A 114,365-nucleotide genomic window follows, 5' to 3' on the forward strand; every position below is an offset into this window, starting at 1 on the left:
ACGTCGCCGAGCTTGTGCCGGGTGACCTCGGCGGCCTTGGACGCCTGCGCGCCCGCGAGCCCCGCCGCCTGCTGGATCCTGGGACTGTCCACGACCCGTTGGCCGATCCGCCTGATCTGCTCGTAGCGCTCACGGCCGGCCCGGCTGCCGAGGACGTACCCGACGGCCAGGCCCACGACGAACGTCAATCGATATCGCATCTTTCACACCTCCGCGTGCGGCTGGCTTCCCGCTTGCCGGGTCCCCTACCCCGGCGGCGTGCGGTTATGGTCCCGAGTCGCGGTCACTTCCCCGGAGACGCCCGCCGGGGAGGCCCGGGCGGGTGATCGAGTGCGACACGCACCCCCGGGAATGCGCTAATCTAGTTCCGCGCCGCGAGGAAGGGCCGGAAAGATCCTCCGAGTGACGCGCGATCCCGTGTAGCTCAATCGGCAGAGCAGCCGGCTGTTAACCGGCAGGTTATAGGTTCGAGTCCTATCGCGGGAGCAACGCTCCGACAGCCCCAGGGTGATCACCCTGGGGCTGTCGGCGTTTCCGGGGCCCTCTTTGCCATATGGCGGGACAAATCACAGCCGATGGCCCAAGATGTGGGTTTGCCGGGCTTCGTGGCACCCCGCCACCGCCCGGGCGCGCATCGTGACCGCGCCCGGGTCCGCGGGGGCCGGGAGCCCGGTGGCCGCGGATCATGCCAAGGACAGCGGGGAAGGGCCGCTGCGCGCAGGGCGCTCGCGTCACCCCGGACGACGCCGGACGCCCGTGGAACCTCGTGGCGGTTGTCGCATGCTCGCGTGGTGGAGATCCCTGCCCCGTGCCCCTTTTCGTGCCCCCTTTCGTGCCCGCGGCGTGCCCGCGCGGCGGCCCTGGCCCGTGCCCCCGCACCGCCAGGGCGCCGGCACGGGCCCCGTCGACCCGGCCCAGGCCGAGGAGTTCCTGAGGCTCTTCCACGCCGACAACCCCTCCGCGGGTCCGGCGCGGCCGAGGATCCGGGAGGTCACCGCGCAGATCGCCAGGTCCGGCACCTATGTCCACACCGCCGCGGAGCTGGAGTACGGCGCGCGGATCGCCTGGCGCAACAGCGGCCGGTGCATCGGACGCCTGTACTGGCGGTCGCTGCGGATCCGGGACCGCCGCGCCGTCGAGACCGCGGACGGCGTCGCGCGGGAGTGCGTCCGCCACCTGCGCGAGGCGACCGGCGGCGGCCGGATCCGCCCCACGATCACGGTCTTCGCCCAGGACCGCCCGGGGCGCCCCGGGCCGCGGATCTGGAACGAGCAGCTCATCCGCTACGCCGGCTACCGGGGCCGGGACGGCGTGGTCGTGGCCGGGGACGCGCGCAACGCCGCGCTCACGGCCACGGCGCTGCGCCTCGGCTGGCCGGGCGGGCCGGGGACGGACTTCGACGTGCTGCCGTTGCTGGTCGAGGCGGGCGGCGCGCCGCCGCTGCTCGCCCCGGTCCCGCGGGACGCGGTCCTCGAGGTGCCGCTCGAACACCCGGCGCACCCCTGGTTCGCCGAACTCGGGCTGCGCTGGCACGCGGTGCCCGCGATCTCCGGCATGTGCCTGGAGATCGGCGGCGTCTGCTACCCCTGCGCGCCGTTCAACGGGTGGTACATGGGGACCGAGATCGGCGCGCGCAACCTCGCCGACGAGGACCGCTACAACCGGCTCGGCGCCGTGGCCGAGGGGCTCGGCCTGGACACCTCCAGCGACCGGACGCTGTGGAAGGACCAGGCGCTGGTCGAGCTGAACGTCGCCGTGCTGCACTCCTTCGCCCGCGCGGGCGTGACGATCACCGACCACCACACCGAGGCGCGGCGGTTCATCACCCACCTGGAGCGCGAGGAGCGCTCCGGCCGCGTCTGCCCGGCCGACTGGTCGTGGATCGTTCCGCCGCTGTCCGGCGCGCTGACTCCGGTCTTCCACCGGTACTACGACGACGTGCTGCTGTCCCCGGCGTTCGTCCATCATCCGCGCAAGAGCGAGCACGAAGGCTGAGCCGGCCGCCGGGAAGTGGTGTACAACGGGGAGGGGCTGTGTAGAACGATATTCGGTAGTGGTTTCCGTGAGGAGGGTCCGTGTCCGATCTCGTGCTGTCGTCCCTGGACGACGGCGTGCTGACGCTGACGTTCAACCGTCCCGACCGGCTCAACGCCTGGACGGGGGCGCTCGGGCGCCGCTACTTCGACCTGCTGGACGAGGCCGACCGCGACCCCGGCGTCCGCGTCATCGTGGTCACCGGCGCGGGTAGAGGCTTCTGCGCGGGCGCCGACTTCGAGACGCTGGCCGCCATCCGGGACGGCTCCTACGACGAGGAGCAGGACAGGCGTCCCGGCACCCACCCGACGACGATCCGCAAACCGATCATCGCGGCGGTCAACGGGGCCTGCGCCGGCTTCGGCATGCTCCAGGCGCTGGTGTGCGACCTCGTGTTCACGGCGGCCGAGGCCAAGTGGACCACCGCCTTCGCCCGCCTCGGCCTGATCGCCGAGTACGGCCTGGCGTGGGTGCTGCCCAAGCTCGCCGGGCAGGCCAGGGCCATGGAACTGCTGCTGTCCGGCCGCACGTTCACCGGCGCGGAGGCGGGCCGGCTCGGCCTGGCCTGGCGCGTGACGCCGGGGGAGCGGCTGGCGGAGGAGGTCGCCGGCTACGCGCGGGAGCTGGCCGCCCGCAGTTCCCCGGCGTCGATGGCCGTGATCAAGCGGCAGGTCTGGGGCGACTGGGAGACGACGCTGGACGCCTCCAGCGCCGAGGCGTTCCGGCTCATGATCGAGTCGTTCGCCCGGCGCGATTTCGCCGAGGGCGTCGCGAGCCATCTGGAACGCCGTCCGCCCGCGTTCCCGCCGCTCGGGCGGCCGGACTGACGCGCCGCGCCGCCCGGCGGGCCGCCTCCGGCCCCCTTCGCGCGGCCCCTGCGTTCGCCAGGCCGCCGAGCGATGGTGTTGAATGGGAGCGGTTGTAGTAGAGGTTCGTTACGTGTAGCAGCGCCTGCGAAGTTCTCACAGCGGGCGTTCCACCATGCGAAGCCAACGTGCTTTCGAGGGGCGGTCGGTCGCCGGACAACCCGAGGAGCCGCATCCGCGGGCCTCGCAGATCGTCTCAATGAGGAGAATCAGTCCATGGCTCAGGGAACCGTCAAGTGGTTCAACGCCGAGAAGGGCTTCGGCTTCATCGCGCCCGACGACGGCGGCGCCGACGTCTTCGTCCACTACTCCGCCATCGACTCCAGCGGCTACCGCAGCCTGGAGGAGAACCAGCGGGTCGACTTCCAGACGACGCGCGGTCCGAAGGGGCCCCAGGCCGAGCAGGTCCGCCCGATCTGACGCGCGGGGCGCCGACGCGTGAGGGGGGCCGCCAGGCCCCCTGACGACGAGTCGCGTGCTCGCACGGAGGGGCCGTCAGGCCCCGCCCGGACGGGCCGCGTCTCTCACCTGGTCATCATGACCACCGACACAGCGGGCCGTAAGGCTCCGTGAGGGCGGCGGGTGCCGTTCTCATCCTCGGGACGCGGGCGGCAGGTTTGCCGAGAGGCGACCGCCCCGCGTCCATCGATTGGAGGTCCCATCGATGGACCTGCACCTTCTCATCCAGGCCGACTCGACCCTCTGCCGCGTGACCGGCGACGTCGACATCTCCTGTTCACCCGAACTGCGCGAGCGCCTCCTGGCCGCGCTACAGCCCCCGCGTCCCCGCCTCGAGGTGGACCTGTCGGGGGTCACCTTCATGGACGCGAGCGGCGTCGCCGCCCTGATGGCCGCCCGGCGGCGCTCGCTGCGCCTCGGCGGAGGGGTGTGCCTGATCTCGCCCTCCTCGTCCGTGCTCCGCGTGCTGGAGGCCAGCGGCCTCAGCGCCCGTTTCCCCGTCCGCCGGAAGCGCGTTCCCGCCGAGACCCTGGACGCGGTCCGCACCGCGCAGGCGGCCTTCCGCCACTGATCCCCGCCGCGATGGCGCGGCATCTGACATGGAACGGCGCCCTCCCTTCGGGGAGGGCGCCGTTCGTCATACCATTGACGCGCCGAGGATTTCCTGTAATCCCTACCGTCAAGATAGCTGAATACCGGGAGGCGAGCGTGACCGCGTCAATCTGCGTCGTCGGCGCCGGGGCCACGGGGATCCGCCTGGTGGAGCGGATACGCGCCCACGCCTCCGCCGGGCCGCTGGACGTCCACGTCGTGGACCCTCAGGCGGCCGGCACGGCGGCGCCGCCGTCCCCGGACGCGCTGCGGGTCCACGCCCACCGGGCCAGCGCCGTCGATCTGTCCGGCCGGTTCGTCCTCCTCGACGACGGCACCCGCCTGGACACCTGCGCCGTCGTCCTCGCCCACGCCTGGCCCGACGTGCTGCCCTCGCCCCGCGAGCGCGAACTGCGCGACTTCGCCCGCGACCACGGCCTGTACTACCGGCCCGCCGGGCACGCGGGCGGCCGTCCCTCCCTGGACCGGGTGCCGGGCGGGCGGCCGGTGCTGGTGCTCGGGCTCGGGGCGGTGATGTCCGGCGTCGTCGCCCGGCTCACCACCGGGCGGGGCGGCCGGTTCCGGCCGGGGCGCGACGGCGGGCCCGTCTACCTGCCGAGCGGCGCGGAGCCTCTGATTCACGCCGGGTCCCCGCGCGGAGTGCCCCACCACGCCCGGCACGCCTACCGGACCGGCGACCCGCCCCCGGCCCCGCGCTTCGTCACCGCGCTCGGCCCCGGGCCGCACGACTTCCGGCGCGAGGTGTGGCCGCTGGTCGCCAAGGACCTGGCCTACGCCTACTACCACCACCTGCTCACCCTCCACCGGGACCGGGCCCGTGTGGGCTGGCCCGGCTTCGCCGCCGCCTTCGCCGCCGAGGAGTGGGACGGCCCCGCCATGCGCGCGCTGATCCGCACGGCCGTGCCGCGCTTCGAGGACCGGCTCAACTTCGCCCGGCTCGACCGCCCGCTCGCCGGCATGCGCTTCGGCGACCTGGCGGGGCTGCAGCGGTGGACGTACGGCTACCTCGCCGCCGACCTGGCCCGTCGCGCCGACCCCGCCCACAGCGCCGACCTCGCCATGATCGAAGGGCTGCGCGGCGTGCTGGACGCCCTGGCCCGGCGGGTGCCGCAGGACGCCTGGCTCCACCGCCTGGCCCGGCACGCCGCGGGCGGCCTGTCCGCCACGCGGATCGCCGAGCTCAGGGCGCTGGGCCGGGCCGGCGTGCTGACCTTCCTCGGCGCCGCGGCCCGGGTCGAGCCCTCCGGGGACGGCGTCTGGCGCGCCACCTCGGCCAGCGTGCCCGGCGCCGTGACCGCCACCGCCTTCGTCGACGCCAGGCGCCCCGCCCCCAGCCTGGACCGCACCCGCGACCCGCTGCTCAGGCGCCTGCACGACCGGGGGGAGTGCGCCGAGGAATGCGGCCGGCTGAAGGTGAGCCTGCCCGGCAACCGCATCGTGGACAGCAGCGGCGCCGCGCACCCGCACCGCTTCGCGCTCGGCGGCTGGACCACCGGGGCCGACCCGCTGTCCGCCGACGACCCGCCGCTGGACGCCCTCGCCCGCGCCGTCCTCGCCGCGACCGCGGGCCCGACGGTGCCGCGGGTGGCCTGATCAGGCCAGGCGGCGCGCGCCCGGGGACGGGACGGCGGGCAGGAAGCGCGGGGCGCGCCAGCCGCGGGCCTCGTAGGCGCGGGCGACCTCGTGACGCACCGAGTCGAGACGGTCCACGGGGACCAGGGCGATCGCCGAGCCGCCGAACCCGCCGCCGGTCATGCGGGCGCCGCGCGCCCCGCCCCGGACGGCGGCCTCGACGGCGACGTCCAGCTCGGCGCAGGACACCTCGTACTGGTCGCGCAGCGAGAGGTGGGAGGCGTTCAGCAGGGCGCCGATCTCGCGCAGCGCCCCGGCGCGCAGCAGGCCGATCACGGCCTCGACCCGGTGGTTCTCGGTCACGACGTGCTGGGTGCGCCTGCGCTCGTCGCCCTCCAGCACCGCCAGCGCCCCGGCCAGGTCGGTGACGTCGCGCAGCGCCTCGACGCCCAGGCGCTTGGCGGCGTTCTCACAGTCGCGGCGGCGGCGGGCGTACTGGCCGTCGGCCAGCTCGTGGTGGACGCCGGTGTCGATGATCAGGACCTGGAAGCCCTCGGCGGCCAGGTCGAGCGGGACCGCGCGGGAGGCGAGGCTGCGGCAGTCCATGAACAGGGCGTGCCCCTCGCGGGAGAGCGCGGAGGCGGCCTGGTCCATGATGCCGCAGGGCATGCCCACGAAGTCGTTCTCGGCCCGCTGCGCCAGCAGGGCCAGCTCCATGCGGCCGAGGCCCAGGCCGTACAGCTCGTCCAGCGCGAGGGCGACCGAGACCTCCAGGGCCGCGCTGGAGGACAGGCCCGCGCCCCGCGGCACGTCGCCGTCGATCACCAGGTCGGCGCCGCCCGCCGCGTGCCCCGCCCGGCGCAGCGCCCAGAACACGCCCGCCACGTAGCGCGTCCAGCCCTCGGCCTCGTCCAGGACGGCGATCTCGTGGACGCGGGCGGACCCGTCCTGCAGGGAGAGCAGCCGGACCACCTCGTCGTCGCGGCGGGCGGCGGCGCAGGCCACGCCCCACGGCACCGCGAAGGGCAGCACGAACCCGCCGTTGTAGTCGGTGTGCTCGCCGATGAGGTTCACCCGGCCCGGGGCGTGCCACACCCCTTCCGGCTCGCGGCCGAAGGCCGCTCGGAATTCTTCGGCGACACGCATGACGACGCTCTCTCCTCGCTCGGGGTCCCCGCAAGCCTAGTGCGGCCCGCACCCGTGCCAAGCTGGGCCTGTGGACGAACGCCTCTCCCTCCCCGGGGCGCGGCTGCCGAGCCCGCTGGAGGAGATCGAGGATCGGCGGCTCGGCGGCGCGCGCCTGTTCCTCAAGCGCGACGACCTCATCCACCCCGACGTGCCGGGCAACAAGTGGCGCAAGCTCAGGGACAACCTGGCCGAGGCGGCCCGGCGCGGCGAGGACACGCTGCTGACCTTCGGCGGCGCATACTCGGGCCACATCCGCGCGACCGCCGCGGCCGGGCGGCTGTTCGGGTTCGCGACGATCGGGGTGATCCGCGGCGAGGAGCACCTGCCCCTCAACCCGTCCCTGGCGTACGCGGCGGCGCAGGGCATGCGGCTGACCTACATGGACCGCACGACCTACCGGGCCAAGAACACCCCCGAGGTGATCGCCCGGCTGCGCGCCGAGCACGGCCGGTTCCACCTGATCCCCGAAGGGGGGAGTAACGCCCGGGCGGTGCGCGGCTGCGCCGAGCTGCCCGCCGAGATCGAGGCGCAGGGCGTCGCCTACGACGTGATCTGCTGTGCCACCGGCACCGGCGGCACGCTCGCGGGCATCGCCGCCGGGCTGCCCCCGGGCCGCAGGGCCCTCGGCTTCTCCGCGCTGAAGGGCGGGGAGTTCCTGGCGGGCGAGGTCGACCGGCTGCGGCGCGAGGCGTTCGGCGCCTCCTCCGGCAACTACGGCCTGGAGTGCGGCTTCCACTTCGGCGGCTACGCCCGGCGCACCCCGGAGCTGGACGATTTCGCCGCCGGCTTCGCCGCCCGGCACGGCCGCGTCCTGGAGCCGGTGTACGTCGCCAAGATGATGTACGGCGTCTTCGCGCTCGCCGCGCGGGGCGCGTTCGCGCCCGGCACCCGGATCGTCGCGGTCGTCACCGGCTGAGGCGCGGCGCGGGCCGTTCCCGCTGTGCCGGCCGTTCCCGCGACGGAGTCGTACCGGGAACGTGACTCGACGCGCGTATGGTTCTCGGCGGGCCCGTCCCACGGGATTCAGCCATCCGAAGGAGAGGCAGGACGCATGCCGCCCGAACGACGCATCCTGTTCGTCCACGCGCACCCAGACGACGAGACGATCGGCACCGGCGCGACCATGGCCAGGTACGCGGCGGAAGGCGCCCACGTCTGCCTGGTGACGTGCACGCTCGGCGAGGAGGGCGAGGTCATCCCGCCCGAGCTGCGCCACCTCGCCGCCGACCGCGAGGACCGCCTGGGGGAGTACCGCGCCGGCGAGCTGGCCCGCGCGTGCGCGGCACTCGGCGTCGCCGACCACCGCTTCCTCGGCGGGGCCGGGCGCTGGCGCGACTCGGGCATGATGGGCGCCCCCACCAACGAGGACCCGGACTGCTTCTGGCAGGCCGACGTCGACCTTGCCGCCGCCGAGCTGGCCGGCATCGTGCGCGAGGTGTGCCCGCAGGTCATCGTGACCTACGACGACAACGGCTACTACGGCCACCCCGACCACATCCAGGCCCACCGGGTGGCCTGGCGGGCCTTCGAGAAGGCCGGCGACCCTTCCTTCGGCGAGGGCGAGCCCTGGACCCCCTCGCGCTTCTACGCCACCGCCATGCCGCTGTCGCTGCTGGAGGGCGCGGTGGACTCCGGTCCTTTCGCGCGGGTGAAGTCCGTCGAGGACTTCGGTTTCGGCGTTCCCGACGAGCAGATCACGACCCGCGTCGAGGCGGGGGGCCACCTCGACGCCAAGCTCGCCGCCCTGCGCGCCCACCGCACCCAGATCATGGTGAACGGCGGCCACTTCGCCCTGTCGAACAACGTCGGCCACCCCGTCTACCCCGCCGAGTACTACACGCGCCTGGCGGGCGACCCCGGCCCCCTCGACGCCGAGGGCCGCGAGACCGGCCTGTTCGGCTGACCGCGGCCGCCGGGGCGGCCAGGTCGAGACGAGGTCGTGACCTGGTGGTGTCCTGCCGGATCATTGCCGCCGCGTGGCCGCCGTCCTAGGGTGGCGGACGGGTCCATCGGGCACGCGTGCGCCGCAGGCGGGCGCGCCGGAACCTTGAGCCCTCGGGGACGGGAGGACGCACCCGTCCCCGAGGCCCGTCCCGTTCGCCGCCGCCCGGCCCTTCCGGCGAGGTCCGCCGGTCCAGGCCATGGTCCACGCCGTCGAGAGGCCCCCATGACGATCGAGCACGACACGCGTCCCGCGTCCCCCACGCGCTCCCTTGAGATCAGGCTGAGCGGGGAGGGGCTCGTGCTGCGCGAGTGGACCGACGACGACCTGCCGGCCATGGCCGACCTGTTCGACGACCCCGACGTGGCGCGCTGGACGCCGCTGGCCAGCCCGTTCGACCTGGCGGCCGCCCGGCGGTACCTGGAGGCCGCGCGGCGCTCACGCGCCGCGGGGGAGCGGCTGAACCTGGCGATCACGACCGACGGGGGCGCGCCCCAGGGCGAGATCCTGCTGAGCCGGGTGGGCTGGCCGGCGGGCACGGGCAGCATCGGCTACGTCGTCGGCGCGGCGCACCGCGGCAGGCGGCTGGCGGTGCGCGCGGTCCGGGTCATGGCCGAGTTCGCGCACACCGTGGCCGGGCTGTCGCGGGTCTGCCTGGAGATCGAGCGGGACAACGAGGCCAGCACGCGGGTGGCCCGCGCGGCGGGTTTCACCCTCACCGGCGAGCCTCCCAAGGTCGTCCAGGAGAAGGGGCGCAGGCTGAGCCTGCTGACCTGGGCTCATCCCGCGCCCTGAGGCGCGGGATCAGGACGTCTGGTCCTCCACGTGGAAGGAGATGCCGCCCTGGTCGTCGATGTCGGCGTCGAGAGCCTTGTCGTCGAGCACGGACGCGGCGACCGGGTCGAGGTAGACCTTCGCCCCCTCGCTCTCGACGACCTTGTCGGTCGTCTCGGGCCCTTCGGCGACGGAGAGCATCAGCGAGCCCGCGTCATCGCCCTGGGACGAGATGCGGATGCCCTTGTCGGTCGATTCCGACTGGGCGTTGAGGTCTCGGATCACCTTGGCGGCGGTGTCTGTCAGCGTGAGCATTGGGTCTCCTCGCCAGGGTCGATTTGTCCTAACAGTTCGGCCTTTGCCGTCTTTGAGGTCGATAAACCGGATCTCGGGATTGGAAGGGTCGAATCTCGCTGAGGCTTCGTTGACGGGGCGTTGGGACGGATCGTCCGCGACACGTCTCACGATTCGCCGGGAAACCGTGGCGCGCCGTCGTGCGGAGGCCCATAGTTGAGCCGCGGGACGCGGCCGGCACCTGTCCCGCGCCTTCAAAGGGTGGGACAGCGCGGGTGGGAGCGATCATGGTCGTCGTCGGCACGTGGAACCTGGAGAACCTCTACCGCCCGGGAGGTGAGTTCGGCCCCGGCGACACCACCGCCTACCAGGCCAAGATCAAGGCACTGGCCACCACGATCACCGGCTTCGCGCCCGACGTGCTCGGCGTCCAGGAGGTCGGCGACCCCGAGGCGCTGGACGATCTCACCGCCGAGCTCGGCGGCGAGTGGCACACCGCCCTCTCCGGACACCCCGACGCCCGCGGCATCCGCGTCGGCGTGATCAGCAGGTTCCCGCTCACCGTCCAGCGGGACGTGAGCGTCTTCACCGCGCCGCTGGCCGCCGTCCAGAACGACGACACCGGCCCCGGCACCTCCCAGACCAGCCGCGGCATGCTCGCCGTCCAGGTGGAGCCCACCCCGGGCACGACGCTGTCGATCGCCGTCTGCCACCTGAAGTCCAAGCTGCTCAGCTTCCCCGGCGGCAGGTTCGCCGCCCGCGACGAGGGCGAACGCGCCCGGTTCGGCGCCTACGCGCTGTACCGGCGGGCCGCCGAGGCCACCACGCTGCGGGGTCTCGCCGATGGCCTGCTCGACGGCCAGGGACGGCAGCGCCCGCTCGTCGTGCTCGGCGACTTCAACGACGAGCCGCAGGCCGCCACCACCCAGATCGTGCTCGGCCCCCCGGGATCGGAGCTCGGCACGCCGGGGGCCCTGCGGCCCGACAAGGGCGACGCCTGGCGCCTGTGGAACCTCGCCACGCGCATCGAACCCGCGGCCGACCGCTACTCGCGGATCCACAACGGCAAGGGGGAGCTCATCGACCACATCCTGGTCAGCCGGGCCCTCATCGAACGCGTCGCGGAGATGCGCTCCGTCGTCTCCCACGGCCTGCCGTCGATCTCCGAGGACCCGACGGCCCGCCGCGACGCCGCCGACTCCGACCACGCCCCCCTCTACGCCCGCCTCGACCTGTAGGAGCGTCCGCCCGCCTCGACCGGGAGGAGCGCCCGCTCGGGTCACGGCTGGACGAACACCGCCACGGTCCGCGCGGGAACGGTCAGCGCGCCGGTCGCCGGGTCGAAGGCCGACCGTCTCACCACCGGGTCGTCCGAGGCCGCCTGCACCGGGTGCAGCGCGGCCCGCGTCCCCTTCAGGGCGGGCACGACCTGCCGCCGCTCGTCCGGCGTCGCGTTGAAGACCACCGTGACCGACGACCAGCGCGGGTCCAGCCCCGCCGTGTCCAGGTGCATGGTGACGACGCCCGGCGTCTCGCCCGTGCCGCTCGTCGGGAAGGACAGCCGCCGCTGCACCTCCTCGCGCGAGCCGAGCGAGAAGGCCGGCGAGGAGGACCGGATCCGCAGCAGCTCCCCGGCACGGGCCCGCGCCGCGCCGATGTCCGCGCAGCCCGGCCTGAGCGCGGGGTCGGCGAGCAGCGGCCCGGCGTACGGCCACCTGGCCGCGTTGTCGGCCGCGGGCGGCAGCCCCGCCCCGAAGCCGTTGCCCGCCGCGCAGTCCCACAGCAGCCGGTTGAACCAGTCGCCGGAGTCGTAGGAGTTGCGGTCCAGTGACTTGGACCGCAGCCGCTCGCTGCCCGCGTGCAGGAACGCCACGCCCTGCGACAGCAGGACCGCGGCCAGCGCCACCGACTGCATGCGCACCCGGTCCGCCATGGGCGTGCCCTGCGGGAGCTTGTAGGCCAGCGCGTCGAACAGGGTCTCGTTGTCGTGCGCGTCGGCGTAGGTCACGGCCTCGCCCGGCGCCGCGGTGTACCCGGCGGGCGAGCCGTTGTAGTCCACCTGCGCGCCGGTGACCTCCGCGCCCGAGGACGCGGTGAACCGGTAGTCGCGCAGGTTCCCCGCCAGCCCCACCTTGATCAGGTCCTGGTAGTGGAGCAGGCGGGCCCGCCGCTGCTCGTCGCCGCCGTTCGCCGGGGAGCCGTTGGGCGCGCCCGCCAGCCCCGAGGCGAACCCCTGTACGCGCGGGTCGGCGTCGAACGGGCCGCCGCCCCGCACGGCGTCGCGCAGCCGGTCGTTGAAGGTGCCCACGCCGGTGCCCGCCATGTTCGCCTGCGTGGCTTGGACGAACCGCGCGCCGTCCGCGACCTCGCCGAAGTTCCACCCCTCGCCGTACAGGACGACCGACCTGCCGTCCACGCCGTCGCGGGCGGGCGTGAGCCGGTCGAGCGCGGCCCGCACCGCCAGGATGTTCGCCTTCGGGTGGTGGCCCATGAGGTCGAACCGGAAGCCGTCCACCTTGTACTCCCTGGCCCAGGTGACCACCGAGTCGACGACGAGCCTGCCCATCATGGCGTGCTCGGGCGCGGTGTTCGCGCAGCACGTGGAGGTCGCGACCGAGCCGTCCGCCAGCAGGCGGTGGTAGTACCCGGGCACGATCCTGTCCAGCACCGACCTCGGGTCCTGCCCGGCGGCGTAGGTGTGGTTGTAGACCACGTCCATGACCACGCGCAGCCCCGCCCCGTTCAGCGCGGCGACCATGGCGCGGAACTCCACCACGCGCCGCGACCCGTCCGGATCGGTCGAGTAGGACCCCTCGGGGACCGTGTAGTGGACCGGGTCGTACCCCCAGTTGAAGGAGTCCGTGGCCGCGGTGGCCGCCACGCACTCCTGCTGCCGGCCGGAGTCGGGCGGCAGCGCGGCCAGGTCGCAGGACGGCTCGGTGCGGTCCGCCCTGCGCTCCGGCACGCTGCCGAAGTCGAAGGCCGGCAGCAGGTGCACGTGCGTCAGCCCGTCGGCGGCCAGCGCCCGCAGCGCCCGCGTGCCGGCCGAGTCGCGGGTGAACGCCGCGTAGGTGCCGCGCTCGGCCGCGGGCACGGTCGCGTCGGAGGCGGAGAAGTCCCGCACGTGCAGCTCGTAGATCGACGGCCGGTGGGCGGGCGGGGGTTTGCGCAGGTCCGCCCAGCCGTCCGGGCGCAGCGCGCGGTCCGACAGGTCCACGAGCCGGCTGCGCGCCGAATCGGCCGCGAGCGCCAGGCTGTAGGGGTCGGTGACCTCGTTGGTGACGACCTCGCCCGCCGCGGGCGCGTACACCGTGACCAGGAAGGTGTAGTAGCGGTCCTTCCAGGCGGGCGTGCCGCGCGCCGACCACACGCCGGTGGCGTCGTCGCGGCGCATCGCGTGCACGGTGCGCGCGCCCCCCGCCGGGCCGGTGTACAGCGCCAGCTCGACCTTCCGCGCGGTCGGCGCCCACACCGACACCGCCGGCGACCCCGAGGACCAGGCCGGGCCCAGCGGGGCGGACACCGCCCCGGCGTACAGGTCGTCGAGCACGCCCGGGATCTGCACGCCCGTCGCGGCGCGCAGCGCGCCCGAGGCGTCCCGCTCCACCGCGACCACCTGGCCGCGCAGCGCCCCGGCGACCAGGTCCGCGTCACGCGGGTCCACCGTGAACGCCGCGTACGCGGCCAGGTGCGGCCAGGCGGCCTTCTGCGCGGCGGTCAGCGCGCCGGGCAGCAGCCGGACGAGACGCACGTCCCCCCGCAGATCGCCCTTGTCGTACCTCAGGTCGCCCTTCCCGGAGAAGGCCACCGCGTAGCGCGAGGACGCCGATGGCGTGACGTCCCAGGCGAGGGTGCCCCGGTCGATCCAGTGGGCCCGCGCCTTGGACAGGTCGGCGTCGGCGCCCGGCGCCGCGGGCTGCGGCAGCAGGTGGCCCTCGGCGCCCGCGAGCCGCCACACCTCGTGGCCCGCCGCGGCCAGGTCCAGCGACTGGTCGGACGGCAGGTCCTTCTCGTCGCCCTTGTGGAAGATGTAGCTCAGGCTCGTCGCCCCCTCCGCCAGCGGCACCCTGAAGTACACGCCGAAGCCGTCGGCCCCCGCCGGCGCGAGCGGCGCCGCCCAGTCGGTGGGGGCCGCGGCTCCGGTCCACACGTGCAGCCCCCAGCCGTCGTGGTTCCCGTCCGGGCGGCGATAATGCAGGATCGCGACGTTCTCGGCCGCGGCCCGCGTCGCGTGCGCCCGGGCGTCCCCCGAGTTCACGTACGCCTCCGGGCGCGCCGCGGGTGTGAACGCCTGGTCCGGGCCGGGGTCCTTGGCGTCCCCCTTGTGCACGATGAAGTTCAGCGGCGCCGCGGCGTCCTTGAGCGGCACCTTCCAGAACGCGCCGTAGGAGTCCGCGCCGTCCGGCGGGCGCGGCTTCGCCCAGTCGGTGGCCGTGCCGCCGGCCAGGCCGTCACCCCACAGGTGCAGGCCCCAGCCGTCGTAGTCCCCGTCCGGGCGCCGGTAGTGGACCGTGGCGTATCCCTGGGCGGCGGCCCGCGACCCGTACGTCTCCGTCCGGCCCTCCGCCAGCCACACCTCGCCGGTCCGCCGCGGGTCCACCAGCCGGTCGCCGCCGTCCTTCTCGTCCCCCCTGTGGGCGAGGATCCCGACGCCGGTCGCGCCCGGCCTGAGCCTGACCCAGGCGAAACGGCCGTAGGCGTCCTCACCCGCGAACGGCACGGGGGAGCCCCAGTCGGTGGGCCGCTCGACGTCGCCCCAGACGTGCAGGCCCCAGCCGTCGTAGTCCGCCCGCTTGTAGTGGACGACCAGCCAGTCCCGCCGCACGGCCCCCGGCTCGCCCGGATCGGGCGGCGCCGCGACGGTGACCGTCGCGGCGGCCGAGGCGTACCGGCCCGCCGAGTCCTTGACGACGGCCTTGTAGGTGAGCTGCGTCCCCGGCGCGATGCCGGTCAGGTCGTGGAACACGCGGAAGGTCCGGGTCGCCCCGTTCGTCGTGGTGGGGGCGTCGTCGGTGCCGAGCACCGTCCACGCGCCGTCCCCCGCCCGCACGGCGAACGTCACCTGGTCGAAGCCGGCGCCCGGGACGGTGGCCGTCACCGGGATCCTCGGCTCGCCCGCCGCGCCCCGCACCTCGGCGCCCGGCAGCGCGATCGACACCGCGGGCCCGGCCGCCGGGACGGACAGCGCCGCGGCGGCCCGGTAGACCACCGCCGACAGCGGCGGCACGGTCAGGCGGAGCGTGCGGTCGGCCGCCGAGGTCAGGCGCGCGGCGGCCGTGCCGTACACGCGGGCGAACTCCATGCCCGGCGAGTACGTCGGGACGTCCGCGGTGGCCGGGGTGCGGGCGTTGTTCACCGCGACCACGTACTCGACCCGCTCCTTGGCGCCGATGCGGCTGAACGCGTACAGGCCGCCCGAGGCCAGGCGCTCGACCTGCGCGCCGTCCGCCAGCGCGGGATGGGCGTCGCGCAGCCGCGCCAGCGCCGCGATGCCCTGGTAGAGCGGGTGGGAGGGGACGAAGTTGTCCTGGGCGTGCGTGGCCGCCGTGCCGATCAGGTCGTCGGCCAGGTAGTCCGGCGTGCGCGAGGCGAACATGGTCTGGCGGGCGTCCTTGTCGCCGCCCTTGCCGGTGAAGCCCTGCTCGTCGCCGTAGTAGACGACCGGCTGGCCCCGCGTGAGGTACATCAGCTCGTGGGCGAACAGGTCGCGCCGCAACAGCTCGGCGTCCGAGGCGCCAGGAGCGTCCTGAGCGACGAACCTGCCGATCCGGCCCATGTCGTGGTTCCCGAGGAACGTCGGCAGCGACGCCGCGTTGTCGCGGGCGCTCGTGTGATAGTCGTCGCCCGCGTACAGGCGGGCCAGCCTGTCCGCCCCGGCCGTGCCGCCCGCGAACGACCGGGCGGCCTCCTGGAACGGGAAGTCCAGCGTGGCGTCCATGCCGCCGCGCGTGGAGTACCTGCTGGTCACCGCCGGGTCGCCGGAGTACACCTCGCCGAACATGAAGAAGCGCTCGTCGCCGAGCCGGGCGGCGTAGCCGTGCAGGGCCGGGGTGAACCGCTCCCAGAACTCCATGTTCACGTGCTTGGCCGTGTCGATCCTGAAGCCGTCCACGCCGGCCTCGCGCACCCACGTGCGGTAGATGTCGATCATGCCTTGCACGACCTCGGGCCGTTCGGTCCACAGGTCGTCCAGTCCGGCGAAGTCGCCGTACTCGTCGGTCTCGCCACCGCTGAACGTCGAGTCGCCCCGGTTGTGGTACATGGTCGGGTCGTTCAGCCAGGCCGGCTTCCTGACACCCGTCGGGGCGACCGGGGTGTAGGGGAACGAGTCGGCCGTCACCTTGGGGAACGTGCCGCCGGCCGCGTAGGCGCGGTCGTCGAACACCTTGCCGTCGACATCGACGTACGGGTACGCGCCCTTGGAGCGGTAGGCGTAGGTCTTCTGCGCGTAGTCCACGACATCGGCGGTGTGGTTGGTGATGATGTCGAGGAAGACCTTCATCCCGCGCTTGTGCGCCTCGCGGACCAGCCGCCTCATCTGCGCGTTCGTGCCGAGGTGCGGGTCGACGGAGGTGAAGTCGGTGATCCAGTACCCGTGGTACCCGGCCGACGCGCCCGCGCCCACCCCCTGCACGGGCCTGTTCACGAACGCGGGCGTCAGCCACAGGGCCGTGCTGCCGAGCCCCTTGATGTAGTCCAGCTTCCCGATCAGCCCCGCCAGGTCACCGCCCTGGTAGAACCCCTTGTCCGTCGGATCGAACCCGGTGACGAGCCGATCGCCGCCCCGCCCGCCCCTGTCGTTCCCGGCCTCGCCATTGGCGAAGCGATCGGTCATCGCGAAGTAGAACCGCTCCCGCGTCAGATCCGCCCGAACCGCGTCCCGCGCGAGCTCCCCGTCCCCGCTCCCGGAACCCCGGCTCAGCGCCGACACCACCGGCCCCCCTCCCACCGGCGCCGACGAGACGACCACGCCGCCGGAACCCGCGGCCGCGGCCGAACCGGCGGGGGCCGTGCCGGGACCCGTGGCAGTGAGCGGGCGAGCGGGGGCCACGGCCGAGGCTGCGGCGGGAGAGAGGCCTGACACGCCGGCGAGCGGCACACACAGCGCCATGGCGAGGAGCACGGCCACACGGCGACTCCGTGACCTGGACGGCGTTCTCGCGGACCGCGGGGGGAAGGACCGGACCACCAGGACCTCCACGGGTCGGAGTGATTCACGGACGTTGCCCGGAAGCTACTCACAACTCCGAATCTGTGCAATGCCTTACAGAAATATCCAGAAAGACTCCATGCCGTCTAATCCGCGTCCCCGACATCCGCGTAGCCGCCGAAATGACCGTTTCCCCAAAGGCGGCTCGCAGGTGTCGCCGCGCGCCGATGTCGCTGCCGGGTAACCACGACCGTGCAGGCGGTTGCACGAGGTCGCTGCGCACGTCCAATCCGGTGTCGCTGCCGGGTAACCGTCTCCTCGAAGGGGGCTCGCCCGGTGGTGCTTCGCGCGTCCGATCCGGTGTCGCTTCCGGGTGACCGCCTCTCGTGATTTCACTGACGACGGTTACCTCGGTTTTCGGCCTGTTCAGAACAGGGCCGCCCCGGTCCGGCCCAGAGGCGCGTACTGAAATTCTCCGTGTCTTTCTTTTGCGGCCGCCCCGGTGACCCGCGGGCCCGCGGGTCACGCCCGCTCGCGCTCCTTCCCGGCGGACGGACGGGCGTCCGGGGGGATCCGCACCGGAATCTCCCCGCCCAGCCGTGCCCCGGATGAAAGGACCAGCTCGTCCCCGCTCCAGAACCGCCCGGGGTCATACCAGTTGAGCCTGCGCCCACCCGGCAACAGCCCCATCGCCTCATACGTCGCGGCCACCACCTCCGCGCAATAGGCCGTCTCCAGCGCCGCGCTCGCGGCGTTCCCCGCAGTGCCGGCCTCGCCCGCGGTCCCTGAGTCGGCCCCGGTCCTCGCGCCCCGCCCCGCCAAGGCGTTCCAGGCGGTCCGCCATTCACGGGCGGCCCTTCTGCCGGCTGCGTTCCCCGCCCTCCCGCGGACGAACGGAACACGGCCGCGCAGCCAGCGGCCGGCCAGGCCCGCCGTCGAGGGGAACGGCGTCCCGTCAAGGCGCGCGATGGTGCGCAGCAGCGCGTCCTCCATCTCCCGGGTGACCGCCGCGTCGAGCTGCCGCAGCCACGCCCGCTGCCCGTACCGCCTCGCCCACACGACCACCGCGTCCCGCAGGTCGTGCAGCTGCACCCCGCGCTGGTGGGTGCCCGCCCACATGTCCGGCAACGACCTCCCCAGCTCGGCGTGCCACATCAGCGGCGGCAGATCCTCGATGACCACGGACATGCCGACATGGTTCACGGGACTGTTCGTCGTCATCTGGATGGCGCGATCCGGCGCCGACCGCCCCCGGAACAGCCACACGTCCCCGGTACGCGTCAGCTCCATCGCCTCGTCGAGATCGATGCCGCCACTGTGGATCATCCCAGTAGCCTAGAGACATGCGCTGGTGGAAAGTACTGGGGTTGGCCGCTTTCGCGGGCGTCGCCGCGACCGGCGTGGTGATAGCCCGCGCCGAACGCCGCCGCCGCTCCTACACCCCCGACCAGATCCGCACCCGCCTCCGCCAACGCCACGCCGAGGCCACCCGTCCCGAGCCCGACTAGGGCTCGCCCGCGCGTCGGGGGACGACGACGCGGACGCCAACGACCTTCACCGGTACAGGGGTTCGAGGGGACGGGGCGGCAGAACGGGCCTGGTGAGCGGCTCGGTCCTCGGCTCGGCGAGCCCGAGGAGCCGGTACATCACCCGCCGGAACTCCCGCGCCGCGCCTCCCGGCACCGAGGTCAGCTGCGCCCGCAGCGTGGCGGCGTTCGCCGGTGACCAGGCCCGCAGCGCCTCGTCGAGCTGGTCGGCGACCGCGCTCTTGGGGTCCAGCGCGGGCGCCATCTCCGTGAGCCGTGCGAACACCGAGCCGGGCAGGACGTCCTCGGCGGCGAACGGCGCCAGAAGGGTGGGCAGGCCCAGGGCCGCGCCGTAGCACACCACCGAGCTGTGGTCGGCGAACAGCAGGTCGGCCGCGACCAGCGCCGCCCGCCACCCCTCCTCCGGGGGCAGCAGCACCGCGCCCGCTTCGATCGACGCGGAGAACCACGCCCTGATCTGGGACTTTCCATGCGCCGACCAGATGTTCGGGTGCATGGCGAGCACGACGCGGTACCGGTCCGAGGGCAGCTCACGGGTGATCGTCGTCAGCAGCTCCGGGTGACGGGACATCAGTGACTCCGAGCCGTGGTGGCTGGAGACGACGACCACCTGCTGGTCGGGGGAGGCCCCGAGGGCGTTCCGGTAGGCCGTCCTGCGGCCTCGGCTGGCCAGGATGCGGTCGAAGCACGGATCCCCGGCGACGACCGAGGCGGGAAGCGCCTCCGGGCACGCCGCGGCCAGCATGGGGAGGTGGTCCTCGTGCCCCAGCATGATGGCCGACGAGATCACCCGCCCGTACATGGTCAGCGCCTGCTGCCCGAAGCCGGGGATCGCGCGGGGCGCGGCCGGCCCGGGGCTGTCACGCCGATCGACGTAGCCGTTCGGGCCGATGCCGTGGGTCAGGGTCATGATGGGGCCGTGCAGGCGCTCCAGCATTCCGTCGCCCGCGGACACGACGAGGTCCCAGGGGAGCTCCACGGCCTGTGACCACGGCATCTCCCACAGCCCCGCGTCCCTCAGGTAGTCGTGCGCGCCGTTGGCGTAACGCGACGACGGGGGAACCGTGTACGCGACCTGCACCCGGTGATCCTCTTCCACCAGGTGAACGATGTCCGCCAGTCGCGTCGCACTCGCCAGATGGTGGGTCACCATCAGGACGACGCGTTCGACCCCGTGCGTGTCCGCCTTGCCCGCGCCGAAGGAGAACGGCCCGGGGAGCCTTCTCACGTCGCTTGCCAACGCACCTCCTGTACGTGTCGGCCGGTTGGCGGGGAACCGGTCGAGGCGAGGCTGTGGTGCGAGGCTTGACGTGGACCTTGCATGGGGCTTGATGCCGCTTCCCGGCCATTACTCACTAATTAGGGCATGTCATTAAATGGACTGAACTGCATGTAGAATTGAGTGCTCAAGGCGCACTGTGAAAGCCTCCGCGCGGAAGCTCCGTGTGGGTCGAGTCGGTCACGGCGGCGCCAGGAGTGTGCCGACGAGAACGCCGGCGACGATGTCACCCAGTTTCGGATGTCCCTCTAGCTCCGTCAGTAGAACTGGGATCGCCCGTCGAGCCTGGGGGAACGCCGAGACGATCTTCAGCCACGCCATTATGGACGCACATCTATGGACGTGACAACTTGGCTGCGGTAGCAACCCAATTGGCGCACCTGCTGAAGCGGCTCGGCCTTCCCCGGGCCGGGACATCGGAGGGGCTCGACGAGGACGGCACGGGCCGCCGGCCGTTCGTGGCGTGACGAGGGGCCTCGCCCTCGGGCGCTAGCGGGGAGAGGTGGAGGGCGGTCTGTCCTCGCGGTGCGTGGTCGGAGGGTCCGTGGCGGGGTGGGGGCCGAGGACCATCGGTCCGGTGAAGTCGCGGCCCTGGATGGCGGGACCGTGGACCGAGCCGCTGATGATGTTGCGGACGCCGTCTGCTTCGGGTGTCGCGGGTGGGGGGTCGGAGGATGAGGGGGCGTCGGGCGCGGGTGACGCGGACGGTGCTCGCGGGCGGGGCCGGCGCATGGTGGCTTGCCAGGAGAGGGCCAGGCCGGCGAGGCCGGTGAGCGCGCTGAGAACGCTGGCTAGTTTGTCGGCCTTATCTAGACCTATGGCGATGAAATACACGGCCAATGCGATCAGTGCCAGCCCGACGGAAAGAACGGCGAGGCGTGTGGCCGTCGACGCGCGGGAACGGTTCACGGGGCGATTGTGGCGTGCCTCGAGAAGACCGTACAGAGACGGTGGATCGCGGACGGCCGATATGGGGACTACGGCCGGGTGGTAATCCGATTTGACGATACCCGGCCGGTTTTCCGGTGATCTTTCCAGATCGGCGGGGCTGAATTACGATTGCGGGGCCAGCTGGAGGCGAGGCGACGTTGGGCGGCGAGTGGGGTGCCTGCTTGGACGAAGGCGGGCGATGTTCCCGCGGAGACCACCAGTTTCGTCGGGCGGCGGGCCGAGATCGGCCAGGTGATCCGTTTGCTGGAACGGGGGCGGACGGTCACGCTGACCGGCGTCGGCGGGGTCGGCAAGACGCGGATGGCCCTGCGGATCGCGCGGGCCGTTCAGGCGCGGTTCCCTGACGGGGTGTGGTTCGTCGAGCTGTCCTCGCTGCGCGAGCCGGAGTTGCTCGGGCACACCGTCTGCTCGGTCCTGCGCGTGGCGCAGCAGGCCGGGCGTCCGCGGATGGAGGTCCTCGCCGAGTTCCTGGAACGGCGGCGCGCCCTGCTCGTCCTCGACACCTGCGAGCACCTGGCAGAGGAGTGCGCGGCCATGCTGGGCGCCCTGCTGGAGGCCGCGCCCGGCCTGCGCGCCCTGGTGACGAGCAGACGCGTCCTCGGCATGCCCGGCGAAACCCGCTACGAGGTCGCGCCGCTCCCCGTCGAGCCAGGCCCACCCGGAGCCGTCCCCACGAGCTGGGACCCCACCCCCGCCGGCATGGCACCCCCGAACGGTGCCCCTGCCGGCGTCGCATCTGCCAACGGCGTGGCCGGTGGGGCGGTGGCGTTGTTCGTCGAGAGGGCGGGGACGGTGGTGCCGGGGTTCGTGGCCACGCCCGAGGTGGCGGTGATCTGTGAGCGGCTGGACGGGATACCGCTCGCCATCGAGCTCGCGGCCGTACGGCTGCGCACGCTGTCCGTCGACCAGATCATGCGGCGCGTCGACGATCGCTTCGGTCTGCTGCTGGACGGCGACCGTGAGGGCCAGCCCCGGCACCGCACACTGCGCACGGCCATCGGCTGGAGTCACGAGTTGTGCGAGCCGCTGGAGCGGCTGCTCTGGGCCAGGCTGTCGGTCTTCGCCGGGGACTTCGGCGTGGAGGCCGCGCAGGCCGTGTGCGCCGATCCTGGCGGCGCCACGGGCCTTTACCCGGGCCAGGTGCCGAAGCTGCTGGGCGCGCTGGCCGACAAGTCGATCCTGCGCCGCGACGGCGACGGCGCGGACACCCGTTTCCGCATGCTCGGCACCGTGCGCGACTACGGCGCCGACTGGCTGCGCGAGCTCGGCGAGCGGGACGACACGCGCCGCCGCCACCGTGACCACTACCTGGACCTCGCGCGGCGCTTCGACGCCGCGTGGTTCGGCCCGGACCAGGCCGCCTGGTACGCCCGCATGCGGCGCGAGCTGCCGAACCTGCGCCCGGCGCTCGACTTCTGCCTCTCCGAGCGGGCCGAGCACCCCGTCGGCCTGGAGCTGGCCGGACGGCTCGCGTACTTCTGGATGGCCTGCGGCTTCATCGCCGAGGGCCGCCACCACCTGGGCCGCGCGCTCGGCCTCAGCCACGCGCCGTCCGCGAGCAGGTCGCGGGCGCTGTGGGTGTGCGCCTGGCTCGCCGACTTCCAGGGCGACCTGGACGAGGCCAACGACCTCGCCACCGAGTGCCTCTCGCAGGCGTTCTCGCGGGCGGACCGCGAGGCGGCGGGGTGGGGCACGATCTGCTGCGCCAACACCGGCCTGCACTGGGGGTACGTCACCGAGGCGCTGCCGATGTACGAGCGCGCCCGGCGCGCGCACGAGGACGGCGGCGACCAGGGCGCCGGGGTGGCGGTGGCGCTGGTCGGCGAGGCGTACGTGCTGCGCCGCCTCGGCAGGCACGAGCAGGCGCTGTCGTGCCTGCGCAGGCAGCGGGCGCTGTGCGACGCGTACGGCGACATCTGGCTGCGGTCCACCGGCGACTGGGTGCGCAGCCTCATCGAGCTGGACCGGGGAGACCCGCACGCGGCCGAGCGGTTCGGCCGGGCGTCGCTGCGCGACAAGCGGGCGTTGCACGACAGCCTCGGCATCGCGGCCGTCGTCAGGAGCCTCGCCGGCGCGGCGGCCGGGCTCGGCGACATGGAGCGCGCGGCGCGGCTCCTCGGCGTCGGCGACCTGGTCGAGGACGCCTTCGGCCTGCGGATCGGCCGGGCGCACCCGAACGGCGTCACCGAGCGCACCGAGGCGCGGGCGATGGACGCCCTGGGGGAGCGGACGTACCGGGACGCCGTCACCCGCGGGCGCGCACTCGACCTGGATCACGCCCTCGTCTACGCCCTCACGGGCGCCGAGCCCTCCGGGATCTAGCCGAGCCTTCCGGGACGCCTGTCACCAAGACCAGCGGGACGGAGGCCGGTATGCCGGTGGGGTCTTCGCTGTTGACAGAAATGCCAAAAATGACATTATTCAGCCATGCGAGAGGAAACGCAGCGGCTGCTGCAGATCCAGGATGACTTCGAGCGGTTCCGCGCGGCCACGCGCATGCTCGTCGACCTGGACGATCTGATCCTGGAGATCTCCCGGATCAGGAACGAGAGCGCCTCGCGGATGCAGATCAGCCCCGTCACCCCGCAGCCCCGGCCGGACGAGTCCCTGCCGGACGACGCACGGGCCGTGCTGGAGTGCGTGCGCAGGATGGGCGAGGAGCGGTTCCGCCGCCGCGACGTCTTCCGCCGCCTCGCCCGGCGGTTCAAGACCGTCGCGGCGATGGTCCCCGCCCTGGACCTGCTGGAGGCGGCCGGGTACATCCGCAAGGTCGAGCCCGCCACGGAGCCCGGCCACCCGGGCCGCCGCCGTTCCCCGGAGTACGAGGTCCGTCTGTAGCGCGCCGGGGAACCCGCACGCTGGGCGGCGACCGCGCCCTGAATACCCTTGAGTGTTCTTTCGGCGGCTTCAGAAGGCAGGTGGCACGTGGGCGAGGGCGGGCTGGTGACCGGGCGGGTGGCGCTGGTCACGGGAGCCGGGCAGGGCATCGGGCTGGCCATCGCGCGGCTGTTGCGCGAGCACGGGGCGCGCGTCGTGGTGAGCGACCGGGACCCGGCGCTCGCGGAGGCGGCGGCGCGGGAGGCCGGGCAGGGCGCCGGGCCCGAGGTCGTGCCGCTGGCCTGCGACGTCACCGACGAGGCGGCCGTCGAGGGGGCCGTCGCGCACGCGGTGGAGCGGTTCGGCGGGCTCGACGTCATGGTCAACAACGCCGGGATCACGCGGGACGCCACGATGGGGAAGATGACCGTCGACGATTTCGAAGCCGTCGTCGACGTCCATCTGAAGGGGACGTGGCTGGGAGTGCGGGCGGCGGCGAAGGTGATGCGGGAGGCCCGATCGGGGTCGATCATCAACATCTCCTCGCTGTCCGGGAAGTCCGGAAACTTCGGACAGACGAACTACAGCGCCGCCAAGGCGGGCATCATCGGGCTCACCAAGGCCGCGGCCAAGGAACTGGGCCCGCGCGGGGTGCGTGTCAACGCCGTGCAGCCCGGGCTCATCAGGACCGCGATGACCGCCGCGATGCCTCCCGACGTCTTCGCCGCACGCGAGGCCGACATCCCGATGCGGCGCGCGGGCGAGCCCCACGAGGTGGCGGGCGCCGTGCTGTTCCTCGCCTCCGACCTGGCCGGTTACATGACGGGCGCCGTGCTGGAGGTCGGTGGCGGCCGCCTGATGTAGCGCCGCTGCTCCTCAGGAGCCGCTCACGAGACGGGGGCCGCCGGGTCGACGGGCGGCGCGTCGTGGCGCACCTCCAGAACGGGCGCGACCGTCGGGGAGGACGCGCTCAGGGGTGCGTCGGCCGGGATGTCCTGGGGAACGACCGCGCTCACGGGGGACGCGAGCGGTTCTTCCGGGGCCACGAGGGGGCGGGCCCGGAGCAGCGCGTCCTCGACGGTGTCGTTCAGGTCGAAGACGTTGTTGAGGCCGGTGATCGTGAGCACCCGCAGGACCCCGCCGTGGACGCCGCTGACCAGGAAGGTGCGGCCCGTGCTCTGGCTGCGCCGCAGCGTGGCGATCAGCTCGCTCAGCCCCACGGAGTCGCAGAAGGTCACCTCGCCGAGGTCCAGCACGAACGGCGTCCCGGCCGGGGACTCCCACACGGGCGCGAGCCCGGCGCGCAGCAACGGCGCGGCGGTGAAGTCCAGCTCGCCGCGCACGTGCACGACCAGCGCGCCGTCCCGTAGCTCGGAGGCGAGCGTGAGGCCCGGTGGCGGGTCATTCTCGAAGTGCATATCAGCTCCTTCAGCCTGCGGGTTTCAGGGCAGGCACGACACCTTCCTACCAGTTCTGCCGCGTGCGTAACGCCTTCGGTGGCTCATGCGGGCGAAAGGCCGCGCGGCCGGGCGCCCGCCGCGGCGAACGAGCGACCGCTCAAGCGCAGGTGCGACGCGGGGAGCCTCCTTGGCGGGGCGCGGGCACGGCGTTCAGAATCGGCTTATGCCTGACCGCCCTGCGTACGTCGGTGCCCCTACTCCGCGCCGCGAGGACACCCGATTACTGACCGGGGGAGGGCGGTTCATCGCGAACGTCCGCCTCCACGGCATGGCGCACGCGGTGGTGGTGCGCAGCCCGGTCGCCCACGGCCGGCTGACGCGCTGCGACGTCGCCGCCGCCAGGGCCGCCCCCGGCGTCCTCGACGTCATCACCCCGAAGGACGCCGCCCACGTCCGCCTGCCCTGCGTCTCGCTCGCGCCCGGCCAGCGGCTGTCGTCCTACCCGGTGATCGACGAGGTGGTCCGGTACGCCGGGCAGCCGGTCGCGGTCGTGGTCGCCGCCACCGAGGCCGAGGCCCGCGACGCCGCGGAACTGCTGGACCTGCGCTTCGACGAGCTGCCCGCCGTCGTCGGCGCCGAGCGGGCGCTGGATCCCGCCGCCCCGCTGCTGTACCCCGAGTGGGGCGCCAACCTGGTCACCGACTTCCCGCTCGGCGACCCCGACTGCGAGGAGGCCATCGCCGGCGCCGCGCACGTCGTCGAGATGACCTTCCGGATCGGCCGCGCCGCGCCGAGCCCCGTGGAGCCGCGCGGCCTGGTCGCCTCCTTCGAGGACGGCACGCTCACCGTGCGGGCCGCCACGCAGGCCCCGCACCACGTGCGCGACCACGCCGCCGAGGCGCTCGGCCTGTCCTTCGACAAGGTGCGGGTGATCGGCGGGGACGTCGGCGGCGGCTTCGGCGGCAAGGAGCACCTCTACCCCGACGAGACGCTGATCTGCCTGGCCGCGATCCGCCTCGGCCGTCCCGTGCGGTGGATCGAGTCGCGGACCGACCATCTGGCGGCCACCCTGCCGGCCCGCGACGCCGTGCACCGCGCCCGGCTGGCCCTGGACGAGGAGGGCCGCTTCGTCGCGCTGCACTGCGACATCCTCGGCGACCTCGGCGCGCACCCGTCCAACGTCGGCATCTCGCCGATCGCGGTCTCGGCCGTGGCGCTGCCCGGGCCGTACCGGATCGGGCGGGTGGGGGCGCGGGTGCGCGGGGTCGTGACGACCACCACGCCCACCGGCTCCTACCGCGGGTTCGGCCAGCCGGAGGCCACGTTCACCCGCGAGCGCCTGGTGGACGAGGCCGCGCGGCGGCTCGGCCTGGACCCGGTCGAGCTGCGGCTGCGCAACCTGGTCCGGCCCTCCGACATGCCGTTCGCCACCAGGATGGGCCAGGTGTACGACTCGGGGGACTATCCCCGCGCGCTGCGGGAACTGCGCGACCTGGTGGACGGCGCGCCGCCCCGGCCCCGCGACGGGCGCAGGCGCGCGGTCGGCTACTCCCTCCACGTCGAGGCGACCGGCATGGGGCCGTCGATGGAGATGAAGGCGGCGGGCATCCAGGCGGGCGGCTTCGAGACGGCGGTGCTGCGCATGGAGCCGGACGCCTCGCTCGTGGTGTCCAGCGGGGTCGCGGGCATGGGGCAGGGCATCGAGACGACCCTCGCCCAGCTCGCCGCCGACGAGGTCGGCGTGCCGCTGGACACCGTGCGCGTGCTGCTCGGCGACACCGCGGTCACGCCGTACTCCTCGGTCGGGTCCATCGCCAGCCGCTCCCTGACCGTCGGCGGCGGCGCGCTGATCCGCGCGGCGGAGCGCCTGCGCGACAAGATCGTGACCATCGCCGCCGACCGGCTGGAGGTCGCGGCCGAGGACGTCGAGATCGCCGGGGGCGCGGTGCGGGTCAAGGGCGATCCGGTGGCGCACGTCACGCTGCGCGAGGTCGCCGCCTCGGCCTGGCGCGGCTGGGACCTGCCGGAGGGCGTCGCGCCCGGCTTGGAGGAGCGGGCCACCTACCACCCGGCCGGGTACGTCTACGCCTACGGCGCGCACGCCGCCGCCGTCGCGGTGGACCCCGAGACCGGCGCCGTGGAGGTGGAGGGGTACTGGGTGGTCAACGACTGCGGCGTCGTGGTCAACCCGGCGATCGTGGAAGGGCAGATCCGCGGCGGCGTCGTCCAGGGGATCGGCATGGCGCTGACCGAGGAGGTCGCCTACTCCGGCGAGGGCGGCCCGCTCGCCGACTACCTGCCGCCCACCACGCGCGAGGCGCCGGACGTCGAGGTCCGCCTCCTGGCCATCCCCTCGCCGCACACGCCGGGCGGCATGAAGGGGGTGGGGGAGGCCGGGACGGTGAGCCCGCCCGCCGCGGTGGGCAACGCCGTCGCGGCGGCGCTCCCCGAGATCGCGGACGCGATCACCGCCACGCCCGTCACGCCGATGGCGGTCTGGACGGCACTCTCCGGGCGCCGTCCACCCCCTTCCCGGTCCGAATAATCGCGCCGCTTACCCGGCGCTCCCGCCGGGCACGGTCCGAGTGGCGGTGGCGCGGTCAACGGGGATCGCGCCCCCCTACGGGCCCTGCAGGGAGGGACCATGGTGACGGACACCGCGGGACGACGGGAGCTCACGCTACCCGGGATCGTCCTCGGCGTGGGGATGGGCGGCTTCGTCGACGGCATCGCGTTGCACCAGGTGCTCCAGTGGCACCACATGCTGAGCAGCACGAACACCGACAACATCGGAGTGAGGTACTACTCGCCGCACACGGTGCCCGGCCTGGAGATGAACACGCTGTGGGACGGGCTGTTCCACGTGGTCACCTGGATCGCCGTGCTGGCCGGGCTCGGCCTGCTGTACTCGCGGGTCACGCACTCGCGCGGCCGGGTGTGGCGGTCGCGGGCGCTGTGGGGCTGGGGCCTGGTCGGCTGGGGCCTGTTCAACCTGGTCGAGGGCATCGTGGACCACCACGTGCTCGGCATCCATCACGTCCGCGGCGGCCCGTACCAGACGTGGTGGGACATCGGGTTCCTGGTCCTCGGCGCGCTGCTGGTCGCCGGAGGGCTGGCGCTCCAGCGGGGCGCGTCCCCGGTGGACCTGTGCGCGGACGCGTCCGCGCGGGACCACGCCTCCGCGCGGGGCGTGTGAGCCCCGTGCACGGGACGCAGCACGGCGGCGACGGCTGGACGACGGCCGCCGCCGCCCTGGTCATCGCGATGGCCGCCCTCTACCTCGCGGCGGCCGCGGCGCGCCGCGCGGAGCCGCGGGGCTGGAGCGGCCTCAGGACGGCGTGCTTCGCCGCGGGGGCCGCGCTGCTGGCGGCGGGGCTGCTGCCCCCGGTGGCCGCGTTCGCCGCGCACGACTTCCGCGGGCACATGCTCCAGCACCTGCTGATCGGCATGCTGGCCCCGCTCGGGCTGGTGCTCGGCGCGCCGGTCACGCTGCTGCTGCGGTCGCTGCCGCCCCGGGACGCGCGAGTGGTGGGCCGCGTGCTGCGCGGCCGGGCCGCGCACGTCCTGGCGGGCCCCTGGGCGGCGCTCGCGCTCAGCGTGGGCGGCATGGCCGCCCTGTACGCCACGCCGCTGTACGGGGCCGTCGCGGCGGACCCGCTCCTGCACCACCTGCTGCACGCGCACTTCGTGCTCTCCGGATGCCTGTTCGCCTGGGCGATCGCCGGCCCCGACCCCGCGCCGCGCAGGCCGCCGGTCCCGCACCGGCTCGTCGTGCTCGGCGTGGCCGTGGCCGCGCACGCCACGGTGGCGCAGCTCATGTACGCGGGCCTGCTGCCCCTGGACGTCCCGGCGGCGCAGCTGCGCGGCGCCGCCGAGATCATGTACTACGGCGGGGACGCGGCCGAGCTGCTGCTGGCCCTGGCCATGGTCGCCACCTGGCGCCCGGCCCGCCGCCGCGTCCCGGTGGCCCGCCCCGCCTGAGGCGTCCGGCCCGGCGCGGCGGGCATGGGAGGAGCATGGGAACCACCGCGCTCATCGTGATCGACATGCTCAGCCCATATGCGCACGAGGACGTCGAACTGCTGGAGAAGTCGGCGGAACGGGTCGTGCCGCCGCTGGCCCGCCTGGTCCGGCGGGCCCACGAGCGGGACGACGTCGAGCTGATCTACGTCAACGACAACTACGGGGACTTCACCGCGACCCGGGAGGACATCGAGGACCGCGCCCGCAAGGGCCGCAGGCCCGACCTGGTGGAGCCGCTGCTGCCGCCGCCGGACTGCGCGTTCCTGCCCAAGGTGCGGCACAGCGCCTTCTTCGGCACCCCGCTGGAGTACCTGCTGGCCCAGCGCCGGGTGGAGAACGTGCTGCTCACCGGGCAGGTCACCGAGCAGTGCGTCCTCTACACCGCGCTGGACGCCTACGTCCGCCACTACACGGTCCGCGTCCCGCGGGACTGCGTCGCCCACATCCACCCCGACCTCGCCGAGGCCGCGCTGACGATGATGGAGCGCAACATGCGCGCCGAGATCACCACGTCATCGGAGTGCCTCGACCTGACGTGACATCCGTCACGTCGGTGACATTTGACGTGCCCTTGAGCTTTGACGTGCGTCATCCCGGATAGGGACCGCAGACCGTGACCGTCACAGGAGGGAGCCGTCGTCATGACGGACGTGTCGAGCATCGGACCGCGGTCGGGGGACGATCGCCCGGTGCTGACCAACCGGCAGGGACACCCGATCCACGACAACCAGAACCAGCGGACGGTCGGCGCGCGTGGCCCGGCCACGCTGGAGAACTACCAGTTCCTGGAGAAGATCAGCCACTTCGACCGCGAACGCGTCCCCGAGCGCGTCGTGCACGCGCGGGGGGTCACGGCGTACGGGTTCTTCGAGGCGACCGGCCGGCTCGGGGACGAGCCGATCTCCCGCTACACCCGCGCCGCGCCGTTCCGCGGCCCCGGGAAGCGCACCGACGTCGCCGTGCGGTTCTCGACGGTGATCGGCGGGCGTGACTCCTCCGAGGCCGCCCGCGACCCGCGTGGCTTCGCCGTCAAGTTCTACACCGAGGACGGCAACTGGGACCTGGTCGGCAACAACCTCGCGGTGTTCTTCATCAGGGACGCGATCAAGTTCCCCGACGTCATCCACGCGCTGAAGCCCGACCCCGTGACGTTCCGGCAGGAGCCGAACCGGATCTTCGACTTCATGTCGCAGACGCCGGAGTGCATGCACATGCTGGTCAACCTGTTCAGCCCGCGTGGCATCCCCGCCGACTACCGCCACATGCAGGGGTTCGGCGTGAACACCTACAAGTGGGTGAACGAGCGCGGGGAGACACATCTGGTGAAGTACCACTGGATCCCCAAGCAGGGCGTCAGGAGCATGACCGAGGAGGACGCCGCGGCCGTCCAGGCGGGCGACCTCGGGCACGCCACCAAGGACCTGCAGGACGCGATCGACCGCGGCGACCACCCGGAGTGGGAGCTGCGCGTGCAGATCATGACCGACGAGGAGCACCCGGAGCTGGACTTCGACCCGCTCGACGACACCAAGGTGTGGCCGGAGAACGAGTTCCCCGCGCTGCCGGTCGGCCGGCTGGTCCTGAACAGCAACGTGCGGAACTTCTTCGCCGAGAACGAGCAGATCGCGTTCGGCACGGGCGTGCTGATCGACGGGCTGGACTTCTCCGACGACAAGATGCTCGTCGGGCGGACGTTCTCCTACAGCGACACCCAGCGCTACCGGGTCGGGCCGAACTACCTGCAGCTCCCGGTGAACCAGGCCAAGAACGCCGAGGTGCGCACCAACCAGCGCGACGGCCAGATGACCTACCACGTGGACGGGGAGGGCGAGAACCCGCACGTCAACTACGAGCCCTCCATCACCGGCGGGCTGCGGGAGGGCGAGTACCCGACCGAGGACGAGCAGGGGCCGGTCATCACCGGGCGGGTCACGCGCAAGCGCATCCCGCGCACCAACGACTATCTGCAGGCCGGGCAGCGCTACCTGCTGATGGAGCAGTGGGAGCGCGACGACCTGGTCCGCAACTTCGTCACGCTGCTCTCGCAGTGCGTGCGGCCGGTGCAGGAGCGCATGGTGTGGCACCTGCTGCTGGTCGAGGACGACCTCGGCCTGCGCGTGGGGGAGGGCCTCGGCATCGCGCCGGACGACGTCGCCCACCTGGAGCCGCTCGCGAGCCAGGACCTGACCGAGGAGGACCGCGAGCGCCTGTCCCACCTCGGCAAGAACGGCCCGCGCGACGTGACGGGGCTGACGATGACGCACTGCGTGCCCAACGAGCGCCATATCCCGTAGGGATCTTCTCGGACGCGGGCACGTCCGCCGTGCCGTCGGCGGGCACGCCGGACGCCGCCGCCCTGTCCAGGGCGGCGGCGTCGTCGTGACGGGCGGCGTTTGGCAGGGAGAGGGCCGGGAAGCGGCCGGGAACGGCGTTTCTTCCTGAAAGTGGTGCATTGCATGGCTACACACGACGTGGCGCGGGCGAAGGTGTCGGCCCGCGCGCCGCGAGGGCCCTTCGACCTGTCGGGACGCTCCTGGCGGTCGGTGCTGAAGCGCACCGTGAAGGAGTTCCAGGAGGACAAGGTCACCGACTGGGCGGCCGCGCTCACCTACTACGCGGTCCTGTCGATGTTCCCGGCGCTGCTCGCCGCGGTCTCCCTGCTCGGCCTGTTCGGCGAGTCCGCGACCCGGCCGCTGGTCGACAACCTCGCGGCGCTCGCCCCCGGCCCGGCCCGGGAGATCATCGACGGCGTGCTGCGCGCCATGCAGGACAGCCCGCGCGCCGCGGGCATCACCACGATCATCGGCATCGCGGTCGCGCTGTGGTCCGCCTCGGGGTACGTCGGGGCGTTCATGCGCGCGGCCAACGTCATGTACGAGATGCCGGAAGGGCGCCCGATCTGGAAGACCCTGCCGCTGCGCCTGGCCATCACCGCCGTCCTGGTCGTCCTGATGGCGGTGGGCGCGGTGGCGGTGGTCTTCACCGGCGGGCTCGCCGAGCAGGCGGGGCGGCTGCTCGGCCTCGGGGACACCGCGGTCACGGTGTGGGGGATCGCCAAGTGGCCGGTGCTGGTGCTCGTCGTCATGGCCGTCCTGGCCCTGCTCTACTGGGCGGCGCCGAACGTCAGCCAGCCGGGGCTGCGCTGGATCACGCCCGGCAGCACGCTCGCCGTCGTGCTGTGGATCGCCGCCTCGGCCGCGTTCGGCTTCTACGTCGCGAACTTCGCCTCCTACAGCAAGACCTACGCCGCCCTGGCCGGGGTCATCGTCTTCCTGGTGTGGCTGTGGATCACCAACATCGCCGTGCTGCTCGGCGTGGAGTTCGACGCGGAGCTGGCCAGGGGGCGCGCCATCGCCGCCGGGCACCCCGCCGGCGAGGAGCCGTACATCGAGCCGCGCGACACCCGCAAGATCCCGGACGAGGACAAGGAGGCGATCAGGAACGGGCTGGAATCCGGCATGGGGGAGAAGCCGTCCGCGCCGGAGTCCGGGCGGTAGCGTACGGGGTATGACCGGCATATCCCGGCAGGCCCGGCAGTGGAGGGTCCGGCGTGATTTCACCCTCCTGAAGTGGACGGCCGCGGCGGCGTTCTGCGTGCTCGGCGTCGTCGTGGGGGACCTGCGCGGCCTGATCCTCTGCGCGGGCGGCGCGCTGTTGCTCGGCGGGTTCGCCCTGCACGACGTGGTGGCGCCGGTGCGGCTCGCCGCCGACGACCAGGGGCTGACGGTGGTGACCGGGCTCGCCCGGCGCCGGCGGCTGCCGTGGCCGGAGGTCACCGGCATCCGCGTGGCGCGCACCGCGCGGTACGGGCTGAGCTGGGAGCTGCTGGAGATCGAGACCACCGAGAGCCTGCACCTCTTCTCGTCCTTCGAACTCGGCACCTCCTGCATGGCCGCCGCCGACGAGCTCTACCGCCTCCGGCCCGCCTGACCCGCTCCCTGGATCCCGTGGGAGACGCTCCTCGCCGAGGCGAAGCGCTGTTGGTGACCGCCCCCGCAGGGGCCACCGGCCTCGCCGGCAAGGGCCGTGGTCGCGGTGACGGCGGACCGGAGTCTCATACCGTCCGTCCTTTCCATGTGCACGGAGCCGTGGAGCCGATGGACGGCGGGCCGGCCATGAGGTGATGCACGACTCGGACTCACGATTCTTGTGGCTCTTGTGGAATGGCGGGCCGCCGTCGTCGTATATGGCCTCTCATTCCGTATGCGTGCACCATCGCCGGTTCCCGGACGGATCGGTCCCCGCGGCGGTGTCGCCGCCGATCATGGACTGTTCTCCTTTCGACGGGCACCTCATCGTGCACGGGGTCGCCGTCCATCCGTGGCCGGGAGCGGCGTGCGTCGATACCTGCTGTACAAAGCGGACCGTCGCACATAGGATGCCGAAGGTTTCAAGCGGCGTTCAGGCGCCGTTCTCGCGCTGCCAGTCGAAATCCGTTCCTGGGTCGGCGGAAGAATTGCTGAATATGGACTTCCGGATTCTCGGACCTCTCGAGATATTCGTTCATGGCCGGCCGGTCGAGGTGAAAGCGGCGAAGCAGAGGACGCTGCTCGCGCTCTTCCTGATGAGGCCGAACCAGGTCCTGTCCGCGGACGTCCTCGCCGACGAACTCTGGGGGGCACGGCCGCCCCGCACCGCCCGCGACACCCTCTACTCGCTGGTGTCGCGGTTGCGCGGTCAGATCGACGGCGCCGGGGCCAGGGCCGCCGAATGGGCCCTGACCTCCCACCCGCCCGGCTACCTGCTGCGCGTCGATCCCGCGGCGGTCGACGCGCACCGTTTCCTGGCCCTGACCACGGCGGCGCACCGCCTCACCGCCACACCCCCCGCCGGAGTGGCGGGTCGCCTGGACGAGGCCCTGCGACTGTGGCGCGGTGTCCCACTGGCCGACATCGCCCTCGGCCCCATGCTGGAGTCCTGGCGGAAAAGGCTGATCGACGACCGGTTGGCCGCCTTCGAGAAGTACGTCGAGGCACTGCTGCCGACCGGTGTGCCCCCGGAGACGCTCGACGAACTGCGGATGACGGCATCGGAGCACCCCTACCGCGAGGGGCTGTGGGAACTGCTGATGCGTGCGTTGCGGGCGGCGGGCCGGCGGGACGAGGCGCTGGCGGCGTACCGGGAGGCCAGGGCCGCTCTGTCCGGCGAACTGGGTATCGAACCCGGCCCCGGGTTGCGGCGCCTGCACCAGGAGGTCCTGAGCGGAGAGCCGGAGCACGGCGACGACGGCCCCCGGACGGGCGAGCCGCCGGCCGGAGACGGGACCGCGCCCGTACGGGAACAGGTGCCACGCCAGCTCCCCCGTGACCTGACCGCGTTCACGGGCAGGCGGGACGAGGTCGCCACGCTTCGCGGGCACCTGACCATGGCCGCCGCGGAGGCGGCTCCCGTGCTCATCGTCACCGGCCCCGCCGGGTCGGGCAAGTCCGCGCTGGCCGTCCATGTCGCCCACCAGGTCGCCGACGCCTACCCCGATGGGCAGCTCTACATCGACCTGTGCGGGGCCACTCCGGGACTGTCGCCGCTGTCACCGTCCACGGCCCTCGGCCGGATCCTGCGCGCGCTCGGCGTTCCCGGCGAGCACGTGCCCCTCGACGCCGGAGAGGCCGCGGGCCTCTACCGCACGAGAACCGCCACGGCCAGGCTGCTGCTGATCCTCGACAACGCCCGCGACGCGGCGCAGGTGCGGCCACTGCTGCCCGGTGGCGCGCGCAGCGCCGTGATGGTCACCAGCCGGATGAACCTGGCCCATCTTCCCGACGCCGTCTGCGTTCCCGTGGGCCCGATGCGACCCCAGGACGCCTGCCAGATGCTGAGCCGGGCCGGCGCCGCCCCGAGCGAGACGGCCGATGTCACGCGGCTGGCCGAACTGTGCGGGTTCCTGCCCCTGGCCCTGGCCGTGGCGGTCGCGCGGCTGACCGGGCAGCGGCACCTCGGCGTGGGCGAGCTGGTGCGGCGCATGGAGGACGGGCGCCGGCGCCTGAGCGAGCTGGCTGTCGGCGACCTGGAGGTACGCCGCAGCCTGGAGGTCAGCTACGTGACCATGACCCGGGACGGCCACGCCATGGACCGCGAGGCGGCCCGAGCCCTGCTGCTGCTCGCGTTGCTGCCCATCCCGGACATCGGCGTGGACGCCGCCGCCGCGCTGTTCGGTCAGACCCCCGCCGAGGCCGCCCGCACCCTGCAACGGCTGGTCGACGCCAACCTGCTCAACGACACCGCCCGGGACCGGTGGAGCATGCACGACCTGGTCAGGCTGTTCGCCAGGGAGAAGTCGGCCGGCGACCTGGCGAGCGGCCACTGGCCCGACCGGTTCGGCGCGATCCTGGACCACTACCTGGCCACCGCCCGGCTGGCCTTCCGGCTCATCGATCCGCACCGGGAGCAGTTCCCGGTCTCCGAGCCCACGGCTCCGGCGGCGCCGCTCGCGGACGCCGCGGACGCCAGGACGTGGTTCAGGACCGAACTCCCGGGCGCGGTCCGCCTGGCGGTCCAGGCGCTGAGCGAACCGGACCGGCCAGGGCACGCCGGAATGGCTCTGGCGGGAGCCCTGAGATGGATCCTCGATCGGGAGGATCACGTCGAGGAGTCGCTGACCATGTACGAACTGGCGCTGCAGGCGGCCCGGCGTCTCGGCGACCCCCAGGCCGAGATCTACGCCCTCGACCAGCTCGGCGGGATGCTCTACCGTCTCGGCCGGTACGACGAAGCCTGCCGGAACTATCTCCAGGAGCAGGAACTGTGCCGCCGTCACGGGGATCTGCGCGGGCAGACGCGGGCCCTGGGCAACCTGGGCCTCCTCTACGTCCGCATGCGCCGACCGGCCGAAGCGCTGGCCGTCGCGCGACGACAGCTGCGCTTCGCGGACGAGGGCGGCTGGGACGCCGCCCGGACCCACGCCCACATCATGCTCGGCATGTCCTACCTGAACCTCGGCGGGCACGATGACGCGGCAACGCACCTGTGCACGGCCGTGGACCAGGCGCGCGCCCGCGACGACCACTACCAGCTCGCGGCGGCGCTCAACTACCTGTCGCAGGTCCGGATAGCGATGGGCCAGGGGGAACGAGCGCGGGACCTGGCACGTCAGGGGCTCGGATACGCGCGGCTGATCGCCGACCGCAAGCAGGAGGCGTCGCTGCTCATCACCCTGGCCCGAGCGCACTCGATGACGGGAGACAGGCAGGCCGCCGAATCGGCCCTGACAACGGCCGGGCGGCTGGAAGACGCCCTGGACTCCCCGCTGGTGGACTACCTCGCCGGCGCACGCGCCGAGGTCGCCGCCGCACGGTGAACCCGGCGATCGCCGTGGCTGTGACACCCGGCGGCCACGGTTTCGGTCAGGGCGAGGTACGGTTCTCGACCACACCCGGATCGGACGGCGCGGCGGGCTTCTCGGACGTGTCCCGGGCGGAGGACGGGGCGGGCTCCTCGGCCGCGGCTCCGTAGGAGGCGTTCTCCTGGGCGAACCTGCGCAGCGCGCTGAAGACGACGTCGCCGAGCGCCGTCCAGATGACCGCGGTCTCCAGCAACGTGTCGGGATCGCGTTCCTGCCGGAGCTGTGCCAGGTCGGCCTCGGCCGCCTGGCGTGCCGCCCGCGCGTAGCCGTCCAGCAGCTTGAGCTGGTCGGTCTGGCCCAGCCTGAACAGCGTGGCGAGGGCGGAGGCGAGGGTCTGGCGGGCGGGGTTGGTGGCGCGGACCCGCCAGCCGAGCCGCTCGATCAGCTCGTCGGTGTGCCGGGTGGCGGCCTCCCACGCCTCGTCCTCGATCACCGGGCGCGGGGTGACCATGGCGAACTGCGCCTTGCCCGCCGAGTCGAGCACGCTCATGCCGGGCCCGTACATCTTGGCCAGGACCTCGCGGGTGGCGGCGACGCTGAGCCCGCCGACCTCGATGAGGGCCCTGACCAGCCGGAGGCGGCGGACGTGGGCCTCGGTGTACTGGGCCTGGTTGTGGCTGGTGCGCTCGCCGGGGAACAGGAGGCCCTCGCGCAGGTAGTACTTGATCGTGGGCACGGGCACGTCCGCGCGGCGGCTCAGCTCGGCGATGCGCATGGTCCTCCCTCGGGCCCGATCCGTGAGAGCCCTTGCGCAGTCTATCGAAAAGATAGTAGACAGTTCTCATATCCATATTGCGGCGGCGCGGGAGATGATCGTCTTGGAGTATCGGCCCTTCGGGCGGACCGGTCTCAAGGTCAGTCCTCTCTGCCTCGGCGCCATGATGTTCGGCCGGTGGGGCGGCAACGATCACGAGAGCTCATCCGCGATCATGCGCCGGGCCCTCGACGCCGGGATCAACTTCATCGACACCGCCGACGTCTACTCGGGCGGTGAATCGGAGGAGATCGTCGGCCGCTTCCTCGCCGAGAACGGCCTGCGCGACCGCGTCGTCCTCGCCACCAAGGTGCACGGCGCCATGGGCGACGACCCGAACAGCGCGGGCAACGGCCGCCGGTGGATCATCCGCGAGGTGGACGCCAGCCTGCGCCGCCTGCGCACCGACTGGATCGACCTGTACCAGATCCACCGGCCCGACCCCGCCGTGGACCTGGACGAGACGCTCGGCGCCCTCACCGACCTGGTGCGGGCCGGCAAGGTGCGCCACATCGGGACCTCGACGTTCCCCGCCCACCACCTGGTGGAGGCCCAGTGGGTCGCCGAGCGGCGCGGCCGGGAACGGTTCGCCGGCGAGCAGCCGCCGTACTCGCTCCTGGCGCGCGGCGTGGAGGCGGACGTGCTGCCGGTCTGCGAGCGGTACGGCATCGGGGTGCTGACCTGGAGCCCGCTGGCCGGCGGCTGGCTGACCGGCCGCTACCGCGAGGGGATCGAACTCCCCGGGAGCAGGCGGGCCGAGCTGCTCCCGGAGCGGTACGACCTGACGCTGGAGGCCAACCGCCGCAAGCTCGCCGCCACCGAGCGCCTCGCTCATCTGGCCGAGGAGTCCGGGATGACGCTGATCGAGCTGGCCCTGCGGTTCGTGCTCCACCATCCGGCCGTCAGCTCGGCCATCATCGGGCCCCGGACCATGCGACACCTGGAGGACCAGCTCACCGCCACCGACGCGGGCCTCACCGGCGACGTGCTCGACCGCGTCGACGCGATCGTCCCGCCCGGCGTGACGCTCAACCCGGCCGACGGCGGGTGGCGCCCGCCGTCCCTGGCCGACCCGTCCCTCCGCCGCAGGGGGTGACGCTCTAGACCGGCGCCGGCGGCGGTGCGGGCCCGTGGCAACCCACTCCGTCGCCGGCGCCTTTTCGTCCGATACATAGATAGTGACCAGTCCTACTATTCATATTGACCCGATTGCGGGGCGCACCGCCCGATCGGCGCCGCGTGCCCGCGTTCCAGGAGAGGAAATGTTCGCGAAACTAGGGCGGTTCTCCGCCAGACATCGTTTATGGGTCCTCGCGACAGCCGTCCTGTTCGTCGTCCTCGGCGGCGTGTGGGGCTCCGGCGCCGGCGGCATCCTCGGGGGAGGCGCCGGCCTGGACGCGCCCGGCAGCGAGTCCGCCGAGGCCAACCGCATCCTCGCCGGCAGCCTCGGCCGGCACGTCCCCGACGTCGTCGTCATCTACGAGAGCCCGGCCATGACCGTGGACGACCCGCGCTTCCGCCAGGCCGTCGAACAGGTCGCCGCCCGCATCCCCAAGGACGCCTACGTGCGGCTGGAGACCTACTGGTCCACCGGCTCGGCCGACTTCGTGTCCCGCGACAAGCACAAGACCTACCTCGCCCTCCAGCTCCCCGGAGCCACCGAGGAGGAGCAGGTCGTGGTGTACCGGGACATCGCCGGCCTGTTCGACGCCCCCGGCCTGACCGAGCGCCGCGGCGGGCTCACCGCCATCGGCGAGCAGTTCAACACCATCAACTCCCGCGACCTGTCCCGGGCCGAGCTGATCTCCTTCCCCTTCCTGATCCTCCTGCTCCTGCTCGTGTTCCGCGGCCTCGTCGCGGCGGCGCTGCCCCTGGCCGTCGCGGTCGTCGTCGCCGTCGGCTCCCTCAGCGTGCTGCGCGTGGTCGGCGGGATCGTCGACCTGTCCACGGCGGCCATCAACGTCGTCGTCATCCTCGGCCTCGGCCTCGCCACCGACTACGCGCTGCTCATCCTCACCCGGTTCCGCGAGGAGCTCGCCGCCGGGCGCACGGTCGACGACGCGGTGTCCCGCGCCATGGGCTCCGCGGGACGCACCGTGGCGGTCTCCGGCCTGACCGTCGCCGTCACGCTCGGCGGCCTGCTCGTCTTCCCCTCCCGCTTCCTCACCTCGCTCGCCTACTCCGGCGTGAGCGTCGTCCTGTTCGCCGTGCTCGCCGCGCTCACCGTGCTCCCCGCGCTGCTGCGCCTCATCGGCCGCCGGGTCGACGCGCTGCGCCTGCCGCTGCCCTGGCTCCGGCGCGACCGCCCGCAGGGCCGGCGCTGGTACCGCGTCGCGCACGGCGTCATGCGCAGGCCGTTCACCGTCGTCCTGGCCGTCGGCCTCGCGCTCGTCACGCTCGGGCTGCCGCTGCTCGGCGTCGTCTGGTCGCGGCCGGGGGAGTGGGCGATGCGGGGCGACGTCGACGGCGCCGCCGTCACCCGGCAGCTCGCCGAGGAGTTCCCCTACGACCCGACCAAGGTCATCACGACCGTGGTCCGCATGCCCGGCCCGGCCACCACGCCCGGCGCGCAGGCGGCGCTGGCCGACTTCACCCGGCGGCTCGGCCGGATCGGCGGAGTGGACCGTGCCGCGGTGACCGGCGCCTCGGGCGATCTGGCCCGCATCACGCTCGGCTACTCCAAGAGCTCCTACGGCGCGGAGATCCGGGAGGTCGTCGCCCGCCTACGCGCCGAACCCCCGCCCGCCGGCGCCACCGCGCTGTTCACCAACCGGCCCGCGTCCATCGCCGACATGCTCGACATGATCGGCCGCGGGCTGCCCTGGATGCTGCTCATCGTGGTCGTGGTCACGTTCGTGGTGATGTTCCTGGCCTTCGGGTCGGTCACGCTGCCGCTCAAGTCGATCGTCATGAACCTGCTGTCCCTGTCGGCCGCCTTCGGCGCGATGGTGCTGATCTTCCAGAACGGATTCCTGTCCGGCCTTCTCGGCTTCACCGCGCCCGGGTTCCTCGACGCCAACATGCCCGTCCTCATCGGGGCGGTCTCGTTCGGGCTGGCCATGGACTACGAGGTGTTCATGCTGGCGAGGATCCGCGAGGAGTACCTGCGCACCGGTGATCCCGTCGAGTCGGTGGCGCTCGGCGTCCGGCACACGGCGGGCGTCATCACCGCCGCCGCGCTCCTGCTCGGCGTCGTGCTGGCGGCCTTCGTCACCACCAGCGTCACGGTGATCAAGATGATCGGGGTCGGCTCGGTCATCGCCCTGCTCGTCGACGCCACCGTCGTCCGCGGCCTGCTGGTCCCGGCCACCATGCGCCTCCTCGGCCGCCACGCCTGGTGGGCCCCCGCCCCCCTGGCCCGCTGGTGGCTCCACCACGGCCTCCCAGAAGAATCCATCTCCACCCCACCCCCGCCCGCCCGGCACCCCACAAGCACGTCGGCGCCGGCATGAAACCGCTAAGCCGGGATATCCACTGGAAGTCCGAATGAATGAAGAAATTCCGGATTAGCGCAGTTAGTCCGAACCTGCGCAGGCCCCGCCGATCGCGGGCCCCCCGGAAGAGCGGGGGAGGGCCGGACCTGTCGGGGGCCCGACCCTTCCCACCCGCTCCGCCGTTCAGGGTGATCGCCGACGCCGTGACGGCGGTGGTCCTTCGCCGCCGTCAGTAATAGCCGTCGACGGGGGCGCGCGCCTCGTCGAACAGGCCCGGCCCCTCCTGCGGGACCCGCGGGAAGCCGGGAGCCCCGGGTGGCTTCAGCGAGTTGAGCTGCTCGGTGGACAGCGCGAACACCACGCGACCGAGTCCTGACCGCTCGATCGCGCCGGTGCACATCCCGCACGGCTGGCAGCTCGTGTACATGGTCGTGGCCGCGGCCGTACCGGGATCCAGCTCGCGCGCCGCCCACCTCGCCAGCTTCAGCTCGGGGTGGGCGGTGATGTCGCCGTCCGAGAGCGAGGTGTTCCGCTCCTCGGCCAGCACCTCCCCATCCGGCCCCGCCAGCAGCGACCCGAACGGCGGATTCCCCGCCCTCCGCGCCTCCCCGGCCAACTCGACGGCCCTGCGCAACAGCCGTTCCTCATCCCGCGTCATCATCACTCCATTCCTCGCCCGAGGGGCAGAAGCCCGCCGCGTCGGCAGGTGTCCGAACGCTCGCCGTTCATCGGTTCAGGTGGGCGGCCACGGTGGCCAGGGCCTGCCAGGCGACCTCCGGGTCGTTCGTCTCCGCGGGATCGCCGACGTACGGGTCCAGGACGACGGTCTCGGCGCCGAGGGCGCGTAGGTCCTCCAGATCGGCGAGCACCTGCTCGAGCGTTCCCTCGCCCGCGAGCCGCTCCGGGTCCGTCACGGGCGAGCCGGTGATACGCAGGACGATCCGGGGCACGAGCGCGGGCGCCGGATCCCCGCCGAGGATCGCGTCCACGCGTGCCAGCTTCTCGCGCAGCCAGGGGAGCGTGAACCGCAGCGGATGCCAGGCGTCGCCCAGGCGCGAGGCCCGGCGCAGGGCCGCGTCGCTGTTCCCGCCGACCAGGAGCGGGATCCGTCCGGCACGGTAGCCCTCGTCCCGCCACGCCTCCCGCACCGTGCGCAGCAGCTCGTCCGTCAGCGCCCCGCGCCGCTCGAACGGCACCCCGAGCGCCTCGAACTCCTCCCGCGCCCACCCCGCTCCCACGCCGAGCACGAACCGCCCGCCGCTGAGGTCGTTCAGGTTGGCGGCCATCCGGGCGACCAGCAGCGGATGCCGGTACGGCGCGACGAGCACCGTGGTCCCGAGCAGCAGCCGGCTCGTGACCCCGGCCAGATAGGAGAGGGTGGTGAACGGCTCGTAGAACGGCTCCGGGTACTGCGCGGCCACATCCGGCGTCACCACGACATGGTCGGACATCATCAGCAGGTCGAGACCCAAGCCCTCGACGGTCTGCGCCCAGCGCCGGAGCACCTCCGGGCTGGTACCTGGCCCGAAATTCGGGACGTTGACGCCTGTTCGCACTGGTCAAGGCTATCGAGAGGCCGGATCACCGGGAAGTGGCACATCCCGGCCGGACCCCCTATTCGCCGGGAAAAACCCGGTATATTCGGCCAATGGCCGAGAATCTCGACGCGACCGACTGGGCCATCCTCGTCGAGCTCCAGCGAGACGGCCGCGTCCCTCTCACCGAGCTGGCCCGCCGGGTCAACCTCGGCGCCTCCGCGACCACCGAGCGGGTCAGGCGGCTGGAGGCCGCGGGCGTCATCACCGGCTACCGCGCCGCCGTCGACCTGGCCAAGGCGGGGTTCCCCATCCTGGCCGTCGTACGCCTGAAGTACCCCGGCAGCAGGCACGAGCCCCTGCGCCGCCTGCTGGAGGAACGCCACGAGATCCTGGAGTGCCTGCGCACCACCGGCGACGACTGCTACACCCTCAAGGTCGCCGCCACCTCCATGCCCCACCTCGAATACCTCGTCGACGAACTGGCCCAGTTCGGCAGCACCACCACCAACATCGTCTACACCCAAACCCTCCCCTACCGAGGCCCCCACCCTCCCACCTGCGAAGATCCCCAACGCCCCATCGCCTCCTGACGGCCGCGACGCCGTGCGGCAGTGGCCGCCTTCCTCAGCGGTGACGCGGGACGCGATCCCTCTCACCTAGGTGCGCGGGCCGGTCGTGCGGAGGGCGGAGAGGGCGAGATGCCAGGGGTAGGGCTCGGTGGGACCGGCGGCGTCGGGGGACTCCTCGGGGCCGAGCACCACCTGGACGCCTTCCGCGCGCAGGTCCTCGACGCTTCTGCGGAACGGGGTCCGGCGGGCCAGGGCCGAGTTCACGAGCGCCATGACCACCACGGGAATGCCGAGCCCGGGAGCCTCGGCGAGCAGGCCCAGCGCGTACGTGTCGGCGATTCCCTGGGCGAACTTGTTCACCGTGTTGTACGTGGCGGGCGCGACGATGATCGCGTCGGCCCGCGGCGGCTTCGGCTCATGCGGCTTGCGGTAACGACTCTTCACCGGACGGCCGGTCTGCCGCTCCAGCGCGGGCACGTCGATGAAGTCCAACGCCGACGGCGTGGCCACGACCTGAACCGTCCACCCGTCCCCCTGAGCCCGCGCCACCAACTCCCCGACACCCGACGCCGCCCCGGCCGCACACACGACAACATAAAGCACCCCACTCACCCGCCCATTCTCACCCGCCCACCCGCTACCGCAGCCGCTCCCTCACCTCCGCACCGGCTCACCTGTCGGCACCGGCTCACCTGCCGGCAGGGACCTCGTTCACCCACCCGCACCCGCTCACTCCTGGCCCAACTCTCCGTACCCGCGTTCTCCCTGACTTTTGTCCTGCGCGCGCGGGTGGACTGTCACGTGTGCAGGCTGTACGGGCCCGGACAGGCCGGACGGGGAGTCGTGGACGAGTGACGGGTCGCTAGCGGGGCTTGGTCACGCTTTTCCAGTCGAGTGCGCCCTTCTTCACCGTGGGGCGCCAGCCGCGTATTGGGCGGCCGGTCTCCAGGGAGCGGGCGGTGGCCTTCAGCAGTGCCAGATATGACGGCCACACGTCGTCACCTTCGAACGTCAGCCCGGTCTCGTCGAAATACTCGCCCGTCTTGCCGGTACGGGTGTCGATGAAGAGGTTGCCTCCGTCGTGCGCGTCGGCGAACGGAATGAGATGACCGTCCCACCAGGTGTCCACCATCTCCTCCGGCCCGCCGAGAACGAAACCGCAGAGCATTTTCCAGTCCGCCCGAATGTCCTTGGCCGACATCAGGTCATAGAAGGGCGCGGGCCCGAACCCCCAGTCTCCCGAGCCGTCGTGACGCAGGAGCGAGGCGCGCAGATCGTCGGGGAACCGCAGGCCCATGGCGGCCTCCGCCTTCGCGATGTCGAGGGGCCGCGCCGGGGGAGTGAGCGTCTTGTAGGTGACGGGGGCCTTCCGGGCCAGCCACCGCTCGATACGCCGCCAGATCGTGGCGACCTGCGCGGCGACGGACGGATCGGGCACGCGGACCACGGGAGCGCGGCGTCCGGGCCGGCACCCGCTGGCGCGGGCCTGCTCGGGCGTGAGCTTATCGGGCGTCGGCGCCACGGTGGGCGTGGGAGACGGCGACGGCCGGGCGCCGCCCGCGCACCCGCCGGGCAGGGACTCGGCCGGCTCCTCGGCCCACCGCAGCTCGCACCCCGAGGTGACGGTGGGGTACCAGTCGCGCAGCGCCGTACCGGTCTCCAGCGACTCGGCGAGCCCCTCCAGCATGGCGACATACGACGGCCATCCCATGGGACCGTCGTAACGGAGGCTCTCGCCGGACGACGACTCCCCGACCCGCCCGCTGCGCGGCTCGACGAAGAGCTCGGCCCCATGGCCGTCGCTGCCGACCGGCATCAGGCTGCCGTGCCATGTCCCGTGCTCGGGATCGGCGTTCTCCCGCACCCCGTCGAGCACCAGATCCTGGCACTGCCCCCAGTTGATGTAGTCGATCTCGGCCAGGCCGAGGAGCCCGTACGACGGCGGTAACCGGAAGCCGTCCCCGAGGTTGCCGTCGGAGCCGTCATGCCGCAGGTAGGAGGCGTAGAGATCGTCGGGCAGCTTGCGATCGTGGTCGTCCTCCCAGCGGGCCACCCGTTCCGGTTCGACGGGGAACTGCAGTTTGCGCAGCGTGGCCGAGGCGTGCGCGCCCAGCCATCTCTCGATGCGGTCCCACGCCCGCCCGACCCGCGCCGCCACGGCCGCGTCCGGCGCCCGCGGAAGATACGACGGCTCGTCCTCCGGGAAGCCCTGGGGATCGATCACCACGCCCACCCCGTCGCCGGACCCCGCATCCGCCGCCTGATCGTCCTCGACGTCGGAGTCCGCTCCGGGCGCGCGGTCCGGGCGGTCGTCGTCCCAGACGATGGGCTCGCAGCCCACGGCCCTGGCCTCCTCCGCGGTGAACGCCTGCGCCCGTATCTCGGCCTCGGCCTCGGGGTCGCCGCAACTCACGGAGACGGACGTCCCGACGGATCCGATGGAGCACATCACGATCTCACCGCCCACGGCCGCCCCCGCCGCCGCCCACCCCAGAAGCAGCACAATGACGGCTACCGCCGCGACCCCCCGCCGCACCCCATCTCCCAGCACCCCGGCACCCTATCGACCCCCACCGACATTTCCTGGCCCTTCGCAAAACCCGTCAAGCAACTCGAAAGACCGAGGAATTCGGCTTTATCCGGCTATCGCGACCCGCCGTAGCCGGCCACCCAATGAAACCCGCGCAACGGAAATGCCTCCAGGCGGCCACGCGGCGTGATCACGGCGAGAACCGCCGCCGCACCGGCACGGCGAATCGCCGCCGCGCGTACCCCGCGCATTCACGCGACCGCGACCCGCGACATATCGGCGACCTGCGGTTCCCACCCGACGAGGCCGCAACGGCATGGCCCGCAGATCGCCCCGCGCGCTCATCGCCGCCTTCCCCGGCGACGCGACCGAACCCCGACGACTTCCCTGGGCCCGGAGTCACCGCCGATGCCCATCTTCCCCAAGCTTGTCCAGGTACCGGCTAAAGTGAATATCTTGTCGTGCTCACACACACGCCAACTTGTGAGAGACTCCACCCTTGCGGGGCGGTAGCTCAGCCGGTCAGAGCAGCGGACTCATAATCCGTCGGTCGTGGGTTCAAGTCCCACCCGCCCTACCACGCCACCAAGAGAAGCGCCGCTACACCAGATGCTTCGCCGTGAGTCATCCCGTGGACACCTGAAGTGAGACGCGGCCGGGCGCGGCCCTCGGCGGGTGCGCTTCTGAGATCCGCGCACCGTTCTCCCCGTTCGGCCGACCCCCAGGAGGGGCGCGGGGCGATCGGGGTGACGCTCTTGAAACAGCATGTGGTGACGTTCCGGCCGCCGAAGCGTGTCCGACGCGCATAGCCCGGAGAGACGTGTCGGCGGGCACCTTTTGGCCGAGCCGCACCGACCGGGGGCTTTACCCGTGAATATCTGCCTTTAGTGTTCAATATCGAGCGGGGCGTCGCGCGCAAAGAATGTCCAATTAAATGTTGGTCGTGCTTGAGTGGATATCTCCCCGGGCACGCTCCCAGCGATGGCTCATCCTGATCCAGAGGAGCGGACGGACGTGCGTGCCACCATCTCCGATCTGCCGCCGGCCGTCCTCCGTGGTGTCAGTCAGGTCGATTTGCAGAGCGATTATCGGACGGCGATCTGCTTTGTCATCGCATTGTTCGCCGGTGGCTGGCGGTTCGGGGCTTTCGGTTTGCTCGGCACCGCCGTGGCCACCGTCACCGCCTGGTTCTTCGGGGCTCCCCGGGAACGCGTGACCCTGGGGCTCGAGGGATTCAACGGGACCCTGATCGGCGTCGCGCTGGTGCTGTACTTCGACGTGCGGTGGGTCACCGTGCTGCTGGTGATCCTCGGCGCGATCATGGGCAGCGTGCTCACGGCGGCGCTCAACGCGCTGCTCACCCCGCATGACCTGTCGACGTTGACCGCGCCGTTCTGCGTGATCACCACGGTCATGGTGGTCGGCGCCCCGACGTTCGCGCGGGTCTGGGGCGGGCGCGGCCTGGCGTCGCCGCCGTCCGCAGGCCACCCCGGCGCGACGGTGACGTTCACCGACCTGTGGCAGGGATTGTTCAACGGCATCGGCCAGGTGTTCTTCCAGGACAGGTTCTACGTAGGAATGATCTTCCTGCTCGGCTTGCTGTTCGCCGGTCCCCTCGTGGCGCTGGCCGCACTGGTCTCCAGCGCCGTCGGCATCGTCGTCGCGCTGCTCCTCGGAGCGGCCGCGGCGGACATCGGGGCGGGCCTGTACGGCTACAACGCGGTGCTGACCGGGATCGCCCTGTGCGGCACGTTCGTCGCGCCGACCCCGCTCGGCGTGCTGTACGCCCTGGTGGGCGTGGTGTCGGCGACCGTGCTGACGGCGTTCGTCACCGACCTGTTCCGGCCGGTCGGCGGACACACCCTCACCTGGCCGTTCGTGCTGGTCACCTGGACCTTCCTGGCGGCGGTGCCGATCTTCTCCGGCGTCCGGCGCGCTACCACCTAAGGAGAACCGATGTACCTCGCCCCGCGGGAGATCGACAAGCTGCTCGTGTACGCGGTCGCCGACCTGGCGGCCAAGCGGCGGGACCGCGGCCTCAAGCTGAACTACAGCGAGGCGGTCGCCCTGATCAGCGCCGCGATCCTGGAGGGCGCCCGGGAGGGCAGGACCGTCGCCGAGTGCATGGAACTGGGCAAGCACGTGGTCGGCGCCGGCGACGTCATGCCCGGAGTGCGGGAAATGCTCAAGCTCATGCAGATCGAGGCGACGTTCAAGGACGGTTCCAAGCTCGTCTCCTGCCACGACCCGATCGGCGGTTGACGCCGCCGCACGAAGGACAGCGAAGGAACGGTTCGCCATGACGGACACCGACAGGATCATCTACGCGGACGGCCCGATCGAGATCAACACCGGCAGGCCCACGGTCACGCTGACCGTGCGCAACACCGGGGACCGGGCCATCCAGGTCGGCTCGCACTTCCACTTCTTCGAGGCGAACCGGGCGCTCGGCTTCGACCGTGACAAGGCGTTCGGCATGCACCTCGACATCCCGGCGGGCACCGCCGTGCGCATCGAGCCCGGCGACACCCACCAGGTCACCCTGGTCGAATACGGCGGCGGCATGCGCGTGGTCGGCTTCGCCGGCCTGCTCGACGGCGGCATCCGGTGCCGGGACAGCCACAAGCGCGCCCTGCGACGGCTGGCCGAACTCGGCTACACCGACGTGCCGGAGCCCGACGCCGCCGTCCGGCGGCCGCCGGAGGAGAAGCCCGCCAAGAAGCCGGCGGCGAGGAAGACACCCGCCAAGAAGAAGAAGGGCTGACGCCGATGGGAACGATGAGCCGCGAGCAGTACGGGGCCATGTTCGGCCCGACCGTGGGCGACAGGATCCGGCTCGCCGACACCAACCTGGTGATCGAGATCGAGAAGGACCACGCGGTGGGCGCCTACGGGGACGAGGTCGTCTACGGTGGGGGCAAGACCGCCCGCGACGGCATGGCGGCCGATCCCGGCTCCAGGAACGTCACGATCGCGCTCGACCTGGTGATCACCAACGTCGTCGTGCTCGACCCGGTGCTCGGCGTCGTCAAAGGCGACATCGGGGTCAAGGACGGCCGGATCGTCGGCATCGGCAAGGCGGGCAACCCGCACACGCAGAACGGCGTGGACCGCCGTCTGATCGTCGGCGCCGGCACCGAGGTGCTGGCGGGCGAGAACATGATCGCCACGCCGGGCGCCATCGACCCGCACGTCCACCTGCTCGCGCCCCAGCAGGCCGAGCACGCGCTGAGCAACGGCATCACCACGCTGATCGCCGGCGGCACCGGTCCCACCGACGGCACGCGCGGCACCACCTGCACGCCCGGCCCGTGGAACATCGGCCGGATGCTCCAGGCCATCGAGGCGCTGCCGCTCAACATCGGCCTCATGGCCAAGGGGAACGGCAGCCTGCCCGCCCCGCTCGCCGACCAGATCGAGGCGGGGGCGTGCGCGCTGAAGGTCCACGAGGACTGGGGCTCGACCCCGTCGGTGGTGGACTGCGCGCTGCGGGTGGCCAACGAGTACGACGTCCAGGTGTCCCTGCACGCCGACTCCCTCAACGAGGCCGGCTACCTGGAGGACACGATCAGCGCCATCAACGGCCGCGCCGTCCACGCCTTCCACAGCGAGGGCGCGGGAGGCGGGCACGCGCCCGACATGATCCGGATCGCCGGCGAGCCCAACGTCCTGCCGTCCTCGACGAACCCGACCCTGCCGTACACGGTCGACTCCGTCGACGAACTGCTCGACATGGTGATGGTCTGTCACCATCTCAGCCACGACATCCCTGAGGACGTCGCCTTCGCCGACAGCCGGGTGCGGGCGGAGACCATCGCCGCCGAGACCGTGCTGCAGGACATGGGCGTGATCAGCATGACCTCCTCCGACTCCCAGGCGATGGGCCGGATCGGCGAGACCTTCACGCGGACCTTCCAGGTGGCGCACCACTGCAAGGACCAGCGCGGCAAGCTGTCCGAGGACTCCGAGCGCAACGACAACTTCAGGGTGCTGCGCTACCTGGCCAAACTCACCATCAACCCGGCCCGCACCACCGGCATCGCCGAGACCGTCGGCTCCTTGGAGGACGGCAAGCTGGCCGACATCGTGCTGTGGCCGTTCACCTCGTTCGCCGCCAAACCGGCCCTCGTGATCAAGGGTGGCCTGATCAACTGGTTCCGCATGGGCGACCCGAACGCCTCGCTGCCCACCCCGCAGCCCGTCTACTACCGGCCGATGTTCGGCGCGATGGGGATGGCGCAGCGCAAGTGCAACGTGACGTTCCTGCCGGAGGCCGCCATCGCCGCCGGGGTGCCGGAGAAGCTCGGCCTCCAGCGGATGATCGCCCGGGTCCGTCACACCAGGACGGTGGACAAGCGTCACATGCTCCGCAACACGGCGCTTCCCCGGATCACCGTGGACCCGGAGACCTACAAGGTCACCGTGGACGGGGAGCACGCCACCATCGAACCGGCACGGGAACTGCCGCTGACCCAGCTCTACTTCCTGGCATGAGCCTGCTCGCCCAGCTCCAGCTCACCGACTCGGCCTTCCCGAGCGGTCTGTACACGCTGTCCCACGGGCTTGAGGCGTACGCGCAGGCCGGGCCGGTCGACGTGGCGGCGCTGCTGGAGGACGTGCTGCTCCACTCCGCCGGACCGGGCGACGCCACCGCCCTGGTCCTCACCCACCGCGCGGTGACGGCGGGCGACTGGGACACGGTCGTGGAGGTGGACCGGCGGCTGCACGCCCTCAAGCTCAACCGCGAGATCCGGTCCGCCGCCACCAGGACCGGCAACCAGGTCCTGCGAACGGCGGCCCTGGTCTTCGCCACCCCCGAGCTCGCCCGGCTCGCCGGCCTGGTCGAGGCCAAGGCGACGCCGGGCAACCACGCCGTCGTCATGGGCGCCGCCCACGCCGGGCTCGGCGTGCCGGTGGACAGGGCGGTGACCTGCGACCTGTTCGCCTTCGCCGCGAGCTGGGTCAGCGCCGCCGTCCGCCTGCGCAGGCTCGACTTCCGGCAGGCCCAGACCACGCTGCACGGCGCGGCGGACGCCATCGGACGCGCCGCCGGGCACGCCCTGGCCGCTCGCGGCCCGCTCGACCTGCACGCCGCCACGCCCGTCGCGGACACGATGAGCGCCGCCCACGAGCGGGCGGCGGCCCGGCTCTTCACCACCTGAACCGTTCACCACCCGGAGGGCGACGCACATGGAGAACGTTCTGAAGGTCGGCGTCGGCGGCCCCGTCGGCTCCGGCAAGACCGCGCTGATCGAGGCGCTGGTCCCGATCCTGCTCGAACAGGGGCACAGCGTAGGCGTGGTCACCAACGACATCTACACCGTGGAGGACGCCGACCACATCAAGCGCACGCTGCACGGCGTCCTGGACCCCGAGCGCGTCGTCGGCGTGGAGACCGGCTCGTGCCCGCACACGGCCGTGCGCGACGATCCGTCGATGAACCTCGCCGCAGGCGCCGACCTGCTGGAACGCTTCGGCGACATCGACACGCTGCTGTACGAGAGCGGCGGAGACAACCTCACCCTGACCTTCAGCCCCGTCCTGGCCGACGTCTTCATCTTCGTCCTGGACACCGCCGAAGGGGACAAGATGCCGCGCAAACGGGGGCCGGGCATCACCGAATCCGACCTGCTCGTCATCAACAAGGTGGACATCGCCCCGTACGTTCGCGCCGACCTGGACGTGATGGCCCGCGACGCCGACCGCGTCCGCGAGGGACGCCCGGTGATCCTGACCGATTCCCTGAAGGGCACCGGCGTCCGCGACGTCGCCGACTTCGTCGCCAGCCGCAGGCCGGTATGGGGATCCGCCCGATAGACCGGCTCGCCGCCGACCGCTACACGATCACCTCGGTCCCGGAGGCGGTGGCCCGGTACGCGCAGGTCCCTGACACCCTGCCGGTCGGCAGCCCCGGCAAGGTCGGCGTGCTCGACCTGGTCTTCGAGCGGCGCGGCGAGCGGACCGAGCTGACGGGCCACTACCAGAAGACGCCCCTCCAGATCATGCGCCCGCTCTACCACGATCCGTCCAGACCGGACCTGGCCTGCGTGATGGTCATATCGGTGGGCGGCGGCGTGCTGCAGGCGGACCGCTACCGGCTGGACCTGACCTGCGGCGCGCACGCGTCCGTGCACGTCACCACGCAGGCCGCGACGAAGATCTACCGGATGGAGCAGGACTACGCCACCCAGCTCGTCTCCATCACCGTCGGACCGGGCGGCTACCTGGAGTACCTCCCCGACCCGGTGATCCCCTTCGCCGGCTCGCGCTTCTACCAGCGCACCCGGCTGACCGTGGACCCGTCCGCCACGGTGATCCTGGCGGAGACCATGCTGGCCGGGCGGCTGGCCCACGGCGAGCGGCACGACTACACCGCCTACTGCAGCGATCTGGACGTCCACGGCCCCGCCGGTGAGCTCCTGTTCGCCGATCCGATCAGGCTGGTCCCCGCACAGGCGCCGGTCACCGGCCCGGCCATGTTCGGCGGCCACGGAGTGCTGTCCACCTTCTACGTCGTCACCGCCGCCGTCGCCGCCGGCGATCTGGCCGGCGAACTGCACGAGGCGGCGGCGCGCAGCGGCCTCGTGGGCGGGGCGAGCGTCCTGCCCAACGGCGCCGGCGCCTGGGCCAGGCTGCTCGGCCCGGAGACCCCGCGCGTCACCGCCACGGTGGAACACCTGTGGGACATCGCCCGGCGCAGGACCCTCGGCAGCCCGGCCCCCGCCCGGCGCAAGCTCTGAGCGGGAACGGGCCCCCGGCGCGTGCGCCGGGGGCCCGCCGTGGACAGGGGGCCCGCCTAGTCGAGAACGGTCAGCACGGTGCCCGCCCCCACCGTCAGCCCGCCCTCGCGGATCGCGAAGTTCAGGCCGGCTTCCAGGGCGACCTCCTTGCCCAGTTCCACGACCGCCTCCACCGTGTCTCCCGGCTCGGCCGGCGCGTCGAGGGCGATCTGACCGGGCACGTCCGTCGTCCGGAGGTAGAACTGCGGCCGGTAACCGTCGGCGACGGGCTTGCGCCGCCCGCCCTCGGACTCGGTGAGCAGGTAGATCCTGGCGGCCAGGCGCCGGCGGGCCGTCTGCGAGCCCGGCACGGCCAGCACCTGCCCCCGGCGCACCTGCTCGCGCCGCACACCGCGCAGGAGCACGGCGGCGTTGTCGCCCGCCTCGCCCCGGTCCATGACCCTGCCGAAGGTCTCGACCCCGGTGACCACCGCCGTGAAGCCCGCGCCGAGCCCGACGACCTCGACCGTGTCGCCGACCCTGACCGAACCGCGCTCGATCGCCCCGGTGACGACCGTGCCCCGCCCGGTGACGGTGAGCACGTTCTCCACCGGCATCAGGAACGGCGCGTCGACGTAGCGGACCGGGACGGGGATGTGCTCGTCCACCGTCCGCAGCAGCGCCTCGACCGACGCCGCCCACTCGGGGTCGCCCTCCAGCGCCCGCAGCCCCGACACCCTGACCATGGGCACGTCGTGGTAGCCGTGCTCGGCGAGCAGCTCCGTCAGCTCCAGCTCGACCAGGTCGGCCAGTTCGGGGTCGGCGCCGTCGGCCTTGTTCAGCGCGACGACCAGGTGCTCGACCCCGACCCGCCGGGCGAGCAGCACGTGCTCGCGCGTCTGCGGCATGATGCCGTCCTGCGCGGAGACCACCAGGATGGCCCCGTCGAGCTGCGCCGCCCCCGTGATCATGTTCTTCACGTAGTCGGCGTGACCGGGCATGTCCACGTGCGCGTAGTGACGGGTGGCCGTCTCGTACTCGACGTGCGAGATGTTGATCGTGATCCCGCGCCGCGCCTCCTCGGGCGTGCGGTCGATCCGCTCGAACGGCGTGTACGTCGCCCCGCCCCGCTCGGCGAGCACCTTGGTGATCGCGGCGGTCAGCGTGGTCTTCCCGTGGTCGACGTGCCCCATCGTGCCGATGTTGAGATGCGGCTTGTTCCGCACATAGGCCTGCTTGGCCATGATTCCTTCCCTGAGGACCTGAAGCTCGTGTGACCCGCACACCGGGAATCGACCTCTCCCCGCCGGGTCACCTCAGGACTCACGGGAAGAGGTCAACGCTCCAGGCCGTCAAGGACACGCTCACCCACGCCCGCGGCGGCGGGCGTCATGGGGAGAGCGCGACGGAACATGGGCATCATGGTGGCCCGGCGCCACGCCGGTCCGCAACGGGATTTTCTCGTTCCTCCGCCGCGTCGGTGGCACCTGAAGGCTCAGGGCCGGTCGTCGGGGTCCTCGGGCGGGGGCGGGGTGTAGGGCCGTAGATGTTCCCAGGTGATGAAGGCGATGCCGACGGCGATCATGGACAGGCCCGTCCAGAGGTTGATGCGGACGCCCTCGGCCTTGGCCAGTTCCGCCTGGCCGTCGAGCAGGCCGGTGATGGTCAGGATCACGCCGTACACCGCGAAAAGGCCGCCGATGATCCGCCGGATGTCGAAACGGCGGGCGGCGCGCTTGCGGGTGGTCTCCTCGCTCACAGGGGTTCCTCCGGATCCGTGCTCAGATGAAGGGGATGTAGAGGGCGGCGGCGAGGATCACGGCTCCAGCGCCGAGGATGGCCGGCGACCGGTACCACGCCTTGGCGCCCGCGCCGGTGTCGTCGGCGATCGAGGCGTCGCTGAGGCCGTAGACCAGCCCGCGCAGCTCGCTCTCGGGTTTCGGCGTGGTGGCCAGGGTGACGGCGACCGAGACCAGCGCGTCCACGACGAACGCGGTGCCCGCGCCCCAGAAGGTGGCGTTCAGCTCGGTGCCGAAGTCCAGCACGCCCGCCTTGAAGAGGATGTAGGACCCGAACGCCGCGACGGTCCCCGACAGCAGTCCCCAGAACCCGGCCCACGCGGTCATGCGCCGCCAGAACAGGCCGATGATGAAGGTGGCGAACAGGGGCGCGTTGAAGAACGAGAACAGCGTCTGCAGGTAGTTCATGATGTTGCTGAACCCGGCCGCGATCAGCGCGGTGCCGATGCCGAGCACGACGCCGCCGACCGTGGCGAGGCGGCCGAGGCGCAGGTAGTACTCGTCCGGACGGTCCTTCTTCACGTGCGAGCGCCAGATGTCGTAGGTGAAGACGGTGTTGAAGCCGCTGATGTTGGCCGCCATGCCCGCCATGAACGACGCCAGCAGCCCGGTGACGGCGACGCCGAGGACGCCGTTCGGCAGCAGGTCGCCCATCAGCAGCGGGATCGCGTAGTTGTACTGCGGCCCGCCGGGCTTGCCGAGGTCGCTGAACAGCACGAGCGCGACGAGGCCGGGGATCACGGTGACGGCGGGGATCACCAGCTTGGGGTAGGCGGCGACGATCGGGGTGAGCCGCGCGGCGGTGGTGTCGCGGGCGGACAGCCCGCGCTGGACCTCGGCGAAGTTGGTCGTCCAGTAGCCGAACGACAGCACGAACCCGAGGCCGAGCACGATGCCGATCCAGTGCGCGCCGAGCGGGTTGGTGTCGGCGGACCCGGTGCCGGCCCAGGCGTGCAGGCCGGGGTCGCCGAGCGCGGACCGGCGCACCTTGTCGGCCAGCCCGGAGAACCCGCCCACTTTGATCAGGCCGAGGACGGTGACGGGGACCAGCCCGGCGAGGATGACGAAGAACTGCATCACCTCGTTGTAGATCGCCGAGGACAGGCCGCCGAGCACGACGTAGGCGAGGACGATGGCCGCCGACACGACGATCGACAGCAGCAGGGGCCAGCCGAGCAGCGCGCCCATGACCAGCGCCAGCGCGTAGAGGTTGATCCCGGCGATGAGGATCTGCGCGAGCGCGAAGGTGATCGCGTTGAGCAGCTGGGTCTGGCCGTTGAAGCGGCGCCGCAGGAAGTCGGGGACGCTGTGCACCTTGGAGCGGTAGTAGAACGGCATCATCACGACGCCGAGGAACACCATCGCCGGGACGGCGCCGATCCAGTAGTAGTGCACGGTCTGGACGCCGTACTGCACGCCGTTGGCGGCCATGCCGAGGATCTCGGTGGCGCCCAGGTTGGCGGACAGGAAGGCGAGGCCGGTGACCCAGGCGGGCAGCGAGCGGCCGGAGAGGAAGAAGTCGAGGCTGGTGTGGACGGTCCGGCGCACGACGAGGCCGATGCCGAGCACGGTGAGGAAGTAGAGCGCCAGGACGAGGTAGTCGAGCAGGTTGACGTCGAGCCTCAGGTCCTGCGCCGCGAGAGCGAGGTTGTCTGGCACGCGCAGTCGGCTACCCGGAAATTTCGCGCTTTCACCTGGACTTTCGCTGGATGTCCGGCGGACGAGGACGGCGGCGCGGAGCCCCCACACCTGGACCCCGCGCCGCCGTGCCTCAGGCGGTCAGAACGCCGACACGTAGGTCACGAACGACTGCTGCGCGACGTTGGTCACGCCGTTGTAGCAGGCCACGTCCCGCACGAGCGCCTCGTTCCCGGACGTCGCCCACACCGCGAGCAGGTTGCAGTACTCCGGCCCCGGCCCGTACGCGGTCGCCTGGACGTCGTCCTGGAGCACGCCGACCTTGTGGAAGGTCACCAGCCGCAGCCCCGTCCCCGCGCTCCGGATCTCGTTGAACGACCCCTGCGAGTTGTAAGTGATCGCCGGCGGGACGGGGGTGTACGGCCCGGGGTTGGCGGGCGTGGTGTCGAAGACGTAGGCGAAGTTCTTCGGCGGCACGGCGGCGCCCGTGATCGCCCGCTCCCGCTGGTAGGTGAGGGTCCACCCGGAGTCGAAGGGGACGTTCGCCGCGTTGTGGCAGCGGACGACGATCACCTGCTCGGCCGCGAGCGGCGTCCAGTCGCTCACCTTGCACCGGGCCGGGTTGTCGGGGTTGACGGCCGTGGCCTGGAAGCCGCCGGCCTGGCCGGCCGAGCCGAGCCCGGGCAGCCGTACCCGCCACACGCCCGTGCCGAGCGGCGTGACGGTGTTCACGCCTCCGGAGGAGTTGTACTGCGTGCCGATGGCCGCGCCGGTCCAGAACAGGTAGCCGAAGGACTTGGGAGCCGGCAGCAGGCCGGTGCTCTGGGAGAAGACGATGGAGAAGGGGGTGAACTGCGGGGTGCCGCCGTACTTGTAGCACCGCACCGCCACGATCTCGTCAGGGCCGGAGGCGGTGTACTTCTGGACCTGGCACCACTGGCCCGTCTGGGTGATCGCCGTGACGTGGACCACCCCGGCGGACGGGATGCCGATCTGCGGGAACTTCACGTAGACCTGGCCGACCGCGCCCGGCGTGACGGTGACGGTCGGGCCGGCCGCCCAGCTTCCCGCCTGGTGGGAGAGGTTGGGGACGCCGTTCTGGACGTCGACGAGGGCGAAGCCCCAGCGGTCGGGCACCGCCGCGTGCGCGCTCGTGCCCGCGGCGGTGAGCCCGGCCGCGAGCGCCGATACGACGCACAGGATCCTGAGTAACACGTTTCGTAACCGGCGCATGGCGTTCTCCGTCGGAGTGGGGGGTGATCGCTGGGAGTGGGGGTGGGCCGGGTGGGGGCGTCCACTTGGGCTTTTGATAACCCGGCCGGGGAATCTTGAGAAGGCCCAACCTTGCCCTGGCTCTCGACGCCGGTCAGGACGCCGGTCATGGGCGCGCGGCGCGCGACGCACCCCGCGCCGCGCGGGACCGCCGTGCCGGGCGCATATTCTGGATCGCGACAGGAACAGTACGGGGGTGTGCCGGTGGCCGTGACCGACGACACGCGGGGCGAGGCCGAGAGTCGGCGGGGGTGGCTGGACGGCGTCCGCGCCAGCCGGACGGGCCGTCTGACACTGAAGATCGTCATCGGGGTGATCGGCGCCGCGCTGGTGATCGGCGGCCTGCTGCTGGTCCCGCTGCCCGGCCCCGGCTGGCTGATCGTCTTCGCCGGCCTCGCCGTGCTCGCCACCGAGTTCGCCTGGGCGCACCGCCTGCTGGAGTTCGCGAAGAAGACCCTCTCCGCCTGGACGGACTGGCTCAAACGCCAGAACTGGCCCGTGCGCATCATCGTCGGCGGCGTGACGCTCGCGGTCGCCGCCGTGATCGTCTACTTCGCCCTCAGGCTCACCACCGGCGTCGACCTTCTGCAGATGGCCCGCGGCTTCCTCACCTGACCGGACGCCGGCGACTCCGGCCGCGCTGCCCTTGGCGCGCGGGTACTGGATTGTCACCCGGGCGTACAGCGAGTCAGGAAGAAATGTGATCTGAACCGATCAGAATGTGCGCAGGGCCGCTCCGGCGGCAGGGTCCTCGCCGCACGAAGAGGTGCATCACGATGAGCGCCATCAGCAGGCGGGCGTGAGCGTGGCCGTTCCGGCGCTGTCGCAGGTGCCCCGCGAGTTCGCCGACGTCGTCCGTGACCACCTCGACGAGCTCGCCGACGAGATGATGGGGGAGATCCAGGCCAGCGTGCCGGAGTACTCGCGGCCGGGGGACGCCCGGTACGTGGGGGCCGTGCGGCGCGCGGTGGAGGAGGCGCTGCGGCAGTTCCTGGTGCGGGTCGCCGACGACGGCGCCGGCCGGGGACGGCTGCTGGAGGTCTACCGGGCCATCGGCAAGGGGGAGGCCGCCGAGGGCCGTCCGCTGGACTCCCTGCAGGCGGCGCTGCGCATCTGCGCCCGGGTCGCCTGGCGGCGGCTGGCCCTGGAGTCCGAGCGGCTGGACCTGTCGCGGCGGCGGGTGTGCGAGGTCGGCGAGGCGATCCTCGTGTACCTGGACGAGATCGCCGCCGCCGCGGCGGAGGGGTACGCCGAGGCCCAGGTCAAGGTGGCGGGCGAGGTGGAGCTGCGGCGCAGGCGCCTGCTGGACCTGCTGGTGAGCGACCCGCCCGCCGACCCGCGCGCCGTGCGGGACCTGGCGGACGCGGTGCGGTGGCCGATGCCGCGGACCGTCGCGGGCGTCGCCCTGGCCCCGGGCGCCCAGGCCGCCGCGCGGCCCGCGCTTCCGCCGGACGTGCTGGCCGATCTGGACCGCGCCGCCCCCTGCCTGATCCTGCCCGACCCGGACGGGCCCGGCCGGGCGGGCGTCCTGGACGCCGCGCTGCGGGACTGGATCGTCGCCGTCGGCCCCGCGGCACCGCCGCACGAGGCCGCGCAGTCGCTGCGGCTGGCCCGCGACGCGCTGGCGCTGGCCCGGCGCGGGCTGCTGGACGCGGCGGGGCCGATCCGCTGCGCCGACCACCTCTCCACGATGATGATCTTCAAGGACGAGGCGCTGGTGCGCGTGCTGCGCCGCGTGCGGCTGGCGCCGCTGCGCCGGCTGCGCCCCGCCCAGCGCGACAGGGTCGCCGAGACCCTGCTCGCCTGGCTGCAGTGCGGCCACAACGCCAACGAGGTCGCGGCCCGCCTGCACGTCCACCCGCAGACCGTCCGCTACCGGCTGCGCCAGGCGGCCGAGCTCTTCGGCGACCAATTGAGGACGCCCGACGACCGATTCGAGCTGGAAATAGCGCTGCGCGCCCGCGGTGACACGGCGCGTGCCGAGACCCGCGAAAAGGGGTGAAAACGCGGCCGTCCCGCGGCACCCGCCTTTTGTCATCCGCGCGACATAAGACGCGGCGCGTTACGCCGCCGGTGACAAGCTATTTCCGCTCTTCTCGCTTAACTTCTCTGCCATTCGGCGGACGGCCGCCGTTAACGGAAGGCGGGAAGGCATGCGTATCCGTGTCGTCCTCTCGGCGCTGGTCGCGGCGGCGCTGGTGGGCACGGCGCTCACCGGCCCCGCGCACGCCGGGACCTCTCTCCGGGGGGCGAACGACTGGGCGTGCGTGCCGAAGGCCGCGCACCCGCGCCCGGTGATCCTCGTGCACGGCACCTTCGCCACCATGGCGGTGACCTGGCCGGCCCTGTCCCCGGCGCTCAGGCGCGCCGGGTACTGCGTCTTCGCGCTCGACTACGGCGCCGCCCCGGGCGCCCTCCTTCAGGGCACCGGCGACATCGCGCGCTCGGCCGGGCAGCTCGCGGCGTTCGTGGACCGGGTGCTCACCGCGACCGGCGCCGCCAAGGTGGACATCGTGGGCCACTCCCAGGGCGGGATGATGCCGCGCCACTACCTCAGGTTCCTCGGCGGGGCGGCCAAGGTGCGCAAGCTCGTCGGCCTCGCCCCCTCCAACCACGGCACCACGCTCGGCGGCCTGGTCGCGCTCGGCGACCTGCTCGGCGTCACCGGCCCCGTCAGCGCGGCCTGCCCGGCCTGCGGGCAGCAGCTCGCCGGGTCGAGGTTCCTGGCCGCGCTGAACGCCGGCGGCGAGGATGTCCCCGGCGTGGCGCAGACCGTGATCGCCACCCGCTACGACGAGGTGATCACGCCGTACTCGTCGTCGTTCCTGGCCGGGGCGGGCGTGCGGAACGTGCTGGTGCAGCGCGTGTGCCCGCTGGACTTCAGCGCCCATCTCGGCCTGCTCCTGGACCCGGTGGTGCAGCGGCTGGTGATGGACGAGCTGGACGCGCCGCGCGGCGCGGTGAACTGCCTGAACCCGCTGGGCTGACTCCCGCGGCCGGGCACGGGCCGTCAGAGGTACAGGCCGGTGCCCTGCTCCGACTGCGGGGTGGCGACGGCGTGCAGGTCACGCTCGCGCATGACCAGGTAGACCTGGCCGTGCACCTCGACCTCGTACTGGTCCTCGGCGTTGAACAGCACCTTGTCGCCCACCTTGACCAGGCGGGCGTTGGCTCCCACCCCGCACACCTCGCCCCAGATGAGGCGGTTGGCCATCGTGACGGTCGCGGGGATGACGATGCCCGCCGAACTGCGCCGCTCCTCGCGCTCCTGCTCGACCTTCACCATGACGCGATCGTGGAGCATCTGAATCTCGAACTTCGGGTCAGCCACGCCTGAAGCTTATTCGGCCGGAGGGTGAACAGTGACCCCCAAGCTGCCCTTCGCTGCGTGCCCGTCCCGCGTGTCCGGGATCGGGAAAGATCAAACCGAGTCGGGCCTTCGTCGTATTTTGTTGGTTCCTATCCGGTTTAGCGCCCTGCCGTATCACCTTTCGGCGGCGAATCCAACGAGGTTTCGGACCATAGCATCACGGTAGTGGTCAGGCCCGGCGGTTATCGCCGGACCCCGATGGTAAATATCCCTACCGAAGCCGCTACAGTGCCATCGGACTCGTGCGCGGCCGAGGAGACGAAATGACGGAAGAGACCCGACGGGGCTTTGCGGGTCTGGACACCAGCAGGCCCAATTTGGCGCGTATCAATGACTATTTCCTCGGTGGAAAGGACAACTTCGCCGCCGACAGGAAGGCCGCCGAGGAGATCCTGGCCATCGCGCCCGAGGTGCGCGCCATGGCCAGGGAGACCCAGGCCTTCCACGTGCGAGCGCTGCGGTACCTGGTCGGCGAGGGCATCACGCAGTTCGTCAACATCGGCATGGGCCTGCCGAGCAGGTACAACACCCACCAGATCGCCCAGGAACTGGACCCCGGAGCCCGCACGGCGTACGTCTCGCGCGACCCCGTGGTCCTCTCGCACGCCCGGGCCCTGCTGGCCCTCGACGCGCGCACGACGGTCGTCGAGGGCGACGTCCTGCACCCGGCCGAACTGCTCGCCGACGCCCGGCTGCGCCGCGTGATCGACCTGGACCGGCCGCTGGCCGTGGTCATGCTCGGGGTGCTGCAGTTCACGCCGGACGCCGACGACCCGTTCAAGCGCGTCGCCGAACTCCGCGACCGGTTGCCCGCGGGCGGTCATATGGTCATCGCGCACGCCGTGCTCGACTCACGTCCGGAGGCCGCCCAGCCGATCGTGGACGTCTACAAACGGGTCCTCGGCCGCGAGGAGGATCCCTCGCGCACCCGCGAGCAGGTGCTCGGCTTCTTCGAGGGCCTGCGGCTGATCGAGCCGGGGCTCGTGTACCTGCGGCAGTGGCGTCCGGACAACCCTCTGGCCGCGCACAGGCCCGAGTCGGTGTGGATGGTCGGCGGCGTGGGGCGCAAGGAGGACGGCTGACGGCGCCCGCCCGGCCGCGCTCCGGCGGCCCCGGCGGCTATATGCCCTGCTGGTTATGATTGGGGCATGGCCACCGCCTTCGCCGTGCTGGCGGAACCGCACCGCCGCCGCATCCTGGACCTGCTGCTGGAGCGGCCCCGCGCCGTGGGGGAGCTGGTGGAGGAGCTCGGCCTCACCCAGCCGGGCACGTCCAAGCATCTGAAGGTGCTGCGCGAGGCCGGCCTCGTCCGCATGCGCCCGGACGCCCAGCGGCGGGTCTACGAGCTGCGGCCCGAGCCGCTCACCGAGGTCCTGGAGTGGCTGGAGCCCTACCGCCGCATGTGGGCCGGCCGCCTCGACGCCCTGGAGCGCCACCTCGGCGCGCTGCCCGACGACGCCGGTCTTCATGGGTGACGCGCCGGGGGAGGAGCTGGTGGAGCTGCTGCGCGAGGGCCGGCCGCGCGAGCGCGCCGACGCCGCGCGCAACCGCGAGCGGGTGCTGGCCGCGGCGGCGCGGCTGTTCCGCGAGCACGGGGTCGCCGCGGTGTCCATGGACGCCATCGCCGCCGAGGCCGGCGTGGGCAAGGGCACGTTGTTCCGCCGGTTCGGCGACAGGTCGGGCCTCGCCGCCGCGCTCCTCGACGCGCGGGAACGCGAGCTGCAGGAACGCGTCATCTTCGGCCCGCCGCCGCTCGGGCCCGGCGCGCCGCCCGCCGCGCGGCTGCTGGCCTTCGCCGAGGCATACGCCGCCTACCTGTACGGCCACCTCGACCTGCTCCGGGTCTCCGAGACCGCGTCCCCCGGCGCCCGCTACCGCCTCGGCGCGTACCGCTTCTGGCACCGCCACCTCGCCCTCCTGCTCACCGAGGCCGGGCGCGGGCGCGACGCCGACTACCTGGCCCACGCCCTGCTCGCCCCGCTCGGCGCGGAGATGGCCGCCGCGCTGCGGGGCACGTGCGACGCGGCGCGCACGGTGGCGGGCCTGCGCGAGCTGATCACGGGGCTGGTCCCGGGCTGACGGCCGTCGCGGCGTGGCCGGAGGGTGGCCGAAGAGCGATCCCTTGGTAACCGGCGTCCCGGCGGCAGGACCGCATACTGTGATGCGCACATGTGTCAGGAAAGGTCCGTGAGCTCGTGAGGATTGCCCCGTTCGCCAGGCTGCCCCGTCCGCTTCGCTGGGGGGCGCGCGTCCTCACCGGTCTCCTGGCGGTGGCGATCCTCCTCGCCGCCGCGGTGACCTGGACCGTCCGCCGCTCGTTCCCGCAGGCCGACGGGGAGCTGCGGCTGCCCGGGCTGAGCGCCCCCGTGACCGTCGTGCGCGACGGGTACGGCATCCCGCAGATCTACGCCGACGACCCCAAGGACCTGTTCATGGCCCAGGGGTACGTCCACGCCCAGGACCGTTTCTGGGAGATGGACTTCCGCCGCAAGACCACCGCCGGGCGGCTCTCGGAGCTGTTCGGCGCCACCACCCTGGAGGTGGACAAGGTCGTGCGCACGCTCGGCTGGCGGCGCACGGCCGAGCGCGAGGTGGCCCTGCTCGACGCGCCCACGCGCCAGGCGTTCACCGACTACGCGGCGGGCGTCAACGCCTGGATGGCCTCCCACCGGGGCTTCGCCGAGAAGAGCCTCGAATACGCGGTGCTCAAGCTGACCAACGGCGCCTACGAGCCCGAGCCGTGGACGCCCGCCGACTCCCTGGCCTGGCTCAAGGCGATGGCGTGGGACCTGCGCTCCAACCTGGACGCCGAACTGGAGCGGGCGCTCGACTCCTCGGTCCTGCCCGAGGAGCGGGTGCGGCAGCTCTTCCCGGCCTACCCGTTCGACCGGCACCGCCCGATCGTGACGGCAGGCGCCGTGCGCGACGGCGCCTTCGACCCGGCCGCCACCGCCGCGCGGGGGACGGCCGCCCCGGCGGACGCGGGCACCGCACGGGCGCTGGCCGGGGCGGCGCGCACGCTGGCCGCGCTGCCCTCGCCGTTCGGCTCCGGTGGGAGCGACCGGGCCGGGATCGGCTCCAACTCCTGGGTCGTGTCCGGCGCGCACACCGCCACCGGCCGGCCGCTGCTGGCCAACGATCCCCACCTCGGGCCGCGCATCCCGTCCATCTGGTACCAGGCGGGCCTGCACTGCCGGGTCAGGTCGGCCGCCTGCCCCTACGACGTGGTCGGGTACACCTTCTCCGGCATGCCGGGCGTGGTGATCGGCCACAACGCCCGGGTGGCCTGGGGGTTCACCAACCTCGGCCCCGACGTCGCCGACGTGTACGTCGAGCGCACCCGGGGGGACTCCTACGAGTCCAAGGGCCGGTGGGTTCCCATGGAGACCCGGACCGAGCAGATCAAGGTCGCCGGGCGGACCCCGGAGACGCTGACCGTGCGGGCGACCGCGCACGGCCCGATCGTCTCGGGCGTGCTCGGGCAGGCAGGGGAGGCCCTGGCCGGCGCGGCGGCGCGGGCGGGGGAGCGGCCGGGCGCCGTGACCGGGGGGAAGGCGCCGGCGGGCGGGCACGACGTGGAGATCGCGCTGCGGTGGACCGCGCTCGACCCCGGCGGCACCGCCAACGCCCTCCTGAAGCTGGACACGGCGTCGAACTTCGAGGAGTTCAGGAAGGCGGCGTCGGCCTTCGAGGCCCCCGCCCAGAACATGATTTATGCCGACATAGACGGCAACATCGGGTACCAGGCGCCGGGGCGCATCCCCGTGCGCGCCAAGGGCGACGGCATCTGGCCGAGCAAGGGCTGGACCGGCGAGGAGGAATGGACGGGCTTCATCCCCTTCGACGAGCTCCCGAAGTCCTACAACCCGCCCGAGGGCTACATCGCCACGGCCAACAACGCCGCGATCGGCCCCGGCTACGACCGCTTCCTGACCTCCGACTGGGCCTACGGCTACCGCTCCCAGCGCATCGCCGACCGGCTCGCCCGCGCCCTGGCGGGCGGCGGCAAGGTCACCGCCGCCACGATGGCCGACATCCAGATGGACTCCTCCAACACCATGGCGCCCGTCCTGGTGCCGTACCTGCGCAAGGCCGGCGCCCGGGTCCCGGAGGCGCGGCTGCTCGACGGCTGGGACCACACCCAGCGGCGCGACAGCGCCCCCGCCGCGTACTTCAACGCGGTCTGGCGGCAGCTCCTCCAGCGGACCTTCGACGACGAACTGCCCGAGGAAGGGCACGCGGGCGGCGGCGACCGCTGGTACGAAGTGGTGCGCGGCCTGCTCGAACGCCCCGCCGACCCCTGGTGGGACGACGTGCGGACCAAGGACAGGACCGAGGGCAGGGACGAGATCCTCGCCGCCGCGATGACCGGCGCGGCCAAGGAACTGCGCGAGCGGCTCGGCGACACGCCCGAGGACTGGCGCTGGGGCGACCTGCACACCCTGGAGCTGACCCACGAGACCTTCGGCACCTCGGGCATCGGCCCCGTCGAGTGGCTGTTCAACCGGGGGCCGCTGCGGCTCGGCGGCGGCCAGGACGCCGTGGACGCCACCGGCTGGGACGCCGTCGCGGGCTACGAGGTGGACTGGGTGCCGTCCATGCGCATGATCGTGGACCTGGCCGACCTGGACCGGTCGCGCTGGGTCAACCTGACCGGCGCCTCCGGCCACGCCTTCCACCCCAACTACCACGACCAGGCGGAACTGTGGGGGAACGGCGGCACGACGCCCATGCGCCAGACCGAGCGGGCCGTGCGCGCGGACGCGGCCGGCACGCTCACGCTCACTCCGTAGCGCCGCCTCAGCGCACCGGCAGCGGGCCGGATCTCACCCGCACGCGGGTGCGCGCGCACATCTCGCACCGCTGGGTGACCACGTGGCCGATCGCCTCGATCGTCTGCCACCGGTGGCGCAGGTGCAGCGCCGGGGTCCGTGCCTGACGTAAGTTCATGAGTCCGCCCACGACGTAGGACCGGCGGGGACGGCGGAGGTGCCGGCCCCCGCCCTCCCCTTGCCCGGAGTGACGGCCCTCATGCGCACCGCAGGCGACGGCGGCGGTGCTCCGTGCGTTAGCCGCTGGTCACCGAGGCGATCTCGTGCAGCGGGAACTCCAGATAGTCCCCGGCCTCCTCACACCAGGCGTCCAGCACGCCGCGCCGCAGCTCGCCGTGGCTGACCGTCGCGGTGAGCCCGTCGGACAACGTGATCAGCGCGCGCACCCCGCGGTCCACGACGAACCCCAGCAGCGACTGCTGCGCGGTCGGCAGGCGCGTGGCCATCCGGCCGATCACCGCCCAGGTCTGCCCCGCGGGACGCTGCTCGTCGGCCGTGCGCACCAGGCGCCTGGCGTGCTCGCGCGGGTCGGGCGGCGGGTCGGGGATGAACGGCGGCGGCTCCTCCAGCTCGGCCACCCGGCCGCCGGGCAGCAGGATCAGCCGCCCGCCCTGCGGCTCGCGGCGCACGGCGATCGAGCCGGTGTCGTCCACGGGCACCGGCGCGTACCCGGCGTCGCGCAGCGCGGCCAGCGTGCGCTCGGCCGAGGCGGCCCCGGCCAGCACCGTGGGCGCGAGCAGGCGCAGCCCCAGCCGCGACAGGCGGCGGTGCGCGGCGATCTCGGCGAGCAGCGCAGGGTCGGCGCCCTGGATGATGCACCCGACCGTGGTCACCGTGACCTCGCCGTAGCGGCGGGCGACGTCCCTGACCAGGTACGTCAGCGGCTGCGGGATCGTGCCGGCGGCGCCCAGGTCCTCCAGCAGGGAGTCGGCGGTGTACCCCGAGTCCAGGGCGCGCCGCACGCTGGCGGGGGAGAACCGCCACACCGAGGCGGCTCCCTGGGACTCGCGGTCGGCGGCGCGGTCGAGCAGCCCGGCCAGCTCGGCGGCGGGCGGGCCGGTGACCACGGCCGTCAGGTCGGCGCCGAACAGGGCCGTGCGCTGCGCCCCGGCCAGGGCGTGTACGGACGCCTCGACCAGGCCGGGATCGCGCTCGATGTGCGGCACGCTCTCGTCCTGCTCGTCGCCGGGGGCGGCCGAGCCGAGCGCGGCCAGCGCGCGGCCGAGCGCGGTGAGAGCGTCGGAGTCGACCAGGCCGAGCAGCCGGGCCTCGTGCAGGACGGCCGGGCAGCACTCGGCGAGCAGCTCGCGGTCCAGCAGAGGGGCCCGCCAGTGCACGGCCTGCACCAGCTCCGGGACGCTGGCCACCGCGGCGTCCTCGGGAAGCGTGGCCAGCGTGGTCAGCACGGCCCTGCGGATGCGGGCGACGGTCTCGCCGGAGGGGTCGTCGCCGAGCACCGTGGGGTAGCGGCCCGCCGAGCGGCGCAGCGAGGTGCGCTCCATGCGCCACCAGGCGGCCAGCAGCACCCGCAGCCGCGCGGGCGCGTCCTCCAGGCGCCAGGCGTCGAAGCGCTTGGTCGGCACCAGGCCGCCCGCCGCGTCGTCCCAGGCCAGCAGCCGGGCCACCGCGCAGACCTCCAGCAGCAGCCGGGCCTCGTCCTCGGCGCAGCCGCTCTCCTTGACGATCCTGCGGACCTCGCGCACGCCGACGCCGCCCGCCTTGAGCAGGGGCAGCGGCGTCTTGTCGGTGTTCTCCAGCAGGGCGGCGGCGCGGTCGACGGCGTGCGGCGCGGCCAGGCACATCGCGTGGTCCACGGACTCGGCGCTCACGGCCACGGTGCCGAGCTTCGGCGGCTCGGGCGTGAACGGGGCGCGATAGTCGGGGCCGCGCAGGGCCAGGGCGACCTCGCGGGGCATCTCGGCGATGTCCCACTGCGGGCGGAACAGCAGGCCGTGGTCGCCCGCCCATTTCTCCGGGGTGCCGGGAAGGGTGAAGCGGTCGCCGACGACGCCGCGCACCGGGCCGTCCCAGGCGAACTCGTCCAGCAGGCTGACCGTGCCGTCGGGCGCGTCGCGCAGCAGGCCGGTCAGGGCGTCGGCGTTGGACAGCGCGGCGGTGACGCGGCTCATGAGCTGGCGCCTGCCGCCCTGCGCGGGCAGGCCGAGCGCGCGGCTCAGGCGGCGCAGGCCCTCGGTGTCGACGGCCCAGGAGTCCAGGTAGGAGGCGAGGGGCTCGCCGAGGCCGCACGGGGCCGCCCACCAGCGGGAGACGGCCGAGGCGAGGTGGACGCGGCCGTCGCGTCCCGGCCAGGCCAGCGCCCGGTCGTACAGGCCGTCCAGCCAGGGCATGACCTCCGCCGTGCTGACGCCGAGGAAGCGCGCCAGCTCGTCGGCGGTGGCGCGCTCGCCGACGACGAGGCACGCCTGAAGGATCTCGAGGGGAGGCAGCGGCAGGCCGCGCATCACCTCCATGACGGCGAAGGTGTCGCCCAGGCGGCGGGCGAGCGTGTCGAGGCGGCGCGGCCACGGCGCGGCGATGGCGTCGGGCCGGCCCGCCAGGACGCGCCCGAGCCGGTCTTCGTCGAGCGTGGTCAGCCAGTCGAGCAGGTGATCATCCATCACAGCTCTTTCAAGGTCTCGCGGGAGTCACCAGGAGGCCACCGTAATGCAACGCACCGGTCCCACGGGATCGACGTAGCAGAATAGAACCGGAACCTGTGAGTTCCGTAACCACCGCCGGGCGGGCGCGGCGCCGTGCGGTGCGGGTGGGGTCCTTGGGGTCAGCTCTTGAGCACGGCCCAGACGACCTTGCCCGAAGGGGGTAAGGGGTTCCAGCCCCAGCGCAGGCTCATCGACTCGACGATGTGCAGGCCCATGCCGCCGGGTTCGAGCGGCGAGGGGTCGCGCATCACGGGCGGCGCGGCGCCGGGATCGGCGAAGGCGCAGGTGACCAGCGAGTCCCTGCGGATCATCGACATGCGGATCGGCTCGAGGGCGCGGCGCGCGGCGTCGCGCGGGAGCAGCCGCAGGCCGTGCCGCAGCGCGTTGGTGGCCAGCTCGGAGACCACGAGCTCCAGGTCGCCGGCGAGGTCGCCCATGCCCCAGCCGGCCAGGCTGCCGGAGGCGTAGCTGCGCGCGGCGTGCACCGACTCCGCCCTCGGCGGCAGGACGAAGCTCGCGCTCGACGTCGCCGCTCCGGCGCAGGTGAGATCGCGGGCGGGACGGGGCCACCAGCCGATGGGAGGCCACCAATCGCCGGCCGACCACAGACCGTGCCCACGTGTCAGGTCCGTGGAGTGCACGGGATCATGATGAGGCAAACTCCCGTGCAGGTGCAAGGTCGAATGCACGTGCATAGGGACCATGCAGGCGCTACGGTTAGCCTTGGGAGTGAAACCGAAGGGGGCCCACACGCGCGATCTTTGACAGACTGTGAACCAGTCCACAACCGGAGGAAGCACGTGTCCATCGATCCGCCTGGTTCCGGCTCAACGGTTCGGCGCATTATGTTGGGCGCCAGCTTACGGCGGCTGCGCGAGGAGCGCGGGCTCACCCGTGAGATGGCGGGTTTCCACATCCGTGCCTCGGAATCCAAGATCAGCCGCATGGAGCTGGGGCGGGTGGGGTTCAAGACACGTGACGTCGAAGACCTGCTCACGCTGTACGGGGTCGACGACGACGCCGATCGCCGTGGTCTGCTGGAGATGGTCCGCGAGGCGAACACCCCCGGCTGGTGGCACAAATACAGTGACCTGCTCCCCACATGGTTCTCGACGTACGTCGGCCTCGAAGAGGCTTCCTCGGTGATCCGCACCTACGAGGTGCAGTTCGTTCCGGGTCTCCTCCAGACGGCCGCGTACGCCCGGACGGTGATCAGGCTCGGGTATCCGGACGTGCCGGAGGAGGAGATCGAGCGCCGCGTGCATCTGCGCATGCAACGGCAGGAACGTCTCACCCGTAAGGAAGGACCGAAACTCTGGGCCGTGATCGACGAGGCCGCCCTGCGGCGGCCCATCGGCGGCAAGGAGATCATGTACGAGCAACTGCAACACCTGATGGCGGTCGCGAGCCTGCCGACCATCACCTTGCAGGTGATGCCGTTCCAGTTCGGCATGCACGCGGCCGAAGGCGGAGCGTTCACCATCCTGCGTTTTCCCGAGTCCGACCTGTCGGACGTGGTCTACGTCGAGCAGCTGTGGGGTGCCCTTTACCTGGACAAACGTGAGGATATCGACCCATACCTCACCGCCATGGAACAGCTCTGCATCGAGAGCACAACTCCCGGGGGCACTGCCGAGATACTCGGCGACATACTCAGAGAGATCTAGATGAACCAGCCGTACAACGGAATGCCGGCCACGAGCCTCACCGGCGTGGCGTGGCGCAAGAGTGTTCACAGCAACTCGCAGGGCAACTGCGTCGAGCTGGCCAAGCTTCCCGACGGGGGTGTCGCCGTCCGGAACAGCAGGTACCCCGACGGCCCGGCCCTCATCTACACCCGTGACGAGATCCGGGCCCTGGTGCTCGGCGTCAAGGACGGCGAGTTCGACAATCTGGTCGCGTAACGCCCTGTTCACATAGATACGCACATCGCGAGTCCGGTTAACCGGAGAGCACGCCTCGCGTAACCGGGGGCCGTCGCCGTTCCTGCACACTGGATGTGTCCACTTCCTTGCAGAGGTTCCGTGGGAGCACCCGATGCTGGACCAGATGACGCTGTATCCGGTCGCCGACGACGTGCTGTTCGCACCGGGGGGCCGCGTCGTGATCCGTACGTACGGCGTCGCGTCCGCGGCCTCCACTGAGGACGGCTCTCCGCCCGTCTCCTACCGCACCTGGGTGACCGGCGTCAGGGAACAGCCCCGCTACTGGCGCTGGGGTCACTTCGAGGACGCGCGCAGCGGCCACCGCCAGGTGCTCGAATGGCTCACCGGACGAGGTCCACGGCCCACGGCCGCCATCGGCGGCTGACGGCCCCGCGTTCCCGGTCAGCCGGGGACGGGAGCGTTCCACAGGGTCACCGCCCGCTCCTCGCGCTCGAAGCCGAGGACCGACACCGTCCCGGTGTCCAGCTTGAAGTGCCGCCCCAGGCCGGGGGTCAGGCCCAGCCAGCGGGCCGTGAGCACGCGCAGGAAGTGCCCGTGCGACACCAGCGCCACCTTTCCCTCCACTCGCAGGACGCGGGCGATCACCGCGTCGGCCCGCGCGGCGACCTGCTCCAGGGTCTCGCCCGGGTGCGCGGCGTCCCCCGGGATCACCCCGTCGCGCCACAGGTACCAGCCCGGGCGCTCCTTCCTGACGTCCTGCGTGCTGACGCCCTCGTAGCCGCCGTAGTCCCACTCCCACAGCGCGGGCTCGATCTCAAGCGGCGCGGATCCGGCCAGCCCGGCCAGTTCCGCCGTGCGCCGGGCGCGGCTCGCCGGGCTCACCAGGACGAGCGCGAGGGCGCCGGCGTCCACCGCGGACGCGAGGGCGCGGGCCTGCCGCTCGCCCCTCGGCGTGAGCGGGATGTCCGTGCGCCCGGTGTGCCGGCCGTCCCGGCTCCACTCCGTCTCGCCGTGCCGCAGCAGTATCAGTTCGTCCATAGCGCTCCATCATGCCCGCGCGGGGCCGCGCCAGGCGTCCGTCCGGCCCGGGACCACGAGAGAATTCTGTACCGGGTTAAGGATTGAACTCGGTAAGCGTTTCGCGGTAGCGTCGCGGACATGACCGAGGGGCTGCGGGAGCGCAAGAAGCGGCGCACGAAGGAGGCGATCCGCGAGGCCGCCATGCGGCTGTTCATGGAGCGGGGCTTCGACGCCGTCACGGTGGCGGAGGTCGCCGCCACGGCCGAGGTCGCCAAGGTCACCCTCTTCAAGTACTTCCCGACCAAGGAGTCGCTGGTCCTGGAGTCCGCCGCCGACGACGACCCCACGCCGATCGTCGCCGCCCGCCCGCCCGGCGTCACTCCCGTCGGCGCGCTGCGCGCCCACTACCGGGCGTTCGCCGCCGACCCCGGCTCCCAGCCCACCCTGGGCTCGGAGGACGAGGTGATCCAGTGGATGCGGGTCATCATGGACAGCCCGGCCCTCCTGGCCGGCATGCACCGCCTGCTCGACGAGCAGCGCGACCGCCTGGCGCGCCTCCTCGCCGCCGAGGCCGGCGCCGGGCCGGGCGACCTGGCGCCGTCCCTGGTGGCCGCGCAGATCACCGGCACCATCCTCATGCTCAAGGCCGGCTTCTTCCGGTTCCTCGTGGAGGGCGGCTCCCTCGGGGACGCGGGCGCCTACCTCGCCGGCGCCGTCGAGCACGCCTTCGACCTGCTGGAGAACGGCGTCGGCCACCTCTATCCCCGGTGAGCGGGCCGCGCGCCCGCCACCGCACCAGCGAAGGGCTTCCCATGCGCGTGAAAGGCATCAACTACGACACCGGGTTCCTGCCCGGCGGGACGACCTCGCGCGAGAACTTCGACCCCGCCACCGTCCGGCGCGAGATGCGCGTCATCGCCGAGGACCTGCACTGCGGCGCGGTCCGCGTCTCGGGCGGACTGCCCGAACGCCTGGAGATCGCCGCCCGGCACGCCGCCGGGGCCGGGCTGGAGGTCTGGTTCTCGCCGTTCCCCTGCGAGATGGGCCCGGCCGAGATGCTGCCGTACTTCGCCGACTGCGCCCGGCGCGCCGAGAAGGTGCGCGCGGAGGGCGCCGAAGTGGTGCTCGTGCTCGGCTGTGAGCTCAGCCTGTTCGGCGCCGGCTGGATCCCCGGCCCGACGTACAAGGAGCGCATCGCCTACCTCTCCGGCATCGCGAGAAGGCCGTGGCGGCTGGCCCGCCTGGCGCGGGTGCCCCGCGGCGTGAACGCGTTCCTCGCCGAGGCCGCCGCCGTCGCCCGCGAGCACTTCGGCGGCCGGGTCACGTACGCCTCCGGCCCCTGGGAGCGGGTCGACTGGACGCCGTTCGACATCGTCTCGGTCGACAGCTACCGCGACCGGCGCACCGCCTCCACCTACGCGAAGACCCTGCGGCGGCACTTCCGGCACGGCAAGCCGGTCGTCGTCACCGAGTTCGGCACCTGCGCCTACGAGGGCGCCGCCGACCGCGGCGGCATGGCCTGGGCCGTCGTCGACCGCTCCCGGGAGCCGCACCGCCTCGCGGGCGACCTCCGGCGCGAGGAGTCCGAGCAGGTGACCTACCTGCGCGAACTGCTGCCCGTCTTCGAGGCCGAAGGGGTGGACGCCGCGTTCTGGTTCACCTTCGCCTCCTACGGTCACCCGCACCGCGAGGACCCCCGGTACGACCTGGACCTCGCCTCCTACGGCGTGGTCAAGGTCCTGGAGGACCGCATGGGCACGACCTATCCGGACATGGCCTGGGAACCCAAGGAGGTCTTCCACGCCATGGCCGACGCCTACCGCGCCTGAGCGGCGGGGTCGCGTCTCAGCGCGAGCCGCTGGGCGAGGATCGGCTTGGTCTTCCTCAGGGGCAGGCGCAGCACGAAAAGGGCGCCGCGCGGGGAGTCGTCGATCGTGAGCGTGCCGTGGTGCGCGGAGGCGATCGCGCGGCAGATGGCCAGGCCGAGACCGCTGCCGCCGGGGTCGCGGCGGCGGCCGTCGTCCAGGCGCACGAACGCCTCGAAGACGCGTTCCCTGTCCTCCGGCGCGATGCCGTCGCCGTCGTCCGCCACCGTCAGGACGGCCTGGTCGCCCGACCGGGAGGTGGTCACGTCGACCCGGCTCTCGGCGTGCCGCTGCGCGTTGACCAGCAGGTTGTCCACGACCCTGACCAGCGAGATCCGGCTGGCCATGACGGTGATCTCGTCCTGGAGGTGGGTGTACACGGGCGGGGTGTGCGGGCAGTTGGCCGCCTCGGTCCTCACCAGCGCGTTCAGGTCGATCGGCTCGGGGCCGGAGCGCTTGGTGGTGCGCATGCGGGCCAGCACCAGGATGTCGTCGATGATGGCCGTGAGCCGCTGGGTGGCCGCCAGCGCGCTCTGGAGGGTCTGCCGCGTGTCCACGTCCTCCGGGTACATCAGGGCCTCGTCCAGGTGCGCGTGCAGGGCCGCGACGGGGGAGCGCAGCTCGTGCGACACCAGGGAGGCGAACTGGCGCTGCTGCTCCACCGCCTGCTCCAGCCGGGCCAGCGTCTCGTTGGAGGTGCGGGCGAGCTGCGCGATCTCGTCATCCCCGGGCGGCTCGGGCACGCGCAGGCTCAGGTCGCTGACGCTGATCTCGGCCGTCCTGGCCCGGATCGCGGCCACAGGGCGCAGCGTGCGTCCCACCACCCACCAGGCCGCCCCGGCCGTCAGGCCCGTGGCCAGCAGGACGCAGACGGCGGTGAGGAGCTCCAGGCGATGCGCGGTGAGCAGGGGCGGCTCGGCCTTGCCCGCGAAGACGTAGTGCGGCTCGCCGGCCCACAGCACGCGCGACGACAGCGGAGGGACGCGGACGGCGGTGACGAGGAGGCATCCCTCGTCCCGCGCGCACACGATCTCGTTCTTGATACGGCTGGTCTCCGGAGGACGGAGGCGGCTCAGCGGCGGCAGGTCCTTCGCCGCCTCGGTGGCCGCCTTCACCCGGTCGTGGGAGTCGACGAGCTGGAGCAGTGTGACGCCGCTCTCGTGGGTCGTCCGCGGCACGGTGGCGGGATCGAGGGAGCCGGCCCAGTCGGTGGCGGCGTTCTGGGTGTCCCGGAAGATGCCGTCCTGCGTCTTCATCCGCACCGTGCCCGCCATCCCCGCCCCGAGCAGCCCGAAGAGGATCAGGGCCGCGATGGCCGCGATCAGCGTGAAGCGCCCTTGGATGGACTGGGGCCGTAGGCGGACTGCCACTGACTCAACTCCCTGGGAAGCCCTACTCCGGGGCTACTCTCCTTTTTCTTCGTCGTGATACATCCAGTTAAGTCTCCAACTTTGTTAAAATGAGACTCAAAATCTGATCAGCCGGGAAATTATGTGCATTCATTGCCTGTGCTTTGCGCCGGCTTGGTCATTTCGCGTGGCGCCGGGGCGCTGATGCCGGTTTCTGTGCCGAACGCGACCCGGCGTGTGGGGCCGCGGAGGCCACTTCCTTGCGAAAGTTGACGGGAGAGCACCTCGAGGCCGTCCGTCCACACGTCAGGAGCGCATTCCCATGAGCGAGACGATCGCCGGCATCGAAATCCCCGACTCCGCCCTCGCCGCCGAGGCCACCGAGCTCGTGAGGGACGCCGCGCCGCCCCTGCTGTACGACCACTCGCGCCGCGTCTACCTGTTCGGCCGCCTCCAGGGACGCAGGCTCGGGCTGACCGCCGACCCCGAACTGCTCTACGTCGGCGCCATGTTCCACGACCTGGGGCTCACCGAGACCTACCGGCGCACCGACCAGCGCTTCGAGCTGGACGGCGCCGACGAGGCGCGCCGCTTCCTGCGCGCGCACGGCGTCCCCGAGGAGAGCGCCCGCAAGGTCTGGGAGGGCATCGCCCTGCACACCACGCCCGAGATCCCCTACCGCCTGGAGCCGGAGGTGGCGCTGGTCACGGCCGGGGTGGAGACCGACGTCCTCGGCATCGGATACGACGCCCTGGACCCCGCCGACATCGAGGCGGTCACCGCCGCCCACCCGCGCCCCGACTTCAAGCGCCGGATCCTCGCCGCCTTCACCGACGGCTTCAAGGACCGCCCCGACACCACCTTCGGCACGGTCAACGCCGACGTCCTCGAACACTTCGTCCCCGGCTACCGCCACATCGACTTCGTCGAGGTCATCCGCGACTCGGCCTGGCCCGAGTAGCGCTCAGCGGCCGTCGAGGCCGGCGGGATCGTCGCCCGGCTTGGCGGGGAAGGGGCACTTCTTGCGGAACCAGACGGTCTTGGCGGCCCCGTCGTCGACCGGCTGGACGCCCCACTCGTCCGACAGCGCCTCCACGATGGCGAGCCCCCGGCCGTGCTCGCTGTCGTCCTCCGCGTCCAGGGCGTCGTCGATCACGGGAACCTTGCGCTCGGGGCGGCCCCGGCCGTGGTCGGTCACCTCCGCGCAGAACATGTCGTCGCTCACGCGGACCGTCAGCTTGATCGGTGGCAGACCGTACAGCACGGCGTTGCTCAGGACCTCGGAGGCCGCCAGCACGATGTCGTCCGCCAGGTCCCGCGAGCCGCCGAGGCGCCATTCCGTCAGCGTGCGCCGGAGCCTGCCACGGACGTCGGCGAGGATGGCGGGGTCCATGGGGATGTCCCAGCACACGGTCTGGGGACCGTCCGGTGTGCCGATCATGAGAGTCCTTGTCTGGTGCGGATGGCCTGTCGCTACGAGAGGCGGCCCGGGGAGCAGCCCTCCCCGCCCGCTGGGGTAGCCCGCGCCGTCTATGACCCGGAAACAGTACTCTGTCCAGGTTTATGCTGTTCGCCCGGGGGTGGGCTCCGACAGAAATCGATGGAGAAAAGCAATAGATCGCGAACTGTCAAGCGAGCGTAAACTCGATCTTGTTCTCGCGCTCCGACGCCGTGACCTCACGATTCGACGGCGCGCCCGATACTCCGTTCATCGGAGCCCCCGTCCGGGTCCTCGGCGTCGCGCATCAACAGCCGGAGAACACGCGCGATCGGTGCGTCCACCATCGCCGGCTCGACCCCCTTCTTGATCGCGAAGGCGTAATACCTCCGGCTCCAGACCCCATAAAAGATCACCCATCCGGGTTCGGCGGCGCCCAGCCGCGCCGCCTCCGCCCGAGCCTCCGGCTCCCAGCACCGCCGTCGCACCGGTTCGGGCGTACCCCTTCCTTCTTCGTGCCTGCCCCTCGGCAAGATTGCCTCCTCACTCGACACCGTGAACAAGGACGGGCACCCCGTCACGTGTGACCTCAGCATCTCTGCCCAGCGTGACCGCGAGTAACGGAAAGTAATGACAGTCCGCCGACAAATGGTTGTCCGGATCACGTCTTCGTTCCGGCCCGCTTTGTCGGTCGGCGTATGCGAGACTCCCGGAAAAGCGGATTCTCGGGATGACGGGGGGTTTGGTGGCCGAGAGCGCGCATTGGATCCGAACGCCGGCCCCGGTGCTTTCTTCGGCAGTGAATTGCGTCGCTGCCGGAAGAAGGCGGGGCTTTCGCAGCCGCAGCTTCGAATGGTTGGGGTGTTTTGAGCCCACCCGTGCTGCACCGTCGTGGCTGGGCGCCGCGATCCCACCCATAACTGCGCGCATAGGCGGGTGGCGGGCGTATGGCGGACGGCACGGGGTGCGTGTACGGCGAGGCCGCGTGGATTCCGCGCGCGAGGTTCGGTGGTCGGCGGCGTGATCGCCAGTGGCTTCTCGCGGTTTGACCCGTGTTCTCGTGGCTGTTTGTGAGGGGGCTTGGCGCCTGGGGGGTGTTCTTTGGGTGGTTGGGGTGTGTTGATCCCACCCGTGCGGCGCCGTCGTGGTTGGGCGCCGCGATCCCACCCATAACTGGGCGCACCAGCCGACGGCGGGCACAGGGTGAACTGCGCGAGGACCACGCAGGGCGAGACCGTGTGAAGTCGGCGCGGGATGTTCAGAGGTTGCCGGCGTGATCGCCAGTGGTTCCTCGCGTTTTGATCCCTGTTGGTTTTGGTCTTCGTGAGGGAGGGTTTGGCGGTTGAGACGGTGGGCCGCACACGGGCCGCCGTGCAGTCTGCCGCGCACCGTTGGCCGCACGGGGGTCTGTCCTGCACCGTTGGCCGCACGGGGTCTGTCGTGCGGTCCGCCACACACCACTGGTCCTACGCGGTTCGCCGTTTGCCCGGGTTCTTCTGGTACGCGCAGTTATGGGTGGGATCGCGGTGCTGGGCCACGACGGTGCCGCACGGGTGGGCTGAACACACCTCAGGGGGTCTGCCGTGCAGTCTGTTGCGCACTATTGGTCGTACGCGGTTCGCTGTTTGCTCCGGGTCTCTTGGTGCGTGCAGTTATGGGTGGGATCGCGGTGCTCGGCCACGACGGTGCCGCACGGGTGGGCTCAACACACCTCAACCATCCAGAGAACCGTGTATGGCCGAGGGTGCATGGCGGACTGCGTCCCGGTGCACCGCGCCCGGCTAATCCTGCGCGGCAGGACGGCGCCCGGCGGACAGCATCCGGTTACGGCGTACGGCTGCGGCGCATGGTGGACTGCGCACAACCAACGGCGCGCTGTGGGGTGCGGGGGACTGCGGGGTGCGCGAACTGCGGGTCGGGGGCGGTCGGGTGCGTCAGCCTCGTACTTGCGAGCGTGACTTTCAGCGGGCCCGGGACTCCGTCCGCAGTCGGGCAGTTGGCGCGCTCACTGCTCGCCCCACGCCGCCGGTACGCCGCCTCACTGCCCGGCCAGGGGGGAGCGCGGCGGTCACCTGGGTGGGGAGGGCCAGGACTTGATCAAGGGGGCGTCGGAGTCGAGGAGGAAGCCTTCGTGGACGGCGGTGTCGGTGGCCTTGGTGAAGGCCGCGCGGTAGGTGGCGTCGTCCGCGTACAAGGTCGCGAGGATCTCCTTCGAGAAGGGGACGGTGAGGCCGAAGAGGCGTTCCAGGAGGCCGTCGTCGGGGCTGATGCCGGTGAGGACGGCCGTGGGGGCGTCCATCCAGGGGGTGCGGATGCCGCCGAGGGTGTTGCCGTAGGCGTCGCGGACCAGAGCGGGCGGCGAACCCGAGACGGTGGCCAGGCGGGGCGCGTGCGGCGGGGGGATGTCGTCGCGGATCCACCGGTCGAGGTGGTACAGCGCGGCCTTGGCGACGTAGTGGTGCTGCGGCGCCGAGTTGACGAGATAGGGGAAGTCGAGGCCGCAGGCCCGGGTGCGGGGCGCCAGCGCGGCGGCCATGGCGGCGGCCCCGGCGGCGGGGCCGGCGGCGAATCCGGCGGCGAGATCAGGCGAAGATCCACTGGTGAGACCCCGGGATGAACCTGTGCGTCCTGAGGAAGATCCGCCGGTGGGCCCTCGGAATGCTCCGGCTGCGGGCTCCGCGAATGCTTCGGGAGCGGGCCCCGGTAATGCACCGGAAGGGTGCCCCGGGAATGCTCCCGAAGGGCGCCCCGGGAATGCTTCGGAAGCGGGTTCGGGGAGGGCTCTGGACGTGAACCCGGGAAAGGTTTCGGAGGTGTGGCCGGGGCCGTGGGGGCGACGGTCGGGGAGGGCTCCGGGGGCGAGGCCGGGGAGGGGGTCGTGGGTGCGGCCGGGGAAGGTTTCATGGGGGTGGTGCGGGAGGGCGCCGGAGGCGAGGCCGGGCAGGGCTCCGGAGGCGAGTACGGCGGAGGTGACCGCGCCGCTGGTGGCCGCGTCGATGTAAGTGTCGTTGTGCGCCGCGCCGGCGACCTCCCACAGGCGGAAGCGCTCGCCGTCCGGCTGTCGGGCGGCCATGTACCCCAGCGTGACCACGTCGGTCTCGGTCTGAAGGGCCAGGACGGGCACGCGGAGGTCGTCGCGGAACGGCACCGGCCGCCAGTCGGTCCTCTCCGGCCGGTCCGGTAAGGCGAGCGGCGCCGCCGCCCCGACCCGGCTGTGCGCGAGGAACCCGTCGAAGACCCGATCGAGCGGGTCGATCTTGTTGATGTACGTGGTGAGCCGGTAGGCGGCCTGCGATACCCCGGCCGCGATGAGCCGCGCGCCGGGGAACATGTCACGTGCCACCCGGCCCGCCTGGGAGAACATGTCGTACGACCAGTCGTCCCCGGGGTGCTCTAGCCGGCCGTACCGCTCCGGGTCCCACGCCATGAGCCCGCCGGGAGCCGGACCCTGGACGGGGCGGGGGCTGCCGGTCACCCCGGCGCACTGCGCCGAGACGCCCACCCAGGCCATGCCGCGCCGCACCAGCTCGGGGTAGGTGTAGCTCCACTCGACGCCCGCGTCCACGAAATCGGCGACGTGCAGCCACTCGACCAGCACCGTTCCGGCGAACCGCTCCCGCCGCGCGGGCGTGCGGACGAGGATTCTCGTGACGTACGGCGCCTGCGCGTGGACGGTCACGGCGCCGGTGCCGGTGTTCCGGTGGGTGGGGCCGGTGCTTCCGTGGGAGCGTGCCGTGGTCGTATCCCGGTAGGAGAAAGCGGTGCCTTTAAGGAGGAATTCTTCCTCCGTGTAGCCCAGGGCCGTCACGTCGATGCCACTAGCCTCGAACGCACGGCCGCGCCCGCTGTGGCTGGGAACGCGATACAGGGCGGGAACGCCCATGGAGCTGTGCCGTGCGTCGTGGATCATGATTTGTCAGCCTGCCCTTGACGGGATTGCTTGTCAAGGCAGAGCTGACAGATGAGACGGATAGTGGCATGGTTGGCGCGTGACGCGAAGTAAGCGCATCCGTCAGGTGACGCCGATCACCGAACTGGCGACCCGCTGCTCCTTCTGCGGAAGGCCTCACTCCGAGGCGGCGACGGTCATCGCCGGCCCGGGCGTCAACATCTGCGACACCTGCGTGTCTCTCTGCCACCAGGTCTGTGGGGAGTGTGAGGAGCCGAGGCCGGCCGGAGGGGAGCAGGAGCAGGTCGGAGGGGAGAGCGAGGAGCCGATCGGTGGGGAGCCGGACGGGGGAGTCGGGTGGGAACCGGCGCGGCGGGTCCGGCGGGTGCACCTTGGGCCGTATGCGGACGCGGACGAGTGGATCTCCGGGATGAGCGACGACGATCTGCTCGCCGTCCTGCCCCGGCAGGCCCGCACCGTCGAGCAGGCCGAACGCGACCTACGGGCATGGGTCCGCATCCTTCGCGACCGTGACGTCACATGGGCGAAGATCGGGGAAGCCCTCGGCATCTCCCGCCAAGCCGCCTGGGACCGCTTCGCCGCCGACATCGACGCCCCCTGATCACCCCCTCCCCCTGAACACCCCCTCCACTGCCGCCCGCCCGTCGCCTTTCTCGCGATCGCCCTCGCCGGCGGGCGGGGGGCGGTCAGTTGAAGGTGTCGGGGTCGGGGCCGGTGCGGGTGCCGTTGTCGAGGGTGCTGATGGCGGCGAGGTCTTCGGGGGTGAGGGAGAAGTCGAAGATGTCGATGTTCTCCTTGACGCGGGACGGCGTCACCGACTTGGGGATGACGATGTTGCCCAGGTGGATGTGCCAGCGCAGGACGACCTGGGCCGGGGTTCTGCCGTGCCGGGCGGCGATGGAGGTGATCACCGGGTCCTGGAGCAGCGCGCCGCCGCGGGCGATGGGGCTCCACGCCTCGGTCGCGATGCCGTGCTCGGCGTGCAGGGCGCGGAGTTCCTCCTGCTGGAGGTAGGGGTGCAGTTCGATCTGGTTCAGGACGGGGACCACGCCCGTGTGCTCCAGCAGGCGCCGCAGGTGGGCCGGCTGGAAGTTGGACACGCCGATCGCGCGGACCCGCTCGTCGGCGTACAGCTTCTCGAAGGCGCGCCAGGTGTCGAGGTAGAGGTCCCTGGCGGGAGCCGGCCAGTGGATCAGGTAGAGGTCGACGTAGTCGAGCCCGAGCCGGGCGAGGCTCTCGTCGAAACCGGTCAGCGCCGCGTCGTACCCCTGGGCGTCGTTCCAGAGCTTGGTCGTGACGAAGATCTCGTCACGGGGCACGTCCGACTCGGCCAGCGCCGCGCCGACGGCCGCCTCGTTGCCGTAGACGGCGGCGGTGTCGATGCTGCGGTAACCGCTTTCCAGCGCGGCGGTGACCGCGGTCGCCGTCTCCTGCTCGGGCACCTTGAAGACCCCGAACCCGAGCTGCGGAATCCGCACGTCGTTGTTCAGCCTGACCTCGGGGACGGATGACTCGAAAGACATGGTTATCGCCTGACCTCACTTGGTCTCGTCACTGCAGCTGTCCACCGCCTACCTTGCCGTATTCCGTCCGGAGGACGCATCCGCGTCGTCGCCGGACGGGTCGGTGGCGATGAGCAGAAGGGCGATGTCGTCGTCGCGGCTGACGGCCTGGGTGGCGTCGCGGACCAGGATGTCGGCGAGGGCGTCCACGTCCGGGTTGGGGGCGTGCACGAGCAAGGTGGCCAGGTCGTTGATGTTGTCGGTGATGTCGGTGCCGGGCTTCTCGACGAGGCCGTCGGTGAACAGGGCCAGCAGCGTGCCCGGCGGCATGGAGATCTCCGTGCTCTCGTAGGTGGTCGTGGGGTCGATGCCCATCAGCAGGCCGGCGGGGATGCCGGGCACCTCGGTGCGCCCGCAGGCGTGGCGCAGGACGGGGGGCAGGTGGCCCGCGCTGGCCAGGCGGGCACGGCCGCCCGCCAGGTCGAGGTGGGCGTAGAGACACGAGACGAACAGGTCGGACTCGAAGTCGGCGAGGACGCGGCTGGTGCGGGCGAGCACCTCCTCGGGGGGCGCGCCGGTGGTGGCGTGGGAGTGGACGGCGGTGCGGACCTGGCCCATCAGCGCGGCGGCGGTGACGCTGTGCCCTTCGACATCGCCGATGACCGCGACGGCGGTGGAGTCGTCGAGGCGGATGAGGTCGTAGAAGTCGCCTCCGACGTCCATGCCGTGGCTCGCGGGCAGGTACCGGGCCGCGGCGGTGAGGCCGGGGATGACCGGCATGATGTGCGGGAGGAGCGCCTGCTGGAGGCTGTGGGCCAGGGAGTGTTTGGCGTCGTACAGGCGGGCGCGGTCCAGTGCCTGGGCGATGAGGGCCGCCAGCGAGGTGAGGGTGGCGCGTTCGTCGGCGGTGAACGTGTGGGGGTGGCGGTAGGAGAGGACGCAGCAGCCGACCGGCTGGCCGGAGGTGATCAGCGGCAGGAACGCCCACGCCTGCTTGCCGCTGATCGCGGGCGCCTGCGGGTAGTCGCGGGCCATCTCCTCGGGGGCGCTGAAGAAGGCGGGGGTGCCGCTGGCGAGAACGTGGCCGACGGGGGTGAGGTCGGTCTCCAGGTGCAGGCCGTCCAGGAGCTCGATGCGCCGGGGATCGTAGTCGCGGTAGCCGATGATCTTCAGACGGCCGGCGTCCAGGGTGTTCAGGACCATGCCTTGGGCGCCGAAGGCGGGGAGCACCTGGTCGGTGATGAGGTCGACGACGTCCTGCACGCCGACGGTCTCGGTGAGCGCGGCCGCCAGGTGGATCAACTGGTACAGCCGCCCCACGCCGGCGATGCCGGACGCGGGAACGCTGCGCGAGGGCGCGGCGGGCGGCGTCTGCCCGGCGTGCGCGGGGGTGATGAGCGCGCTGATGCCGGAGGCGTCGGGGTGGAGCTGCACGGCGAGCCACTGGTCGGGCGGGCGCAGCACGGAGTAGGAGACCGGCTCGCGGGTGGCGACCGCGGTGCGGTAGTGGTCCTCGTAGATGGGGTCGTCGAGCCAGGGCAGCGACTGCCACGGCAGGGTGCCGAGGAGCTGGTCGGGGCTGCGGCCGAGGAGGTCGGCCGCGCGGGTGGTGACGAAGGTGATGTGGCCCTCCAGGTCGAGGGCCAGGGCGCCGGGCAGGCGCTCGGCGAAGTCGATGGCGGCGAGGCTCGGCTGCGCGGCCTGCGGGCGGTCCAGCGAGGCGATCCTGGGTTGCTCGGGGATGACGGGAAGCTGGGCGGCGTCGTCCAGCGCGCGGGTCAGACGCCGGGCGCTGGCGCCGATGGTGGTGCGCTCGCGCGGGGTGAGCTCGGGCGGATGCTCGTCGAGCCAGATCAGCAGCAGTGCCCCCCAGCGGCGCCGGCCGCCGGACAGGGGGACGGCGGCGACCGAGAGCTGGTGGGGGAAGGCGGCGGCCAGGCGGGGATACCGGCGGGCCAGGGCCTCCTGGTGGCCGATCCACACCAGATGGTTCTCGCGCACCGCGTCGGTGATCGGGGCGGGGGTGTCCAGCGGCAGGCGCCGCCAGGGGAGCGCGAACTCCAGGAGGGGACCGCACAGCGTGGCCAGGGCCAGCACCGGCTCCTGCCGGGTGAGCAGGTAGACGGCGCCGCCCGAGGCCCCGGTGCGGCGCACCGCCGCCCCCAGCTCCTCGTCCAGCAACACGCTGTGGGCGGTGTCGTCAGCCGGCCCGCTCATCGGCATCTCCGTCGGGGCCGGCGGCGCGGCGGGCATGGCGGGCGCGGGCGGCCTGCCCGCTGACCGCCCGATGGTGGGTGGGCGTGCGGCACGGGTGTCCCCGGCCGCGGCCGCCCCCCGGCTCGGCTTCGCACCACGAATATCGCAAATCGCCCACAAGAGGACAATATGGCCGCGCCGAGGTAACAGCCAGCACATCGGGGGGGCTTGCCGCAAAGGCCGGGCAACAAATGCGGAAGGCGTCGCCAAAATCGGCATCGTGCCGCCCGCGCGACGGTGGACGGGCGGGCGGAGCGGGGCCCGGGGCGGGGTCATGGGATCAAGGTCGGGATGACGCCGCCGTCGACGCGCAGGGCCCCGCCGGTCGTGGCGGAGGAGTGATCGGAGCTCAGGTACAGGACCAGGTTGGCGATCTCTTCGGGCCGGATGAGCCTGCGGATGAGGGAGGTCGGGCGCTCCTCGGTGATGAAACGGCGCTCGGCCTCGTCGAAGGGGACGTCCTCGCCGATCATGCTGGTGATGAACTGCTCGACGCCGGGGGTGAGAGTGGGCCCGGCGAGCACCGAGTTGACGGTGACGCCGGTGCCGGCGACGGCCTGGGCCATGCCGCGGGACACGGCGAGCTGGGCGGTCTTGGTCATGCCGTAGTGGACCATCTCGGTCGGGGGAAGCACGGCGGAGTCGCTGCTGATGAACACGACGCGCCCCCAGCCCTTGGCGGTCATGCGCGGGACGTAGTGGCGGGCGAGCCGGATGCCGCTGAGCACGTTGACCTCGAAGTACCGCCGCCACTCCCCGTCGCTGACCTCGAACACGGGGGTGGGCGCGAAGACGCCCGCGTTGTTGACGAGGATGTCGACCTCGGACTCGGCGGCGGTGATGACGTCCGCGCCCTGCGCCGTGGCGACGTCGGCGGCGATGGCGTGGACGTGGTGGTTGCCGGTGAGCTCGGTGATGTGGGCGGCGGTCTCGCGCGCGCGGGTCTCGTCGCGCCCGTTGACGATCACCCGGGCGCCGGCGCGGGCGAGTGCGGTGGCGATGGCGGTGCCGATGCCCGCGCTGGAGCCGGTGACCAGCGCCGTGCGGCCTTTGAGATCGATCTGCATGCCATGACTCCCGACGGTTGCGCGTGCCTGCATCGACCGCCGACAATAATTGCGCACGCCGGTAATTGCAAGCGCGGTATAGCGGCGCTTGTCCGGTAGGATGCGGGATGTCATGTCTCGATCTGGAGGCCGTCATGTCGCTCCCCGATGAGGTCCCCGCGGCCCGCGGCGCCGAGGATGCCGCGGAGACCCGCGCGCAGGGCTGGCGCAGGCTCGCGGCGCTCCACTCCCGCATCGAGGACGCCCTGGAGAAGGCTTTGCAGCGCGAGCACGACCTGTCGGTGATCGAGTACGCCGTCCTGGACGTGCTCTCCCGCCAGGACGAGCACCACCTGCGCATGCAGCAGCTCGCGGGCGCGATCGTGCTGAGCCAGAGCGCGACCACGAGGCTGGTCACCCGTCTGGAGAACCGCGGCCTGCTCGGCCGCTACCTGTGCCCGACCGACCGCCGTGGCATCTACACCGAGGTCACCGAGGCGGGCCGCGCGCTCCTCGCCGTCGCGCGCCCCACGCATGACACGGTGCTCGCCGCGAGCCTGAACGCGGCCGCCGGCGTCCCCGAACTGGCGTCCCTGGCCCGCGCCCTCGAAGGCGAGCGGGCCTGAGGAGGGCCCTGGCGGACGCCGGCGGGCCCCGCGGGCGGGTCAGCGGGTCGCGGGCTCCTGGGCGGAGCGCCGCGTCCGGGCCTGCATGGCGTGCTCCACCAGCGTGACCAGCACGTTCTTGCTGGACTCCCGCCGCCGGGCGTCGCAGAGCACGACCGGGGTGTCCGGCCCGAGGTCGACGGCCATGCGGATCTCCTCGAGGTCGTAGCGCCTGGCGCCCTCGAAGCAGTTGACCGCGACGATGAACGGCGTGCCGCGGCGCTCGAAGTAGTCCACCGAGGGGAAGCAGTCGGCCAGCCGCCGGGTGTCGGCGATCACGACCGCGCCCATCGCGCCGAGGGCCAGCTCGTCCCACACGAACCAGAACCGCTCCTGCCCGGGCGTGCCGAACAGGTACAGCACGTGGTCGTCGCCGATCGAGATGCGGCCGAAGTCCATCGCGACCGTCGTGGTCTTCTTGTCCTCGACGCCGGCCAGGTCGTCGACGCCGACGCCCCGGTCGGTGAGCATCTCCTCGGTGCGCAGCGGCCTGGTCTCCGACACCGAACCGACCATGGTGGTCTTCCCGACCCCGAACCCGCCCGCGATGAGGATCTTGATCGCGGTGGGCAGCTTCGCCCGGCCGACGTCGCGGCTAGAGCGTCCGTAGTCCATTGAGCACCGCCTTGTAGGTTTCCAGGTCCAGAACGTCGGTCTCCCGCGCGGGCTCCTGGATGGCCACGAAGCCCCTGTCGACGAGGTCGCCGAGAAGGACGCGCACGGTGCCGGCCGGGAGGTCGAGGTGAGCGGCGATCTCGGCGACCGACAACGGCCTGTCGCAGAGCTTGACGATGGTGTGGTGCTCGGGGCCGAGCCCGGGCTCGGCCGTGATCACCGGGTTGATGGTCACCACGAGGGTGATCAGGTCGATCTTGCCCCGGCTGGGCTCCGTGCGGCCGCGTGTCATCACGTACGGGCGGACGATGCGTCCGGCCTCGTCGTCGAGCCACTGCTCGTCCGCGGGGTCGTCGGAGAGGCTCGTCATAAGGCGTCCTCGCTCCTTGGGGGATTCCTCGGGGAAAGGGTCTCCGATCGTGCGGGTGAGGTCAGGTACTGGCCGACGCGCGCCACCAGCATGGCCATCTCGTAGGCGACCAGGCCCACGTCGGCGTCCCGCGCGGCCAGCACCGCGAGGCAGGCGCCCTCACCCGCCACGGTGACCACCAGATACGCCGACCTCATGGCGATGATGGTCTGGCGCACGGCCCCGCCCTGGAAGCGTTCGCTGGCTCCCTGGGCGAGGCTCTGGACGCCCGCGGCGACGGCGGACAGATGCTCGGCGTCGGCCTGGCCGAGCCCTCGCGACGCCGCGAGGAGCAGCCCGTCGGTGGACAGGACGATCCCGTGCTCGGCCTCCCTCACCCGATGGACCAGGTCGTCGAGCAACCAGGTCAGATCGGCGGGGGAACTCACCCGTTGCATCACTCGCCGTCCTCTGCTACCGGATCACGCTGTTCTCTTCCTGGCAGTCCCGCCGCCTCCGAGCGCCCGCGCTCGGTGCCGCTCTGGAACGAGCCCATCAGCCGGCGGATCTCCTCCGGCGAGAAGTGGTCCTCCTCCTGCTGGCCGGCGGAGGGCGCGGCCGGCTCCTGGCGCAGCCCCGGCGCGAGGTGCGCCTGGGCGACGCGGCGGGGCAGGCCCGAGGGGGTGAAGGTGGGGGCGGCGTCCTCGTCGGCGGCGGCGCGCGGCTCGGCGTGGCGCGGGCCGGGGGCGCCGTTCGCGGAGGGGCCGTCGTGCGAGGCCGTCCTGCCGCCACGGCCGTTGCGGACCGGCAGGGCCGGGCCGGGGACGTACGGCGCGAGGCCGGGGGCCTCGGCGGGGGACAGGCCGGAGAGGTCGCGGGGGGCCGGGGGGAACGGCCGGGAGAGATCCTCGCGGGGGTCGTGCGACGCCTGGGGCGGCACGCCGGCGGGCGGTGCGGGCACGGCGCCGTCGATCACGGGGCCGGTCAGGGGATCGATGCCGGAATCGGTCGTGGGGTCGGTCATGGGCTCCATGCCGGGGTCGAGGTCGGTGTCGCCGTCGACGAGCTCGCGCGGGATCAGCACCACCACCGTCGTGCCGCCGTACGGGGACGCCTTCAGCGTGACCTTGATGTTGTGGCGGGAGGCCAGGCGGCTGACGACGAACAGGCCGAGGCGCGGGGTGCCGGTCAGCTTGAACTCCGGCGGGTCGGCGATCCGCTGGTTGGCGTCCGCCAGGTCCTCCGGGTTCATGCCGAGACCGCGGTCCTCGATCTCGACGACGTAGCCCTTGGCGACCTCCTGGCCGCTGACCTGTACCGACGCGTACGGGGGGGAGAAGGAGACGGCGTTCTCGATGAGCTCGGCGAGCAGGTGGATGACGTCGCCGATCGCGCGGCCCGCCAGCTCGGCCTCCCCCATGGGCATGAGCGTGACCTGGGTGTAGTCCTCGACCTCGGCCAGCGCGCCGCGCACGACGTCCACCATCGGCACCGACCGGCGCCAGGCGCGGCCGGGGGAGGCGCCGGACAGGACGATGAGGTTCTCGGCGTTGCGCCGCATGCGGGTGGCCAGGTGGTCGACGCGGAACAGGTCGGCCAGTTCCTCCGGCTCGGTCTCGCGCCGCTCCATGGCGTCCAGGATGGTGAGCTGCCGGTGGACCAGCGACTGGGTGCGCCGGGCCAGGCTGAGCAGGATGCCGCGGTAGCTGCGCCGCAGCTCGGCCTGCTGGACCGCGACGCGGATGGCCGTCTCCTGCACGCTGTTGAACGCCTGGCTCACCTGCCCGATCGCGTCGTTGCCGACCGCGAGCGGCGGGGCCTCCGCCGTCACGTCCACCTCGTCGCCGCGGCCCAGCCGCTCGACCAGGCCGGGCAGCCTGCGCCCGGCCAGCTCCAGGGCGGCGGTGCGCAGCTCTTCCAGCCGGCGCACCAGGGTGCGGGCGGTGGTGATGGCGAGGACGATCGAGGCGATGACCGCGATGAGGCCGAGCCCGCCCGCCAGCGCCAGACGGATCATGACGGCCGTGGCCAGCGGGGTGGCGCGTTCGACCAGGGCGTCGCCGCCGTCCACGATGAGCCGGTCCAGCTCGGCGATCACGGTGTCGGCCGTGGGCCGCCACGTCCCGACCGGGACGAAGGACCGGCTCCCGTCCAGGGGGGCGCGGGCGAGCTGGTCCTCCAGGGAGCGGAAGCGCTTGAAGTTGTCGCTGGCCGTCAGCCGTTCGTAGGCGGCGAGGGAGTCGGCGGGCAGCGCGGAGGACGCGTTCTCCAGGGAGTAGCGCTGGGCGCCCACCAACTGGGTGAACTTGATCCGGTCGTTGGCGCCGAGGCCGCCGGAGATCAGAGCGCCCACGACGAACGCGTGCTCCTGCGAGATGAGCTCGTTCGCGCGCGCCATCTGGAGCAGGGTGCGGATGTCCCTGGCGAAGTCCTGGTCGTCCATGCCGGACAGCGCGTCGTGGATGTTGTGGATGGACTCGATCACCTGGGTGAAGGTGTCGCCGGTGGCATAACGGTCGGCCTGGCCGGCGTCGACCTTCTTGCGCAGAGAGACGAGGCGTTGCACCGACCGGTCGGCCGTCTCGATGCGCTGGATCAGCACCGCGCTCGCGGCCCGCCGCACGCTGTCGTTCGTGATCAGCCGGTGGAAGTCGGCGCTCGCCGCGAGGCTCTTGGCGCGCTGGTCGGCCAGGGCGTTCCTGCGCTGGTCGGGGGACGAGGGCTCGGCCATGACCGCCGAGGTCAGCAGGCGTTCGCGCTGCAGCTCGGTGATCAGGCTTTCGGCGGGCTGCGACACGTTGGTGTCCAGCGTGGAGACCCACAGGAGGTTGAGACCTTCGCGCAGGGTCACCCAGGCCGCGAAGGCCCAGAGCGCCACAAGCGATAATAGGAGCGCCGTGACCTTGGTCCGGACCCGCGGATTCTGGAAGCGCATAACTCCATCCCTGGCCAGCGTCAGGAAGCCCTCGGTGCGGTTCACGGCGAATGATATCGGCATATGAACGGCTCGCTCGCGCTACGCCGCCGTATCACGCTATAGGTGCAATTTCACCATCTTGCACCCAGGCACCCTAGCACGGCAGAAATGAGGCCAGAACCCTATGTTGTCACCATTGTCAGGAGAATCAGTAAGGAACATCCCTTATGTGAGCACCTCTTCGTCCATATCCCTTTTGTCGCCTATAATGACGTATCTCCGGATTGCGTGACGCGAGATGACGGGCTGAGATCACCGCGGCCCAGATGATCGCGCGTGGTGCGTACAGGTCCTTGTCGTGCCACATGGCGGGCATGGGCGGATGACCGTCGCCGCAGGACCGCTCCAGGAACATCCGGCCGCGCGCGCACGCGCGAAGCCGCGCGGGCTCCGCCGCCGCCGCGCGGCACAGCAGGAGGGTCTGCATCGCGTATGCCGTCTCCTCAGCCGTGCCGCTCCACAGCCCCCACGAGCCGTCCGCGCGCTGCGTCGACAGCGTCCAGCGGATCGCCCGCCGCACCGCCTCGGGCGAATCGCCGCGGGCGTCGAGCGCCAAGGCGCAGCTCATCGTGGCGTAGTAGGGCGAGGCGTGCCACCGGTCCGCCCAGCTCCCGTCGGCCCGCTGGCGGTCCCGTAGCCATCCCGCGACCTGGCCCGCCGCGCCCGCGTACCGGGTGGGCGCGTCCGTGCGGCCGGCGAGGTAGGCGTGCAGGCAGTCCAGGACGTGTGCGTTGACCGTGGTCGAGACCCCCTCCTCGCCGCGCCAGGTGACGAAGTGCTCCCCGGCCTTGTAGTCCCACAGGGCGGCCGGTTCCACCGGATCGCCGAGCAACGCCAGCGCGTACAGGGCGACCGAGGTCGTGTCCGCGTCGGCCGGCAGGCCGGGCCCGGCCGGGACCCCTCCCGCCCGCTCGCCCGCGCGCAGGCTCGCCACGAGCGCCTCCGGCGCGCACAGCGGGACGCCGGCCCGTTTCAGCGTGCTGAGCACCCATCCGCGCTCGAACACGGTGATGGGCAGGGCGCACGGCACGGGCCCGCCGTGCAGGCCCGCGACCGCCTCCAGGTACCGGCGCGCCGGATGCCCGGGCTCGGGCACGGTCCCCGCGCCGAGCCAGGCGGCCGTCGCGGCCGGTGAGGCCCCGACCGCCCCGAGCGGCTCCGGCCGCACCCCCAGGGCGCCCGCCGCCGCCTCGCCGCCGACCTCCAGCGCGTGCAGCAACTTCTCGGGCAGCCGGGCGCCGGACCGCAGACCGGCGCGGATCCTCGCGAGCTTGGCCACGCTCGCGGGATCGGGCCGGGGGAGTGCCACCGCCTCGGCCAGGTGAGGTTCCGGCCCGCCCGAATCGCGCAGCCGCCGGTCGATCGCCTCGGTCAGGTACGCCACGATCAGCTCACGCGCCGGCATGTCCGGCGCCGCGCCCTCCGGCGGGCGTCGCACGGACAGCGCGCGCAGGCCGCGCGCGGCGGACCTGGCGACGTACTCGCCAAGCCCCTCGGGCGCGCCGCGCCGCGTCTCGCCGAGCAGGGCCTCCACGGCGCTCAGGGTCGGGACCAGGTCGTACTCGTCGTGGGCGCCCCAGCGTCCGTTCTCCCGCTGCGCCTCGATGAGGTAGGCGATCCGCTCGGCGTGGCCGGTCAGCCAGGGCGCCAGCGCGACCAGCCGCCCGGTCTCGTAGACCGAGACGCCGACCTGGCCCCACGGCCGCCCGGCGAGCCCCGCGATCAGGCGCTCGGCGCCGGCGGCCACGTCCTGCTCGTCCGCCTCGCCGCCGCACGGGGCGGGAGCGAGGTCGCTGGCGCTCACAGGGAGCCCCAGTACGCGCCGACCTCGTAGAACCCGGCGCAGAAGTCCATCTGGCGCTCCATGTAGACGGCGAGGCGGTCGTGGCCACCGCGCAGCTCGCCGATCAGGGTCCTGGCCTCGCGCGTGAGCGCGGCGGCGCGTTCGAGCACCTGCTCGCGCGACACGCCGATCAGCAGGGCGTTGAGGTCCCCCCAGCTCTTGTCCCGCTCGTAGGAGGAAAGGTCGTTGAGCAGCCGCATGACCCGCTGAACGGCCCGTGCCGCCTGGCGGACGCGGTCGGCGTCCCGTGCCGCGTCCGGGCCGCCGGTGGCGATCCAGTGGCAGGCGAACACGAAGCAGAAGCCGTGGTTGTCGGCATTGTCCAGGTACTCCTCCAGGGACGGCGTGATGCCGGCGGCCTTCCAGTCCGACTCCCGCGCCATCGTGTCGAGCATCCGGGCCAGTTCGTCGCGCCAAACCGTCTCCAGCTCGGGGAACGCGGGCGCCGCCGCCAGGTCGGCGCGGAGATGCGCCAATGTGCGGCCGAGGTCGTCGCCGGCGGCGGGCGGGACTCCGTCCGCCACCGCCAGGCACGCACCGACCAGCTCGCGCACCTCGCCGGGGGAGCTGTGGACGTAGTCGGCCAGCCAGTCGGCGGCGAACCCCCACAGAGCCGCCTTGTTCGTGATCTTCAGCTCCTCGGCGGTGAACCACGGCCCGCTGAAGGCCATGGCCATCGAGAGCGTGCCGTAGAAGGCCGCGTCGAACGGCCGCGCGGGGAACAGCCCCGGGTATTCCGCCGTCCACTGCCGCATGTGCCGCTGGGAGCGTCCGGCCTCCGCGCAGATCCTCCCGATCTCCAGCGCGTCCAGGTCCGTGCTCACGCGGCCTCCCGCCGGGCGTGGACGAGCGTCAGCTCGACCTTCTGGCGCGGGCGCAGCGTGGCCGCGGGGAGGGGGGTGATGGGACGGCCGCCGCGCACGGTCGGGCGGAACCGGCTCAGGATGGCGGCGATGATCAGCGGCGCCGCCATCTCGAACAGCGGCTTGCCCAGGCACAGGTGCGGGCCGCCGCCGAAGGGGAAGTAGGCGTAGCGGTGGCGGCGCTCGGCGGCCCCTGGCGCGAAGCGCTCCGGGTCGAACTCCAGCGGACGGTCCCAGAACCCGTCCAGCCGGTGGGTGGCGTACGGGCTGATCAGCACCTGCGCCCCGGCCTCGATCGGCACGCCGTCGATGCGGTCGGCGTTCTCGGCCACGCGGGGGAACAGCCAGGCGGCCGGGCTGAGCCGCATCAGCTCCCGCAGCACCATCGAGGTGTAGGTCAGCTCCGGCAGGTGGGACGCCCGCACCGGCCCGTCGCCCACGACCTGGTCCACCTCGGCGCGCAGCCGGTCGGCGACGTCGGGGTGGGCGTCCAGCGTGGGCCACAGCCAGGTGAGGGCGGTCGCCGTCGTCTCCGCGGCCGCGCTGTACATGTTCACGATGTCGTCGCGGATCTGCCGCTCGCCCTCGCCCCGCTCGGCTCTGGCCTGGTAGAGCGCGGAGAAGACGTCGCCGGGCGCGTGCGGGCACCCCTGCCGGATCATGGGCAGGATCTCCTCGTCGATGGTCTTCACCGCCGCCATGAAGGTCCGGTCGCCGGGCAGGCGGAGGGAGTAGGGCATGGAGGGCATGAGCAGGCGGAAGGCGATGGCGCGGGTCGCGCGGTCGTAGGCGAGGGACAGCCGGTGCCCGGCCGCGCGGGAGAGCCGCCCGCCGAACAGCACCTTGATCACGGTCTGGTTGACGAGGTCCGCCAGTTCCTCGGCCGCGTCGAAGGTACGGCCCGAGACCGCGTACCCCTCCAGTTCGCCGACGCGCTCGTTCACCGTGCGCGCCATCTCCTCGGCCAGCGAGGCCACCTTCCTCGCGGTCAGCAGCGGCTGCATGATCCGCCTGCTGGCCTCCCAGGAGGCGCCGTCGCTCAGAATGCTCTGCCCGAGCAGGCGTCGCACGGGCCGCCACAACATCCCGTCGCGCTGGTAGTTCTCCCAATTGCCGCGCAGCACGTGCTGCACGTGGTCGGGATGGCTGACGAGGTAGAGGGAAGGCGAGCCGGCGGGGAGACGTACGATCATGCCGCTCGCATCGCGGGCGAGCGTCGCCAGCATGTTCACGGGGTCGCGCCAGAGCCGGGGGAGGAGTCTGAGGAGGGGAACGGTTCGGGCATGCCGGGGGGAAGCGGCGACCGACATCGTGGGGTGCTCCAAGGGGTGTGCTGCGGGCCGTGCCGCGTTCGCGCCATGCGTGAAAGGCCGTGAAAGGCCGTGACCGGTTGTGCCGCACGAAGCGGGCGCCCAGGTGCCGGGGGAGGGGGGTCCGGCTCCGGAGGCTTCCTATCGAGCGCCGCTCACCGCATATCGCGAACGCGACAATTGGTAATTTCGTGCGGCAAAATGCCACATGATCAATGAACTATCACGATCGCGGACCGCGATCAAGGTTTCGGTCAATAACCACTTAGACCGTCGAAAATGGCCTTTTCCGTACAGTCCGGAATCCAAGGGCGTGATACCCGCCGCCGGAGACCCCCACACGGCTGGGCTAGTCTCACTCCGACCGTCGGACACCCCGGGGAGCTGAACGTCGTGGAACCAGTGTCGGTGGGCCTCATCGGAGCCGGGCCGTGGGCGGAGGCCGTGCACGCCCCCATGCTCGCCGCCGGGCCGCACACGCGGCTCGCCGGGGTGTGGGCGCGCAGGCCCGAGGCCGCCGCCCGCCTCGGGGCGCCGGTGTACGAGCGGGTCGAGGAGCTGTTCGACGTCTGCGAGGCCGTCGCGTTCTGCGTCCCGCCCGCCGTGCAGGCCGAGCTCGGCCTCCTCGCCGCCAAGGCCGGCAAGGCCCTGCTGCTGGAGAAGCCGCTGGCCGCCGACCTCGACGCCGCGCGCCGCCTGGCCGACGCCGTGGGCGAGGCCGGCGTCGCCTCCCAGATGGTGCTGACCTTCCGGTACGCCCCCGCCACCAAGGACTTCCTGCGGCGGGTCTCCGGCCTCGACCCCTTCGGCGGGCACGCCGTGAACGTCTCCGGCGCCCTGCACGAGATCGACTCCCCGTGGCGGCGCGAGCGCGGCGCGATCCTCGACGTCGGCCCGCACGTGATCGACCTGCTGGACGCCGCGCTCGGGCCCGTCACCGGCGTGCGCGCCCACGGCGACCCGCTCGCCTGGACGGGCCTGCTGCTGGAGCACGAGACCGGCGCGGTCAGCGAGGCGTCGCTGTCCATGGCCGCGCGCGGCGGGGACGGCGTCTCCCGGGTCGCGGTCTACGGCCACCGGGGCAGCGCCACACTGACCGGCGACGTCCTCGGCCCGGAGGTCTTCCCCGCCATGGCCGCCGAGTTCGCCGCCACCGTGCGCGCCGGCGGCGGCCACCCGCTGGACGCCCGCCACGGCCTCCGCCTCCAGGAGATCATCGCCGCGGCCGAGGCCCAGCTCGCCTGACCTGCGGTGGTACGCCGGTCACGACCTGGCGTGTCCCCTCCACCCGTGGATTGATACGGTTCGTGTGACGCGTGGCGTGGAGCGAAGTCCGGTGTGATTCCGGCGCTGTCCCGCAACTGTGAGATCCCCTCGGATCGAGCCAGGTCGCCTCCACCCGCGCCGACGCCGTCAACCCTCGTGGAAAAGGGTGATCCGTCATGACCACGGGTCCTCGTTTCCCGGCAACAGGAGGAACCCGCGTGAGGCCCGTACGCACGGCCCTGGCGTGCGCGTTGCTGGGTACGCTGACGCTGGCCGCGTGCGGCCGGACCGACGCTCCCTCAGCTCCCGGCGCAGCCCCCAGCACTTCCCAGGCTCCCGCCCCGTCCGCGGGCGCCGCCGGCTTCCCGGTCACCGTCCAGGCCGGCAACGGCCCGGTGACGATCGCCGCCAAGCCCACGAAGATCATCTCTCTGTCGGCCAGCCACACCGAGACGCTGTTCGCGATCGGCGCGGGCCCGCAGGTCGTCGCCGTGGACGACCAGTCCAACCACCCGGCGGAGGCGCCGAAGACCGACCTGTCCGGCTTCAAGCCGAACGCCGAGGCCATCATCGCCAAGAGCCCCGACCTGGTCGTCCTGTCCAACGACATTGACGGCATCGTCGGCGCGCTCACCAAGGTCGGCGTCCCGGTGCTGCTGGAGCCCGCCGCCACCAAATTCGACGAGGTCTACGACGAGATCGCCGACCTCGGGGCCGCCACCGGCAACGGCGCCAAGGCCGCCGAGCTCGCCCAGGGCATGAAGGGCCGGATCGACGCGATCGCCGCCGCCGCGCCCAAGGACAAGAAGCTGAGCTACTACCACGAGCTGGACAGCACCCCCTACTCGGTGACCTCCAGCACCTTCCTCGGCCAGGTCTACGGCCTGTTCGGCCTGACCAACATCGCCGACAAGGCCCCCGACCCCGCCGGCGGCTACCCCAAGCTCTCCAGCGAGTTCGTCGTCAAGGCCGACCCCGACCTGATCTTCTTGGGCGACACCAAGTGCTGCGGCCAGTCCAAGGCGACCCTCGCCAAGAGGCCCGGCTGGGCCGGCCTGTCCGCCATCAAGAACGACCGGGTCGTCCCCCTCGACGATGACATCGCCTCCCGCTGGGGGCCGCGCGTGGTCGACCTGGTCAAGGTCGTGGGCGAGGCCGTCCAGAAGGCCGCGGGCTGAGACCGGCGGCCATGGCGACGGCGTCTCCGGCGCGCGCACGGCCGGCGGCGCTCGTGGTGGCGCTGGTCGTGCTCGCGATCTGCCTGCTGGCGGGCCTGACGATCGGGGCGGTCGGCATCCCCGCGAAGGGCATGCTGCTCGAACTCCTCGACCGGCTGCCGTTCGTCTCGGTGAGCTCGGGTCTCTCGCCGGTCGAGAAGGGCCTGCTCTTCGAGCTGCGCATGCCCCGGGTCGTGCTGGCCGCCGTCGTCGGCGGCCTGCTCGCCATGTCCGGCGCCGGCTACCAGGGCGTGTTCCGCAACCCCCTCGCCGACCCCTATCTGCTCGGCGCCGCCGCGGGCGCCGGCTTCACCGCCACCCTGATGATCGTCCTGGTGCAGGTGGAGGGCCTGGTGCCGATCGCCGCGTTCGGCGGCGCGATCGGCGGGGTGCTGCTGGCGTACGCGCTCGGCAGCACGGCCGGGCGCGGCGGCGGCACGGCCACGCTCGTGCTCGCCGGGGTCGCGGTCTCCTCCTTCCTCGCCGCGCTGCAGGCGTTCGTCCAGCAGATCCGCGTCGAGCAGCTCCAGAAGATCTACTCCTGGATACTCGGCGGCGTCGCGGGCGACTGGTCCCAGGTCCGGCTGGTCGCCCCCTACGCCCTGGTGTCGGCGGTCGTCCTGCTGGCCCACGGCCGCCTGCTCGACGTCATGTCGGTGGGCGACGACGAGGCCGTCGGCCTCGGCGTGGACGCCGCCCGGGTACGTCTCGTCGTCCTGTGCGCCGCGTCCCTGGCCACGGCCTCCGCGGTCGCGGTCAGCGGCCTCATCGGGTTCGTCGGCGTGGTCGTGCCGCACGCCGTGCGGCGGCTCGCCGGCGGGTCCTACCGCGTGGTGCTCCCGCTGTCGCTGCTCGGCGGCGCCGCGTTCATGGTGCTCGCCGACCTGCTGGCCCGCACGATGCTCGCCCCGGCCGAGCTGCCCATCGGCGTGGTCACCGCGTTCGTCGGCGCGCCGTTCTTCGTCGGCATCCTGCGCGCCACCCGCACGGTGAGCGTGTGAGCACCTCGCCCGGCCCGGTGAACTCCGTCGAGGTGCGCGGCCTCGGCGTGTCGCTGGACGGCAGGCCCGTGCTGTCCGGCGTCGGGCTGTCGGCGCGCGGCGGCGAGTGGCTGGCGGTGATCGGGCCGAACGGCGCCGGCAAGTCCACGCTGCTGCGGGCGATGATGGGGCTGGTGGAGGCGAGCGGCGAGGTGCTCGTCGACGGCGTCCCCGCGCGCGGCCTCGCGCCGCGCAGGCGCGCCCGCCTGATGGCCTACGCCCCGCAGGACCCGGTGCTGCCGCCCCAGCTGACCGTGTTCGAGTACGCCATGCTGGGCCGCACGCCGTACATCTCCTACCTCGGCCGGGAGTCCAGGAGCGACAGGAGCGTCACCGGGTCCGTGCTCGAACGCCTCGGCCTGGCCGCGCTCGCCGGCCGGCCGCTCGGCCACCTGTCCGGCGGCGAGCGCCAGCGGGTCGTCCTGGCCCGCGCGCTCGCCCAGCAGGCCCCCGTGCTGCTGCTCGACGAGCCCACCACCGCCCTGGACCTCGGCCACCAGCAGCAGGTGCTCGAACTGGTGGACCGGCTGCGCCTGGCCGACGGCCTCACCGTGATCACCACCATCCACGACCTCAGCCTGGCCGGGCAGTACGCCGACGCCATGCTGCTGCTCGCCGGCGGGCGCCCCGCCGCCGCGGGCCCGGTGGCCGACGTCCTCACCGAGCCCCTGCTCGCCCGCCACTTCGGCGCCCGCGTCCGCGTCGACGCCGGCCCCGACGGCCGCCCGCTGGTCAACCTCGTCCGTCCCCGGCAGGACGCCCCGAAACCGGCCTGAGGGCCCCGGGGTACGCTTCGAGCACCCCCGGCCCCCTGAGGAGTCCCCATGCCGTCCCCGCCGTCGCTGAGCCACCGGCACGAGGACGGCGCCCGTCTCGCCTCCCTGCTGTGGGAGTTCGGCCCCGGCTGGCGCATGATCTCCTCCGCCGTGCTCGGCGGCGGCATCGTCCCCGCGGAATGGGTGCTGAACGCCCAGGTGGTGGCCGCGTACGCGCGCATGGACCCGAGGGAGCACCTGCGCGAGCTGGCCCCGCCCGGCACGGGCGTCGGCATGATGACCGCCGCCTCCGTCGACCGCTACACCCGGGCCGAGGACGGGGGAGCCGAGGCGGTCGCCACCGTCGGCCTGCGCGTGCCCACCTGGGCGGCCTCGCCCGAGGGCGTCCCCGACACCGAACTGCGCCCGCAGCGGCTCCACCCGGCCCCCGGCACCGTCAACATCGTCGTGGCCCTCCCCGTGGCCATGTCCGACGCCGCCCTGGTCAACACCGTGATGACCGTCACCGAGGCCAAGACCCAGGCCCTGATCGAGGCCGGGTACGCCTGCACCGGCACCGCCTCCGACGCCGTGTGCGTGGCCGTGCGCGCCGAAGGCCCGCGCGAGCCGTTCGGCGGGCCCAGGTCCGTCTGGGGCGCCCGCCTCGCCCGCGCCGTCCACCACGCCGTCCTCGACGGAGCCCGCGCCTGGTCGGCCGCCCACGACATCACGCCGTGACGGCCGGTGGGACGGCTCAGGACGGGAACGTCGTGGTGGAGGTGACGCGGTCGATGGCGGTCTGGTCGCACCTCGCGGGCGGGCAGAAGAAGGCGAGCAGCGCGACCGGCTTGTCCTGGCCGCGGCTGACGATGTAGACGACCAGGTCCAGGCGTCCCTGCTGGGCCGGGTCGTTCACCACGCCCGTGAGCCGGAACGCCGGCCTGCCCCCGACGGTGGCCGAGGTGGGCGCCGAGGCGAAGTCGGCGGGCCCCGGCAGCACGAAGCTCAGGCTGCGCTTCAGCGTCTCGGGCGCGTCGGAGGTGCTGATCGTGTCGTTGAGCTCGGCGAACACGCCGGTCGCCCGCTCGGGATGGCTCGCGAGCAGGGCGTTGACGGCCGTCCAGTCCGAGGCGATCGGCACCGAGAACAACGTGTCGAACTCGGCCGCCGCCGGGGAGAACACGGCGTACTCGTCGTTGTGCGTGCGGGACTCCCACGTGCCCGGGTACTCGAACGCCATGGGAGCGGCAGGGCTCCCCGGATACCGCTTGGGGCCCGGCGCGACCGGGGAGCCCTGGCCGAGGAGCAGCACGGCGGCCACCACCAGCGAGACCAGCACCGCGCCCGCCGCGATCAGCAGCCCGGCGGGCGGGCGGCGCCGTCCGGCCGGCGGCGGGGGGCCGGGGTGGGTGGAGCCGCCCGTCTCGGGGTACCCGCCCGCGCTCGGGTAGCCCGGCGGCACGGTCCCCGTCCCCGGCGCCTGCCCTGAGGGCACGGACGCGGGGACGTGCCCCGAGGAGCCCGCTGCCGGGACGTGGCCGGCCCCGGAGGGCGGCGTGTGGACATGCCCGGCCCCCGCGGGGGCGGGCGCCCGGCCCTGGCCCGGGACGGAGGCGTGACCCGCGGCGGGGGCGGCGCCGTGCTCCGGGAAGGGCGCGGGGCCGTGGCCCGGGGGCGGGGTGAGGGAGTGGCCCGGGTGGGAGGTGGGGCCGCCCGGTTGCGCGGCGGTCCACGGCGCCCCGGGCGCCCCCTGCCCGGGAGCCCCCGGGAACGGCGGCCAGGACCGGCGGCCCTCCGGCGGGCTGTGCGGCTCCTCGGCGCTGATCGCGTCCCTGAGCGCGGTCACGAACTCCCGGCAGGTGGCGTACCGCTCGCCCGGCGACTTGGCCAGCGCCCGCCCCATCACCCGGTTGACGGCGTGCGGCAGGTCGGTCCGGTACGGCGTGAGCGGCGGAGGGTCGTGCGAGACGTGCGCGTACAGCAGCGCCAGCTCGGTGTCCCGCTGGAACGGCGGCAGCCCCGACAGCGCCTCGTACACCACGCAGGCGAAGGCGTACAGGTCGCTGCGCCCGTCCACGGGCAGGCCGCGGATCTGCTCGGGCGCCACGTACCGCGGCGTGCCCATGAAATGGCCCTGGCTGGTCAGCCCCGCCTCGGAGAACGTGCTCTTGGTCAGCCCGAAGTCGGTCAGGTAGACGTGCTCGGGGTCGCGGTCGGAACCGTCGGTGACCAGGATGTTCGCCGGCTTCACGTCCCGGTGGACGAGCCCCTGCTGGTGGGCGGCGTCCAGCGCGGAGGCGATCTGGGAGAACAGCGCGTAGGCGCGGGCCACCGGCAGCGGGCCGCTCGCCTGGATCAGCCTGCGCAGGTCGGACCCCTCGACGTACCGCATGGCGATGAAGAGCAGCTCGTCGCTCTCGCCCGCCTCGTAGATCGGGATGATGTTGGGGTGGTCGATCCCGGCGACCAGGCGCGACTCGCGCACGAACCTGTCGCGGAAGCGCTGGTCCTGGGAGAGCTGCGGCGCCAGGACCTTCAGCGCGACCGTGCGGCCGAGGCGCTGGTCGCGGGCGCGGAAGACCGTGGCCATGCCGCCGCGGCCGATCACGGCCTCCACGAGGTAGTCGGCCACCTGCCCGCCGACCAGCGGCGGCATCGAGAATGCTGGATCGCTGCTCATGCGTTCCCCGGGACTGCCTTTCTCATCGGTCGGACGGGTTGCCGCAGAAGCCGCAGAAGCGGTGCGCCTGGCCGAGGCGCATGCCGCACTGCGTGCAGAACCGCGTCTGCCCGGGGTCGGTCGCGGTGGGAGGGGCCCCCTGCCCCTCGCCCGCGGTGACGTGGATCGCCTGCGTGCCCTGCGCGGGCCGGGCGAAGGCGGCGGTCACGGCGTCCGGCGGCCGTTCCTCCGGCGCGGAGGCGCCCTGCCGTCTGCGGCGCAGCAGCAGGGGCGCGGCCACCGCGACCACCACGCCCACGGCGACCACGCCGATGGCGGCGGGCAGCATGGGCGGCACGCCGGTGCCGCTCTTGGCGGGCGCGCTCGCGGCCGGGCGGGTGGTGGGCGCGGTGCGGTTGGCGCGGGCGACGCGCAGGTGGTCCTGGGCGACGGCGTGGTCGGGCCGCAACCGCAGCACCTGCTCCAGCACGGGGATCGCCGTGGTGTAGGCCTTGTTGTGGAAGGAGCCGAGCGCGGTCTCGTAGACGGTGTCCACCGGCCCCCTGCGCGCGGTGACGCCCGCGGCGACCAGGGCCGCGCGCACGTCCTCCACGGGCGTCAGCGTCTGGACGCCGTCGCCGCCGGTGATCAGGCCCACGACCTCGCTCCTGGCGTCGTCGACCACCGCCGCGCCGTTGCCGTCGTCGTCGAGGAAGGCGTCGAGCTTGTCGCGCTCTGCGGCCTTGAAGGTGCGCCCGCCGGGCGGGTCGAGGTGGGCGGTCTGCAGCTTGGGCGGCGCCTTGGCGCTCGGGCGGGACGGCAGCCCGGCGACGTCCACGGACTCGACCCCGCTCGCGAGGGTGGTGCCGAGCGGGACCGTCGGCAGCGTGCCGTCCTCGGCGCCCTTGGTGATCTTCAGCACGGCCGGGGCGCCCGCCGAGGAGCCCGGGTGCAGCAGGTCGGCCGGGTACCCCTCCGGCGCCGGAGGGTCGGCGTACGGGAAGACGGTGATCTTGGTGGTGACCGTGGCCAGGCAGATCGAGTCGCGGCCCTGCGGCGGGTAGCAGGCGCGCAGCCGGCCGTCGAGGTCGGGGTCGTCCAGCCGGTGCTTGTCGAAGTCGGCGGGCACCTTGACCTTGAAGTACTCCGCGAAGACCCGGTTGGCGGCGTAGACCAGCGGGTCGCGGCCGGCCTGGACGACGCCGGTGGCGGTGACCACGACGCCGTCGGGGGTGACGGTGAAGCCGCTGCCCTCGCCGACCGGGATCTCGTACTCGCGGGCGAAGTTGCGGATCTTGCCGCGGTCGTCGGAGAGGTTGATCGAGACGCGGGCGCGGGCCTCGACGCGGACCGTTCCTGGGGTCACGCGGTCGGTGGAGCCGCTGGGGTGCGGGTGCATGGTGAGGCCGAGCGACGCGACGACGCCTAACCCCGCGAGTAGGTGGTGCGGGCGGGGCATTACCGCCTCCTGATTCAGGACCGTGGGTGACTCCAGGGTCGCAGTGCGGAGGGCGGCGTTCAAGGCGGATACGGCCCCCGTCACGCACTTGCAATCGCTCGTTGAACGATCTGCGACAGCGCCAATGATCTAGGGGTCACTTGAAGCCCGCTTGTGGACCGCTTGCGAGGCGGCCGTCCGGCATGGTGGCGGGCGCGAAGGGGCGTTAGGGTCCAGGCCAGGGAGGTGCGGAGCGCCACGGGCCGGAGCCGGGCCCGGCGGGCCGCGCCGCGGACCCGACCGGAAGGAGCCCCGCATGTCCATCCGCGTCGTCGTGGCCGACGACCAGGCCATGGTGCGCGCCGGGTTGCGCATGGTCCTGGAGTCCGAGCCGGGCATGCAGGTCGTCGGCGAGGCCGCCGACGGCGCCGAGGCCGTCGCGCTGGCCCGCCGGCTGCGCCCCGACGTCGTCCTCATGGACATCACGATGCCCGTCATGGACGGCCTGACCGCCACCGGGCGCATCCTCGCCGCGGCGGACGACCCGCCGAAGGTCGTCGTGCTGACGACCTTCGACACCGACGAGAACCTGTACGCCGCGCTGCGGGCCGGGGCGAGCGGCTTCCTGCTGAAGGTGTCGCCGCCCGAGCAGCTCGTGGAGGCCGTCCGGGTGGTCGCCGCCGGTGACGGCCTGCTGGACCCGGCGGTCGTCACCCGCGTCATCGCCACCTTCGCCGGCCGGCCCGAGCCGGTGCGGCCGCCGGCGCTGGACGAGCTGACCCCGAGGGAGCTGGAGGTCCTGCGCCACCTGGCCCGCGGCCTCACCAACGCCGAGATCGCCGCGGAGCTGTTCGTCGGCGAGGCCACCGTGAAGACCCATGTCGCCCGCGTCCTGATGAAGCTGCGCCTGCGCGACCGCGCTCAGGCGGTGGTGTTCGCGTACGAGTCGGGCGTGGTGCGGCCGGGCGCGGCCTGGACGGGGTAGTACTCGGCCCAGCGGGCGTCGCCCATGCGCAGCACCTTGAGCCCGAGGTAACCGAGCACGATCAGGTTGCCGCCGCTCCAGAGCAGGCTGATCGGGCCGTACTCGGTGATGTACGGGGACCCCCAGGCCACCACGCCCAGCACGAGCGTCCACCAGTGGGCGAACCCGCCGCGCCACAGGGCGACGAGCAGCAGCATCAGGCCGATCGGGCCGAAGAACACCCACGGCATCTGGAAGGCGAACACGACGCCGGGCAGGTCGTAGACGGCCTCGAACATCTTGCCGGCCTGGTCGGGCGGGTAGTGCTGCCCGAAGTACCACTCGACGGGGTCGCCCATCAGCAGCGCCGAGATGCTGACGAAGCCGAGGACGGTGAGCGCGCCGGCGATGTGGCCGAGCAGGACCGCGCGCTTGCGCAGCACGTGCAGCAGGCCGATGACGGCGATCGGGAGCAGCACCCAGCTCCAGTGGTAGAGCGCGGACTGGAGCTGGGCCATGGCGGGGTTGTCGCCGAAGCTGACGGTCTCGCGGGAGTCGCCCCAGGTGCCGGGGTCGACGAGGGTGGCGGTGAGCTGGAAGGCGCCGGAAAGGATCAGGCCGGCGCCCGTCGCGAACCTGCGGAAGCCGATCGAGTCGGACAGTCGCGGCATGACGTTCATCGTGCTTTCTCGGGCGGTGGGGACGGTGGCCCGATGAAGGGCCCACCGTCCCCGGGCGGGGGCACGGTGCTCTTCACCGTGTCGGACAGGACGCTACGGGGGCGGCGCCGGGCGGCGCGTCCGCCGGGCGGGTGATCCGCCGTCCCCCGCGGGGCGGAAAAGTCCGAGCCCGTGCCGTAAGCCGCGAGCCCCGTCGCCGCAGGGGTTTCCGCGCCGGCGGGTCCGGTGGAGAGCGGCCACTGGGGCGACAGGTTTCCCGCGAGGAGCCATGATGTGTGTATATTTTTCGTATAGATCCCAGCGTTGCTGGAGAAATTACGCTAGCGAAGGGATGGGATGGCATGAGGGCTTTCCCGCGGGTGCTGTTCGACGAGGCGCACAACGAGTCGTGGACGATCCGGCGCGAGGTCGCCGAGACGATGAACCCGGCTCATCCCGACGACAACAGCTACGCCCGCGCGGCGGAGGTCCTGCGCCGTCTCGGACACACCGTCGCCGCGCACACCGAGGGCCCGGTCACGCCCGCCCTGCTGGCCGGCCACGACGTGTTCGTCATCGCCCACCCCTCCGGCGACCGCTGGGAGCGCACCGTCGGGCGCGGCAGCCCCGCGCTGCCCGTCGAGGAGATCGACGCCATCGAGCGGTACGTCGCGGGCGGCGGCGGCCTGATCGTCCTGGCCGAGTGCGAGCAGGAGAAGTACGGCAACAACCTCGCCGACCTGCTCGCCCGCTTCGGCGTGGGGATCGAGCACACCACCGTGCAGGATCCGGCCAACCGCCACAACGGCGTCGCCACCTGGGTGCTCGGCCGCCCGGTCGCTACCGAGGGGGAGGACCTCACGGCCGGGGCGCGCGAGGCGTGCTTCTACCGCGCGGGCGTGCTCACCCCGCCCGCCGGCGCCGCCGTCCTGTTCGAGACCTCGCCCGTCGCCGACCCCGCCGGCCGCCCGCTGGCCGTGGCGCTGCGGCACGGGCAGGGGCGCGTGGTGGTGTTCGCCGACTCCGACCTGTTCGGCGACGACTCCATCGGCGACCTCCGGCACGCCCGCCTGTGGGGCAACGTCGTCACCTGGGCGGCCCGCGTCCCCGAGGCCGCCGGCGCGCGCGGCGCCGCGGACCCCGGCGTGGCCGCGCTCACCGAGGCGCTCAAGCGCGCCGTCGAGGAGCTGCGCCCGCTCACCGCCAAGGACGGCTCCATCGAGGACGCCGCCGCGGCCGCCCCGATCGTGGACCGCGTCGTGGCAGGGGTCGAGAAGCTCGCCCCGAACTACCCCCACGACGCCGAGTACCTCGCCGCCGTGCTCGCCGACCTGCGCAGGTGGCGGGCGGAGGGCTTCGGCAAGCCCGACTTCCTCGACTCGCTCAACGCCTTCCACCCCGACGCCCAGCGCGTCGACGGCCTGGAGCACCTGGTCGTCTTCCCGATGTACACCCAGAACGGCAACCCGAACCGCAACCTGGAGGCGGTCTGGATCCGCACGGTGTGGCCGGGCTGGCTGGCCGACCTGGAGCGCGAGCGCTACGACAACCCCATGTTCGTCCCGATCGAGTTCGTCGACTTCACCGACGGGTACGACACCAACTCCGCCGTGCTGTTCCCCGAGACCGTCGCCGTGCGGGAGGTCCCGCCGCGGTTCACCTGGGGCGCCATCTTCTGTGACCGCGAGGCCGCCCGCTTCCGCGCCGTCAGCCGCGCCGCCGCCGACACGCTCAAGCTGGCGCTCCCGCCGGACGCCGCCCGCCTCCTGGAGAGCCAGGAGCTGGCCCAGGACACCTTCGTGCTCTGGGACCTGGTGCACGACAGGACCCACAGCCACGGCGACCTGCCCTTCGACCCGTTCATGATCAAGCAGCGCATGCCGTACTGGCTGTACTCGCTGGAGGAGCTGCGCTGCGACCTGACGGCCTTCGGCGAGGCGGTGAAGCTGGAGGAGGAGGGCGTGCCGCACGCCCGGTACGTCCAGTACGCCATCCTGTTCGACCGGCTGTTCCGCTTCCCGATCACCGGCGACCGGGTGCGCAACTACGACGGGCTCGGCGGGCAGCTCCTGTTCGCCTACCTGCACCGCAACGACATCGTGCGCTGGACCGACAACAGGCTCGCCGTCGACTGGGACCGCGTCGCGGACGGCGTCGCCGACCTGCGCGGCGAGGTCGAGAAGCTCTACCGCGACGGCATCGACCGCTCCAAGCTGGCGCACTGGCTCGCCGCGCACCAGCTCGTCGCCGCCTACGTCGCCCCGCACCCGGCCTCGGTGTGGCACCAGGGCGTGGAGGCCCTGCCCGTCGAGGGCTTCCCGAAGGCGGTCGTGGACGCGGTCCTGCCCGACGAGTTCCCCCTGAGCATGTTCTACGAGGCCCTGCGCCGTAAGCTGTCCGGCGTCGTCGAGGCCACGAAGGGAATCCGCGGGTGAGCACCACTGAGCAGGCAGGCGCGCAGGCAGGACCGTACGGACTGCCCGGCACGTCCGGCCGGGTCGTCGTCGTCACGGGCGCGGGCGGCCCCACCGGTGAGGCCGTCGCCGCCCGCCTCGCCGCCCGCGGCGACACCGTGATCGGCGCCGGGCTGGACGAGGCCCCCGGCGTCCACGCCGTCGACCTCGCCGACCCCGAGGCCGTGCGCGCGTTCGCCGCGCGCGTGGCCGAGGAGCACGGGCGGGCCGACGGCGTCGTCCACCTGGTCGGCGGCTGGCGGGGGTCCAAGACCTTCGCCGAGACCGACCTCGCCGACTGGGACTTCCTGCACCGGCAGCTCGTCCGCACCCTCCAGAACGTCACGCTCGCCTTCGAGCCGCTGCTGCGCGACAGCCCCGGCTCCCGGTTCGCCATCGTCTCGGCCACGGCCGCCGCGCGCCCCACCCAGGGCAACGCGGCCTACGCCACGGCCAAGGCCGCCGCCGAGGCGTGGACGCTGGCGTTCGCCGACGCGCTGCGCGACACGCCCGCCGCGGCCACCATCCTGGTGGTCAAGGCCCTGGTGAACGACGCCATGCGCGCCGCGAGCCCCGAACGGAGATTCCCCGGCTTCACCGACGTCAAGGACCTGGCCGAGGCCGTCGCCGCCCTGTGGGACCGCCCGGCCGGCGAGGTCAACGGCCTGCGATGGGACCTCACCTCGTGACCCAGGCGCGACGGCACCACGATCCCGCGGTCAAGGGCTTCGCCAGCGACAACTACGCGGGCGTCCACCCGGAGGTCCTGGAGGCGCTGGCCCTCGCCAACGGCGGCCACCAGGTCGCCTACGGCGAGGACGCCTACACCGCCCACCTGCAGGAGGTCTTCCGGCGGCACTTCGGGGAGCGGGCCGAGGCGTGGCCGGTGTTCAACGGCACCGGCGCCAACGTCGTCGGCCTGCGCGCGATGACCGCCCCCTGGGAGGCCGTCGTCTGCGCGGAGACCGCCCACGTCAACACCGACGAGGGCGGGGCGCCCGAGCGCACGGCCGGGCTCAAGCTGCTCACCGTCCCGACCCCCGACGGCAAGCTCACCCCGGCCCTGATCGACCGCCAGGCGTGGGGCTTCGGCGACGAGCACCGCGCCCAGCCGCGCGTGGTGTCGATCTCCCAGAGCACCGAGCTCGGCACGCTCTACACGCCCGAGGAGATCGCCGCCGTCGCCGTGCACTGCCACGACCTCGGCATGCTGCTCCACCTGGACGGGGCCCGCCTGACCAACGCCGCCGCCGCCCTGGACGTGCCGCTGCGCGCGCTCACCACCGACGCCGGCGTGGACGTGCTGTCCTTCGGCGGCACCAAGGCCGGCTTGATGTTCGGCGAGGTCGTGGTCGTGCTCGACCCCGCGGCCGTGCGGGGGCTGGTCTACCTGCGCAAGACCGCGATGCAGCTCGCCTCGAAGATGCGCTTCGTCTCGGTGCAGTTCGAGGCGCTGCTCGCGGGCGACCTGTGGCTGCGCAACGCGAGGAACGCCAACGCCATGGCGGCCCGGCTGGCGGCGGCCGTGCGCGAGGTGCCCGGGGTGACCGTCACCCGGGAGGTCCGGGCCAACGCCGTCTTCGCCGTGCTGCCGCGCGACGTCGCCGACCGCCTGCGCAAGCGCTTCCGCTTCTACACCTGGGACGAGTCCACGGGCGAGGTGCGCTGGATGACCGCCTTCGACACCACCGAGGCGGACGTGGACGCCTTCGCCGCCGCGCTCGCCGAGGAGATGGCCCAGCGCTGAGAGCGCCCCCGGCCCGTGGTCAGTTGAGGATCGAGGGGTACGGCTTGGCGCCGCGCGCCTGGAGCAGGTCGGTCATGTAGTTGATCTCGCTGTCCTGGGTGTCCACGATGCTCTGCGCGATCGTGCGGACCTCGGGACGCTTGGACAGGTTCAGCGCGGCCCTGGCCATCTGCACGCCGCCCTCGTGGTGACGGATCATGAGCTGCAGGAACAGGATCTCGGCGTCCTTGCCCCCGGCGGCCTGCAGCTTCTTCATCTCCTGGTCGCTCGCCATGCCCGGCATCGTGGCGGGCGTGCCGGGCGCCGCGTGCCCGTGGCCGGCCATCCACGCCATCGACGGCCTGGTGGTCGCCTGGGTCAGGCCCCACTGCTGGAGCCATCCCATGAAGATGCCGCGCTGGGCCGTCTGCGTGGTGATGATGTCGTAGGTCAGGCCCCGCAGTGCCGTGTCCTTGGTCTTGTCGTCCACCGCGAAGCTCATCTCCGCCGCCTGCGCGTGGTGGACCGCCATGTCGCGGGCGAACCCCGCCTCGGCGGAGGCGTCTCCGGGGGGGCCGGACCTGCCCGTGATCAGCAGCATCGCCGCGACCGTGGCGAGGCAGGTGATGACCGCCACGAGGATCACACGCGTTCGTATGGTTGCCATTGCCAGCCAGAGTAGTGATTGTCAGGGCGCTTGAGCGCAAACCTTATTACCCACCCACTATCCTCCACATAAGTATCGGAGCTTGAGCATTCAAGGGTCATGAACAGCCGTTGGAGGACTGATGGCCAAGGAGAGGACGCAGGCACGGCGAGAGCAACTCGCCCAGCTGCGTGCCGCGCAGAAGCGCAAGGAGCGGCGCACGGCGACGCTCATGTGGGGAGCGGGGGCCTTCGTCATCGTCCTGCTGATCGGCCTGGTCGGCTGGTACGTCATCAAGGACCGGGCCGCGACCTCGCTCGACGGCGTCAAGAGCTTCACCTACAAGAACGGCGAGCACACGCTGATCAAGGTGAACTACAAGGAGAACCCGCCCGTCGGCGGTGAGCACAACCCGACCTGGCAGCAGTGCGGCGTCTACGACGAGACCCTCAACAACGAGAACGCCGTGCACTCCATGGAGCACGGCGCGGTGTGGATCACCTACCGGCCCGACCTCGCCAAGGACCAGGTCGAGAAGCTCAAGGCCCTGGTCACCACCGACTACCTGCTGCTCAGCCCCTATCCGGGCCTCAAGGCGCCCGTGGTGGCCAGCTCCTGGAACCACCAGCTGGAGCTCACGGGCGCCGACGACCCCAAGCTGAGCAGGTACATCACCAAGTACAAGCAGAACCCCGAGACCACGCCCGAGTACGGCGCCACCTGCACCGGCAAGGGCAGCACCCCCGACACGGCCTCGCAGAACCCGATCCCGACCGTGAGCCCGAGCGCCGCTCCGAGCCCGGGCGCGAGTTCGATGCCGCAGGCGTCGCCCTCCTCCTGAGTCCCGGGGCCCCGCCCCGCGTCAGCGCAGTATGGCGGACGGGTCCACGGCCTCCAGGCCGTGGGCCTCGCCGACGGGAAGGCTGGTGAGGACCCCCGCGTGCGTGTTCAGCCCGAGCCCGAGCGCCTGGTCGTCGCGCAGCGCGTCCCGCCAGCCCTTGTCGGCGATCGCCAGGACGTAGGGCAGGGTGACGTTGGTCAGCGCGTACGTGGAGGTCGTCGGCACCGCGCCCGGCATGTTCGCCACGCAGTAGAACACCGTCTCGTGCACCCGGTAGGTCGGGTGCGCGTGCGTGGTGGGACGGGAGTCCTCGAAGCAGCCGCCCTGGTCGATCGAGATGTCCACCAGCACGGCCCCCTCCTTCATCCGCGAGACGAGGTCGTTGGTGACCAGCTTCGGCGCCCGTGCCCCCGGCACGAGCACGGCCCCGATGACCATGTCGGCGTCCAGCACGGCGCGCTCGATCTCGTAGGCGTTGGACGCGACGGTCCGCAGGTGCCCCCGGTAGATCGTGTCGATCTGACGCAGCCGCTCCATGTTCTTGTCCAGCAGCAGCACCTCGGCCTGCATGCCGAGCGCGATGGTCGCCGCGTTCATGCCGGTCACCCCGGCGCCCAGCACGACCACCTTGGCCGGGTACACCCCCGGCACGCCCCCCATGAGCACCCCTCTGCCGCCGCCCTGCCGCATCAGGTGGTAGGCCCCCACCTGCGGGGCGAGGCGCCCGGCCACCTCCGACATGGGCGCGAGCAGCGGCAGCGCGCCGCTCGGGAGCTGCACGGTCTCGTAGGCGATGCCGGTCACCCCCGACTCCACCATGGCCAGCGTCAGCTTCCGCGACGCGGCCAGGTGCAGGTAGGTGAACAGGACCTGGCCCTCGCGCAGCATCGAGTACTCGCCGGGGACGGGTTCCTTGACCTTGAGGATGAGGTCGCCCTCGCTCCAGACCTCCTCGGCCGAGCCGAGGATCGTGGCGCCCGCGGCGCGGAAGTCGCCGTCGTGGATGGACGAGCCCTCGCCCGCGCCCTGCTCGACGAAGACCTGGTGGCCATGCCTGACCAGCTCGTTCGCCCCCGCGGGGGTGAGCGCCACGCGGTGCTCCTGATCCTTCACCTCTCGGGGAACGCCGACTCTCATGAGTCCTCCTTGACTCCGTGGGCGCCCGCGCCGGCGGGACCGGTCGCGCGGCCCGCCGCCGGGAGCCCTGTCTCCCTGGGGGATTCGTCTGGTGCTGCCCTCGCGACCGCGGCCTCGGGGGGATCCGGCCGCGGCTCGCGCCGTCTTTCCGCCGTGACCCCGCTGCCACCCGTCCCGGCGGCGCCATGGACGTCCGCGAGGCCGGGGGTGACCCTTTCGGGCCGGTCCTCTCCTACTTTGCGTGCCCTGCCGGGCGCGGACCACGGAGCAGGTTGGCAGGAATCCGCCCTGGTACGTGGCAGATTGTCAGGATGCCTCCAGCCTAGAACGGCCTGCGGGATCTCCCGTGCGCGGTTAGCCCGAACCCGGGACCCTCGATAGGCTCGGCCCTGCGATGTCTGGCACAGAGGTGTGGATGCGTCATCATCCGGCGGCGGGCGATCACGGTGATCGGTCACAGGGGCCGCCGGATCCTCCCGGCGCGCCCATCGGCGGCGCGGGCGTGCCCGGCGCGGGCGGTCCCCCCGGGGGGTACGGCGCGTCACCGCCGGGCGGGCACTCCGGACCCGGCGGGCCCGCCGCGCCCGGCGATCCCTCGCCCCCCGCCGGCCCGCAGGGTCCGCCGCGGGCCTCGCGCTCGACCACCGTCGCCCTGCTCGCCGGGCTCGTCGTGGTCGTCATCGTCACCGGCGTCGTCGCCACGATCGCCGTGCTCATGACCCGGCAGCCCGACCGTCCTTTAGGCGCGCCCGCGCCGAGCCGCCTGGCCACCACGATCCACTTCGCCCCGGTGACCGGCACCCGGCCCGCCCCCTGCCCGAGCCCGGGAGGGGACGCCGTGCTCGACGACGCGGGCACCACCTGCTACCAGCTCGCCCCCGGCGTCACCGTCACCTCCGTGCTGAAGGTCGAGGCCGTCGCCGACGCCGACGGGTCCTACTCCGTCCGCGTCGTGCCCGTGCCCGAGAGCCGCGACCGGCTGGCCTCCCTCACCGAGGACTCCTTGAACGAACTGCTCGCCGTCGTGGTGAGCGACCGGGTCGTGACGGCGCCGCGGGTCGCCCAGAAGCTCACCGGCGACAGCTTCGGCATCTCCGGCCTGACCAAGGACGCCGCCGACGCGATGGTGGCCCGCCTCCTCGGCCATGGCGCCGCCCCCAGCGCCCCGGCGGCCACATGCCCGCCCGGTTCGACCGGCGTCCCGGACACCGGCCGGCCCTACAACCTGCCCCCGGACGCCCCCGGCCAGACCTCCCCGTCGGGCGGCACAGGCCAGGTCCCCCCGCCCGGCACCACCGGCCGGCAGGGTTCTCAGAACGGCGCCGGTCAGGGTTCTCAGAACGGCACGGGCCAGGTGCCTCCGAACGGCACGGGTCAGGGCGCGCAGAACGGCGCCGGTCAGCAGGATCCCCTGAACGGCGCCGGTCAGGGGACGTCCCCGGGGGGCGGGGTCACCGACCCCGCGGCGACCGGCGCGCCCGACCCCGCCGCGACGTGCGCCCCCGGCTCGGGGGCCACCGGCGCGCCCACCGGACCGGGCGATCCCGCCGCCTCGCCGGGGACGACCCCCGGGCAGCCGTCCTCCGGCGGCCGGGCGCCGATCGCGCCGACCTCCGGAGGCACCCCGTACCTCAGCGCGCCGTCCGCGCGGGCCACGGGCACGCAGCCCGTCGGCGGACCGGCGGCCACGGGCGGGCGGCCGCCGGCCCCGAGCGCCCTCGGCGCCCTCCCGACGAGCCGCCGCACCGCCGACCCGCGCTTCCCGACCTGCCAGGCCGCCAACGCCGCGGGCTACGGCCCCTACACCAAGGGCGTCCACGAGGAGTACGCCTGGTACCCGGACCGCGACGGTGACGGCGTCGCCTGCGAGCGCGGCGACGGCTGACCCCGGACCCGGAAGGCCCGGCCCCGCGGCGATGCCGGGCAGGGGGTCAGGACAGGGCGATGTCGTGCGGGCGGATCGGGACGCGGGGGAGGGGCAGGCCCGTGGCGGCGCGGACGGCGGCGACGATGGCCGGGGTCGAGGACAGGGTGGGCGGCTCGCCGGCCCCGCGCAGGCCGTACGGCGCGTGGGGGTCGGGGTTCTCCAGGATCGACAGGCGCATGGGCGGCATGTCCAGGATGGTGGGGATCAGGTAGTCGGTGAAGGACGGGTTGAGCACCCGCCCGTCGCGGACCTGGATCTCCTCCATGAGCGCGAGCCCGAGCCCCTGGGCCGTCCCGCCGTGGATCTGCCCCTCCAGCGCCGACCGGTTGAGGATCTTGCCCACGTCCTGGACGGCGGCCAGCTCCACCACCTTGACCAGCCCCAGCTCCACGTCGACGTCGACCACGGCGCGGTGCGCGCACAGGGCGAGCTGGGTGTGGGAGTCGCCCCGCCCGGTGACCGGGTCCATGGGGAAGGTGGGCCGGTGGCGGTACTCGCGGGTCTCCTCGATGGGCCCGTACCGCGCGACCAGCTCCTCCGCCGTGAGCTCGGGACGGCCGGCGCGCAGCGCGTCCAGGCGTTCGCGCACCGCCTCGCACGCGGCCTTGACCGCCCCGCCGGTCACGTACGACTGCCGGGAGGCCGAGGTGGAGCCCGCCGAGCCGACCGTGGTGTCGGCCGGGGCGACGGTCACCCGCGCGACGCCGAGCTCGGTGCGGGCGATCTGCGCCTGCAGCGTCACGAGTCCCTGCCCGACCTCCGCCGCCGCAGTGTGCACATGCACGTGCAGCGAGTCGCCGGCCAGCTCCAGCCGCACCCGGGCGGTCGAGTAATCGTCGAAGCCCTCGGAGAAGCAGATGTTCTTGATGCCCACCCCGTACCCGACGCCCCGGCGCACCCCCTCGCCGTGCGTCGTCTGGGCCACCCCGCCGGGCAGCGCCCGCAGGTCCGCGGGCCGGTCTCCGGCGGGCAGCGGCATCGCGGCCAGCTCGCGCAGCATGGCCGCCAGCGGCGCGGGGGAGTCGATGACCTGGCCGGTCGCCAGCCTCGACCCCTGGGAGACCGCGTTGCGCACCCGGATCTCCACCGGGTCCAGGCCGCACGCCTCGGCGAGCCTGTCCATCTGCGACTCGTAGGCGTAGCACGCCTGCACCGCGCCGAACCCGCGCATCGCCCCGCACGGAGGGTTGTTGGTGTAGGCGCCGTAGGCGTCGATCTCGATGTTGGGCACCTCGTACGGGCCCACGCCGAGCGAGGCGGCGTTGCCGACGACGGCGGGGGAGGAGGAGCGGTACGCGCCCCCGTCCAGGACGATCTCGGCTCTGACGTGCACCAGCCTGCCGTCGCGGGTGGCGCCGTGCTCGTAGCGCAGGCGCGCGGGGTGCCGGTGGACGTGCCCGAAGAACGACTCCTCACGGCCGTACACCATCTTGACCGGCCGGCCGGTGCGCAGGGCCAGCATGGCGGCGTGGACCTGCATGGACAGGTCCTCGCGGGCGCCGAACGCGCCGCCCACCCCGGCGAGCGCCAGCCGCACCTTCTCCTTGGGCAGCCCCAGGCACGGCGCGATCTGGTCCTGGTCGACGTGCAGCCACTGCGTCGCGACGTAGAGGTCCACCCCGCCGTCCTCGGCCGGCACGGCGAGCCCGGACTCGGGGCCGAGGAACGCCTGGTCCTGCATGCCGACCTCGTACTCGCCGGTCACCACGACCTCGGCGGCGCCGGGCGTCCCCGGTTCCGGCACGCGGCCGACCCGCACCGGCTGGTGGCGCACGACGTTGCCGCCCGGCCCCACCACCGGGCAGCCGGGGTCGAACAGCGCGCGCCGCGCGTCGGTGACGGCCTCGCGCGGCTCGTACTCCACACGGACGGCCGCCGCCGCGCGCCGGGCGGTCTCCGGATGGTCGGCGGCGACGATCACGATGGGTTCGCCCTGGTGGCGGACCTGGTCGATGGCCAGCACGGGCTGGTCCCTGTGCTCCAGGCCGTAGAACCTGTGCCCGGGGACGTCCTCGTGGGTGAGCACCGCGCGCACGCCGGGCATGGCCAGCGCGGGGCCGATGTCGACCGCGCGTATCCACGCCGAGGGGTGCGGGGAGCGCAGCGTCGCGCCCCAGAGCATGTCCGCGAGGTAGAGGTCGGACGCGTAGGCGAACTCGCCGGTGACCTTGAGCGCGCCGTCCGGGCGGGGCGCGCTCGTCCCGATGCCCTGGTCCTGGCCGCGGCCGCTGGCGGTGTGCGTCACACAGGCAGTACATCAGCCGGGCGATGCCGGACCTATGCACCAGACCGCGAAACGCCCGCGTGCGGGCGCGGGTCACTTGGAGGTTTCTCCAAAAGCTCCTGGTTAGCCTGGACAGATGCGGATACGTGAGCTGATCGCCATGGGGGAGCTGGGGCTGACCCTGCTGTCGGATCCCGCCCATCTGGACAGGCCGTTCTCCGGAGTGCACATCACCGACCTGCCCGACCCCGGCAGGTACCTGTCCGGTGGCGAACTGGTGCTCACCGGGCTCATGTGGCGGCGCGAGCCCGGCGACTCGCGCCGCTTCGTCGAGACCCTCGCCGCCGCCGGGGTCGCCGCGCTCGGCGCCGGGCGTGCGCTGCTCGGCGAGGTGCCGGGGGACCTGGCCGAGGCGTGCCGCGACCACGACCTTCCGCTGCTCGACGTGCCGGAGGAGACCTCGTTCCGCACGCTGGGGGAGAAGGTGGAGGCGCGCCTCGCCGACCCGCGCGGCGCGCTCGGCCTGCACCGCCGCATCGTCGCCGCCGTCGCCGAGGGCGGCGGCCTGGAGGAGCTGTGCGCGCTGACCCGCCGTGAGCTGGGCGTCGAGGGCGCGGTCGTGTCGGCGACCGGCACGGTGGTGGCCGGCGACCTGGACGGCGGGCTCGCGGCGCGGCTGGCCCGCGAGTTCCTCGCCGCGCCCCGGCTGCCGCACGTGGCCCGCACCCCGGGCGGGCCGTACACGCTGTTCGCGGTGGACCGCGCGCACCGGGCGGCGGGCTGGGCGCTGGTGCTCGGGGCCGACCTGCTGGACCGGGCGGACGTAGGCTTCGAACTGGCGGCCTGCGCGGCGCTCGCGCGGGGCCGCGCCGAGGAGGGGCGACGGGTGGAACGGCGGCTGGCGGGGCAGCTCGTCGCGCTCGCCCGCTCCGCGGCGCCCGACGCCGCCGAACTGGCCGCGCGCCTGCGCACCTGTGGCATCGGCGCCGCGGAGCCGTACGTCATGGTCGCCGCGACGGCGGCGCTCCCCGGCGCGGCGGACGGGCCGGGCCCGGCCGAGCTGGGCGGGCGGGTGGTGGAGGAGTCGCTGGCCCGCCGCGTGGTGGCCGCCGTGCAGGGCGGGGCCAGGGTGGGGACCATGGCAGGGGACACAGGGG

99 protein-coding genes, 2 tRNA genes and 1 riboswitch (2 of these 102 cut by a window edge) are annotated in these 114,365 nt (G+C 72.7%); of the genes, 60 read left to right on the top strand and 41 right to left on the bottom strand.

Annotation, left to right across the window (positions count from 1 at the left end; translation table 11 throughout):
- Positions 1 to 200: the 5' portion of a YtxH domain-containing protein gene (locus tag BJ981_RS23265; RefSeq protein ID WP_184613711.1), read on the bottom strand. 103 nt of this gene lie to the left of the window's left edge; 200 of the gene's 303 nt are visible here — the first part of the coding sequence; its start codon is at positions 198 to 200; its stop codon lies beyond the left edge, outside the window.
- A 213-nt stretch (positions 201 to 413) separates the two neighbouring features.
- Here BJ981_RS23265 and BJ981_RS23270 point away from each other — a divergent pair.
- The 6 genes from BJ981_RS23270 (at position 414) to BJ981_RS23295 (ending at position 5,564) form a co-directional block, all read left to right on the top strand.
- Positions 414 to 486 (top strand) — tRNA-Asn (locus BJ981_RS23270).
- Positions 487 to 843: 357 nt separating this feature from the next.
- Complete coding sequence (locus tag BJ981_RS23275; protein ID WP_239138998.1) at positions 844 to 1,995, top strand: nitric oxide synthase oxygenase; 1,152 nt, start codon at positions 844 to 846, stop codon at positions 1,993 to 1,995.
- A gap of 80 nt (positions 1,996 to 2,075) precedes the next feature.
- Entirely contained in the window at positions 2,076 to 2,861 is a 786-nt protein-coding gene (locus BJ981_RS23280) for an enoyl-CoA hydratase-related protein (RefSeq protein ID WP_184613714.1), read from the top strand.
- A gap of 255 nt (positions 2,862 to 3,116) precedes the next feature.
- Complete coding sequence (locus tag BJ981_RS23285; RefSeq protein WP_184613716.1) at positions 3,117 to 3,320, top strand: cold-shock protein; 204 nt, start codon at positions 3,117 to 3,119, stop codon at positions 3,318 to 3,320.
- A gap of 244 nt (positions 3,321 to 3,564) precedes the next feature.
- Positions 3,565 to 3,930, top strand: coding sequence for an STAS domain-containing protein (locus BJ981_RS23290; protein WP_184613718.1), 366 nt, complete (start codon positions 3,565 to 3,567; stop codon positions 3,928 to 3,930).
- A 137-nt stretch (positions 3,931 to 4,067) separates the two neighbouring features.
- Entirely contained in the window at positions 4,068 to 5,564 is a 1,497-nt protein-coding gene (locus tag BJ981_RS23295) for an FAD/NAD(P)-binding protein (protein WP_184613720.1), read from the top strand.
- On the opposite strand, the gene galK is transcribed toward BJ981_RS23295, so the two are convergent.
- On the bottom strand, positions 5,565 to 6,689 hold the full coding sequence (galK, locus tag BJ981_RS23300) for a galactokinase (protein ID WP_184613722.1): 1,125 nt from the start codon (positions 6,687 to 6,689) through the stop codon (positions 5,565 to 5,567).
- Positions 6,690 to 6,759: 70 nt separating this feature from the next.
- Between galK and BJ981_RS23305 the strand changes: the two genes are divergently transcribed.
- The 3 genes from BJ981_RS23305 (at position 6,760) to BJ981_RS23315 (ending at position 9,468) form a co-directional block, all read left to right on the top strand.
- Positions 6,760 to 7,647, top strand: a complete 888-nt coding sequence (locus BJ981_RS23305; RefSeq protein ID WP_184613724.1) for a 1-aminocyclopropane-1-carboxylate deaminase/D-cysteine desulfhydrase — start codon at positions 6,760 to 6,762, stop codon at positions 7,645 to 7,647.
- Between the two features lie 135 nt (positions 7,648 to 7,782).
- Positions 7,783 to 8,634 (top strand): N-acetyl-1-D-myo-inositol-2-amino-2-deoxy-alpha-D-glucopyranoside deacetylase, encoded by an 852-nt coding sequence (gene mshB, locus BJ981_RS23310; protein WP_184613726.1) that lies wholly within the window; start codon positions 7,783 to 7,785, stop codon positions 8,632 to 8,634.
- A 264-nt stretch (positions 8,635 to 8,898) separates the two neighbouring features.
- Positions 8,899 to 9,468, top strand: coding sequence for a GNAT family N-acetyltransferase (locus BJ981_RS23315; RefSeq protein WP_184613728.1), 570 nt, complete (start codon positions 8,899 to 8,901; stop codon positions 9,466 to 9,468).
- A 9-nt stretch (positions 9,469 to 9,477) separates the two neighbouring features.
- Here BJ981_RS23315 and BJ981_RS23320 read toward each other — a convergent pair whose 3' ends face one another.
- On the bottom strand, positions 9,478 to 9,762 hold the full coding sequence (locus BJ981_RS23320; protein ID WP_184613731.1) for a HesB/IscA family protein: 285 nt from the start codon (positions 9,760 to 9,762) through the stop codon (positions 9,478 to 9,480).
- A gap of 254 nt (positions 9,763 to 10,016) precedes the next feature.
- On the opposite strand from BJ981_RS23320, the gene BJ981_RS23325 reads away from it, so the two are divergent.
- On the top strand, positions 10,017 to 10,979 hold the full coding sequence (locus BJ981_RS23325; RefSeq protein ID WP_204069999.1) for an endonuclease/exonuclease/phosphatase family protein: 963 nt from the start codon (positions 10,017 to 10,019) through the stop codon (positions 10,977 to 10,979).
- A gap of 41 nt (positions 10,980 to 11,020) precedes the next feature.
- Here BJ981_RS23325 and pulA read toward each other — a convergent pair whose 3' ends face one another.
- Both pulA and BJ981_RS39695 read right to left on the bottom strand, forming a co-directional pair.
- Positions 11,021 to 16,870 carry a pullulanase-type alpha-1,6-glucosidase gene (pulA, locus tag BJ981_RS23330; RefSeq protein ID WP_311745685.1) on the bottom strand — a complete coding sequence of 1,950 codons (5,850 nt, stop codon included), beginning with the start codon at positions 16,868 to 16,870 and terminating at the stop codon, positions 11,021 to 11,023.
- Positions 16,871 to 17,413: 543 nt separating this feature from the next.
- The gene (locus tag BJ981_RS39695) at positions 17,414 to 18,217 is read right to left on the bottom strand and encodes a hypothetical protein (protein ID WP_184613733.1); all 804 of its coding nucleotides are present in this window, start codon (positions 18,215 to 18,217) and stop codon (positions 17,414 to 17,416) included.
- A gap of 17 nt (positions 18,218 to 18,234) precedes the next feature.
- Between BJ981_RS39695 and BJ981_RS23340 the strand changes: the two genes are divergently transcribed.
- Positions 18,235 to 18,399 carry a hypothetical protein gene (locus BJ981_RS23340; protein WP_184613735.1) on the top strand — a complete coding sequence of 55 codons (165 nt, stop codon included), beginning with the start codon at positions 18,235 to 18,237 and terminating at the stop codon, positions 18,397 to 18,399.
- Between the two features lie 46 nt (positions 18,400 to 18,445).
- On the opposite strand, the gene BJ981_RS23345 is transcribed toward BJ981_RS23340, so the two are convergent.
- Positions 18,446 to 19,678: a hypothetical protein gene (locus tag BJ981_RS23345; RefSeq protein WP_184613737.1), complete on the bottom strand. Its 1,233-nt coding sequence runs from the start codon at positions 19,676 to 19,678 to the stop codon at positions 18,446 to 18,448.
- 1,143 nt (positions 19,679 to 20,821) lie between these two features.
- Between BJ981_RS23345 and BJ981_RS23350 the strand changes: the two genes are divergently transcribed.
- The 3 genes from BJ981_RS23350 (at position 20,822) to fabG (ending at position 24,349) form a co-directional block, all read left to right on the top strand.
- The gene (locus tag BJ981_RS23350) at positions 20,822 to 22,990 is read left to right on the top strand and encodes an ATP-binding protein (RefSeq protein ID WP_184613739.1); all 2,169 of its coding nucleotides are present in this window, start codon (positions 20,822 to 20,824) and stop codon (positions 22,988 to 22,990) included.
- Between the two features lie 105 nt (positions 22,991 to 23,095).
- Positions 23,096 to 23,506 carry a hypothetical protein gene (locus BJ981_RS23355; RefSeq protein WP_184613741.1) on the top strand — a complete coding sequence of 137 codons (411 nt, stop codon included), beginning with the start codon at positions 23,096 to 23,098 and terminating at the stop codon, positions 23,504 to 23,506.
- Positions 23,507 to 23,593: 87 nt separating this feature from the next.
- Positions 23,594 to 24,349, top strand: a complete 756-nt coding sequence (gene fabG / locus BJ981_RS23360) for a 3-oxoacyl-ACP reductase FabG (RefSeq protein WP_184613743.1) — start codon at positions 23,594 to 23,596, stop codon at positions 24,347 to 24,349.
- Between the two features lie 23 nt (positions 24,350 to 24,372).
- Here the strand turns inward: fabG and BJ981_RS23365 are convergent, their stop codons facing one another.
- Positions 24,373 to 24,903: an anti-sigma factor antagonist gene (locus BJ981_RS23365; protein ID WP_184613745.1), complete on the bottom strand. Its 531-nt coding sequence runs from the start codon at positions 24,901 to 24,903 to the stop codon at positions 24,373 to 24,375.
- Between the two features lie 205 nt (positions 24,904 to 25,108).
- Here BJ981_RS23365 and BJ981_RS23370 point away from each other — a divergent pair, with 205 nt between their 5' ends.
- From BJ981_RS23370 to BJ981_RS23405, 8 genes are all read left to right on the top strand, one after another.
- Positions 25,109 to 27,430, top strand: a complete 2,322-nt coding sequence (locus BJ981_RS23370; RefSeq protein ID WP_184613747.1) for a xanthine dehydrogenase family protein molybdopterin-binding subunit — start codon at positions 25,109 to 25,111, stop codon at positions 27,428 to 27,430.
- Positions 27,431 to 27,529: 99 nt separating this feature from the next.
- The gene (locus BJ981_RS23375; RefSeq protein WP_184613749.1) at positions 27,530 to 28,081 is read left to right on the top strand and encodes a DUF2243 domain-containing protein; all 552 of its coding nucleotides are present in this window, start codon (positions 27,530 to 27,532) and stop codon (positions 28,079 to 28,081) included.
- Positions 28,078 to 28,866, top strand: coding sequence for a cytochrome c oxidase assembly protein (locus BJ981_RS23380; RefSeq protein ID WP_239138996.1), 789 nt, complete (start codon positions 28,078 to 28,080; stop codon positions 28,864 to 28,866). The genes BJ981_RS23375 and BJ981_RS23380 overlap by 4 nt, the downstream gene beginning before the upstream one ends.
- 35 nt (positions 28,867 to 28,901) lie before the next feature.
- On the top strand, positions 28,902 to 29,447 hold the full coding sequence (locus tag BJ981_RS23385) for a cysteine hydrolase family protein (protein ID WP_184613751.1): 546 nt from the start codon (positions 28,902 to 28,904) through the stop codon (positions 29,445 to 29,447).
- Between the two features lie 102 nt (positions 29,448 to 29,549).
- A complete protein-coding gene (locus tag BJ981_RS23390; protein WP_184613754.1) occupies positions 29,550 to 31,202 on the top strand; it encodes a catalase in 1,653 nt (550 codons plus the stop codon).
- A gap of 162 nt (positions 31,203 to 31,364) precedes the next feature.
- Entirely contained in the window at positions 31,365 to 32,405 is a 1,041-nt protein-coding gene (locus BJ981_RS23395; RefSeq protein ID WP_184613756.1) for a YihY/virulence factor BrkB family protein, read from the top strand.
- A 10-nt stretch (positions 32,406 to 32,415) separates the two neighbouring features.
- On the top strand, positions 32,416 to 32,838 hold the full coding sequence (locus BJ981_RS23400) for a PH domain-containing protein (protein WP_184613758.1): 423 nt from the start codon (positions 32,416 to 32,418) through the stop codon (positions 32,836 to 32,838).
- Positions 32,839 to 33,373: 535 nt separating this feature from the next.
- The gene (locus BJ981_RS23405) at positions 33,374 to 36,202 is read left to right on the top strand and encodes an AfsR/SARP family transcriptional regulator (RefSeq protein ID WP_260324674.1); all 2,829 of its coding nucleotides are present in this window, start codon (positions 33,374 to 33,376) and stop codon (positions 36,200 to 36,202) included.
- A gap of 46 nt (positions 36,203 to 36,248) precedes the next feature.
- Here BJ981_RS23405 and BJ981_RS23410 read toward each other — a convergent pair whose 3' ends face one another.
- Positions 36,249 to 36,962 (bottom strand): MerR family transcriptional regulator, encoded by a 714-nt coding sequence (locus BJ981_RS23410; protein ID WP_184613762.1) that lies wholly within the window; start codon positions 36,960 to 36,962, stop codon positions 36,249 to 36,251.
- Between the two features lie 103 nt (positions 36,963 to 37,065).
- Here BJ981_RS23410 and BJ981_RS23415 point away from each other — a divergent pair, with 103 nt between their 5' ends.
- Entirely contained in the window at positions 37,066 to 38,097 is a 1,032-nt protein-coding gene (locus tag BJ981_RS23415; RefSeq protein WP_184613764.1) for an aldo/keto reductase, read from the top strand.
- 166 nt (positions 38,098 to 38,263) lie between these two features.
- Positions 38,264 to 40,453, top strand: coding sequence for an MMPL family transporter (locus BJ981_RS23420; protein ID WP_184613765.1), 2,190 nt, complete (start codon positions 38,264 to 38,266; stop codon positions 40,451 to 40,453).
- Between the two features lie 211 nt (positions 40,454 to 40,664).
- On the opposite strand, the gene BJ981_RS23425 is transcribed toward BJ981_RS23420, so the two are convergent.
- The gene (locus tag BJ981_RS23425) at positions 40,665 to 41,096 is read right to left on the bottom strand and encodes a nucleoside deaminase (RefSeq protein ID WP_239138995.1); all 432 of its coding nucleotides are present in this window, start codon (positions 41,094 to 41,096) and stop codon (positions 40,665 to 40,667) included.
- 64 nt (positions 41,097 to 41,160) lie between these two features.
- The gene (locus BJ981_RS23430; RefSeq protein WP_184613767.1) at positions 41,161 to 41,991 is read right to left on the bottom strand and encodes a TIGR03619 family F420-dependent LLM class oxidoreductase; all 831 of its coding nucleotides are present in this window, start codon (positions 41,989 to 41,991) and stop codon (positions 41,161 to 41,163) included.
- Between the two features lie 92 nt (positions 41,992 to 42,083).
- Between BJ981_RS23430 and BJ981_RS23435 the strand changes: the two genes are divergently transcribed.
- The gene (locus BJ981_RS23435; protein WP_184613769.1) at positions 42,084 to 42,563 is read left to right on the top strand and encodes an Lrp/AsnC family transcriptional regulator; all 480 of its coding nucleotides are present in this window, start codon (positions 42,084 to 42,086) and stop codon (positions 42,561 to 42,563) included.
- 66 nt (positions 42,564 to 42,629) lie between these two features.
- On the opposite strand, the gene BJ981_RS23440 is transcribed toward BJ981_RS23435, so the two are convergent.
- Complete coding sequence (locus tag BJ981_RS23440) at positions 42,630 to 43,154, bottom strand: flavoprotein (protein ID WP_184613771.1); 525 nt, start codon at positions 43,152 to 43,154, stop codon at positions 42,630 to 42,632.
- Positions 43,155 to 43,404: 250 nt separating this feature from the next.
- Positions 43,405 to 45,045 (bottom strand): SMI1/KNR4 family protein, encoded by a 1,641-nt coding sequence (locus tag BJ981_RS23445; RefSeq protein ID WP_184613773.1) that lies wholly within the window; start codon positions 45,043 to 45,045, stop codon positions 43,405 to 43,407.
- A 530-nt stretch (positions 45,046 to 45,575) separates the two neighbouring features.
- On the opposite strand from BJ981_RS23445, the gene BJ981_RS23450 reads away from it, so the two are divergent.
- The 8 genes from BJ981_RS23450 to BJ981_RS23485 all read left to right on the top strand — a co-directional run bounded on the left by BJ981_RS23450 (position 45,576) and on the right by BJ981_RS23485 (position 51,812).
- Positions 45,576 to 45,652: transfer RNA gene (locus tag BJ981_RS23450), tRNA-Ile, on the top strand.
- Positions 45,653 to 46,086: 434 nt separating this feature from the next.
- Positions 46,087 to 47,019, top strand: a complete 933-nt coding sequence (locus tag BJ981_RS23455; protein WP_239138994.1) for an urea transporter — start codon at positions 46,087 to 46,089, stop codon at positions 47,017 to 47,019.
- Between the two features lie 9 nt (positions 47,020 to 47,028).
- Positions 47,029 to 47,334 (top strand): urease subunit gamma, encoded by a 306-nt coding sequence (locus tag BJ981_RS23460; protein WP_184613777.1) that lies wholly within the window; start codon positions 47,029 to 47,031, stop codon positions 47,332 to 47,334.
- A 37-nt stretch (positions 47,335 to 47,371) separates the two neighbouring features.
- Positions 47,372 to 47,836: an urease subunit beta gene (locus tag BJ981_RS23465; protein WP_184613786.1), complete on the top strand. Its 465-nt coding sequence runs from the start codon at positions 47,372 to 47,374 to the stop codon at positions 47,834 to 47,836.
- Between the two features lie 5 nt (positions 47,837 to 47,841).
- On the top strand, positions 47,842 to 49,566 hold the full coding sequence (gene ureC / locus BJ981_RS23470; RefSeq protein WP_184613788.1) for an urease subunit alpha: 1,725 nt from the start codon (positions 47,842 to 47,844) through the stop codon (positions 49,564 to 49,566).
- Positions 49,563 to 50,234, top strand: coding sequence for an urease accessory protein UreF (locus BJ981_RS23475; protein ID WP_184613790.1), 672 nt, complete (start codon positions 49,563 to 49,565; stop codon positions 50,232 to 50,234). The genes ureC and BJ981_RS23475 overlap by 4 nt, the downstream gene beginning before the upstream one ends.
- 28 nt (positions 50,235 to 50,262) lie before the next feature.
- On the top strand, positions 50,263 to 50,889 hold the full coding sequence (gene ureG / locus BJ981_RS23480) for an urease accessory protein UreG (protein ID WP_184613792.1): 627 nt from the start codon (positions 50,263 to 50,265) through the stop codon (positions 50,887 to 50,889).
- Complete coding sequence (locus BJ981_RS23485; RefSeq protein ID WP_184613794.1) at positions 50,871 to 51,812, top strand: urease accessory protein UreD; 942 nt, start codon at positions 50,871 to 50,873, stop codon at positions 51,810 to 51,812. Before ureG ends, BJ981_RS23485 begins: the two co-directional genes overlap by 19 nt.
- Positions 51,813 to 51,868: 56 nt before the next feature.
- Here BJ981_RS23485 and tuf read toward each other — a convergent pair whose 3' ends face one another.
- The 4 genes from tuf to BJ981_RS23505 all read right to left on the bottom strand — a co-directional run bounded on the left by tuf (position 51,869) and on the right by BJ981_RS23505 (position 56,461).
- Positions 51,869 to 53,035, bottom strand: coding sequence for an elongation factor Tu (tuf, locus tag BJ981_RS23490; RefSeq protein ID WP_184613796.1), 1,167 nt, complete (start codon positions 53,033 to 53,035; stop codon positions 51,869 to 51,871).
- Positions 53,036 to 53,286: 251 nt separating this feature from the next.
- A complete protein-coding gene (locus tag BJ981_RS23495; protein WP_184613798.1) occupies positions 53,287 to 53,550 on the bottom strand; it encodes a hypothetical protein in 264 nt (87 codons plus the stop codon).
- 22 nt (positions 53,551 to 53,572) lie between these two features.
- Positions 53,573 to 55,249, bottom strand: coding sequence for a sodium:solute symporter family protein (locus BJ981_RS23500; RefSeq protein WP_184613800.1), 1,677 nt, complete (start codon positions 55,247 to 55,249; stop codon positions 53,573 to 53,575).
- A 120-nt stretch (positions 55,250 to 55,369) separates the two neighbouring features.
- Positions 55,370 to 56,461 (bottom strand): hypothetical protein, encoded by a 1,092-nt coding sequence (locus tag BJ981_RS23505; protein ID WP_184613802.1) that lies wholly within the window; start codon positions 56,459 to 56,461, stop codon positions 55,370 to 55,372.
- Between the two features lie 243 nt (positions 56,462 to 56,704).
- Here BJ981_RS23505 and BJ981_RS23510 point away from each other — a divergent pair, with 243 nt between their 5' ends.
- The 3 genes from BJ981_RS23510 (at position 56,705) to BJ981_RS23520 (ending at position 59,487) form a co-directional block, all read left to right on the top strand.
- Positions 56,705 to 57,115 carry a TIGR02611 family protein gene (locus tag BJ981_RS23510; protein ID WP_239138993.1) on the top strand — a complete coding sequence of 137 codons (411 nt, stop codon included), beginning with the start codon at positions 56,705 to 56,707 and terminating at the stop codon, positions 57,113 to 57,115.
- Between the two features lie 184 nt (positions 57,116 to 57,299).
- On the top strand, positions 57,300 to 58,502 hold the full coding sequence (locus BJ981_RS23515) for a PucR family transcriptional regulator (RefSeq protein ID WP_239138992.1): 1,203 nt from the start codon (positions 57,300 to 57,302) through the stop codon (positions 58,500 to 58,502).
- A gap of 151 nt (positions 58,503 to 58,653) precedes the next feature.
- Complete coding sequence (locus BJ981_RS23520) at positions 58,654 to 59,487, top strand: esterase/lipase family protein (RefSeq protein ID WP_184613804.1); 834 nt, start codon at positions 58,654 to 58,656, stop codon at positions 59,485 to 59,487.
- 23 nt (positions 59,488 to 59,510) lie between these two features.
- On the opposite strand, the gene BJ981_RS23525 is transcribed toward BJ981_RS23520, so the two are convergent.
- Positions 59,511 to 59,831 carry a GroES family chaperonin gene (locus tag BJ981_RS23525; protein ID WP_184613806.1) on the bottom strand — a complete coding sequence of 107 codons (321 nt, stop codon included), beginning with the start codon at positions 59,829 to 59,831 and terminating at the stop codon, positions 59,511 to 59,513.
- 302 nt (positions 59,832 to 60,133) lie between these two features.
- On the opposite strand from BJ981_RS23525, the gene BJ981_RS23530 reads away from it, so the two are divergent.
- From BJ981_RS23530 to BJ981_RS23545, 4 genes are all read left to right on the top strand, one after another.
- A complete protein-coding gene (locus tag BJ981_RS23530) occupies positions 60,134 to 60,952 on the top strand; it encodes an SAM-dependent methyltransferase (protein ID WP_184613808.1) in 819 nt (272 codons plus the stop codon).
- A gap of 66 nt (positions 60,953 to 61,018) precedes the next feature.
- Complete coding sequence (locus BJ981_RS23535) at positions 61,019 to 61,345, top strand: ArsR/SmtB family transcription factor (RefSeq protein WP_184613810.1); 327 nt, start codon at positions 61,019 to 61,021, stop codon at positions 61,343 to 61,345.
- A complete protein-coding gene (locus BJ981_RS23540; protein ID WP_184613812.1) occupies positions 61,338 to 61,949 on the top strand; it encodes a TetR/AcrR family transcriptional regulator in 612 nt (203 codons plus the stop codon). Before BJ981_RS23535 ends, BJ981_RS23540 begins: the two co-directional genes overlap by 8 nt.
- 116 nt (positions 61,950 to 62,065) lie before the next feature.
- On the top strand, positions 62,066 to 64,663 hold the full coding sequence (locus BJ981_RS23545; RefSeq protein WP_184613814.1) for a penicillin acylase family protein: 2,598 nt from the start codon (positions 62,066 to 62,068) through the stop codon (positions 64,661 to 64,663).
- A gap of 7 nt (positions 64,664 to 64,670) precedes the next feature.
- Here BJ981_RS23545 and BJ981_RS23550 read toward each other — a convergent pair whose 3' ends face one another.
- The 3 genes from BJ981_RS23550 to BJ981_RS23560 all read right to left on the bottom strand — a co-directional run bounded on the left by BJ981_RS23550 (position 64,671) and on the right by BJ981_RS23560 (position 68,003).
- Positions 64,671 to 64,820 carry a hypothetical protein gene (locus BJ981_RS23550; protein WP_184613816.1) on the bottom strand — a complete coding sequence of 50 codons (150 nt, stop codon included), beginning with the start codon at positions 64,818 to 64,820 and terminating at the stop codon, positions 64,671 to 64,673.
- A gap of 118 nt (positions 64,821 to 64,938) precedes the next feature.
- Complete coding sequence (locus BJ981_RS23555) at positions 64,939 to 67,320, bottom strand: helicase-associated domain-containing protein (RefSeq protein WP_184613818.1); 2,382 nt, start codon at positions 67,318 to 67,320, stop codon at positions 64,939 to 64,941.
- A 161-nt stretch (positions 67,321 to 67,481) separates the two neighbouring features.
- Entirely contained in the window at positions 67,482 to 68,003 is a 522-nt protein-coding gene (locus tag BJ981_RS23560; RefSeq protein ID WP_239138991.1) for an ATP-binding protein, read from the bottom strand.
- Positions 68,004 to 68,162: 159 nt separating this feature from the next.
- Here BJ981_RS23560 and BJ981_RS23565 point away from each other — a divergent pair, with 159 nt between their 5' ends.
- The 3 genes from BJ981_RS23565 to BJ981_RS23575 all read left to right on the top strand — a co-directional run bounded on the left by BJ981_RS23565 (position 68,163) and on the right by BJ981_RS23575 (position 69,672).
- Positions 68,163 to 69,029: a Sco1979 family transcriptional regulator gene (locus BJ981_RS23565; RefSeq protein ID WP_184613822.1), complete on the top strand. Its 867-nt coding sequence runs from the start codon at positions 68,163 to 68,165 to the stop codon at positions 69,027 to 69,029.
- The gene (locus tag BJ981_RS23570) at positions 69,030 to 69,266 is read left to right on the top strand and encodes a DUF397 domain-containing protein (RefSeq protein WP_184613824.1); all 237 of its coding nucleotides are present in this window, start codon (positions 69,030 to 69,032) and stop codon (positions 69,264 to 69,266) included.
- A gap of 133 nt (positions 69,267 to 69,399) precedes the next feature.
- Complete coding sequence (locus BJ981_RS23575; protein ID WP_184613826.1) at positions 69,400 to 69,672, top strand: hypothetical protein; 273 nt, start codon at positions 69,400 to 69,402, stop codon at positions 69,670 to 69,672.
- 17 nt (positions 69,673 to 69,689) lie between these two features.
- On the opposite strand, the gene BJ981_RS23580 is transcribed toward BJ981_RS23575, so the two are convergent.
- The gene (locus tag BJ981_RS23580; RefSeq protein ID WP_184613828.1) at positions 69,690 to 70,286 is read right to left on the bottom strand and encodes a histidine phosphatase family protein; all 597 of its coding nucleotides are present in this window, start codon (positions 70,284 to 70,286) and stop codon (positions 69,690 to 69,692) included.
- A gap of 120 nt (positions 70,287 to 70,406) precedes the next feature.
- Between BJ981_RS23580 and BJ981_RS23585 the strand changes: the two genes are divergently transcribed.
- A complete protein-coding gene (locus BJ981_RS23585; RefSeq protein ID WP_184613830.1) occupies positions 70,407 to 71,039 on the top strand; it encodes a TetR family transcriptional regulator in 633 nt (210 codons plus the stop codon).
- A gap of 41 nt (positions 71,040 to 71,080) precedes the next feature.
- Positions 71,081 to 72,097, top strand: a complete 1,017-nt coding sequence (locus BJ981_RS23590) for a glycoside hydrolase family 113 protein (protein WP_184613832.1) — start codon at positions 71,081 to 71,083, stop codon at positions 72,095 to 72,097.
- On the opposite strand, the gene BJ981_RS23595 is transcribed toward BJ981_RS23590, so the two are convergent.
- Positions 72,085 to 73,503 carry a sensor histidine kinase gene (locus BJ981_RS23595; RefSeq protein WP_184613835.1) on the bottom strand — a complete coding sequence of 473 codons (1,419 nt, stop codon included), beginning with the start codon at positions 73,501 to 73,503 and terminating at the stop codon, positions 72,085 to 72,087. The genes BJ981_RS23590 and BJ981_RS23595 overlap by 13 nt on opposite strands.
- A 301-nt stretch (positions 73,504 to 73,804) precedes the next feature.
- Between BJ981_RS23595 and BJ981_RS23600 the strand changes: the two genes are divergently transcribed.
- A complete protein-coding gene (locus BJ981_RS23600; RefSeq protein WP_184613837.1) occupies positions 73,805 to 74,443 on the top strand; it encodes an HD domain-containing protein in 639 nt (212 codons plus the stop codon).
- Positions 74,444 to 74,446: 3 nt separating this feature from the next.
- On the opposite strand, the gene BJ981_RS23605 is transcribed toward BJ981_RS23600, so the two are convergent.
- From BJ981_RS23605 to BJ981_RS23615, 3 genes are all read right to left on the bottom strand, one after another.
- Positions 74,447 to 74,923, bottom strand: a complete 477-nt coding sequence (locus BJ981_RS23605) for an ATP-binding protein (protein ID WP_184613839.1) — start codon at positions 74,921 to 74,923, stop codon at positions 74,447 to 74,449.
- Between the two features lie 236 nt (positions 74,924 to 75,159).
- Positions 75,160 to 75,483 carry a hypothetical protein gene (locus BJ981_RS23610; protein WP_184613841.1) on the bottom strand — a complete coding sequence of 108 codons (324 nt, stop codon included), beginning with the start codon at positions 75,481 to 75,483 and terminating at the stop codon, positions 75,160 to 75,162.
- A gap of 1,505 nt (positions 75,484 to 76,988) precedes the next feature.
- Positions 76,989 to 78,830, bottom strand: coding sequence for an alpha/beta hydrolase domain-containing protein (locus BJ981_RS23615; protein ID WP_184613842.1), 1,842 nt, complete (start codon positions 78,828 to 78,830; stop codon positions 76,989 to 76,991).
- Between the two features lie 79 nt (positions 78,831 to 78,909).
- On the opposite strand from BJ981_RS23615, the gene BJ981_RS37555 reads away from it, so the two are divergent.
- Positions 78,910 to 79,431, top strand: a complete 522-nt coding sequence (locus tag BJ981_RS37555; RefSeq protein ID WP_204069998.1) for a ClpX C4-type zinc finger protein — start codon at positions 78,910 to 78,912, stop codon at positions 79,429 to 79,431.
- Positions 79,432 to 79,516: 85 nt separating this feature from the next.
- On the opposite strand, the gene BJ981_RS23625 is transcribed toward BJ981_RS37555, so the two are convergent.
- The 3 genes from BJ981_RS23625 to BJ981_RS23635 form a co-directional block, all read right to left on the bottom strand.
- A complete protein-coding gene (locus tag BJ981_RS23625) occupies positions 79,517 to 80,353 on the bottom strand; it encodes an aldo/keto reductase (RefSeq protein WP_184613845.1) in 837 nt (278 codons plus the stop codon).
- Between the two features lie 48 nt (positions 80,354 to 80,401).
- A complete protein-coding gene (locus tag BJ981_RS23630; protein WP_184613847.1) occupies positions 80,402 to 82,549 on the bottom strand; it encodes a SpoIIE family protein phosphatase in 2,148 nt (715 codons plus the stop codon).
- 311 nt (positions 82,550 to 82,860) lie between these two features.
- Positions 82,861 to 83,655 (bottom strand): SDR family NAD(P)-dependent oxidoreductase, encoded by a 795-nt coding sequence (locus BJ981_RS23635; RefSeq protein WP_184613849.1) that lies wholly within the window; start codon positions 83,653 to 83,655, stop codon positions 82,861 to 82,863.
- A gap of 134 nt (positions 83,656 to 83,789) precedes the next feature.
- On the opposite strand from BJ981_RS23635, the gene BJ981_RS23640 reads away from it, so the two are divergent.
- The gene (locus BJ981_RS23640; protein ID WP_184616350.1) at positions 83,790 to 84,260 is read left to right on the top strand and encodes a MarR family winged helix-turn-helix transcriptional regulator; all 471 of its coding nucleotides are present in this window, start codon (positions 83,790 to 83,792) and stop codon (positions 84,258 to 84,260) included.
- A gap of 39 nt (positions 84,261 to 84,299) precedes the next feature.
- Here the strand turns inward: BJ981_RS23640 and BJ981_RS23645 are convergent, their stop codons facing one another.
- From BJ981_RS23645 to BJ981_RS23675, 7 genes are all read right to left on the bottom strand, one after another.
- Positions 84,300 to 84,914 carry a GTP-binding protein gene (locus BJ981_RS23645; RefSeq protein WP_184613851.1) on the bottom strand — a complete coding sequence of 205 codons (615 nt, stop codon included), beginning with the start codon at positions 84,912 to 84,914 and terminating at the stop codon, positions 84,300 to 84,302.
- Positions 84,895 to 85,284 (bottom strand): DUF742 domain-containing protein, encoded by a 390-nt coding sequence (locus tag BJ981_RS23650; RefSeq protein WP_184613853.1) that lies wholly within the window; start codon positions 85,282 to 85,284, stop codon positions 84,895 to 84,897. The genes BJ981_RS23645 and BJ981_RS23650 overlap by 20 nt, the downstream gene beginning before the upstream one ends.
- Positions 85,281 to 85,721 carry a roadblock/LC7 domain-containing protein gene (locus tag BJ981_RS23655; protein ID WP_204069997.1) on the bottom strand — a complete coding sequence of 147 codons (441 nt, stop codon included), beginning with the start codon at positions 85,719 to 85,721 and terminating at the stop codon, positions 85,281 to 85,283. Before BJ981_RS23655 ends, BJ981_RS23650 begins: the two co-directional genes overlap by 4 nt.
- Positions 85,721 to 88,243, bottom strand: coding sequence for a nitrate- and nitrite sensing domain-containing protein (locus BJ981_RS23660; RefSeq protein WP_239138989.1), 2,523 nt, complete (start codon positions 88,241 to 88,243; stop codon positions 85,721 to 85,723). Before BJ981_RS23660 ends, BJ981_RS23655 begins: the two co-directional genes overlap by 1 nt.
- A 145-nt stretch (positions 88,244 to 88,388) precedes the next feature.
- On the bottom strand, positions 88,389 to 90,044 hold the full coding sequence (locus tag BJ981_RS23665; protein ID WP_184613857.1) for a prenyltransferase/squalene oxidase repeat-containing protein: 1,656 nt from the start codon (positions 90,042 to 90,044) through the stop codon (positions 88,389 to 88,391).
- Positions 90,041 to 90,907, bottom strand: a complete 867-nt coding sequence (locus tag BJ981_RS23670; RefSeq protein WP_239138988.1) for a terpene synthase family protein — start codon at positions 90,905 to 90,907, stop codon at positions 90,041 to 90,043. The genes BJ981_RS23665 and BJ981_RS23670 overlap by 4 nt, the downstream gene beginning before the upstream one ends.
- The gene (locus BJ981_RS23675) at positions 90,904 to 92,256 is read right to left on the bottom strand and encodes a cytochrome P450 (RefSeq protein ID WP_184613859.1); all 1,353 of its coding nucleotides are present in this window, start codon (positions 92,254 to 92,256) and stop codon (positions 90,904 to 90,906) included. The genes BJ981_RS23670 and BJ981_RS23675 overlap by 4 nt, the downstream gene beginning before the upstream one ends.
- Before the next feature lie 393 nt (positions 92,257 to 92,649).
- Here BJ981_RS23675 and BJ981_RS23680 point away from each other — a divergent pair, with 393 nt between their 5' ends.
- The 5 genes from BJ981_RS23680 (at position 92,650) to BJ981_RS23700 (ending at position 97,272) form a co-directional block, all read left to right on the top strand.
- Complete coding sequence (locus BJ981_RS23680) at positions 92,650 to 93,501, top strand: Gfo/Idh/MocA family protein (RefSeq protein ID WP_239138987.1); 852 nt, start codon at positions 92,650 to 92,652, stop codon at positions 93,499 to 93,501.
- 47 nt (positions 93,502 to 93,548) lie between these two features.
- Positions 93,549 to 93,671: riboswitch (cobalamin riboswitch) on the top strand.
- Between the two features lie 69 nt (positions 93,672 to 93,740).
- Positions 93,741 to 94,700, top strand: a complete 960-nt coding sequence (locus BJ981_RS23685) for an ABC transporter substrate-binding protein (protein WP_239138986.1) — start codon at positions 93,741 to 93,743, stop codon at positions 94,698 to 94,700.
- Positions 94,701 to 94,711: 11 nt separating this feature from the next.
- Positions 94,712 to 95,740 carry a FecCD family ABC transporter permease gene (locus tag BJ981_RS23690; protein WP_184613865.1) on the top strand — a complete coding sequence of 343 codons (1,029 nt, stop codon included), beginning with the start codon at positions 94,712 to 94,714 and terminating at the stop codon, positions 95,738 to 95,740.
- Positions 95,737 to 96,555 (top strand): ABC transporter ATP-binding protein, encoded by an 819-nt coding sequence (locus tag BJ981_RS23695; protein WP_239138985.1) that lies wholly within the window; start codon positions 95,737 to 95,739, stop codon positions 96,553 to 96,555. The genes BJ981_RS23690 and BJ981_RS23695 overlap by 4 nt, the downstream gene beginning before the upstream one ends.
- Positions 96,556 to 96,603: 48 nt before the next feature.
- Positions 96,604 to 97,272 (top strand): adenosylcobinamide amidohydrolase, encoded by a 669-nt coding sequence (locus BJ981_RS23700; protein WP_184613867.1) that lies wholly within the window; start codon positions 96,604 to 96,606, stop codon positions 97,270 to 97,272.
- A gap of 16 nt (positions 97,273 to 97,288) precedes the next feature.
- On the opposite strand, the gene BJ981_RS23705 is transcribed toward BJ981_RS23700, so the two are convergent.
- A complete protein-coding gene (locus BJ981_RS23705) occupies positions 97,289 to 99,214 on the bottom strand; it encodes a serine/threonine-protein kinase (RefSeq protein ID WP_184613869.1) in 1,926 nt (641 codons plus the stop codon).
- 22 nt (positions 99,215 to 99,236) lie between these two features.
- Entirely contained in the window at positions 99,237 to 100,652 is a 1,416-nt protein-coding gene (locus BJ981_RS23710; protein ID WP_184613871.1) for a hypothetical protein, read from the bottom strand.
- Positions 100,653 to 100,947: 295 nt separating this feature from the next.
- Between BJ981_RS23710 and BJ981_RS23715 the strand changes: the two genes are divergently transcribed.
- Positions 100,948 to 101,616 (top strand): response regulator, encoded by a 669-nt coding sequence (locus BJ981_RS23715; protein ID WP_184613873.1) that lies wholly within the window; start codon positions 100,948 to 100,950, stop codon positions 101,614 to 101,616.
- On the opposite strand, the gene BJ981_RS23720 is transcribed toward BJ981_RS23715, so the two are convergent.
- Positions 101,553 to 102,266 (bottom strand): hypothetical protein, encoded by a 714-nt coding sequence (locus tag BJ981_RS23720; RefSeq protein WP_184613876.1) that lies wholly within the window; start codon positions 102,264 to 102,266, stop codon positions 101,553 to 101,555. The two genes, BJ981_RS23715 and BJ981_RS23720, sit on opposite strands and share 64 nt — an antisense overlap.
- A gap of 350 nt (positions 102,267 to 102,616) precedes the next feature.
- Here BJ981_RS23720 and BJ981_RS23725 point away from each other — a divergent pair, with 350 nt between their 5' ends.
- The 3 genes from BJ981_RS23725 to BJ981_RS23735 are packed head-to-tail and all read left to right on the top strand — an operon-like array spanning position 102,617 to position 106,454.
- On the top strand, positions 102,617 to 104,689 hold the full coding sequence (locus tag BJ981_RS23725) for a DUF6421 family protein (protein ID WP_184613878.1): 2,073 nt from the start codon (positions 102,617 to 102,619) through the stop codon (positions 104,687 to 104,689).
- Positions 104,686 to 105,396, top strand: a complete 711-nt coding sequence (locus BJ981_RS23730) for an SDR family NAD(P)-dependent oxidoreductase (RefSeq protein ID WP_239138984.1) — start codon at positions 104,686 to 104,688, stop codon at positions 105,394 to 105,396. Before BJ981_RS23725 ends, BJ981_RS23730 begins: the two co-directional genes overlap by 4 nt.
- Complete coding sequence (locus tag BJ981_RS23735; protein WP_184613880.1) at positions 105,378 to 106,454, top strand: threonine aldolase family protein; 1,077 nt, start codon at positions 105,378 to 105,380, stop codon at positions 106,452 to 106,454. The genes BJ981_RS23730 and BJ981_RS23735 overlap by 19 nt, the downstream gene beginning before the upstream one ends.
- Positions 106,455 to 106,473: 19 nt before the next feature.
- Here BJ981_RS23735 and BJ981_RS23740 read toward each other — a convergent pair whose 3' ends face one another.
- Entirely contained in the window at positions 106,474 to 107,100 is a 627-nt protein-coding gene (locus BJ981_RS23740; protein WP_184613882.1) for a DUF305 domain-containing protein, read from the bottom strand.
- Positions 107,101 to 107,221: 121 nt separating this feature from the next.
- On the opposite strand from BJ981_RS23740, the gene BJ981_RS23745 reads away from it, so the two are divergent.
- A complete protein-coding gene (locus BJ981_RS23745; RefSeq protein ID WP_184613884.1) occupies positions 107,222 to 107,920 on the top strand; it encodes a thioredoxin-like domain-containing protein in 699 nt (232 codons plus the stop codon).
- 21 nt (positions 107,921 to 107,941) lie between these two features.
- Here BJ981_RS23745 and ald read toward each other — a convergent pair whose 3' ends face one another.
- On the bottom strand, positions 107,942 to 109,057 hold the full coding sequence (gene ald, locus BJ981_RS23750; RefSeq protein WP_184613886.1) for an alanine dehydrogenase: 1,116 nt from the start codon (positions 109,055 to 109,057) through the stop codon (positions 107,942 to 107,944).
- A 415-nt stretch (positions 109,058 to 109,472) separates the two neighbouring features.
- On the opposite strand from ald, the gene BJ981_RS39335 reads away from it, so the two are divergent.
- On the top strand, positions 109,473 to 110,942 hold the full coding sequence (locus BJ981_RS39335) for an excalibur calcium-binding domain-containing protein (protein ID WP_184613888.1): 1,470 nt from the start codon (positions 109,473 to 109,475) through the stop codon (positions 110,940 to 110,942).
- 46 nt (positions 110,943 to 110,988) lie between these two features.
- Here the strand turns inward: BJ981_RS39335 and BJ981_RS23760 are convergent, their stop codons facing one another.
- The gene (locus BJ981_RS23760; protein WP_184613890.1) at positions 110,989 to 113,229 is read right to left on the bottom strand and encodes a xanthine dehydrogenase family protein molybdopterin-binding subunit; all 2,241 of its coding nucleotides are present in this window, start codon (positions 113,227 to 113,229) and stop codon (positions 110,989 to 110,991) included.
- A gap of 115 nt (positions 113,230 to 113,344) precedes the next feature.
- Between BJ981_RS23760 and BJ981_RS23765 the strand changes: the two genes are divergently transcribed.
- Positions 113,345 to 114,365 carry the 5' portion of a PucR family transcriptional regulator gene (locus tag BJ981_RS23765; RefSeq protein WP_239138982.1) on the top strand. 665 nt of this gene lie beyond the right edge of the window, so 1,021 of the gene's 1,686 nt are visible here — the first part of the coding sequence; the start codon lies at positions 113,345 to 113,347; its stop codon lies off the right edge, out of view.

This window comes from Sphaerisporangium krabiense (genome assembly GCF_014200435.1).
Taxonomy (GTDB): domain Bacteria; phylum Actinomycetota; class Actinomycetes; order Streptosporangiales; family Streptosporangiaceae; genus Sphaerisporangium; species Sphaerisporangium krabiense.

Bases quoted from the DNA above. Each gene is read 5' to 3' on its own strand.
- BJ981_RS23285 (WP_184613716.1), top strand. From the start codon at position 3,117: ATGGCTCAGGGAACCGTCAAGTGGTTCAACGCCGAGAAGGGCTTCGGC.
- BJ981_RS23290 (WP_184613718.1), top strand. From the start codon at position 3,565: ATGGACCTGCACCTTCTCATCCAGGCCGACTCGACCCTCTGCCGCGTG.
- galK (WP_184613722.1), bottom strand. From the start codon at position 6,689: ATGCGTGTCGCCGAAGAATTCCGAGCGGCCTTCGGCCGCGAGCCGGAA.
- mshB (WP_184613726.1), top strand. From the start codon at position 7,783: ATGCCGCCCGAACGACGCATCCTGTTCGTCCACGCGCACCCAGACGAC.
- BJ981_RS23315 (WP_184613728.1), top strand. From the start codon at position 8,899: ATGACGATCGAGCACGACACGCGTCCCGCGTCCCCCACGCGCTCCCTT.
- BJ981_RS23320 (WP_184613731.1), bottom strand. From the start codon at position 9,762: ATGCTCACGCTGACAGACACCGCCGCCAAGGTGATCCGAGACCTCAAC.
- BJ981_RS39695 (WP_184613733.1), bottom strand. From the start codon at position 18,217: ATGATCCACAGTGGCGGCATCGATCTCGACGAGGCGATGGAGCTGACG.
- BJ981_RS23340 (WP_184613735.1), top strand. From the start codon at position 18,235: ATGCGCTGGTGGAAAGTACTGGGGTTGGCCGCTTTCGCGGGCGTCGCC.
- BJ981_RS23355 (WP_184613741.1), top strand. From the start codon at position 23,096: ATGCGAGAGGAAACGCAGCGGCTGCTGCAGATCCAGGATGACTTCGAG.
- BJ981_RS23365 (WP_184613745.1), bottom strand. From the start codon at position 24,903: ATGCACTTCGAGAATGACCCGCCACCGGGCCTCACGCTCGCCTCCGAG.
- BJ981_RS23370 (WP_184613747.1), top strand. From the start codon at position 25,109: ATGCCTGACCGCCCTGCGTACGTCGGTGCCCCTACTCCGCGCCGCGAG.
- BJ981_RS23375 (WP_184613749.1), top strand. From the start codon at position 27,530: ATGGTGACGGACACCGCGGGACGACGGGAGCTCACGCTACCCGGGATC.
- BJ981_RS23385 (WP_184613751.1), top strand. From the start codon at position 28,902: ATGGGAACCACCGCGCTCATCGTGATCGACATGCTCAGCCCATATGCG.
- BJ981_RS23390 (WP_184613754.1), top strand. From the start codon at position 29,550: ATGACGGACGTGTCGAGCATCGGACCGCGGTCGGGGGACGATCGCCCG.
- BJ981_RS23395 (WP_184613756.1), top strand. From the start codon at position 31,365: ATGGCTACACACGACGTGGCGCGGGCGAAGGTGTCGGCCCGCGCGCCG.
- BJ981_RS23400 (WP_184613758.1), top strand. From the start codon at position 32,416: ATGACCGGCATATCCCGGCAGGCCCGGCAGTGGAGGGTCCGGCGTGAT.
- BJ981_RS23405 (WP_260324674.1), top strand. From the start codon at position 33,374: ATGGACTTCCGGATTCTCGGACCTCTCGAGATATTCGTTCATGGCCGG.
- BJ981_RS23410 (WP_184613762.1), bottom strand. From the start codon at position 36,962: ATGCGCATCGCCGAGCTGAGCCGCCGCGCGGACGTGCCCGTGCCCACG.
- BJ981_RS23420 (WP_184613765.1), top strand. From the start codon at position 38,264: ATGTTCGCGAAACTAGGGCGGTTCTCCGCCAGACATCGTTTATGGGTC.
- BJ981_RS23425 (WP_239138995.1), bottom strand. From the start codon at position 41,096: ATGATGACGCGGGATGAGGAACGGCTGTTGCGCAGGGCCGTCGAGTTG.
- BJ981_RS23435 (WP_184613769.1), top strand. From the start codon at position 42,084: ATGGCCGAGAATCTCGACGCGACCGACTGGGCCATCCTCGTCGAGCTC.
- BJ981_RS23460 (WP_184613777.1), top strand. From the start codon at position 47,029: ATGTACCTCGCCCCGCGGGAGATCGACAAGCTGCTCGTGTACGCGGTC.
- BJ981_RS23465 (WP_184613786.1), top strand. From the start codon at position 47,372: ATGACGGACACCGACAGGATCATCTACGCGGACGGCCCGATCGAGATC.
- ureC (WP_184613788.1), top strand. From the start codon at position 47,842: ATGGGAACGATGAGCCGCGAGCAGTACGGGGCCATGTTCGGCCCGACC.
- BJ981_RS23475 (WP_184613790.1), top strand. From the start codon at position 49,563: ATGAGCCTGCTCGCCCAGCTCCAGCTCACCGACTCGGCCTTCCCGAGC.
- ureG (WP_184613792.1), top strand. From the start codon at position 50,263: ATGGAGAACGTTCTGAAGGTCGGCGTCGGCGGCCCCGTCGGCTCCGGC.
- BJ981_RS23485 (WP_184613794.1), top strand. From the start codon at position 50,871: ATGGGGATCCGCCCGATAGACCGGCTCGCCGCCGACCGCTACACGATC.
- tuf (WP_184613796.1), bottom strand. From the start codon at position 53,035: ATGGCCAAGCAGGCCTATGTGCGGAACAAGCCGCATCTCAACATCGGC.
- BJ981_RS23505 (WP_184613802.1), bottom strand. From the start codon at position 56,461: ATGCGCCGGTTACGAAACGTGTTACTCAGGATCCTGTGCGTCGTATCG.
- BJ981_RS23520 (WP_184613804.1), top strand. From the start codon at position 58,654: ATGCGTATCCGTGTCGTCCTCTCGGCGCTGGTCGCGGCGGCGCTGGTG.
- BJ981_RS23530 (WP_184613808.1), top strand. From the start codon at position 60,134: ATGACGGAAGAGACCCGACGGGGCTTTGCGGGTCTGGACACCAGCAGG.
- BJ981_RS23535 (WP_184613810.1), top strand. From the start codon at position 61,019: ATGGCCACCGCCTTCGCCGTGCTGGCGGAACCGCACCGCCGCCGCATC.
- BJ981_RS23540 (WP_184613812.1), top strand. From the start codon at position 61,338: ATGGGTGACGCGCCGGGGGAGGAGCTGGTGGAGCTGCTGCGCGAGGGC.
- BJ981_RS23550 (WP_184613816.1), bottom strand. From the start codon at position 64,820: ATGAACTTACGTCAGGCACGGACCCCGGCGCTGCACCTGCGCCACCGG.
- BJ981_RS23555 (WP_184613818.1), bottom strand. From the start codon at position 67,320: ATGGATGATCACCTGCTCGACTGGCTGACCACGCTCGACGAAGACCGG.
- BJ981_RS23570 (WP_184613824.1), top strand. From the start codon at position 69,030: ATGAACCAGCCGTACAACGGAATGCCGGCCACGAGCCTCACCGGCGTG.
- BJ981_RS23575 (WP_184613826.1), top strand. From the start codon at position 69,400: ATGCTGGACCAGATGACGCTGTATCCGGTCGCCGACGACGTGCTGTTC.
- BJ981_RS23580 (WP_184613828.1), bottom strand. From the start codon at position 70,286: ATGGACGAACTGATACTGCTGCGGCACGGCGAGACGGAGTGGAGCCGG.
- BJ981_RS23585 (WP_184613830.1), top strand. From the start codon at position 70,407: ATGACCGAGGGGCTGCGGGAGCGCAAGAAGCGGCGCACGAAGGAGGCG.
- BJ981_RS23590 (WP_184613832.1), top strand. From the start codon at position 71,081: ATGCGCGTGAAAGGCATCAACTACGACACCGGGTTCCTGCCCGGCGGG.
- BJ981_RS23600 (WP_184613837.1), top strand. From the start codon at position 73,805: ATGAGCGAGACGATCGCCGGCATCGAAATCCCCGACTCCGCCCTCGCC.
- BJ981_RS23605 (WP_184613839.1), bottom strand. From the start codon at position 74,923: ATGATCGGCACACCGGACGGTCCCCAGACCGTGTGCTGGGACATCCCC.
- BJ981_RS23615 (WP_184613842.1), bottom strand. From the start codon at position 78,830: ATGATCCACGACGCACGGCACAGCTCCATGGGCGTTCCCGCCCTGTAT.
- BJ981_RS23625 (WP_184613845.1), bottom strand. From the start codon at position 80,353: ATGTCTTTCGAGTCATCCGTCCCCGAGGTCAGGCTGAACAACGACGTG.
- BJ981_RS23630 (WP_184613847.1), bottom strand. From the start codon at position 82,549: ATGAGCGGGCCGGCTGACGACACCGCCCACAGCGTGTTGCTGGACGAG.
- BJ981_RS23635 (WP_184613849.1), bottom strand. From the start codon at position 83,655: ATGCAGATCGATCTCAAAGGCCGCACGGCGCTGGTCACCGGCTCCAGC.
- BJ981_RS23640 (WP_184616350.1), top strand. From the start codon at position 83,790: ATGTCGCTCCCCGATGAGGTCCCCGCGGCCCGCGGCGCCGAGGATGCC.
- BJ981_RS23645 (WP_184613851.1), bottom strand. From the start codon at position 84,914: ATGGACTACGGACGCTCTAGCCGCGACGTCGGCCGGGCGAAGCTGCCC.
- BJ981_RS23650 (WP_184613853.1), bottom strand. From the start codon at position 85,284: ATGACGAGCCTCTCCGACGACCCCGCGGACGAGCAGTGGCTCGACGAC.
- BJ981_RS23655 (WP_204069997.1), bottom strand. From the start codon at position 85,721: ATGCAACGGGTGAGTTCCCCCGCCGATCTGACCTGGTTGCTCGACGAC.
- BJ981_RS23675 (WP_184613859.1), bottom strand. From the start codon at position 92,256: ATGTCGGTCGCCGCTTCCCCCCGGCATGCCCGAACCGTTCCCCTCCTC.
- BJ981_RS23690 (WP_184613865.1), top strand. From the start codon at position 94,712: ATGGCGACGGCGTCTCCGGCGCGCGCACGGCCGGCGGCGCTCGTGGTG.
- BJ981_RS23700 (WP_184613867.1), top strand. From the start codon at position 96,604: ATGCCGTCCCCGCCGTCGCTGAGCCACCGGCACGAGGACGGCGCCCGT.
- BJ981_RS23705 (WP_184613869.1), bottom strand. From the start codon at position 99,214: ATGAGCAGCGATCCAGCATTCTCGATGCCGCCGCTGGTCGGCGGGCAG.
- BJ981_RS23710 (WP_184613871.1), bottom strand. From the start codon at position 100,652: ATGCCCCGCCCGCACCACCTACTCGCGGGGTTAGGCGTCGTCGCGTCG.
- BJ981_RS23715 (WP_184613873.1), top strand. From the start codon at position 100,948: ATGTCCATCCGCGTCGTCGTGGCCGACGACCAGGCCATGGTGCGCGCC.
- BJ981_RS23720 (WP_184613876.1), bottom strand. From the start codon at position 102,266: ATGCCGCGACTGTCCGACTCGATCGGCTTCCGCAGGTTCGCGACGGGC.
- BJ981_RS23725 (WP_184613878.1), top strand. From the start codon at position 102,617: ATGAGGGCTTTCCCGCGGGTGCTGTTCGACGAGGCGCACAACGAGTCG.
- BJ981_RS23735 (WP_184613880.1), top strand. From the start codon at position 105,378: ATGGGACCTCACCTCGTGACCCAGGCGCGACGGCACCACGATCCCGCG.
- BJ981_RS23740 (WP_184613882.1), bottom strand. From the start codon at position 107,100: ATGGCAACCATACGAACGCGTGTGATCCTCGTGGCGGTCATCACCTGC.
- BJ981_RS23745 (WP_184613884.1), top strand. From the start codon at position 107,222: ATGGCCAAGGAGAGGACGCAGGCACGGCGAGAGCAACTCGCCCAGCTG.
- ald (WP_184613886.1), bottom strand. From the start codon at position 109,057: ATGAGAGTCGGCGTTCCCCGAGAGGTGAAGGATCAGGAGCACCGCGTG.
- BJ981_RS39335 (WP_184613888.1), top strand. From the start codon at position 109,473: ATGCGTCATCATCCGGCGGCGGGCGATCACGGTGATCGGTCACAGGGG.